The following is a 115343-nucleotide window of genomic DNA, read 5'->3' as shown; positions in this document are numbered from 1 at the left end:
CAGATCATGAACTTTCAAAAGGCTTTCCTTGCTGAACGATTGGATCAGAACATTTTTGGTATGCCCCCTTGAATCCACCATTTTATAATCCTTCAAAACCTTCAGCAGTTCTTCTTCCATTCCTGGATATACTTCAGGGGACTTTGTTTCTATATAGTAATTGGCCTCCCTGCCGAATTTCTTAAAGACTTCTTCCAAGGTGGGAACGACTAACCCTTCATATTTCTTTTTTGCCAATTGTGGATTTTTGTCATTGAACCACGTACCGGCATCCAGTTTTTTGATTTCGGTCAGCGTTAAATCTTTCACAAGGCCAGTGCCATCCGTCGTGCGATCGACACTTTCATCATGCATCGCTATCAATCTTCCATCCTTTGTCATCTGGAGATCGATTTCTATGTAATCACCCTTCATCCTTTCTCCTAATTGATAGGCGGGAATCGTATGTTCAGGTGCGTAACCGGATGCCCCGCGATGTGCAATATTCACGATTTTGTCCTCATAAATAGGTGAATTCGAATGATTTTCATGTGCTGCCGATGCACTCATAGAAACAGCCTGCAATATAAAGGCCGCACCTATCATGCTTACCCCTGCTTTCTTTATGCTCTTTTTCACTTTCCCTCTCTCCCCTCCATCTTTACCATCAGTTTAAAAGGGAAATGTGAAGCTGCAGCAGTTATCGTGTAAAGAAACCCTATAATAGGTAAAATGAATATAATGACCTACTGGGCATGAGGAGGGCGCAAATCAACATTTTATGGAAACTTTCAACATTAAGCGATTTACAAAAAACACGTATCAGCTTACTATTGAACAAACAGAACATTAATCTTAAGGGGAATTATGTTAAAAAAACCATCAATATTACCAAAACAAACAACGATTGATCATGAGGGCATTTATGGGCATGATATCCTTTTTACTATTGGTAGGCATATCCGTATCACCCATCAGTTGGAAGGAAAATCCTTACGAAATGACTTTTCAGGTCATCCTCATATCTGGAATGATCATATCTTTGCTATTTTTCATTAAAACAGAAGGCAACTTTTATAAAAGATTATTCATTTCCTTAATCACTGTTTATTTATATAGTAAATTCTGGGTATTTCCTGATACCGCAATCATGCTGGCATTATTTGCATTAGCGCCCTTGATTCCAATCTTTCTCTTCGATAAAATCGGTTTTTATATTGTCGCGACGTTAAATATCATATTAGGTCCTGCTTTCATCCTTATCATTTCGCATACAGATCTTCAAAACACTTATGAATATGTCTCCTTGGATAGCTTTGGAAACATATTGAATTTCATTGCCATCCAAATCATATTGGTATTTGTATTCATTGGAACCCATAATCGGATGGAATCGACAAATGCCTTCCAGAAGGAAATTCAGCAAGCCAAGCAATTGAGTTCGGTTGGTCAGCTTGCTGCGACCATTGCGCATGAGATCCGGAATCCCATTACAGTCGTGAAAGGGTTTGCCCAACTATTAGATCAAGAGAAAGAACTGAATGAAACGGAAAAATTTTATGTACAAACCATGCTTACTGAACTTGAATATACACAGGTAATCATCAATGACTATTTATCCTTGGCAAAGCCGCATACGGGTGATAAACAGGTCATTGGCTTAAATGATGAAATCCAGAAGGTTTCCGATTTATTGACCAGCTTTGCCAATAATCGCAATATAGGCTTCCGCCTTGATTTCCGCTGTAACCTACAATTGAATATGAATCCAATCGAGCTTAAACAAATACTCGTCAATATCATGAAAAACGGAATTGAATCAATGAACGATGCTGGTTTCATCAATGTCGAAACCGAGCAGGAGCGCCATATGGCCAAAATACGAATAACGGATACTGGCATCGGCCTTTCCAAAGATCAGCTCGAAGCTCTAGGAACTCCGTTTTATTCGCTGAAAGATAGGGGAACAGGCATCGGGTTGACCGTTTGTTATTCCATCGTTCAAAAATACAAAGGGAAAATCGTCGTCCACAGCGAATTGAACAAAGGGACATCCTTCACGATTCATTTGCCTTTTTATAAAGAAACCAAATAAACATAAAATAAGGATGACCCCCATTGCCGGTGGTCATCCTTTTCCTTTATGCTTTGAAGCTGTCTTGCCATTTGAGCAAATGATTTTCCAAAAAGCGAACAAATGAGTCTGAGATTTTACCAGCCAAGGCAAAAATGATGATGCCGACGAATACGATGTCCGTTTGCATGAATGAACGGGCATCCTGGATCATGAAGCCCACTCCCCTATCCGCTCCCAGCAATTCAGCGACCACCAAGCACATCCATGCGGAACTTAATGCTAAGCGAATCCCAAGCAATATATTGGGCAAGGCTGCCGGGATCATGAGCTTCGTTATTTGTTCCAAAGGGCTATACTCCAGGATTCGTGCCACATCATATAGCTTTTTATCCACATTCCGCAAACCCAAAAATGTTTGTAAATATAATGGGAAAAAAGCCCCTAATGCAATAAGCAGCACTTTGGATAGTTCACCAAATCCGAACCACATGATGAATAAAGGTGTTATCGCAAGTAAAGGAACCGTTCGTAACATTTGGATGCTTGGGTTTAAATATTCCTCGGATTTTTTTTGCATGCCTACGATGACACCGATCAACATCCCTAAAAAACCGCCTAATGCAAAGCCAAGAAGCGCCCGGGTTAAACTGATTTGCAAATGGCCGGCCATTTCCCCTGATCGGACGAGATCCATGAAAGCCGTGACGATCAAGGATGGTGATGAGAATAATTGGGCCGGCAGGATTCCGGCTGAACCCAATGCCTGCCAGGCAATCAATACTATTAAGGGCAGGAAAAAACCACGCAATGCAGATTTGGCGATTTTTGATTGTTTTTTCCTTTCCCTCATGATAAGCTGCTTGTTTTGAGCAATGGTTTGTGAAGACATTTTCATCATCCTTTCCTTCATTTTTCAAAAATCAATCAAATGCTCCAATCTTCCCTATCCTGAGGCTGATGGTCCAGCAGGTTTAGGATATGGGACCTCAATTCCTGAAAAGACTTGCTTGTCCTCGTTCTTGGATATGGTAAATCAATGGGAACGATTGCCTTGATCCTTCCGGGCTTGGCATCCATGACGACCACTTTATTCGATAAAAAAAGTGATTCATCAATATCGTGGGTGACGAGCACCATCGTTGTCTTGTTCCTTTCCCATATTTCAAGTAATGCTTCCTGAAGATGTGTTCGGGTGAATGCATCCAATGCACCGAAGGGCTCATCCAGCAACAAAACTTCAGGATTACGCAACAGTGCCCTGGCAATGGCCACACGCTGCGACATCCCGCCGGACAATTGACGCGGATATACCCTTTCAAATCCTTTAAGCTTAACAAGCGATATCAAATCGTCCACCCCTTTGCGAATATCCGGATTTTTCAATGAAAGATTACCTGATATATTCTTCTCCACGTTAAGCCACGGAAATAAGCGATGCTCCTGAAAAATGAAACCGCGGGCCTTGGACGGGCCACTAACCGGATGATCGCCCACAATTATCTTGCCATCAAAGTCCAAATCAAGGCCTGCAATCAATTTTAATAATGTGCTTTTCCCGCAGCCGCTAGGTCCGATGATGGTAACGAATTCACCATCATTGACAGTCAGATACAAATCTTTCAGAACGAGAATGCTTTCCTGATCATTCTTAAAGGTCTTGCTTACATGATTGATTTCTAACGTGGATACCAAATTACTCACCCCTTCTCGAATAAAAAAACTAGAGTTCCAGCAATGGGCATATCATGGCCCTTTGCTAAAATCTCTAGTTAACTAGTCGATTGCTTCAATATTTCATTTTATATTAACTTATCAATTATCGAGAATCAACAGTTAATGCCGATTTATTTTATCGGATTAATTACAAAAACAATTGACAGATTATTCTAACAGCTGATAAGATGCACTCATACACAAAACCATATTCTTAAAAGGTCATCTGAATCCACTGGACTACTGGAGATTCAATGAAGAGTATCTCCATTCACTCTTCGTTGAATCTCTTTTTCGTCCTAATTCTGACTATTCTGATGAGGTAGGTGTAATGAACCTTAAGGGAGGGAATTCATGAGGAAATATCGTAACCATTTAACCGGATTGCTGCTTACGATCATCCTCAGTACTGCTGCATTGACAGGCTGTAATTCAGATGCCGGCAAAGCTTCCGGGGAGAGCGAGCCAGTTAAAGTCAGTATTGCCTTGAATGGCAAGATGGGGCCGCTGGTCATTGCAAAGGAAAAGGGATTGTTCGATGATGAATTTTCGAAACTGGGCGCAAAAATCTCGTGGAGTGAATTCCAGAGTGGGCCGCCACTTTTGGAATCGCTGGCCTCCAACCGGGTTGATTTGTCTTTTTTAGGAGATGGTGCACTAATAGCCGGTATTGATAAGAAGCTTCCATTCGAAGTGATTGCCCAAACCGGACAAGGCGGATCTTCTGTCCGAATCATCACTCAGACCGGCGGTAACATTAAGCAGGTTGAAGATTTAAAGGGGAAAACGGTCGGGGTTGCCTCCGGAACAACAGGTCATGTGTATTTAATCAAGGCCTTGAAGGCCCATGGATTAACGACGGATGATATCAAACTCATCAATTTACAGCCTGATGATGCCCAGTCTGCCTTCGAAACGAAACAGCTGGACGCATGGGCGACTTGGAACCCTTATTATCTTAATAATATTGAAAAAGGGAATGCTGTCGCATTGAATGTAAAAGGCAAAATACTGGCTCCTGGTGCAATCATCGCCCGTACTGGATTTGCCAAAGAGCATCCTGAAATTGTCGAGGCGTATTTAAGGATTTATAAAAAGGCGGCGGATTGGCAAATTGAACATCCAGATGAAGCATCTGAAATTTATGCCAAAGAAACTAAAATGCCTGCTGCCACAGTCAAGAAAATAATAACGGCCGAAGAGCCAAATATCTTCTTTACCAAAGATGCCATCAAGGCCCAGCAAGAATCGATCGATACGTTGGCCAGCGTGGGCTACATCAAGAAATCGTTTGATTTCCAGAAAGAGATCCACAATGAATACATTGAGGAAGCGTTTAACAAATAAAAAACAAATACGGGAGGAAATCGATTATGACGGAAACTAAAACACAACAAATAAAAGTGGTGCCTGTAGCAGGTCGGATTGGTGCGGAAATTCATGGAGTGCAATTAAGTGGTGACTTGGATTTAAATATATTCAGCGAAATCAAGCAAGCGCTGAACGATCATAAAGTCGTTTTCTTCAAAAGACAAAATCATTTGGATGATGCCTCCCAAGAGGCATTTGCCAAGCTCCTCGGTGAGCCCTATGCCCATCCTACGATACCGGTCAAAAACGATACGAACTATATATTCGAACTTGATTCCGCACAGGGTGCCAAAGCGAACCAGTGGCATACCGATGTCACTTTCGTCCCAGAAGTTCCCAAATACTCGATTTTAAGAGGTGTAACCATCCCGAAAGTTGGCGGAGATACAGTCTGGGCCAATACTAATAAGGCGTATGAAGACCTGCCGGATGGATTGAGACATTTAGCGGACGAACTATGGGCCATCCATACAAATGAATATGATTATGCCCAATTCAAGCAAGTCGAAAATACAACGGACGAGGTCAAAAAGAAATACCGGGAAATATTCGAATCCACCATTTATAAAACGCGGCATCCAGTCGTCCACGTGCACGCCGAAACTGGGAAAAGACATTTATTGCTAGGTGGCTTTGCCGGAAGAGTGGAAGGTTATACAACAAGTGAGTCTGAACGATTATTGAGTATCTTTGATTCATACGTAACCCGTCTGGAAAATACCGTGCGCTGGCAATGGAGTGAAGGTGACGTGGCCATTTGGGACAACCTAGCCACACAGCATTATGCCATCGCCGATTATGAAGACCAGCACCGTGTCGTCCGCCGTGTGACAGTAGGAAAAGAAATCCCGGTAAATAAGGAGAACGAATCCAGCAGACTGCTTAATAAGAAATAACGCCCCTAACTTCTGAGTACCTTACTTACTATAGAAAGCTTAACGTGCTTTTTCCTGCTTTCACACCGTTGGCACTCCCTTATCCAGAATTGTCCGGGTGAAAAAATCGTTCCGAAAGAAAGGCTCTTTAAGATTTTTGGTTTTACTGTTGATTGGCGCGAAGGTGCGAGCCACAGGTAAAGACCTCACAGAGGATAACCCCGAAGAGGCTCACACACCCTCTGAAAAGCTGAGCATCGGAGGGGAAATCGACCACACCTCCTTACTTGGTGATTAGCAACAAAGTATGCGAAAGCAAACTAAGGAAAAAGGGTTTCGGTATGAGCGCCCCGAAACCCTTTTTCCCAAATTAACGATCCTGAACGATTATTTCATCGATTATTCCGTAATCCCTCGCCTCATCAGCGCTTAAGAAGTAATCACGATCAGTATCCTTCGCCACCTTAGCGATAGGCTGACCCGTCCTTTCCGAAATGATTTGATTGATATGGTCCTTTAGCTTCAAGATCCTCCGGGCCGAAATTTCAATTTCCGTGGCTTGCCCCCTTGCCCCTCCAAGCGGCTGATGAAGCATGATTTCGCTATTCGGCAATGCACACCGCTTTCCCTTCGTACCTGCCAGCAAAAGCATGGCGCCGAATGAGGCAGCCATTCCCGTACATACAGTCCGGATATCAGGCTTTATATACTGCATCGTATCATATATGGCAAAACCGGCACTAGTCGATCCCCCCGGACTATTGATGAAAATGGTGATTTCTTTATCAGGTGCGTCAGCCGCCAAGAATAACAATTGAGCGACGACACTATTTGCTAAATGATCGGTGATTTCTTCGCCAATCATGATGATGCGATCTTTTAACAGCCGGGAATAAATATCGTACGAGCGTTCACCCTTGCCGGATTGCTCAATTACATAAGGAATGGTAGTCATATCTCTTCTTCCTCCTAACAAAATGATTAGCTATGCAGCCATTGAGAGGGTGTTTGAAGGAGTGAAGCATGGTTTGAAATGCTGCGATCGATTCATTGATCTAGGAATCATTGATTCACTGTTCAGCGATTTGAAAGATGGGATGCTTCTAATGAGGATATCAGGATTTTGCTGCTGCAATGCCTGTGTCATCAGTGATATCAGCCTTTGCTCCTCCTCATACTCCCAATCTTCCACGACGGACAGCTTACGCTCCTCAGCATCATGGTCAAAACGTTTTTTGACACGGTTCAAGATCGCCTTTACCGCCGCTTCCGTCGTGTTCAAATAATCCGCGATTTCCTTGGAGCGATAAAGAAATCCTTCCTTTAATAAAAATACGACGGCTTGCTTCGTGGTAAGGGATTTTATAATATACTCCACCGTTTCAAACGGATTTTCCCCAATTGCCCCTTGCAAATCGTTATCCTGCAAATCGCCTAAAGCTTCCTTTTTTCTTTTTCGTATCGTATCGATCCAGGAATGGCGGGCTATCGTCTTCAATAAAGCAGGTGTTAGCCCCTTCTTCTTCCCATAGACCCGCATGGCCTTCATAATCGTATCCTGTGCCAAGTCATCACCATCCCAATTATTTTGCGTCAAGAATCGGCAAAACCGAAGCAATTCAGGATATACCTCATCTAAGGCCATGTTGTTATCCTTTATTTCATGAATTTCTTCCCTCAACTTCTTTATCATTTTTCTCACTCCTTCAACACCCTCTATCCTCTAAACGTTTCAGAAAGAGAAAAAGATACGGGGGCACTAAAATTTTTCATCGGCTTAATTTCCATTAATATTCTATTCCATTCTTACCAGGAGATTTCCTTTCATACTAAAACCTTTCCCCCAAATGTTCAAATGTAACGGTAAGCCTAATGGTAAATCCTCTTTTCTGCACCGATTCCTGGTTTCCTCCCTGCATGCATTGCCTCCGGCGCTTGCACCTGCTTGGTCTCCCGTAGAGGCGCCTTTACCGCAGGAGGATCGCCGGCCAAATCCACTCTGCGTGAAAAGGAGATGCAAATTCGTTTTTTGCCCACCTCGTTTTCGAACTTTTTTTTATCGCATATGTATGCTTCTTTAATATTGGTTGCTTCCACGTTTTTGAATTAGGAGTTTAGGCGCTCGTTACACCCGGAGCATTCTTGACCGTCCTATCCTATCTACCCATTCCTTATCGCCGCTTCAATCCCGATGATAAATCAAAAAGGCTTCGGAATGAAAGCATTCCGAAACCTTTTAATCGACATTCTGATGGTTCAGAGCGAGTTACTCCAAACACTGTTTTATTGAATCCATTTTGTTGCAGTATTTGTTGTTTTTTTGTTCATTGATAAGGTGCCAAAATTTCTCTTCCACCGCACAGAATATCCATATCCTCCTGTTAATTCTCTTTTCCTTTTACCATTTTCACTTTAGCTGGCCAAAAAGCAAATCTTCCGCAAACGGTAGTAATGGCCGGTACCAGAAATGGTCGGACTATGAAGGTATCCAGAAGAATGCCTAAAGCCGTGATAATTCCGAACTGCACAAGAACTTGAATCGGTAATGTCGCTAGCACGGCAAAGGTGGCCGCCAATATAATACCGGCTGAAGTAATGACCCCGCTCGTTTCACTTACGCCCTCTTTAATGGCCTGCTTCAATGGCATATAGTTCTTTTTCTTCCAAATGCTCGAGATCATGAAGATGTTATAGTCCTCTCCAAGAGCAACCAAGAATACGAAAGCATATAAAGGAATGGCTCCCTGTATAGCATCAGCGCCCATTACATTATGGATGATAAGCCACCCTAGTCCTAATGCTGCACTGTAAGATAAGATAACCGTGCCAACTAGGTAAAGCATAGCTACAATGGAACGTAAGTAAGCCAATAACAGGATGGAGATAAAGACAATGATCAATGGAACAATGAGATCGTTGTCCTTATTACTAGTTACCATGGTGTCATATTGAGTCGCTGTTTGCCCGCCAATCCAGACCTTGGATTTCACGGAAGGAACATTAGCTTCCGCCAATGCATTCTCTGCTGCATCCCTCAATTCTGGAATAGCATCCATCGCTTTTGTACTGTAGGGATTAACATTGAATTTAACATCATATACTTTTAGATCATCATTGTCCGCACCGCTTTGGGGGTTAGACACTGTACTGACCAGGTCATGTTTCTTTAACTCTTTTTCAAGGTCTACCGATTTTCCCTCTGTATCGATTACCACTTGAGCCGGAGCTAATTCACCTGGCGAGTATGCGTCAGAAATGACCTTGAACCCTTCCCTTGATGGCATGTCTTCTGGAAAAGAAGATAATACATCATAGGTGTATTTGATTTGACTTGAATATACCGACATTGCTCCAAAGAAGATCACACACGCTATGATGATCGTCCAAGGTTTGGTTGTCACGATATTACCGACCCAAGTTCCAAAGCGGCTCTTTCCTTTTTTGGCAGGAACCGGTTTTCCTTTCTTTTCAGCCCTCTCTTTTTCCATTTCAGGAGTACGTGGAATGAAAGGATAAAACGAACCTCTTCCCATAACGGATAGTAGTGCTGGAATGAGGGTCAAGCTTGCTATGCCCATAATAAAGATGGACAAGCTAAATGGAATGGCAAAACGGTGGTAAGCCCCATATTCTGCTACAATTAAGACGAGAAGAGAAATGACCACAGTAATTCCACTCATAGCTATGGCACCGGAGGCATCTTTAAACGCATGTATAAGTGCTTTTCGTTTATCATTTACCTTCAGAAGCTCATCACGATAATGAGAAATTAAAAATAAACAATAATCTGTTCCCGCGCCAAACAATAAGACGGTCATAATGGATATGGATTGGGCATCAACGGTAATCCAACCTTTATCCGCTAAAAAACCTAGAATAGGACTAAGCAGCATATATGCAAATCCTACACCGATTAAAGGAATAATCGCCAAGATTGGGGAACGATAAATAATAAGAAGCAGTACTAAGACAAGCACAACAGTAGCTATCAGTAACGAAACATCCGCTCCTTCAAATAGACCTGTTGCATCCACTTGAATCCCTGCTGGACCTGTGACACGTGTACTCAGTTTATTATTTTCATCTATACTTACATTGAAAGGGTTATACGAAACCTGCTTTTTCACTTGTTCTTTAATGTCATCTATATTTCCCTTTAAGACTTCGGTATCAACACTTTCTTGGAAAAAAATAGGTTGCACTAGCGTTGTTCCGTCTTTTGAAACCATTTGTTGCAGTGCTGATACAGGCATTTTATGCAGGGGAGGTGTTGACGATTGATCTTCTAACGGATCCTTCTCTAAATGTTCAGCCATTTGTTGGACTGCATTCAGATCCTCTTCCGTTAATCCCGATTCATTGTGCCACGTAAGCAATGCAGGTATACCAGAGGAATTTGGAAATTGTTTCTTAACTAACTTATCTGCTTCCACAGAAGGTGAATTTTCACTCAGATTTGGGGCATTATTAACTTCTGAGTCATTTACTGCGGGCCAAGCAATGGTTAATGCTGCCGTTAGAACAACCCATATGCCAATGACAACCCAGCGACTAACCCTACCAGTCATATATGAGCTGAAGGTTGTTAGTATAGATTTTTTCATCTGAACTCCCTCGTTTCCAATTTGGTTTGTTTCTATTAGAATATACATATAGCATACGATTAATTATATATACCAGAAGGTTAATTAATCAACTAATTTCATTTGGAAATTAATTCAACCAGAAGGAGGTTTCATATGCATAATCATAATATCCAGAAGAAAAAACCGGGACGACCCAAATTGACGAATGACTCAAATATAACAAGAGATCAAATTCTACAAACTGCATCCTACCTATTCATGACCTATGGATATGAAGGCGTTTCAATGGAACAAGTTGCCGATGCCAGCAATGTTACAAAAGCAAGCGTCTATTACTATTTTAAAAATAAGGCAACTTTATTCACCATCGCAGTATCAAGCATGTTCCGCCGCATAAAAATACAGACAGACAAACTGCTGAACAGTTCCAATGGATTGAAGCACAGATTATACGAAGTAACGTTCGAGCATTTAATTAGACCACATATAGACTTTGAAACATTACTGCAGGAGGCTTCCCTTTCCCTTACAGAAGAACATATCCAAGAGATCCGCACAGCAGAAAACGAGGTTCATCAAGCACTGGAGAACATATTCAAGCAAGCAATGGAAAATGGGGAAATAGTAGTCAAAAATCCATTATTGCTCGCCCATGCCTTTTCTACAGTTACCATGATTCGAAACAAAAAAGAATTAATAATTGAATTGGGAGGACCAGAAAAAACGGCGCAAGCTCTAGTAGATCTATTTTGGGTAGGAATTGGGCCAAAATGAATCTATGAACGATGCATAGACTCCCAATGCAATGATGTCAAATCTAAAAAAATAGAGAACCGGTCCGCCAAAGGCAGCTTGATTTGGCGGGCTCCTTTTTTGCGTTTTTTTCTCGTATCTTCCTCCATCCTCGTAAAATTTCCCATCAGGAGAATGATCTCCATTAAGCAAGGCTGAGGATAGCCATTTCTGTTAGTTAGGGGCCACCCATGCCGTTTCCGTAATGAGCCTTTGCCTAGAGGAATGTTCACGCTTAATTTCTTCTGTAGTAACTACTGGCGTTCGAATTCCACCTAATAGGTTTGTACCGCCTGGAGCTTAATCGAAAAAGCGGATGCACTTTCACCAATGCTGAAGGATGATCAGGGTTTTGCTAATGAAGTCCAACGAATCAATCATGAATTCCCCGCATCTTATCACCCGTTATAAGCGTTAAATCGTTGCTCCTGTGGTGTTGCCTATGACCCAAGTAACGGATGAACTAGTTCCATTGGAATTAGTAAGTAAGACCACATAATGTGGTCTCTTTTGTTCGTACAAAATTAGCATTAATCCTTAACCAAGTAGTCAGGGCTTATGTCCACACTTCCATTCTTTTTCATTATCACAACATAGAAGGAACGTTCTCTTAGTATTGGTAGTGTAACAAAAAAGGCCTTACACAATTAAGTGTAAGACCTTTTTCCAACAGCACTCCTGGCTGTTTCATGGTACCGGTGGCCGGGGTCGAACCGGCACTCCAGAGGAACACGATTTTGAGTCCCATTATATTTCACAAAAGCTATATAATCAGTAATATCAACGTTTGTTGAACAAACTCATTTTTATTAGTAACACGATTACTGATAATTATGCCTGTACTTCTTATAATCGTCAAGAATCAATGCATTTTCTTATTTAATTTTGCTTGCCCTAATTGTTTATATTTTTGAATGAGCACAGCTTCGTGCTTCCTTGCATCCTCTACTTTTTCGTATTCACCCACTATACGATATTCAAGTTTTCCAGTTTCCATTAGATGCACATGTTCCGAGTTTCTTCTATTTTTATATCTTCTGCATCTATACCAAACACCACTTCCAACATAAACGACTTTTCCATTGTACCAATGTTCATATACAATAAATTTATTTACCTTTCTTAATTCATTTGGATTGAGTTCATTTTTCTTTATTAATTGGATGATTTTTTGAAAAGTTGTCCCATAAATTATTGCAATGTCTTGGTTCGTCATTTTATCGGATAGATGCAGTATAAGCTTCTCTCTTGTTGGTAACATAATTAATCAACCTCCGATATTTTTATATCGAAGGTTTGAAAAGTGTAAACTGATATAAAATTGATATTTTATACTTTAGAGAATGGAAAAAGTATTCCATGGCCAAAATTGTTTTTTTAAAACCAATAACATATAGTAGGATTCAACTCATCTATGAATGAATTATCTCAATTATTTTTTCTATTAAGTTACTCTGACTTTTTTTATCTACAGGTAAATCTAAAGCCCAACTCCTACCTGCATATAGGTCATTAACTGTACCTAAAGCTTCTTCAATAATTATATAATTAAACTCTTCCCTTGTAGGATAATATACAACCAGTAGAGGAATATCCTTTCCTATTGCATCTCTGAGTATAGCTAAACGATTGTATTTTCTTCTATCAACTGTTGTTTCTTTATAATACTTTTCAAATTTATGGTCCTCAATTTTATCCCACAAGGTATGTTTTTTAAACTCTATAATGGCTTTAGGCACTTTTTTATTATCCAATAAAATTAAATCAACATCGCCTGGCCAGGCTGAGTCAGTACTAGATAAATAACACTCTAGTGTAGAATAAGAGTAATTTAGCCCCTTTGAAACTCTTACTGGGCCACCAGATAATGTTTGAATTTCTTTTTTTAAAGTATCTAAACTTTCTCTACTTACTGCCCTCACTGCCCCTGAAACATCGATATCAACTGTTAAAATTGGCAGTTCTTCCTCTGTTTGTTTTGCCCAATCTGTAGATTCTCTAAAGAGTTTATATTTAAGAGAACCTTTTGCCAATTGGGCTAGATCTTTTACGAACTCCTCTGAATCGCATGAATAAATTAATTCTTGGATAAATTCTGGTTTTGTTGATTTTATCTCGTCTTCGTTAACAAGTCTTTTTACCCAAAATTCATTAGATAATGTTTCATTATTCCAATTAACAAAAAAGTCAAAGTTAACCCCTGATAACTCATATTCGTTTAATAATGCATTGGAAAACCAGTCTTCAGCTTCACCTGCAACTTTGTGTTTTTTTGAAGATTCGCTTCGATCATCACACCTCGCGTGATGTGGTTTTAATAACATTTATATTCCTCCCTATGTTTGAAACGCGCCAAAAATCCGGATTATTCAGAACTTTCTAGAGACATTTCTATTGAATTATTAAGCTAGTACAGGATACTCATTTCTTATGTACTAGCTTCTTTTTATTATGAAGCTAAAACTACTTTTTAACAATATTTAACTCAATATCCATATAAAAAAAGAAGTAACCTTTTCTAAAGGTTACTTCTTAAAAAATTAACTTTATTTATCTTCTCTAATACACTGCTTTTGTTTAAAAACCTTATTCCTCATACCGAAACAAAGGTAGATGAAAAAGGTCATTATCTATTTGCCTTTCTCCAAGCAATTTTTCTACAAAATCATCTTTAAATTCTTTCTTAAACTGAGGATTTGTAGAATAAAATTTAATTCCGTGAAGTTTCACACGTTCATTTTCTCCCAAGACAACAACATTTGGATTAGTTGAAATGTCCATTAGGAAATCTTCTTTCCACTGATCATACAAACGTAGATTGTCACCTTTAGGCTCTAAAAATACCTGATACGTGAAGTCTGCACCTTTTAAATATAGCAGGAAGTCTGGCATGAACCCTCTTGTTCCATTAAATTCAATTATCTTTACTTTTCGCTCATTCCGTATTAAATAGACTTGAGAGTACGTCTCTTTTAACCGATCAACCCAATCAATTATAAAATCAATCATATCGCTTTCAAGCCCATTTACAATTGCATTATCATATAGATACCAATCATGGTCCCGCATGTTTCGTGACTTAATAACCTGATTAACTTGAACCTTAGAACTAACTTTATTCAATTCGATAACATAATCATCAATGAGTTGAGATAATGCAACCCCTTCAAATACTTGAGTTCCGCGCTCTTTCATGTAATTTAATTGAATTTTCTTTTCAGAGTCGGATAAAAATCTTTCTATAATGTTCAATCGTTCTTTCGCCGAGAAACTATTAGTAGAGAGGCCCACAGGTAGTGAGACGTTAATTACTAAGCTTCCTAAGAATTCCTGTCCTTCGATAAAATCACGCATACTTTTGATACTAGGGACGAACTTTTTAAGATTGCTAAAACGGTAAAACTTATTACGTTGAATAGCTTTTTGCAATAAGTTTCTATCTATCTGTAATCGTTCCTCATGTTTCTGGGTTCCAGAACGAGTTTCTTGGTTAGACCCAAACTTTTTCTCTACTGCTGCATCATATTCGATTAGATAGTTGTGAGAAATACCGTAATCACTTAATGATTGATAATCGTTAGTTGTGGTTGGCAACACCTGATTAATATAAATCTTTCCATTCTTAAAAAAATCCATTTTTCGTATCTTAGGTTTAACTTTGGCTTCTAATCTTTCATATTTATCTTCGTTATATTGGATGTCTGCCGCTTCTAGTGATTTTTCAAGATTTTTAACATAGGTGCTCTCATTTATAGTGTGGTAATGCAAGGTTTCAATAACCTTTAAATCGTTACTACTTAAATCAAATCTGCGGTTATAGGAAACCTCTCCATCGTAATTAAAAGGGTAGATCCGGGCTCCACGACCAATCAATTGAGCTTCACTATCTGTAGTTGTTTTGGTACCTGTAGCTCCTTCACTGATACGCACTATGTCGAATAGATTTAACACGTCCCAACCTTCATTTAATTTTGCTACAGCAAAGATTGCTCGAATAGGATTATTTAAATCTTCTAAAGTGTTAAGAAGCAATGCATTTTTATCTGAGACTATCGACTGATCGTTTGCATTTAAAGTAGTTTCTTTAGTGAAGTCCCATTGTAAATCTCGAATTATTTTTCCCAATTCTTGTACCTCATAATATTGGTACATTTTACGCCAAATACTATTTTCATTTTGGTAAACTGCAAGACCATTCGTTATGACGCTTTCTATCTGTTCTACAGTTAAGTTCTCAACTAACGTCAAAAAGGTGTTATTGGCATTCATAGATATAGCAATTTTATTTGACTTAAACAATATAATAGGCTTTAACTCCACACCATTATCTCGAGCAATATATTTCCTATATTGACTTAATAAAAGCGCATTAAACATTTTATTAAAGTCATCTTGATTTGAACGTAAAAGCACTACATTTTTAGAGTAACCATCCGCCATAAACCGTTTTAAGTCATACTGAAAAACGATTTTGTTGCTATATTTATAATAAAGAGCATCATTTTCTAAGTCGATTGTTGCTGTAAATTCAATTAGTCTGTTTAAAGAATTAAGTCCAAGTAACTTATTAACAGTTTTCTCCCAAGTTCTTTCTTCGGTTTCTTTCGTTGAAAGTTTTCGTTTATCACTTTTAGTTAATGTGTTAATATGATGCGCTTCATCTGCTAAGAGAACAATACCCATATCTTCTAAAGAATCGAACGTTATTCTATTTTCTCCAGGATTGGTTAAGTCTGCATGAAGTTTTTGGATAGTTGTAAGTTTTAGATATATTGTATTTTCCGCGGGTAAAAAAGGAAATACATCTACCATTTGAATTTGAATGAGTTCACCATCAATCACTATTCCTGATTTATTAAATAAATATTTTGACGAGGTCATATTTGTTAAATTATCGTGTGTTTTTTTAATAATAGCATCACTGTTTACAAAGAAAATAAAATTCCGATTCCCATTTTCTTTAAATAAATACAAAATTGTTGATGCCAAAACTAAAGTCTTACCTGATCCTGTAGCCATATGAAATAGCAAATGGTTAAAAGATACATCCGCAACATTAGAACGTTGTGTGTATATAAAATGCCTTAGCGCTTGTTCCTGATAAGGACGCATTTTATGATTTAAATTTTCATTAATGTAACTTGGAACTTCAGGTGGGGATTCAAAGATATCATTAAACCGTTTTTCAATCCTAGAATGTAATATTTCGTTACTCATTACGCTTCTTCTCCATTATTATTATAGTAAGATTCGTTAAACTTTTTATCGGAGTCTAATATGTTAAATTCAGCGTCATCTATTTCTGAAAAGTTTACATACAACTGATTAGCATCAAGAGATTGAATAATAATATTTTTTTTATCTTCAAAAGGCAGATCCTTAAAGCCACTATCCCTATTCGTTAAACGCTCGATCGAAACCTTATAATCATAATAAGCGTGAATGTTAATTTTCTGAAGAATATCATATAAATCATTTTCTGTTTTCGTTTGTTGAACAATTTCAACATATTGTTGGTTTAATTCTTGTAACTCAGCATAAATAAGGCTGCCGCCACCTGTCCAATTCTCTTCTTTGGAAATGCCACCTTGCTCACCTTCAAGAACCTTTTTCAAACGAACTAGTGGTACTTCCTTAATGTAATCCATCTGTTCGATACCAATGAATTGTCTACCCATTTTCATTGCGACTGCTTGTGTAGTACCCGATCCCATGAAAAAATCTAAGACAATTTCATTTTTATTTGATCCAAGATGAATAATTCTTTTTAATAAGCGTTCCGGTTTGGGTGTTGCGAACACTTCTTCTGCGTTAAAAGCTTTGGTTTCTTCCCTTGCCTCATGATTGTGACCAACTTCATTAAATCTCCAAATAGTCTTAGATGGAGTTCCTTGATTTTTTAAATCAGTTAAAAATGTTTTTCTTGAAGGCACAGCAGTTCCATCTTTTCCAAACCAAATTTCATTATTTTCGTCCATTCTCATTAAAGTTTCTTTAGAGTATCTTGAAAATGTACCAGCGGGTGGGGTAAATACTACGCCATTTTTAAATTCATAAGAAAAGTTCGCACTGTTTGGTGAACCACTCTTTGCATGAAGAGGTGTTGCTTTCCATACACCTTTTGGATGATTATCAGGATTTTTATAAGCGCGATTCATTTCGTCTGTCCTGGGTAGTTGATTTGGACGCCAAACTTCTTTATTTTTAGCAAAAACTAATATATGGTCATGGTTATCGGATAACCATTTTGCATCATTTGCTATTGTATATTTTTTTTCCCAAACCACATTATTAATAAAATTGTCTCGTCCAAAAACTTCGTCACAAAGAACTTTTAAATAGTGGGATTCATCATCATCTATTGTTATCCAGATAGAACCGTCTGGAGCAAGCAAATCCTTAGCAATTTCAAGTCTATTTTTCATAAAAGTTAACCATGTAGAATGATTAAATTTATCATTGTACTTGAAACTGTCTCCACCTGTGTTATACGGTGGGTCTATAAAGATTAATTTAACCTTTCCAGCAAATCTCTCTTTTAGGGTATACAAAGCTATTAAATTATTTCCCTTTATAATTAAGTTATCATTTTGATTAAATTTTGTTGTAGCCTCTACACCTTTCTCAGTATGTCTTTTTACGTTAGAAAAAACCTTTGGAGCTAACAACACATCTATTTCTTCTTTTGCTAAAACCTTATGATAGTAAATTTCTTTTTTAGCTCTTTCTTCCTTTGTCATTCCCCCCTCAAGAATACAATCCTTATGAGGAAAGTCTAAAACGACATCACTATTATATTTAAGATACTTTTCATCACTAGTTAAGCCAATTTCATTACTAAATTTTGTATAGCTATCTTCCCAATAATTTTTAAACCGAAGCATCTCTATAAATTCATTTATCTTGAAAACAAATCCATTCTCAATATTTAAAGAATATGCATCTTTTATCCTCTGATTTGATAACAAACACTCAACCAGTTCTTTCTTATACTTTCTTAAGTCTTCAATTACTTTATTTTTCATCAAATTTTCATTGTCCCAATACTCCGGGAACGTTAAAAGAACTTTTTTCACTTGTGACAGTATTTCAGTTTCCATTCTTGTTTCCCCCATTTATAATAGTTAAGGCTCGCATATATCACTAATTTCATATTATGACAATTCTACCTCTATACACGTCATAACTGATATCTTTCTTTGGATAACTATATCATTGTTATATAAACATAGTATTTATCCAGCAGATTGTTTCTTCTCACATGAATCTTCAAAGGTAAGCCACATATACTTAATAAGTTTGTTTGACCATCCTTGTATATTATAATTTTACTGTATTACTAATGATTCGAACAGAGTATACTGTAATACCTTCTTAATTCGTAGGGGGTATCAGAGATTTCATGGATTCCCCCTAAATACACCCCAAATTTATATGAGAAAAAGAGATAATAAATAATGGTTTAAACGTCATACATATTTTGGGTTTCTTGTCGATATTTCGATTTTCTTAATAGACGAATGTCCTAAAATCCGCTTAAATATTTTCATTGATAGGAGACTAGAAGGAAACCCCTAACTAAAGGATATACCCTTTAGTTAGTACCCGCCTACCCTTCACAAAAAAACTATTGTGTATCGTATAATAACAAGGAGAGGTTTACACACATCCAAGATCCCAAAACGCCCTGTAGCCGTGAAAGCAATAAAAGGTACTGTAAATTTGAAATAGGATTGATTAATGTTATAGCCTTGATACAAAGCAAATAGAAAAAACGTGTTTTGAAAAAAGATATCAAAACACGCTCCTAATATATTCATTGAAATCATTCTTTATAAAAGGTTTGATTAACACAGTGATCCTTATCAATTAAAGCGCCCGATTATTGAAGAAGTAAAATGTTTATAAATTTTCACCTAAAACATTCTAAAGGGATGTCGGATTACCATCTCTTTATTAGATTATACTGGTTCAATCACTTCATCGACTCCTAACTTTTCTAGTTCTGTCAGAAGTTCAGATGTAGTTTCCCATTCAATACATCCATCTGGAGTAGATGCCGAATGGTCAACAAGTGCTTTAAGCAACTGTTTAATCCTTTCAAAAGCAACTGAGTCCTCTGACAATGTCAAAAGTGCATTGTAAGGTTTTTCTCCTTTTGCTTCCTCATTAAAGTACGCTTCTTCAAAATTTGGCACAGATGCTAAAAGTCTCACTTTATCAGGAGCTTTATGCATTCTTATAGCTTCAATTATTTTCTCATTTGATGTCCATGCTTTGTTTTTCTTTGGTTCACCGTCTTTTTTTATTTTATTTGTCAAAGGTCTGTCGCTGTCATGAAGAACCGAATAACATGAATCAAAATGATTTAAAATTTTCACCAAAGATGCAATAGTATCTTTTCCTCGAGCCCTAATAACGTGAACACCCTTAAACAAATCAGGTTCTGACTCCAAAATAAATCTGAATGCAGTATACTCAGTGTCCCCCTCCACTATAATTGAATGACCTCCAAAGAAAAATTCTGCAACATAGGGATCAAACATATTAAGCAATTTCAGTCTTTTTTTATCATCTGAGTCAAGTAATGCCCTTTTTGGTCTAAACAAAGTTGTTCCTTTTATTTCACCACTGTTACTACGCTCAACTCTCACAATGGTGGTATTATCTCTTGCTAAATCAATGAATGCAGGAGAGTGTGTGGTAACCATAACCTGCCAGTTTCTATTTTTAGGTAGGTCATAAAGACTTTTGCATGCCTCACGAATTGCACTAGGATGTAAACATAACTCTGGTTCATCTAATAGTAATACATGAGGTCTTTCGCTCTTCTTTCTCTTACTTTTTAGTTCAGTCTCATTTACAAAACGAAGTGCCGCCCACAAAAGTGTTCTTCTAGCTCCACTACCTTGCCTTGCTATTGAACTTTGATAGCCTCCCGTCGGTCCCATTAAGAGTTGAGATTTTGCTTTAAATAAGTTAATACTCTTTTCAAGATCTTCTTGAGGTCTAGCATCAAATTTAACTTCATATCCAGGAAATACATCATTAATTAAAGAGGATAAATGGGTCTCTGCATCTTCTATTTCCTCTTTTGAATCGAATAAGATTTGTTCTTGCATTTCCTGAATTTTGCTTAGTAATCTTTCATAGTCAGTCTCTTCTTCACCTTCAGCACCTTCTGACTTTTTTGTGGAGATGTTTTTTACTCGCTCTGTGATAACTGAAGATAGTATTTCTGTAATCTCATTTGCTTGTTTTTCAGGGTCTTCAAATGCTTCTACTAAATGGGGTTGGGGTCTATAAGAATTTGCTACATTGGGTGCTCCCCAAGGAACATTTTCTGACCATTCTTCTAATTCAACATCGTATCCTCTTCTTTTAGGTGCCCCCACATCTTCCCAAATCCACTGTTCACGGACATACTTTTCTTTTGTCTCTTCATCAACTCTTATCCAACGCTCTCCTGGACTATTATCATGGACAACAGTATGTAACTCCATTTCAGGATAATATCCTTTAATAACTTCTCCATTAGGGAAATCATCGATTGTCAATTTTCCTGCGTTAGAACCGTGAGACATGATAACTTCATATGCTTTTAGAATAGTACTTTTTCCAGCATTATTTGAACCAACTAAAACAACTATATCATCCAACTCAATCTCAACAGGATCGTTTCCAATACACCTAAAGTTTTTTATTATTAGTTTACTTAATCTAGGTCTAGGTACATTTGGATTCTTTGATTCCAATGTTACTTCAGGTTCAGTCACTTTTTTAGCCATATTTAATTCCCCCAATATCAGAATATTAACAATTTAAAAGTCCTTCGATCTATAACAAAAGAAGCATTAACTTTCCATTATATTCTATCACATCAAAATAATTACAACTCATAATTTTCTAATAATTCATCAAGCTTTTTAAAACATTGCTTGATAAGTTGCAACTATCGATAATAATAGATTTGAATTTGAGGAATAAACTATCAGAAAATACTTACATATCCCTTTTCAACACACTGACCCTAAAATGAATTTAAGCTCTGATCCTTGTTACAGAAAAGCTCCTGATTGTTGAAGGACATGTAGGTGAAATTGATACTAAAAAAATCCTAGTAAAAGGTTATAATTCTATTACTATTAAGTTAGATTATTAAAAAATATAATAACTAATATATGTTGAAAGGAAGTTAATATATGGATTATAGTAATATATTTAACTATTTTCGAGGTCAGACTAAGAAAGACAGCTCTTTCAAAGTGGGAGCAAAACAAGTTGAAAACAATGTTAAGAAAGCCTTTATTAATGTTTTAGAACACTCTAACAACTTACTTACATTTAATTTCATTAAAGAATTCATCTATACCGATCACCATAGTGAAAAATTTGATTACCGCTATGAAGTCGGAAAAAAACTAAACAATACAACGCCTAAAGCATTTGTAATAGGGATTGCAGAGACGAGAGATCTTATTAATACAACAACTAATATAAAAAGTACAAGACCTGATGGTGCAATTTTAACCGATACAGTTTCAATTTTAATAGAAACAAAAATAGGAACTGACCAGTTGAATATCTCTCAATTAGAAGGTCATAAAAAGACATTTGCTAATGGACAAATTATCGAAGAAATCCCAATTCTTATTTTATGGAGGGAAATTAAAGATTTTCTAAAAAATCAATACGAATACTTTGAGAAATTAAATGATAAATTAACATGTTTCCTTTTAGAGCAGTTCGGGCAATTCTGTAATAACAACTCCGTTGGCTATCCAAGAAAATCGAAAGAATACTTTTACAGCTTTTTTAAGACTCCTAAAGCAAGAAAACTAGCGAAGGAAATTAATGATTACATTTTTAACGAAAGTGAATTCAAAAAAAGTATTGAGGATTACCATGATAAATTTAAAGGCGGGATTAGAACGGATTGTATTGGTTACATAAGTAAATACGGGCAATATAAATTCGCTTCTATTACAAAAAGTAGAAATGTTTGCTTCGCACTCCACCTTGGAAGTAATCATTCACAAAGAGCAATTTATATGCAAAAAGACATAGATGATATGCTACAACAAAGATATATTGATTCTGATGGTTCAAAATTGACTTCAGGAGAAGTATATATTCGTCTAGAATGGGTGGATAATCTTAATCAAATTAAGCCATATATTAATGAAGCCTATTATTTAAGGCTAAAAAAAACACACTTCTTTTACAATGACTGACGGATTAATTATATTTTATGACAGTTATAAATATTGAGTTAAAAATTCCACATATAAAAAACTTACTAGTTATTCCACAATCCGACCAGATTGTGGAATATTTCATATATTGTTATCTACTTCATTTTGACTAGTTTGAAGGTAATTTTCCTATATTTACTTTTGCATATATAGTACTTCTTGGAACACCTGTCAACATTACAATATCATTTACACTCATTCCATTTGTTTCTCGTTGTACAAAAAGATCAAGTGCACGCTCTACGTTCTTACTTGGTTGACTCGGTCGCCCCATATGTTTGCCTTGCATTTTAGCCCGTGTTCTTCCATCTGCTGTTCTTTCGTTAATTAAGTCCCTCTCAAACTCACCAATTGCTCCTAACATTGTGAACATTAACTTCCCTGATGGAGTTGAGAAATCAATTTGCTCCTTTAAGAAAACAAGACCAATGCCTCTGTCCTCTAATTGACTAGCAACGTTATGTAGGTCTTTGACTGAGCGAGCAAGTCTATCTATTTTAGTTACTATAAGCTTATCCCCTTTTCGCAAATACTCTAATGCTTCATGAAGAGCTTTCCGATTTGATTTTGCTCCAGACTGTTTTTCCTTAAAGATTTTATTACAGCCATATCCCTGAAGTAATTCAACTTGATTTTCAAGAGATTGTCCAACTGTTGAAACTCTTGCGTACCCAATTAAAGCCATTTAAAGCACCTCTGTCTAAAAGTCTATTATGTTTTATACATTTAATTATATACTAACTTTTAGACACCTTACACAAACATTTAGATTAACATTAATAGTTAAATTCCCGTTGTACAAAAGTTAATACTTTTAGACAGTTATTTAAATAAAAGAAAAAGACAGCTAATGGCTGCCTTGGCTTTCTCCAAAATAAAATTTATTGCATTTTGATAATAAATTTATACGACTACTTCTAATATTTTAATATCGTATTCATCTTTATGTTGTGCAAGTATCCATAACACTTCATTTAAAGTTTTATATCTTGTACCCTGTAAAACATCCTGCTTTGTTATTTCTCCCTCGTAAACCCCTACTATTCTTTTCGCCTCATTTTTGTGTTTAACTAAAACTAGCCCCGAAAAATTTTTCGCTAGTTCTTCAACTTTCCACCCCCAGCCACTTGGAAGTTCTTGTCGAAAGTCAGATGTACTTCTAGGAGATAGATCGTTTAAATTTACTTTTTTTAATACAAATTCCCCTTCTGAAGAAATGGTTAAGTAATCAACTGTTTGAGTTTTTATCACTTCATAAATTCCATCTTCACTTTTTTTTCTGACATAGCAATAAACTTTAAAATCTTCATCCTTTTCTTCAATACTTTCTATCTTTTCATTTGGTTCATCTATTTTCTCAATTAACCAGTACCGTTTACCATATGTTTCTGATTTTCTTATCCCATCTTTTTTATTAACTAATTTATAACCTAAATTCTTTTCTTCTAGCCATGCTTGTATAACATTCATACCAACTCGATTTTTACTATTCCCGTTGCCTCTGACCCCATAGTTATTGACCATCTCAGAAATAAAATCTTCCTGAAACCAGTTTTTACAATTATCTATATTATAGGAGGTTGTAGAATCTGGCATCAGTTTTTCTCGTTTAAACATGCGATTTCCTTCCACTTCTTCTAAAAAGTTTAGAAGATGCTTTTCGTTCTTTTCATTTTCCACATCAACATAAGAGACATCTGGAAAATAATTCATTAAATAATTGATATAGCCTTCTTTAAGAATTTTCATAATTTCTTTATTTGACCATAGCAAATATTGCTTTCGTGGCTCAGTTATATTGGTATTTTGTAATTCTTTATTGTTTTTATTAAGCTCTGTTTGAAGCATTGGTTGAGAAGGAATAAATATATAAGCCGTGACCTTACCATTTCTTATTCGCGCAAGTTGTTGAAGAACTTGGTCAATGGTGGTTGGATTGAAAGAACAAACAGAGTTAAAACCTGGATCTGTTATATTAATACCTTCATTCCATACCGATGTTGAAATAATGAGTTTTGCTGGTATCCTTTCTTGGTTATTTTCAACCGCCCTTATTAAGTTTCTATCAGCATATTCGTAGAATTTATTATCTTTTCCACAAACAAAAGATGCATTATTTTCAACAGCTAATTTTCTTACGTATTCTGTTTTTCCCCTAATAAAAATTAAGAATTTGTTTGAGTCAGCAACATTTTCTAAAATTTCATTTAAAAGTATTTCCTTTGAACGGTAAAAACGGATTTCTATTATGTTTGTATTATGACGATCAGGAAGTCTTAATATTTCAACATCCCAAAGTTTATTATAATATTCTAATGGTTCCGGCGTTCCAGTCATTAATATTTTAGGAACGTTTATCAACTCAAGATATTTTACTGTGTAATGTGTTGATTTATTCCAGCTATCAGTCACTATATAATGTGGTTCATCGGCTACTATTAAATCATAATTAAGAAGATCCTCAAGATTATTTTCTTTAATATGTTGTTCTATACTTTGGTAGTTCATAATGGTTATTAGATTTCCTCTGAAATTTTTAAATAAAAAATCCAGTTCTTCATCTATATCATTAAGAGTCTGGTTTTTTAAACCGTTTCGATTACTCAAATACAGTATTCTCTGATTATATTTTTGTGACCAAGGGGATATAACGTTTTTCAAAGTATATGTTTTACCGGCTCCAGGTTCAGCATATAAACCATAAAATTTATTCCCTTTCATTTTATTTAGTTGCTCTTCTGTTAATAGGAGCTCTCTTTTCATTTTGGTCAATCCTCCACTTTTAAGTTTTTTTCTTAAAAGTTTTATATCTACCAAATTTAAAATGTAAACTAACTGAAACCACTTTCTACAACCACCTATATATAAAGAGTTGTAATTATTGGTTTCAAAAAATATTATAAAATGTGCATTTTATTTAATTACTTTTTAATAATTCATGATATTCTATATGTTGGAAATTACTTAGACGGGAGTGTTGAAATTGTTTAACCAAAGAAAGGTTGAAGATTTATCTTATTCAGAAACGATTGATAAAGTCGTTGATCTTAATGAGCATATTCGCAGTTTTTGGTCTAAGGCACAAGGTTGGGCACCAATTGATGCAGCAAATTTACTCAGTAAGTCAAGATTAGATTGGTTAGTATCTTTAAGTTACTCACTATACAAGTGGGAAGATGATCCCGATGAAGAAGCGAAATATGGTGATTTAATTTTAGCATGGGCCAATCTTGGATCATTAGTTGAAGGAAGTATGAAATTTTTTCTGTCTGTTTACTATAATGACTACAAAGATGACATTAATGCAATAAAGAATTGGGGACAACAAGTTGACCCTGATGGGGCCATGTTTGACGGCCTAAGAAAATTCTTTGAGAAAAGTGTATGGAATGATAGCGAACGACAAGATAAGAATAATTGGCTTAAAGAAATTCAGGGCAAGAGAAACACAATTCATGCTTATAGGGATAGGGAAATTGACGACTTTAATTCTTTCAGAAATCAGGTTAAAAAATATCTTTCATTCCTAATAGACTTATTAGAACAAGTTCCTTATCCTGACGATATTTCTGGACCAGATCTAATAATTAGATAATGATGAATAAAGACCAGGCAATCGAATGCTTGGTCTCTCTTTATCCTTGTATGCCAATCTAATATTATTTAAGAGTTTATGAATAAAAGTTATTCATTTTATACATAGAAAAATCGAGCATAAGATCTAGAACTTACCCCAGTTAAAATTTAAGTATGTACCATCTTTTAATAGTTTAAGCTGTGTACCAACAGAAACGTATTCCCCATCTTGCTTTGTTTCTGCTAATAAAATTTGAGCTCGAGCACCTAGAAAATCTTTATATATCCTTTTAAATTTCTGCTTGTTGCAAGGAATAAGAACTTTCCAGTCTAACCAAAGTTCGTCTATGCTTTCTGATGATAATGCAATAGTTGCTATTTCTGATAACTTTATTTGAATAACCTCCGTAAATTTGTTTGTTTTCATCCTACAGAGGTTATATCCAAGAAATAAAAAGTGTAAAGCATATCCTGAATATGTTTTTAATAAAAAAAGATTGAGCTTATACCCAATCAATAATCATCAGTATTATCCCTTCGTTTCAACAAAAACACTTCACGCTCTAACTTCCCAATTTTGTCTGCAAGGAATGCTATTTCCATTTCACGCTCTGTTGAAGATTGACTATTTAACCGATTGAAATACATATCAAATTTTCCAACCTTTTTACTAAGAAATTCGATATCTTTTTCAAGGTTTTTAGTAAGTTTCTCGTTATAACGAACAGCACCGCCTCCGTCATAATATTTATCATACATATTGTCGAGTAGCTTTATACGTTCTCCGTTGTCCATATTGTTTATTATCTCTATTACTTCATTAGCAGTCACTTTATTAGCCATTTAATAGTTCCTCCCCTATTTTCTTCATTATTGAACGTGATAATTAACCATAACCTTACTATCGATACAGGCATTACAGCTATAGTTAAAAATCAATAATAGAAACCATAAACACGATAATGCTTTTATTCATTTATTTGGCCTGTATGGAACTTCGAAAGAATTCTAATATTATTCTATATCAAACTCTATTAAAATCCAACGTTGGACATTTTTGGGCTAATGAGCGCTATTCTTTTTTATTTCTTTTATGACTTTTTAAAGCTATGTTTCAATTTCCCCTCAAGCTCTTCTAGTTGATATCCAATTACTTTCTTCACTTCTTTAATTGAAGACTCTAATTCTTGATCGCTAATTACTAAAGTCTGACTAATTCTCTTTTCTTGTTCCATTACCCTCTTTGTTAAAGTTCCATATTTATCATCAATTATTTTAAATTTCTCTTGTTGATCATTGATGATCTTTTGCTGTTGCCGAATGAGATTCTTTAAATTTGTAATTTCAGCCATCACATTCGAGACTAGTTGATATACATTAGAAACATCATTCTCATTTTCTTTTATCAGCTGTTCTACCGCATTATGTACCTTCATACCAGGCTCATTCTTTAATTCAATCAACTTATTAAATAAATCAATATCCTTTTCTGAAAACATGAGGCGACCTTGATTGCTTCGCTTAAACTTGTAGTTCTGCTCTTCAAACATTAAATAATACTTCTTTACTGCTGAAGGAGTGACACCTAGCACTTTTGCTACCTCATCAACTTTGTGATAAGCTTCCATCCCTATCATTCCTTTAAATTAATTAACTTTCTAGCCAATTATAGCTCTCTTCTGGAACTTTGATCTTCATGCTTCGAAACTTATTTAATTCTTCATCATGTTTATAGTCCGAGTTATTGCAAATCCTCTCTAGTGATTTATATGCGTATCCCTTTATCTTTTCTTCAGGTACATTAGTCCATCTGCCACTCGAAATAGTATCATCAACAAATTTATTGATTAAAATATTCCATGATTTCTTAGACCATCTTCCAATTGAGAGTTCAGTATAGAATTCATTTGATTCCTCAATCAGTAATTCTCTAAATTTATCAGATGTTAAAGATTCCTTGTAATTACAATTGAAATTTCCCTTATTATTATTTGTCTCAATCTTAATACTCTTATTATTATTTGTTGCTCGTATTTGACATTCATGTGTGCTCTCATTGAGCACTTCTGATTGTTCAAATTGAACACTCCTTGATTCGTCCATATTATAAAGGTCATTATTAGTATGCGATAACCTACCAAGGTAAATTCTATTTGGTTTATTTAGCCCCATTCGTTTTTCTTCAACTAAGTTAAATTTCTTTAATTCAGATTTACATCTTCTAAAAGTTGAATGTGAGAATCCAAGCATTTCTGCCCCATAATCGATGGACATGATTACAAAGTATCTACCTTCATCATCTTTCCAATCCTTTATCATGCTTAATTTTAATTTGTCCAATAGTGTAATATAAAGTAGCTTTGCTTGGGACATCATATCTTTGTACTCTATACCATATATCAATACTTTAGGTGTTTGAACATAAATCAAGTTATCGATTTGCTGTTCAGTGTAATACTTAATCATCTTTTTCCCCTTTTGACACAACAAAAGAAGACATGCTACTATTAGTTAGCAGGGGTCTTAACTCCTGTTTGTATTTTATTTAGAGATGGTAGAGCCGCCAAACTCCATTACCATCTCTTTTATTTATTTTATTATGTGACCGAACATTCGTACATTTTTTATAATTTTAATCCCTTCAATGCTCCGTATTGTTCATGCTTTCGTTCAATATCAGGTCCCCATAAGTTTACATACCTTTTTGTAATAGACATGTCTTGGTGCCCCAACAATGTCATTAGACTAAAAGCATCTATTCCAGCAAGAATCATCCTCTTGGCCATTGTATGACGAAAAGTATGAGGGCTCACTCTTTTATCGATTTTTGCTTCCTTTCCATACTTCGTGAATCTTGTTTGTATACTATGAGATTTCAATTCTTTGTTATCTTGGTTGATAAATAATTTTTGAGTTTCTAAATTACCCCTTATTAAAATATATCTTTTTACTTGCTCCTGGGTTGCTTCAGACAAATAAACAGTTCTTTCAAATAAATTTTTAGTCTTCCTTATGATTATTTTATTTTCCCTTACATCCTCTACCTCAATCCCAGCCAATTCAGACAATCGTACTCCAGTATCTAAAAATACAAGTAAAATTACTTCATCCCTAAATCCTACAAACGTTTTTTGTTTTCGTATTGTCTTTAGTAGCAACTCCAATTCTTTACTATCTAAAGTTTCTATTGTTTTCAATCTGTCTCTTAACAACTTGATGTTTTTCATCGGATTTTTATCAATTAGCTTATTTTTATAAAGATAATTGTAAAATGATCGGAGAGCACGTAACCGAGTATTTATAGTAGTTACTTTTATTAACTTTTTGCTTTCGATAATCAGATTTTCTATATCTTGTTGTTCACATTCTACCAGTTTCTTATTAATAAACTTATTCGCAGCATGAAATTCATTTTTATAATAATCAATTGTTGCTGGTCTTAGATTTCTTAAATAACAATCTTTAAAGAATTTTTCAAATGCTTCTTCATCTGTTACTTTCTTTTTAATGATTTTTAATTCATCCTTTGTCAGGTCAGAACGTCTTGCCATACTCTCCTCCTGTCTAATTCAAGGCACACGATTCGCAGCACACGATTCTTAGTTATTTTTGTCGTGTAAAAGACAAAGAAAAAAGACCTCAACATAATCGTTGAGATCTTGATTCTACTAGCTTTCATGATACCGGTGGCCGGGGTCGAACCGGCACTCCAGAGGAACACGATTTTGAGTCGTGCGCGTCTGCCTATTCCGCCACACCGGCATGATTGTTGGAGGCGGCAACCGGAATCGAACCGGTGGTAAAGGTTTTGCAGACCTCTGCCTTACCGCTTGGCTATGCCGCCAACGTTTTGGAGCGAAAGACGGGATTCGAACCCGCGACCCCAACCTTGGCAAGGTTGTATTCTACCACTGAACTACTTTCGCATATGGCTGGGCTAGAAGGGATCGAACCTTCGCATGACGGAATCAAAATCCGTTGCCTTACCGCTTGGCTATAGCCCATTAACGTTGTTTTCATTATAGTACATTTTAAAGAAAAATGGGGCGACTGATGGGAATCGAACCCACGAATGCCTGAACCACAATCAGGTGCGTTAACCACTTCGCCACAACCGCCATGATAAGATTGAAATTGGCAGGGGTAGTAGGACTCGAACCCACACTGGAGGTTTTGGAGACCTCTGTTCTACCTTTAAACTATACCCCTATAAAGATGGTGGAGGGGGGCAGATTCGAACTGCCGAACCCTAAGGAGCGGATTTACAGTCCGCCGCGTTTAGCCACTTCGCTACCCCTCCGCATATGGATGAAACATGGTGCCGGCAAGAGGACTTGAACCCCCAACCTACTGATTACAAGTCAGTTGCTCTACCAGTTGAGCTACACCGGCACTACTATGGTGGCTCAGGACGGAATCGAACCGCCGACACAAGGATTTTCAGTCCTTTGCTCTACCGACTGAGCTACTGAGCCAAACTTTAAAAATGGCGGTCCCGACGGGAATCGAACCCGCGATCTCCTGCGTGACAGGCAGGCATGTTAACCGCTACACCACGGGACCATAGATTGCGGGGACAGGATTTGAACCTGCGACCTTCGGGTTATGAGCCCGACGAGCTACCGGACTGCTCCACCCCGCGACGGTGATAATGTATCTATTCAAGAATCAAGTTTTCGTGTGAATTGTTTCTGTGGAATGATGACCATCCACTACCTGAAACAACCTGACCTTATGTAAAAATGGTGGAGGATGACGGGATCGAACCGCCGACCCTCTGCTTGTAAGGCAGATGCTCTCCCAGCTGAGCTAATCCTCCAATATGTTGCCGAAATGGTGACCCGTACGGGATTCGAACCCGTGTTACCGCCGTGAAAGGGCGGTGTCTTAACCGCTTGACCAACGGGCCAGGTATAAATGGCGGAGAGCAAGGGATTTGAACCCTTGAGACAGGGTTACCCGTCTACACGATTTCCAATCGTGCTCCTTCGGCCACTCGGACAGCTCTCCATTTATGGCTCCGCAGGTAGGACTCGAACCTACGACCGTTCGGTTAACAGCCGAATGCTCTACCACTGAGCTACTGCGGAACAATATAAGCTTGGCGACGTCCTACTCTCACAGGGGGAGACCCCCAACTACCATCGGCGCTGAAGAGCTTAACTGCCGTGTTCGGAATGGGAACGGGTGTGACCTCTTCGCTATCGTCACCAAACATTGTTTGCATTTTTTTCAAGACATATATTATTATAACGTCTTTTTGAGAAAATGCAAGAAGAAATTTTCATTCCTTCAAAACTAGATAATAAGAAGGTATTTCATTTTTTAAAGCGTTGGTTAAGTCCTCGATCTATTAGTATCAGTCAGCTCCACATGTCGCCACGCTTCCACCTCTGACCTATCAACCTGATCATCTTTCAGGGATCTTACTAGCTTGCGCCATGGGAAATCTCATCTTGAGGGGGGCTTCATGCTTAGATGCTTTCAGCACTTATCCCGTCCGCACGTAGCTACCCAGCTATGCCTTTGGCAAGACAACTGGTACACCAGCGGTGCGTCCATCCCGGTCCTCTCGTACTAAGGACAGCTCCTCTCAAATTTCCTGCGCCCGCGACGGATAGGGACCGAACTGTCTCACGACGTTCTGAACCCAGCTCGCGTACCGCTTTAATGGGCGAACAGCCCAACCCTTGGGACCGACTACAGCCCCAGGATGCGATGAGCCGACATCGAGGTGCCAAACCTCCCCGTCGATGTGGACTCTTGGGGGAGATAAGCCTGTTATCCCCGGGGTAGCTTTTATCCGTTGAGCGATGGCCCTTCCATGCGGAACCACCGGATCACTAAGCCCGACTTTCGTCCCTGCTCGACTTGTAGGTCTCGCAGTCAAGCTCCCTTGTGCCTTTACACTCTACGAATGATTTCCAACCATTCTGAGGGAACCTTTGGGCGCCTCCGTTACTCTTTAGGAGGCGACCGCCCCAGTCAAACTGCCCACCTGACACTGTCTCCCACCCCGATAAGGGGCGCGGGTTAGAATTTCAATACAGCCAGGGTAGTATCCCACCAACGCCTCCACCGAAGCTAGCGCTCCGGCTTCTCAGGCTCCTACCTATCCTGTACAAGCTGTACCAAAATTCAATATCAGGCTGCAGTAAAGCTCCACGGGGTCTTTCCGTCCTGTCGCGGGTAACCTGCATCTTCACAGGTACTATAATTTCACCGAGTCTCTCGTTGAGACAGTGCCCAGATCGTTACACCTTTCGTGCGGGTCGGAACTTACCCGACAAGGAATTTCGCTACCTTAGGACCGTTATAGTTACGGCCGCCGTTTACTGGGGCTTCGGTTCAAAGCTTCGCTTGCGCTAACCTCTCCCCTTAACCTTCCAGCACCGGGCAGGTGTCAGCCCCTATACTTCGCCTTGCGGCTTCGCAGAGACCTGTGTTTTTGCTAAACAGTCGCCTGGGCCTATTCACTGCGGCTTTTCCGGGCTATTCACCCTAAAAAGCACCCCTTCTCCCGAAGTTACGGGGTCATTTTGCCGAGTTCCTTAACGAGAGTTCTCTCGCACACCTTAGGATTCTCTCCTCGCCTACCTGTGTCGGTTTGCGGTACGGGCACCTTACATCTCACTAGAGGCTTTTCTTGGCAGCGTGGAATCAGGAACTTCGGTACTATATTTCCCTCGCCATCACAGCTCCGCCTTAATGGAAACGGGATTTGCCTCGTTTCCGGCCTAACTGCTTGGACGCGCATATCCAACAGCGCGCTTACCCTATCCTTCTGCGTCCCCCCATCGTTCAAACGATGTATAGGTGGTACAGGAATATCAACCTGTTGTCCATCGCCTACGCCTTTCGGCCTCGGCTTAGGTCCCGACTAACCCTGAGCGGACGAGCCTTCCTCAGGAAACCTTAGGCATTCGGTGGAAGGGATTCTCACCCTTCTTTCGCTACTCATACCGGCATTCTCACTTCTAAGCGCTCCACCAGTCCTTCCGGTCTGACTTCAACGCCCTTAGAACGCTCTCCTACCATCGACACCCTACGGTGTCAATCCACAGCTTCGGTGATACGTTTAGCCCCGGTACATTTTCGGCGCGGAGTCACTCGACCAGTGAGCTATTACGCACTCTTTAAATGGTGGCTGCTTCTAAGCCAACATCCTGGTTGTCTAAGCAACTCCACATCCTTTTCCACTTAACGTATACTTTGGGACCTTAGCTGGTGGTCTGGGCTGTTTCCCTTTCGACTACGGATCTTATCACTCGCAGTCTGACTCCCAAGAATAAGTATTTGGCATTCGGAGTTTGACTGAATTCGGTAACCCGTTGGGGGCCCCTAGTCCAATCAGTGCTCTACCTCCAATACTCTCATCTTGAGGCTAGCCCTAAAGCTATTTCGGAGAGAACCAGCTATCTCCAGGTTCGATTGGAATTTCTCCGCTACCCACACCTCATCCCCGCACTTTTCAACGTGCGTGGGTTCGGGCCTCCATTCAGTGTTACCTGAACTTCACCCTGGACATGGGTAGATCACCTGGTTTCGGGTCTACGACCTCATACTCATTCGCCCTATTCAGACTCGCTTTCGCTGCGGCTCCGTCTCATCAACTTAACCTCGCATGAAATCGTAACTCGCCGGTTCATTCTACAAAAGGCACGCCATTACCCATTAACGGGCTTTGACTACTTGTAGGCACACGGTTTCAGGATCTATTTCACTCCCCTTCCGGGGTGCTTTTCACCTTTCCCTCACGGTACTGGTTCACTATCGGTCACTAGGGAGTATTTAGCCTTGGGAGATGGTCCTCCCTGCTTCCGACGGGATTTCTCGTGTCCCGCCGTACTCAGGATCCACTCAGGAGGGAACGAAGTTTCAACTACAGGGTTTTTACCTTCTTTGACGGACCTTTCCAGATCGCTTCATTTACCCCGTTCCTTTGTAACTCCATGTTGAGTGTCCTACAACCCCAAGAGGCAAGCCTCTTGGTTTGGGCTAATTCCGTTTCGCTCGCCGCTACTCAGGAAATCGCGTTTGCTTTCTCTTCCTCCGGGTACTTAGATGTTTCAGTTCCCCGGGTCTGCCTTCAGTACCCTATGTATTCAGGTAAAGATACTGTTCCATTACGAACAGTGGGTTTCCCCATTCGGAAATCTCCGGATCAAAGCTTACTTACAGCTCCCCGAAGCATATCGGTGTTAGTCCCGTCCTTCATCGGCTCCTAGTGCCAAGGCATCCACCGTGCGCCCTTTCTAACTTAACCGTTAAAAAAGTCTTACAGATGCTTTGAAAAAATTAATTGCCTTCTATCTATTATCTAGTTTTCAAGGAACAAAGTGGAGAGAATCCATCACATCGTGATGCCTCTTCCTTCATTGAATGAATTACTCATTCAAAACTGAACAAAACAAAAGCGCACTCGTATTATCCTTAGAAAGGAGGTGATCCAGCCGCACCTTCCGATACGGCTACCTTGTTACGACTTCACCCCAATCATCTGTCCCACCTTAGGCGGCTGGCTCCATGAAGGTTACCTCACCGACTTCGGGTGTTACAAACTCTCGTGGTGTGACGGGCGGTGTGTACAAGGCCCGGGAACGTATTCACCGCGGCATGCTGATCCGCGATTACTAGCGATTCCGGCTTCATGCAGGCGAGTTGCAGCCTGCAATCCGAACTGAGAATGGCTTTATGGGATTCGCTTACCTTCGCAGGTTTGCAGCCCTTTGTACCATCCATTGTAGCACGTGTGTAGCCCAGGTCATAAGGGGCATGATGATTTGACGTCATCCCCACCTTCCTCCGGTTTGTCACCGGCAGTCACCTTAGAGTGCCCAACTGAATGCTGGCAACTAAGATCAAGGGTTGCGCTCGTTGCGGGACTTAACCCAACATCTCACGACACGAGCTGACGACAACCATGCACCACCTGTCACTCTGTCCCCCGAAGGGGAACGCCCTATCTCTAGGGTTGTCAGAGGATGTCAAGACCTGGTAAGGTTCTTCGCGTTGCTTCGAATTAAACCACATGCTCCACCGCTTGTGCGGGCCCCCGTCAATTCCTTTGAGTTTCAGCCTTGCGGCCGTACTCCCCAGGCGGAGTGCTTAATGCGTTAGCTGCAGCACTAAAGGGCGGAAACCCTCTAACACTTAGCACTCATCGTTTACGGCGTGGACTACCAGGGTATCTAATCCTGTTTGCTCCCCACGCTTTCGCGCCTCAGTGTCAGTTACAGACCAGAAAGTCGCCTTCGCCACTGGTGTTCCTCCAAATCTCTACGCATTTCACCGCTACACTTGGAATTCCACTTTCCTCTTCTGCACTCAAGTTCCCCAGTTTCCAATGACCCTCCACGGTTGAGCCGTGGGCTTTCACATCAGACTTAAGGAACCACCTGCGCGCGCTTTACGCCCAATAATTCCGGACAACGCTTGCCACCTACGTATTACCGCGGCTGCTGGCACGTAGTTAGCCGTGGCTTTCTGGTTAGGTACCGTCAAGGTACCAGCAGTTACTCTGGTACTTGTTCTTCCCTAACAACAGAACTTTACGACCCGAAGGCCTTCTTCGTTCACGCGGCGTTGCTCCGTCAGACTTTCGTCCATTGCGGAAGATTCCCTACTGCTGCCTCCCGTAGGAGTCTGGGCCGTGTCTCAGTCCCAGTGTGGCCGATCACCCTCTCAGGTCGGCTACGCATCGTCGCCTTGGTGAGCCATTACCTCACCAACTAGCTAATGCGCCGCGGGCCCATCTATAAGTGACAGCGTAAACCGTCTTTCCATCTTCCTTCATGCGAAGGAAGAACGTATCCGGTATTAGCTCCGGTTTCCCGAAGTTATCCCAGTCTTATAGGCAGGTTGCCCACGTGTTACTCACCCGTCCGCCGCTAATCTCAGGGAGCAAGCTCCCGTCGATTCGCTCGACTTGCATGTATTAGGCACGCCGCCAGCGTTCGTCCTGAGCCAGGATCAAACTCTCCGAAGAAATGTTTGACTTGCTCATTTGCTTTTTTGATAGTGTGTGCTCACTTAAAATTTAACGTTGGCGCTTTGTTTTGTTCAGTTTTCAAAGAGCAATTTCGCTGTCGTTTACTCCGTAAGCGACTTTTACATCTTATCATGTCTTCAACCGAGTTGTCAACATGTTTTTTTATTTTCTTTGTTTTGATGAAGCTGCGAAAGCTGATGTCCCGCAGCGACATGTATTAATATATCACCTATATTATTATTGGTCAATAATAAAAATCAATTTTTTAAAAGTTTTTTTAAACGGAATAATATCGATGATAAACCTCGTGCCCTTTCGTCTCTACTTTGATCACATCGATCACCTTTTTCTCTATCAAATATTCTATTAAAACGCCTAAATCGACTGAGTAATATTTAAGTTCCGGATGGTCCATGAGCTCCGCGATCGTCCACGCTTCCTCTTTCGTCCCCATTATTTCAACCAAATGCTGTGAACCTGCATTCGTCCTCGAATAAATAAGGAATTCACTCGCAAGGAAAAGGAGTTCCAATCTTTTTTCAAGCGTTTCTTCACTGCTGATCAATTCTTTATAGAGCTTGTATATTTCAGGTTCCATATGCTTCACTTGATTCCAGACAGTTACCTCCGGATAAAAACCTTGTTCGATTATCTCCAAGCGCGCCAAGTGATGCAGAGAGTGGACAATATGATTATATGCATCAAGGTAATGCCCTTTTTCGAAGAAACTTTTCCCGTCCATATACCTGCGTATCAGCTTCCCGAACTCCATCCCCATTTTTAACTTCCTTCCATAGAAGGGGAATTCCCTGATTTCGGTTTTCAAACGGTCCAAATATTCATTCCGGTCATAAAGGATTCTCCCATTATAGATCCAATCAACCACTTTGCGATTGGTCCCTAACAAAAGCCATTCCTGCAACTGATCTTCCTTTACGATATGCAAAGCAGCCTTTTTATCCTTGTAAGTGTAATGCTTTAAAAACACGGCCTCTTCAGCTTCATCTGCAATGACAAAAAGGATGTAGTCAAATGTATCGGTAATCGGGCTATTATCTTCTTTCTTTTCTATCAACAAGATCCCAAGTGTAGATTTTAAGCTTGCTCGCTCTTGATAAATCGGGCGAAGGATATCTTCCATCATTAAATTCCTCCAAAACCTTTTTTTTTAAACGTTCGACAAAACTCTTCAAAATCCTGCTTACATCACTGACCAGAACGCCAATCAGTTAAAAGTAATATGTATCCTTTATTTCTTTTTTGTTCCATCCTTAGTTTATGTTATAGTTAAAGTTATATTTTAGGAGGGAAATTCCATGGCTAAATATTCTAGCAAAATCAATAAAATCCGTACATTTGCTTTAAGTTTGATTTTCATCGGCTTTATCGTGATGTATCTTGGACTTTTCTTCAAAACTCATCCTATTGTCATGACGCTTTTCATGGGGCTTGGCCTTTTATTCATAATCGCAAGCACCGGGGTTTATTTTTGGATAGGGATGCTCTCCACCAAAACGATACAGGTGGTCTGCCCTAACTGCGGCAAGCCGACAAAAATATTGGGGCGGGTAGACATTTGCATGCATTGCGAAGAACCGTTGACCCTCGACAAGAAGCTTGAAGGCGAAGAATTCAACGAGAAATATAATCGCAAAAGCCTGCAAGACTGAATGGCATCCTTCCTTCATAACAAGAAAAAAAGTTCCAACCAAGTGGAGGAACTTTTTTTTAATGGCTTTCTTTTTTCGCACAATCCGAACAGTCACCGTAGATTTCCATCCGATGGTGGCTGACATTGAAACCAGTCACCTGTGCTGCGAAATGTTCGACCTCATCCAATGCGGGATAATCGAAATCCACTATCTTTCCGCAAGTTTGGCAGATTACATGATAATGATTCGTGGTTACGAAGTCAAACCTTGCTGACGAATCACCGTAAGTAAGTTCTTTAACCAAGCCGACCTCTCGGAAAACGCGGAGGTTGTTGTAAACCGTCGCCACGCTCATATTAGGAAATTTGCTTTCCAGTGCTTTATATATATCATCAGCTGTAGGGTGTGACATGGAGTTTATCAAATACTCAAGAATCGCATGGCGCTGAGGAGTTATTCTTACACCGGTATCTTTTAATGAATCCAACGCTTCTTTCAACTGAACTTCAGACACCGTCATCCACCTCGTTTTCTAATTAAGTATGAATTCTTAGATTGTAATATTTATAAATAGTGTACCTTCTATCCGTTGATTTTGTCAATATTTCTATGACTTCCCGTTCTTTTTTAGTTTATTCGTCACCTCTTTGAATCTTTCCCATTTTCAAATGGTTTTAGTATCCCTTTGATAAATCGATTACGTTAATGAAGTCTTTTCCAGCTTTCGAATATTCAAGCATGTTTTGTTCGAATATCGCAAAGGTCCTTGGTAAATATTCTCCGCTTTTACTCGAAAGGTGAGGTGTTACCGTTACATTCTCCATGCTCCAAAACGGATGTCCGTTCCTTAAAGGCTCCGGATCGAATACATCCAGGATGGCATGTGCCAGTTCCCCGCTTTCGAGAGCCTTTTGCAATACATCAGCCTTAACCAAGTCGCCGCGGCCAATGTTGACGAAAACGGCCGAGTCTTTCATCGCAATAAAGTGCTCCATTTGCAAAAGATGCTTCGTCTCAGCCGTACTCGGTAACACGGACACGATATAATCCGCTCTTGATATGACCTCCAACAAACAGTCAAGGGTATACATGCGGTCGATGCATTCCACTGGTTTCCCACTCCGGTTCATGCCCAGCGTCGTCATCCTGAAGGCCTTGCCCAGACGGGCCACTTCCCCTCCAATCGCACCAGTACCGATGACGAGCATCGTTTTGCCATTCAGCTCCCCCACCTCGATTTTCCTGTCCCAGCGCTCTTCCCTTTCATTTTTCATGAGCAGCTTTAATTTCTTTTCATATTGTAAAAGCATCCCTATTGTATACTCAGCCATTGGTATTTTATGAATGCCTCTTGCGTTGGTCACCATAATCCCGCGTTTCTCAATCGCTTTAAAAGGCAGCAATTCCATTCCTGCGCTCATGACCATGATCCATTTCAGGTTTTTCGCCTTACCGATGATTTCTTCCGTTAAATCCTCGCCATATGTAATAAAGACTTCCGCTTCACTAAGCGGCCCATCCGCCCATCCTGCATGATAGACGAAGGTCGAATCCGGAAAACCTTCCTTCATCCTCGTTTGGATGCCTTCATCCGGAATGATCGTTGAAAGTATTAACATGTGTTTATCTCTCCCTTTTTATTGACATAAAAAAACACGGGCTCTGTATGTCCCGCGCAACTTTCTCTGAGGAGGTATTCCCTTAATAAAGCATATTCAGGTGTCCCCTTTTTGAGTTGGACAAAAGCCTTACCCTTGTTAAAAAAGGCGCTATTTCATTCAATTAGAATTTAAATCGAGGAGCTCCGGCAAAACGAAAAGACCATCCCTCCTGATCAGGACGTCATCAAAATAAATGTCCCCGCCGCCATATTCAGATCGCTGGATCAAAACCATATCCCAATGAATCGATGAACGGTTTCCATTATCAGCCTCATTATAGGCCGCACCCAATGCCAGGTGCAGACTGCCGCTTATTTTCTCATCGAACAAAATATCGCCCATGGGCTTCACTATGTAAGGATTGATGCCAATGCCGAACTCGCCGATGAAACGAGACCCTTCATCCATATTCAGTATCTCGTTCATTTCAATCATGTGTTTGGAAACGGCTTTAATGACTTCTCCCTTTTCCAATGTTAATTCTACATCACCGAAAGGAGTTCCTTCATAGGTGGCGGGGGCATTGAAGGCTATCGTCCCATTGACGCTTTCCCTCAGCGGAGCCGTAAACACCTCGCCGTCAGGCAGGTTCTTTTTACCAGCACAGATGATTGCCGGCATCCCTTTGATTGAAAAGGACAAATCAGTCCCTGGTGAAATGATCCTGACCTTGTCGGTTCGTTCCATCAATTGCTTTAACGGTTTAAGTGCCGCCTCCATTTTCACGTAATCGATAGTACATACGTTTAAAAGGAAATCTTCATACTCATCAAAGCTCATCCCGGCTTTTTGCGCTGATATGCTGGTCGGATAATTAAGCAAGACCCAACGTCGATTGTTGACATAAAAAAGCGTAGCAGCATGCATCATCTCCCCTTGAAGACGATGCATCTCAACGGGGACATCTGTCATTTCCATTTTATCTTCATCACCGGTCATGATGATGAGCGCATCAATATCAGTATATTTTTTCATAGCCCATTGCGCTGAGGTGGCAAGCTGTTCCTTTACATTCCCTCGTAACAGGTGACGATTTATTTCATCGTCCTCCAGTTCTATATATGGAAAGGCCCCAACTCGGTAAGCTTCAACGATCAGCTCTTTAATCAGTGGCTTCGTGCTGATATGGCCCTTTATCAGGACTCTCTCTTTTGGCTTCAATCGTATTGAATGATGAATCAACTTGGCGGCGAGCTCCCTATGTCGCTCAGCCTTATTTTTGGAGTTCACGAAGAGTTTCAAGAGCGTCTTCAACATGGCCTTTGACTTTTACTTTGCGCCATTCTTTGACGATCATGCCTTCCTTGTCAATCAGGAAGGTAGAACGCTCAATGCCCATATATTCCTTGCCAAAGTTCTTTTTCAATTGCCACACATCGAATGCTTCGGCAGCTTGATGACTTTCATCAGCCAGCAAAAGGAAAGGCAATCCATGTTTTTCAATGAACTTTTCATGACGCGCGGCTGGATCCGGGCTGATGCCAATGATGACAGCATCCAATTCCTCAAAGTGTTCATTGTGATCCCGAAAATCACAGGCCTCCGTCGTGCAACCCGGGGTCATATCTTTAGGGTAAAAATATAAAACAACATATTTGCCCTTGAACTGCGAAAGGGAAACCATTTCACCGTTGTTAGCAGGTAAATGAAAATCAGGTGCTTTTTCTCCAATTTTAACAGTCATTTAGAACCCTCCATTTTCTTCATTATGGTAAGGGTACCCAATAATCGAAAGAAACACAACTTTCATTTATCCTTCCTATCCTTCTGGTCCAGGTCGATTACCGTCCGAATCACGAATGCCGCCGGAAGCGTGTATCCGATGAATGCCTGTATTGTCGCTATCATCCGTCCCATGCCTATAGGGGCTATATCGCCATATCCTACAGAAAACATCGTCATCGCACTGAAATAAAAAGAAGTTTTCAGTTGTTCATAAAAAGTGCCATCCAATCGGTTGCCCATATCAAGAATCACTGAGTGATTCTGAAGCTCGTATAATAAATAAATCAGTGCAAAACCGACCAATATCGTCGCATATAAATTGCCGAGCCAAAGCATGTCTTCAAGAGAAAACTTTTTCCCTCCCGACTCAACAAGAAATAACGTCCGAATGCTCATCACCATGCAAAAAATGATTCCAGCAATCAAGATGTAGAAAGTCATCCCCCACGCCCCATTTCAAAACGCCCACTTCCTTATACATACTCCCTGTCCAATCAATATATTCTATTTTGGAAAGACTTCAGCCTTGCCATAAACCACTTGTCATGGGCATGTTTACGAAACTTTTGCTTGTTGACCCTTTTGGTCGGATATGTTAAGATTGTCTAAATTTTTATAATAGTTTCTATTTTATAAATTTTTAATTTATCGAATTTCATATGTGGAAACAGGTTCCTAATGTTCATTAGGATTAAAAGGGAAGTCCGGTGTAATCCCGGCACGGTCCCGCCACTGTAATGGGAATGTTAGCGCCACCCGATATGCCACTGATCCTAAGGATTGGGAAGGCTTGCCGCTAATAATATGCCCTAAGTCAGGAGACCTGCCTGTTTCAACAACACTGTTTTAACCTACGGGAGATAGGGAGGTGTTAGGAACCTTTCATGTAAGTGGCAATTCGCTTGACACTTTATTTTAAGCATTTCTAACTTTCTCTTTTTGACTGTTAGGGGTGCTTTTTTTGTTGGATATCAATCAAATTCAAAGAATGTAGGAGGATGGAAATTTTGAAAAGTAGTAATCTGGGATACCCCCGCATCGGGGAAGATCGTGAATGGAAACGCACATTAGAAGCTTACTGGTCAGGAAAAATCGAAGAAACGGAATTCACATCGCAACTGGAAGCGATCCGGTTGGGCAACCTGCGAAAGCAAAAAGAGCTAGGCGTTGATATCATTCCTGTCAATGACTTTACTTTGTATGACCAAATGCTCGATACTTCCGTGATGTTCGGTCTTGTTCCCGAACGTTATTCCTCTTATGAAGGAGGAAGTGTCCCCCTTTCCGTTTATTATTCAATGGCCCGCGGTAACAAGGACGAAGTCGCATCCGAGATGACGAAATGGTTCAATACGAATTATCACTATATCGTCCCGGAATTAAAACGCTCCCAGCTGACTTTAACAGAAAATAAGCCGCTTGCTGCATATCGGGAAGCCAAGGAGAAGCTGGGGATTGAAACGAAGCCGGTGCTTATCGGACCGTATACCTTCATCTCCCTTTCCAAAGGCTTCAATAAAGAAGATATCCCTGGCATCATCCTGAGCCTGCTCCCCCTCTATACACAAATATTGCAGGAGTTGGAGCAAGAAGGTGTGCAGTGGATTCAGTTAGATGAGCCTTCCCTTGTTTCATCGATATCCAAAGATGATATGGAAACTGTTACATACCTCTATGAAAAACTGAATGAAGCGGCACCTCACCTGAACATCATGCTCCAAACATACTTTGATGCCGTTGAACACTATGAAGCGGTCACTCAATTGAAAGTTCAGGGAATCGGGCTCGATTTTGTTCATGATAAAGGAAGAAATGTCAGCAATCTTGAAACATTCGGCTTCCCGGCAGACAAAGTGCTTGGTGCAGGCGTGATTGACGGAAAAAACATTTGGCTTTCCGATTTATCGAGCAAGCTTCAATTAATCGAGACGATCAAGAACAAAGTGGCAGAAGATAAAATCTGGCTCCAACCCTCTTGTTCCCTGCTTCATGTTCCAGTGACCGTTCGCAATGAAAACGCGCTTGCTAAAGAAGTGAAGGAGGCACTTGCCTTCGCCGATGAGAAGCTAGAAGAAATCACTACCCTTGTCAAAGGCAGCAATCTAGGTTTGGAGGCAATCGTAAAGAAAGTGGATGCGAATAAATTGGCGATCCAAACGTTAGCCAGTTCCCAGGCCCGGAATCATAAAGCAGTACAAGCCGATGTAGAAAAGGTTAAATCCAAGACCTCGGGACGTCAGCTGGCATTTAAAGAGCGTTACCAAAAACAACGTGAATTTTTCAAGTTGCCTTTTCTTCCTTCTACAACGATCGGCAGCTTCCCCCAAACATTTGAAGTGAAACAAGCACGCAGTAAATTTAAAAGAGGAGAATGGACTGCTGCCCAATATGAAACATTCATAAATGATGAGATTGCCAGGTGGATCGATATTCAAGAAGAAATCGGCCTAGATGTTCTCGTTCACGGAGAATTTGAACGGACGGATATGGTTGAATATTTCGGCCATAAGCTGGGGGGATTCGTCTTTCTGGAAAAAGGGTGGGTTCAATCCTACGGTTCTCGCTGCGTCAAGCCCCCCGTCATTTACGGCGACGTTCATTTCATCAAGCCGATGACAGTCAGGGAAAGCGTCCATGCTCAATCACTGACAAAGAAAACGGTAAAGGGAATGCTCACAGGTCCTGTAACGATTTTGAACTGGTCATTTGTCCGTGATGATATTTCAAGGGAGAATGTTTGCTATCAGCTTGCCCTTGCCTTGGATAAAGAGGTACTTGCCTTGGAAGCGGCAGGAATCAAGATGATCCAAGTGGATGAGCCTGCACTTAGAGAAGGACTTCCATTGAAGAAAAGCGACCGGGAAGAGTATTTGAACTGGGCGGTGAATTCGTTCCTGATTTCCACATCGAGCGTGGAAGATACAACGCAAATCCATACGCATATGTGCTATTGTGACTTCAACAGTTTCATGGATGTCATCTCTTCCCTCGATGCCGATGTCATTTCCATCGAAACATCCCGCAGCCACGGGGAGCTTGCCTCCGCATTCGAGGAAAAGACATACGAAAAAGGAATTGGCCTAGGGGTATATGATATTCATAGTCCTCGAGTCCCGGCTGTGAAGGAAATGGTCGACATGATTGAACGAGGCATCAAGGTATTGGATAAAGACCAGTTTTGGATCAATCCTGACTGCGGCCTGAAAACGAGGGGCGTCCCTGAAACGGTTTCTTCCCTTAAAAATATGGTCGAGGCAGCCAAAATCGTACGGGAAAAGCTATTGGCCCAAACAACCGGCAAATGATCGAAAACGACGTAGAGATAGCAGCAGGCCAACCCACACAGCAGTCAAGGACCTTTTTAACTGACCTTGTTTTCCCGCCTGACACAAATCATCACAATACCATTTTTGGCGGGAAAGTAATGGCCTATGTCGATAAAATCGCCTGCATTTCGGCTATGCGCCATTGTCGAAAGCCAGTCGTGACAGCATCAAGCGACTCTTTTGATTTTTTGGCCCCCATCAAGACAGGAGATGCGATTAACCTAGAGGCTTATGTCACATGTGCCCACCGCACTTCCATGGAGGTATTCGTGAAGGTGGAGCGAGAAAACTTATTAACAGGTGAAAAGCAGCTTACGGCACGCGCCTTTTTAACGATGCTTGCCATTGATGAAGATGGTAAGCCGACCGAAGTTCCAATGGTAATACCGGAAACGGAAATGGAAAAACAGCAGTATGCCGAAGCCCAGGCAAGATATATAGAAAGAAAGAATAAGCGTAAATAAACAAAAAGAAATCCCTTCAACCTGATGGCTGAAGGGATTTCTTTTTTAGTTTCCTGCCCCGCGGTACCGCTTCACTCCCTGATTCCAAATGACGACGGATATCATGAAAAAGACAACCCCGATTACAGGTGTGGCGAAGGCATACGCATACCACTCCTCTTTCCTAAGGAAATAGGATGCCGGATAAACACCGACAAACGCGAATGGCAGCACCCATGTAAGGACAAAGCGAATGATCTTATTATAAATATCGACAGGATAGCGTCCATAATTCCCGATATTATACATCATGGGCATGATGGAGGTTTTTGCATCCGACCAAAACCCGATGCTTGCGATCACAACGAAAATGGCCGCATAAGCAAGCGCCCCTCCTATTGCAAAGATGATGAAAAGAATCGGATCATACCAGGCAAGCTCCAGATTCAGTGATGCCCCAGAGTAAAATATTATGATCAAACCAGTCACAACACCAAATAATGATTCAAGCTCGATTCTTTCCAAAATGACTTGAAACAGGCTATGTATCGGCCTTGTTAATATCCGGTCCATCTCACCCTTGACGATATAGCGATCATTGAAATCCCAAATATTGAAAAACGCTGAAAAAAGGGCGAATGGAATAAGGAAGAACCCATAGATGAATATGATTTCTTCGCGGCTCCAGCCGCTTAAAAACTGAGTATGGCCAAAAACAACCAAGATGAAAACCAAATTCACGACCTGATTCAGCAGGTCAGATAAGATTTCCATGAAGAAATCCGCCCGATACTGCAATCTTGTTTTCATATATTGACTTACATATTGAAAAAACATCGATACATAAAACATCCGATCAACCCCCTTGAATAATCAGCTGTTTTTTTGCGACTATCCATAAAAGCTGAATCGGTATTATGAGAATGATGCACCAAATGAACTGCTGTAAAAGCGCCATGCCAATTTCCCCTGAACTGTACCCGTTCGTGAAGATCATGCTTGGTACATAGCTGATCCCTTGAAACGGCAAGTATTTCATCACTTCCTGCGCCCATATCGGATAGAAACTGATGGGCAGCAATAGACCGGAAAACAAATCGATGATGACCCGTTTAGCCCGGATCAACCCCGCGTTATTATAAAGGAAAAAGGTGGTGATCCCCGTCAATAAATTAATTTGGGTATTGATGATGAAGCTGAACAGCAAGGAAATCCCGAATATCGCCCATGTTGCCGGTTCGTTCGGCAGTTCGATCGGAAAAATCAAGGCTACCAGCAGCATGCCCGGGATCGAGAAGAAGAAGAAACGGAATATCCCTTCCCCAAGCCCCTGCATCGTCTTCATCCCTAAATAATTATAGGGTCTGATCATCTCGATGGCGACCTTCCCATCCTTGATTTCAGTGGCAATTTCGCGGTCAATGTTATTGAAATAAAAGGCCCTCGCCATCCAAGCAACCGCCACATAAGTTGTCATCTGCATACTTGAAAGACCTTCGATGGAGCTTTTTTCTCCATATATTGCATTCCATAAGAAATAATAAGCCCCGATATTAATGCTATAAATTAAAATGCCGGTATAATAATCCGTTCGATACGCAAGCATCATCAAAAAACGCATGCGAATCATCCCTAGATATTTTCCCATGGCACTCTCCCCCTCCTTGATAGACACGTTGTTTCTTAATGATAAGAGAGTCAGACAGTGCCTTCTTCATAAATATTACGCACAATCTCTTCAATGGACGTCTCGTGAATTTTGATATCCTTTATTTTAAAATGAGATACGACAGCCGAGACAAGCTGGGAAATATGGTCGCCTTCTTCTTTCAGCAAGGCGATGTAGGTTTGGTTTTTCTCATCATAAACCCAGTTTGCGTTAAATGGGAGCGGCAAGGATTGCAATTCCTGAAGGGAAACTCCCTCGATGAATTGAAAATGAATCTGTTTTTCCTCAGCCCAGTTATCCTTCAGACTCTGCAATTCCCCATCATAAATGATCCTGCCTTCATCAAGCATGATCACGCGCTCGCAAAGCGCCTCAATATCGCCTAAGTCATGGGTGGTCAAAAGGATGGTCGTATTATATTTTTCATTGATTTCTTTCAGGAATTCGCGAATCTTCAGTTTCACGAGTACATCTAGCCCAATGGTCGGTTCATCCAGGAACAGCAATGGTGGATTGTGGATCAATGCTGCCGCAAGCTCGCAGCGCATTCGCTGACCTAGCGAGAGCTTCCGCACCGGTTTGTCGAGCAAAGGACCGATATCAAGCGTCTTGATGACATGCTCCATATGATCGTTATATTGTTCATCCGTTACCTTATAAACCTTTTTTAACAGCCTGAAGGATTCTTGAACGGCAATATCCCACCAAAGCTGTGAGCGCTGTCCAAATACGACTCCGATCGTCTGGGTGAACTTTTCCCTTTCCCTATGGGGGTTCATCCCATTGACCGAGATTTCGCCTGACGTCGGCTCCAAAATACCCGTGAGCATTTTGATCGTGGTCGATTTCCCAGCGCCATTTTCACCGATATAAGCTACCATTTCACCCTTTTTTACAGTAAAATTGATATCATTGACAGCAGGGACGATCTTATAATTTCTTGTAAGTAAATCCCGGAAGGCGCCTTTTAAACCCGAACGGCTTGATGCCGACTTAAATTCCTTCCGCAATTGTTTCACTTGTATTGCATCACTCATCCTGTTACATCCTCCGTCATCTCTTGTCCTAATGCATTAGTTTATCCAACCTCAGCTTTTTAGACAATAAAAATGCCTGATGTTCCGCCCCCCTTCTTTCAGGATAATCCTGACGTTGTAAGAGATACATATATAAAGGAGACAAATATGCCATGAATATAAAAGAATTATTATTATCACAAATCGAAAAGGTCGTCATTGGCCTTCGTTATGACTTCCTTTATGAGGATGAATTTGGTCCATTATTATGCCAGGTCATTCAAAGGGATTCCGATGGATCGGTAGAAAGCACCCCCTTAAGTTTCCAAATTCATATTAATGAAGAAAAAGGCACCGGCAGCCTCATCTACTACCAAGCCGAAGGTGAAATGAACCGCCAATCCTTCGACATCGAAAATCCGGACTCCATCGTCGGCATCCTGACCTTCCTGACTGGAATTTTGGGACCGGATCCGATTTCCAGCAAAAAATAACGGACCATGGATTCAGCTGTTTCTAGGATTCATGCAGATTTTTTAAGGGCTGGCCACATTCCTTGGCCTCCACCCCCGGATTTCCGGACGAAAAAGTGCTATGATTAAGAGGAATACGTTTGTACTTTTAGGAGGTTTTAAGATTGGATTTTAGTAATTCGGAGCTTTTACATAAAGAGGCATTGGAACATATCGTCGGCGGGGTCAACAGCCCTTCGCGTTCATACAAAGCGGTAGGCGGTGGGTCACCGGTTGCCATGGATCATGCCAAAGGTGCTTATTTCTGGGATGTCGACGGCAATAAATATATCGATTATTTGGCGGCATATGGTCCGATCATCACAGGGCATGCACATCCACATATTACGGAGGCAATCGTTAAAGCAGCAGAAACAGGTATATTATATGGAACTCCAACAAAGCATGAGGTCAAGTTCGCCAAAATGCTGAAAGAGGCCATACCGTCCCTTGATAAAGTCCGCTTCACCAATTCAGGCACCGAGGCAGTCATGTCGACCATTCGCGTGGCCCGTGCTTATACAGGACGCGATAAGATCATCAAGTTTGCCGGCTGTTATCATGGTCACTCCGACCTTGTTCTTGTAGCCGCTGGCTCGGGTCCGTCCACACTTGGAACGCCGGATTCTGCCGGAGTTCCAAAAAGCATCGCCCAGGAAGTCATCACGGTGCCCTTCAATGATATCGAACCATTTAAGGAAGCATTGAATAAATGGGGCAACGAAATCGCAGGCGTACTGGTTGAACCGATCGTCGGCAACTTTGGCATTGTCGAGCCAAGCCCCGGTTTCCTCGAAGACGTCATTTCCTTATCCCACAAGGCAGGATCATTGGTTATTTTCGACGAAGTCATCACCGCTTTCCGGTTCATGTATGGAGGCGCTCAGGACTTTTTGGGAATCCAACCCGACTTGACTGCCCTTGGCAAGATCATCGGCGGCGGACTTCCGATCGGTGCCTATGGCGGCAAGAAAGAAATCATGGAAACGGTCGCTCCCCTCGGTCCTGCCTACCAAGCAGGTACAATGGCAGGAAATCCGGCTTCCATGCTTTCCGGAATAGCTTGCTTGGAGGTCCTTAAAGAGGAAGGCCTGTACGATGAGCTTGATCGATTAGGAAAAATCCTTGAAGAAGGTATCCAAATGGCAGCCGGTCAATATAATGTTCCTATCACGATCAATCGCCTTAAAGGGGCCTTGACGATCTATTTCACGACGGAAAAAATTGAAAACTATGAGCAGGCGGAAAATACGGATGGCGAAATGTTCGCCAAGTTCTTCAAACTGATGCTCAACCAAGGCATCAATTTGGCTCCTTCCAAATACGAAGCGTGGTTCCTGACCATTGCACATACGGAGGACGATATCGCTTATACCCTTAAAGCGGTTGAACATGCATTCAAGAACTTGATTCAAGAAACGATAACAGCATAATTATGCATATTTTATACACCCCAGGATGTTCTTCATCCTTGGGGTTTTCTTATCATCAGGCAAAATAATCATTCAAATTAGCCTTCCACTCCCATATTCACGAAAAACCCCTCCAATTTAACATCCAACCAATTGTATAAAAAATTGATTTCTGAATATTTAAATGATATGATATGATATGGATACATTTACTTACATTTATACCCTTTCTTTCAATCTATCAAGAACTCGGACTATCGTTCGGGTTATTAATATTTCCCCAATTGAATCAAATGCTACAGGAGGTGAAGGGCAGAAAATAAGGGGAACCTTATTCAAGCCGCATATATGACCCAACAATGGACACCCGCTACATTCAATGAGTTTCACAAGCAAGAACATGATGCCTGCGGAATCGTTGCCTGCATCGAAAAAAAGAAAATCCCTACAAACGAAAACATCTTTGCCTGCATCGATGCTCTCGTTAAAATGAACCATCGCTGCGGCTTCATCAATGGAGAGGGAGATGGCGCAGGAATCCATATCGATATTCCGCGGGCTCTTTGGAAAAAGAAGCTTGAAGAGGCTAATGTCGATCAAGGCTTAGTCGATCAAGACGACTTCATAGTCGGCCACTTATTTCTAAGCAAAAAGGCTGATGCAAACGATTTAAAAATCGAAGTCAAAGAAAAGCTCCTTCAACATGGGCTTTCCTTGATTTTCGAAACGGATAAGGCCTACCGCTCTGAAGCCTTGGGGCCAATCGCCATTCAAGAAGATCCTGTGTTTTGGCAGTTTGCCTGTTCTGCCGCCAACGTCCACAGCAAGGAGCTTTCAAATGTTCTTTTTGAGCTGTCCTCGGACATCGAAAAAAGTGATTTCATTCATGTTGCCTCCTTAAGCCAGCATCATGCGGTCTACAAAGTGATGGGAGCCGGGGATACGCTCCCTGCCTACTATCTTGATCTTGCCGATCCACTAGCAGCCTCCGCGATGACACTTGGGCATAATCGGTTTTCGACCAATACTTTATCAAGCTTCTTTCGGGTCCAGCCTTTCAGTGTGCTTGGCCATAATGGTGAAATCAATACGATCGCCAAATTACGTGATGAAGCGAAAATGATCGGCGTGCCCATCGCCAAAGACGGAAGCGACTCGCAGGATTTAAACAAGACGATTGAAACCTTCATATGCCGGCATGGCTACTCTTTGTTTGAAGCCGTCGACCTTATGTTCCCGCCAATCATTAATGAAATTAAGGAATATCCCGAACACTTGCAAGACTTATATACGTATTTACGGGAAGCATGGGGCCATTTCGCCCAAGGTCCGGCAGGGATCATTTCCCGCTTCGGCGACGAGGCTGTATTCTCCGTCGATTCTTTAGGGCTGCGTCCGTTATGGAATATCGAAACGGAATCTTCCTATATGTTCACTTCAGAACCTGGAATCATTCCTTCCAGTGAATTTACCGGAGATCCAAAACCGTTGGGTCCTGGAGAAAAGGTTGGGTTGAAATGGAACGGCGACTCCATTCAATTGTACACCTACAAGGATTTTCAAGAGAAAGTGTTCAGACTATTCAATGATCGTTTCATCCTTTCCGATGACCGCGTTCGCTTGCAGCCGCACACCTTTGAAAAAATTATCTCCATGGCAAACACGCAAGCCATTCATAATGGACAGTATAAAGCTTTTGGCTGGGAGAGGGAGCATGTTCAATTGGTGGAACAGATGGCCGAGAAAGGTGCCGAGCCCATTCGTTCCCTTGGTCATGATGCGCCACTTGCAGCACTCAATCCGCAACGTACCAATATTGCAGACTTCATTAAGGAAAGCGTAGCGGTCGTAACCAACCCCGCCATCGACAGGGACCGGGAAACAGAGCACTTCTCGACGAGGACCATCATCGGAAAACGCCCTTCCCTATTCGAAGCGAAAAAGGCCGGCAAAGTCTACGAGCTGCTGACTCCCTTATTGATTGAAGGACTGACTGGCTATGAATGCTCATCCAACCTTTCACAGCCAAGCTATGATCAATTCATTAACTATAACCAGGACCAAAAACTCGTGCACTTCCTTTCAAGCACCTTCAAGGAGAACGAAAGCATTACAAATGCCCTGACCAGGATTACGGATGATGCGGTCCATGCAGTGGATGGCGGCAAAACGCTGCTCGTTTTGGATGATGCTCTCGCCCATCAAAATGGTCACCTGCTGCTTGACCCCCATCTTGTCACTTCAGCTGTCGATCAAGCTTTGGTGCAAAAGGGCAAGCGCCGGGATTGCTCCATCCTTTTACGTTCCGCCTCATTAAGGTCATTGCATGATATCATCGTTTCTTATGGTCTTGGGGCAAATTTGATCAGTCCATATTACATGTTCCTTTCCTTATCTTCAGATGACCTAAAGAAGGTTATCAATTTATATAACTCCTTGACGAAGGGGCTTGAGAAAGTCATTTCCACCATCGGCATCCATGAGCTCCGCGGGTATGGAAGGCTTTTCTCCAGCATCGGCTTACATGAGGAAATCGCGGCCTATTTAAATGTGGCTAACTTCTTTGGTTCAGATGATTTGGATTATAATTTCGATAAGATCAAAGCTGACGCCATCCAGCGTGCGGAAGATTATAACAATGATAAGGAACGCATGGGAAAGACCTTTCATTTATTCCCGAGGATCTGGAAGTCGATTGGTGAAGTGGCCTCAAGCGGGGACTATGATGCTTATCGTGAAAAGATCACCGAGCAGGAAGAATCCAATCCTACGGCAATCCGCCATTTAACATCTTTAAAAACGTCAGATGCTCCGATTCCATCTGAAAAAGTCAATCTTTCGATCGGTGAACAGGAACTTCCTTTCGTCATAGCTTCCATGTCCTTTGGATCGCAAAATGAGATTGCTTTCCGTGCGTATGCAGAGGCTGCCGAACGGCTAGGCATGATCAGCATGAATGGCGAAGGCGGGGAAATCAAGGATATGCTTGGCAAGTACCCGAAATCGCGCGGACAGCAAATCGCTTCAGGCCGTTTCGGTGTCAATGCGGAACTCTTGAACTCTTCAAATCTTCTGGAAATAAAAATTGGGCAAGGGGCTAAGCCTGGTGAGGGGGGGCATCTTCCAGGTTCAAAGGTTACAGCGAAAATTGCGGAAGCGCGGAATGCAACGATCGGTTCGGATTTGATCTCCCCTTCCAATAACCATGATATTTATTCCATTGAAGATCTGGCCCAAATGATCCATGAATTGAAAACGGCAAACGATAAGGCGAAAGTGGCCGTCAAGGTACCTGTCGTGCCAAACATTGGCACGATCGCAGTCGGGGTCGCCAAGGCAGGCGCCGATATCATTACGCTATCCGGTTTTGATGGCGGAACAGGAGCTGCCAGGATTCATGCACTCGCACACGTCGGCCTTCCAGTCGAGATTGGTGTGAAGGCGGCCCATAATGCCCTGCTGGAGTCTGGCATTCGCCAAAGCGTAGAAATTTGGGCTGATGGCGGGTTAAAGAGCTCAATGGATATCATGAAAGTGATGCTGCTTGGGGCGAACCGTGTAGGCTTCGGTACCCTTTCAATGATTGCTGTCGGCTGTACCACATGCCGCGGATGTCACCTTGATACCTGTCATGTAGGCATTGCCACACAAATCGAATCGGAAGCACAAGCGAAGGAGCACGGACTGCGGCGTTTCGTTCCCCGAAAATTCGATTTGGCCGTTCAAGGCTTGATGAATATGTACAGTGCCTTTGCCAAGGAACTTAAACTATTGACAGGGTCGCTTGGCGTGAAAAATCTTCAGGATATCGTGGGCCGTTCCGATTTGCTCCAGCAAGTTACGGGGCAGCATTCACTTGATTTAACGTATCTATTAAAGAACCTGGATATTACGCCATTCTCCCATCAGGAAAAAGAGGCGTATTTGGATGAGAGCTCGATGCAGGTTGCAGTTGGCGCCGAATATCTTGATTCACATGTAGATGACCTGCAGCAATCACGAAGTTATAGCTCGATCACATCCAAGCAGCGTGTACTCGGCAGCCGGGTCTCCTGTCACCGCGTTAGGGGCAGGCTTGATGGATCGTACAAAAAACTTCCCCCCGTTCACCTCTCTTACCAGGATGGTTCCATACCGGGCAATGGACTTGGGGCTTACAATACGGAGGGGATTACGATCAGCGTGAACGGCGGCGCACAGGATGGAATCGGCAAAACTTCAATCGGCGGCAATATCGGCATCTTTAAATCTCCCGGCAAAGATGGGAAGTTCTACAATGGATCGGTCGGCAAGGGGTTCGGGTACGGTGCACAGCACGGTCTTCTCATTGCCCAGGGAGATGCCGATGCAAGGGCGGGAATTCGGCTTTCGGGAGCGGATATGATCATCGGGGGATTGTTGAAACAGCCGCTGCCCGAAAAGGAAACCGGTAATATTGCGGTAACTTCCAATATAAAAGGATTCGCTTTCGAATACATGACAAATGGGAGAGGTTTGGTTCTAGGAGATCCTGGCCCATGGATTTGTGCAGGCATGACCGGAGGTGTCGTCTATTTACGTCAACAGCCAGAAAGCGGTTTGACGAAAGACGTGATTAAGAAACGGGTTGCCAAAGGCGCAAAGATTTCGATAGAGCCCCTATCCGCAAAAGGCCAACAGGATGTGGAAGAACTTCTGGGAAAATACACGACACTTTTGAAAGCTCATGGCCAAACGGAAGAAGCAACCTCTTTAGAGGCCCTGCTCCAAAATCCTGGAGAGCATTTCCTTCAGGTCGTTCCAGTTAAGGAACAAGCAGATCCCGCCGTTTCCACGGAATGATTCATAAAAAAAATAACGGTCACTCAAAAACTGATGCTCTTTAATTCGAGCATCAGTCAGTTTGTAGACAAAAGGGGTTCGGAATTAAAAAATTCCGAACCCCTTTTGAAATTCCTTTGAAATTTTGACCAAAGGTTACGAGATTTGGGCTCTTCGAGCCACTATGTTAAGCCGTTTTAGGACCTTGCCATGTCCAAGTGGCCATCTTCTTTAAATTCATGGCAGCGAAAGTAAGCATCGCCTGCATCGACAATTTTTTAAGTCCCCTTAAAGTAGTCCAACGCATACCATGCTTTTCTTTTGCATCTGCGAATACACGCTCAATCGTTTCTTTGCGTTTCGCATATATAGGTTTTACCTCTTGATGATGACGCAGATGATCTGCTTCTTCCACATATGCTTGCCAGATATGCCGTGTCACTACTTTTTGATGGTCTTTGCTTTCCGTACACCGTGATAAAAATGAGCATGTTGCACAAATTTGTTTGGGCGATTTGTACTCGCGATAGCCCTCTTTATTTGTTGTTGAGTACTTTAAAGTTTCTCCCGAAGGGCAAAGGTAACAATCAAAGTGTTCATCGTAAACATAGTCATGTTTGCGAAAGAATCCTTCTTTTGTACGAGGACGTGTATAGGGTAAAGCAGGTGTGATTTCTTTGTTAAATAGGTAGCTTGTAATCGCTGGTGTTTTATAAGCTGCATCTGCGGCAACTGCTTCTGGTTTTCCAACTTTCTCAATCACTTGCTCAACAAGTGGCTCCAAAATATGACTGTCATGTGTATTACCAGGTGTTACAATCGTTCCCAATACAAAACCGTTGCCGTCTGCGGCCGCATGGAATGAATAGGCAAACTGTTTTGTTCGTTCATCTTTCACATAGTAGCCACTCTCAGGATCCGTAGTACTTTCTTTAATTGCTTTGGTTTCTTCCTTATCAAATTTATCTGGTGGAAAAGGCTTCTTTCCGTGGTTTTCACGATCTTGATTGATTTCTTCTTGAAGACGTCCTTGATACGCTCGTGTTTCTTTACGAACGATTTTCTTTTCAAATTTCCGTTTATTCGCACTGGCTTTCACATGTGTGGAATCCACGAAAACGTGTTCTACACTTATTACCTTTTTATTAGCAGCTGTCATTAAAATGCGACAGAAAATCTGTTCAAACAGGTCTGTATCTTTAAAGCGTCGCTCATAATTTTTTCCGAACGTAGAGAAATGAGGCACTTTATCATGGAAACCATAGCCTAAGAACCAACGATAAGCCATATTGGTTTCAACTTCTTCAATCGTTTTACGCATGGAACGAATACCGAAGGTATATTGAATGAAAGTCAGTTTAACTAAAATAACTGGATCAATACTTGGGCGTCCTACCTCTGAGTACATATCTTTCACCAAGTCATAAATGAAAGTGAAGTCAATGGCAGCCTCCATTTTACGAACCAAATGGTTCGGTGGCACCAGTTGATCTAAAGTAATCATTTCAAGTTGATCTCGCTGAATAGAATCATGTTTAGAAAGCATCCTCATCACCTCAAGTTTTAATCCTTCAATTTTAAAACAAAAATGACTCCAGTCAAAAGTGTTCTATCTAAAAGGTAAGACAAAGTTGATTGGAACGGAAGGTACGAGACTCCTGCGGGAAAAGCGCGTCTAGGGGAGACCCCGCAGGCAAAGCCGAGGAGGCTCCCCGACCGCCCGCGGAAAGCGAGTGCCTGGAGTGGAAATCAACGTCTAAATTGTACAGGCCATAAAAATAGACAAACTCGATTTTCATCGAGTTTGTCTACAGTCTGACTGATGCTCTTTAATTCGAGCATCAGTCTTTTCCAGTCGAATGCCGCTTGGATTGTCCGAAAGCGACAGAAAAATAACAGTTGAAAACAATCATTAAATTGCCTATATTTTCTTTATATATTAAACTGGAATTTGCCTCTTGTAGCTGTAAAGAGTATCTAAAGATTTCTTTTTGTTTACATCGCATCATTTTAGTGTAAAGTACTAACAAATAAGTTAGAATACAACTTTAAGCAAAAGCCTATATATAAATAGTGCCCTTATAAATGACAAAGAAAGGATTAACCTATATATGAAGTTTGGTGCCCGCATTCTCAAAACAGGAATAGCAATCGTTTTAGCGCTTTATCTTTCGGAATTGCTTAACCTGCCTGCTCCTGTCCTTTCTGGGATTGCTGCAATTTTTGCCATACAGCCGACCATTTACCGTTCATACCAAACGGTGCTGGAGCAAGTACAAGGAAATATCATTGGTGCGTTGGTTGCTGTCTCCTTCGTTTTGCTGTTCGGAAATGATATTTTTATAATCGGCCTTGCCGTAATGGTTGTCATTACCATCAATTTAAAATTGAAAATGGATAAAACGATTGTCCTTTCCATCGTGACGGTAATCGCCATCATGGAAAGCCAGGACGGGGAATTCCTGAATTTTGCCTTTATACGTCTCTCCTCCGTTTTGCTTGGTATCGTTTCATCCTTTATCGTGAATCTCGTATTCCTTCCACCCAAGTATGAAGCAAAGCTGTATACACGGATTACCGATGTGTCGGAAGATATCTTGAAATGGATCAGGATCAGCACAAGGCATGCTACAGAACACACCTTATTGAAGAAAGACATCAGCCGGCTGAAAGCGGAATTGTTAGATTTGGAACATATCTATTCCATGTACAAAGAGGAACGGGAATATTTCAAGAAGAACAGTTTAGCTAAAGCCCGGAAGCTTGTCATTTACCGGCAGATGATCATTACAACGAAAAAAGCGTTTGAAACCTTGAAGCGAATCCATAAATTCGAGAATGAAATCTATCAAATGCCTGAAGATTTCCAGCGGAGTATCTTCCACCAGCTTGATTCCTTGATCCGCAAGCATGAGCAGTTGATTTTATTGCATATCGAAAAAATCAAATCGATCGGGGAGATTGAGGATTGGGACCAGGATTGCTTAAGTCGGAAAGAGCTGCTAGCCCACTTTTTTGAACAGCAAAATCATGTCGATGAAATGCATGATAATCTCGGCCACCTTTCTGCCCGTCTTGTACCATTGATTTCTTCCGTCATCGAATATGATGAGCAGTTGGAGCATCTTGAAAAGCTGATCGTCAGCTTTCAGTCCTTCCATAAGGAAGAAAACGAAATTTCTGTCCAGTATGAAGAAGATTAAAAAAAGACGGTTCTCGGGGAACCGTCTTTTTCGTCTCTATTTTGAGGATGCCTGTACTTTCAATCATCCAAAAGGTTTTGATCTGCCGCCTTTTCAATCGTTTCCAATTTAACCATAAGATCTTGCAGTTCTTCTTCCGTGAATGAATTGAAGTTCTTCCCTATCGAACGGTTATGCTCCGCAAGGACTTTTCCCAGAATCTCGATTCCCGCCTCTTTCAATTCAAGGTTTATGACCCTGCGGTCCTTTTCAGAGGGCTGCCGCTTCACATAATCCATTTCGACCAGCTTGTCTACAAATACAGTGATCGCACTTGGCTTTACGGTCAAAAAGTCAGCCAAATCTGTCGATTTAATCGATCCCTCTTTTTTTAATATCAGTAATATGAAAAACTGAGGCGACGTTAATCCATAAGGCTGAAGGTTTTTCGCTACGATGGCACGAAGCTTCTTCCTGATCCGAAAAATCTGCATTTCTATACTATTCGTTACTTCCCATTTAAATTCCAGACTTCTCACTCCTTATATAGGACAATCCTACCTCTTAAATTTAATTAAATGCCAATACATTGTCAACCTTCCTTCCCATATATCCTTAAAACTTTAAAAATTTAAAATTTTTTCCAATAATTTGTATTTATTTGCCACTTTTTTTCGGAATAAATTACATGACAAAAATTTATTAACCTGATAAACTATTTACTTATTAATGTTAATACTTATAAAAATTAATATTTATTAAAATTAATAATAAACATGTGATATAGGGGGCATGAATTAGATAAATACGTCATGTGAATGAATGAAGGTCAAGCAATATAAGTTATACGTATCAATCATCTATATTTTTGGAGGCGAAACAAGTGAATAGAGGACGTTTAGTTTTAGTCAATGTCATTGGTTTGGTTATTATATTAGCGGTTGTGGCCGGTGGGGCTTTTTACTATTATGAAAGCACGAATTTCATAAAAACGGATGAAGCGAAAGTTTCAGGAGATTTGTATACGATCGTTGCACCTGCTGCCGGTAAGCTAGCGGATTGGGATTTAGAAGAAGGTGACAGTGTCAGCAAAAATGACAAAGTGGCGAATGTAGCCACTGCAGCAGGAAAAGAAACGGTAAAAACAGCAGCACAAGGTACTGTCGTTAAAACTCAGGTACATGATGATCAACTAGTTCAAGCGGGTCAAACATTGGCTCAAACCATCGATATGAATGATTTGTCCATCACAGCTAATATCGAAGAGAATAAATTGAAAAAAATTGAAAAAGGTGACAGCGTCGATATCATCATTGATGGAGATTCCGATACCGTCTTCGAAGGTACATTGGAACAAATTGGTTATGCTACAACTTCCGTCTTTTCCGTGATGGGCAATCAAAACAGCAGCGGAAACTATACGAAAGTCACGCAAAAAGTACCAGTTAAAATTTCCATTAAAGCTCCATCCGATAAAGTTCTGCCTGGTATGAATGCAGAAGTGAAAATTTCAACCAATTAATGAGCTACACAGTTATACAGAAAGGAGGCTTCCCTTAAATGGCTTCTCAAACAATCTCAATAAACGAAAACAAGGGCATGAAGCAGTTCGCCCCGATGTTAATTATCTTAATGCTGGGTTTGTTCATGGTCATTTTGAACCAAACCCTGCTTAGTGTCGCCATGCCGAGGATGATGGCCGAATTTAATGTAGCTGCGACTACGATACAATGGTTATCAACTGGTTTCATGCTGGTAAATGGGGCCTTGATTCCACTGTCCGCTTTCCTGATAGAACGATTTGGCACGAGGATCCTGTTCTTGGCCGCGATGTTTCTATTCACGATCGGAACACTCATTTGCGGTATAGCACCCAATTTCCCAATCATCCTCACAGGCAGGCTGATTCAGGCTGCTGGCGGAGGAATCCTGCAGCCATTGGTCATGACGATCATTCTTTTTATCTTCCCTCCAGAAATGCGCGGAAAAGGTATGGGAATCTTCGGCTTGGCTATCATGTTCGCTCCTGCCATCGGACCGACTTTATCCGGTTGGGTCATTCAGGAATATAGCTGGCGGGTCATGTTCTACGCAATGGTTCCATTAGGCATAATCATCATCATACTTGCCTTATTAAGTATGCGGAATGTAGCGGAGCCCAAAAAGATCAAATTGGACCTATTGGGAGCCTCGCTATCCTTGATAGGTGTCGCCTCCCTCTTATACGGTGTCAGTGAAGCAGGTTCCAAAGGCTGGACGGATTCGATCGTTCTCGGAACGATCATCATCGGGATCATCCTGCTGACCCTATTTGTGGTGCAACAGCTAAAATCGGATACACCAATGCTCGACTTCCGTGTATTTAAATATGACATGTTCGTATTATCGAATATCATTTCGGCCATCGTTACAGTTGCCATGTTTACAGGCATTTTCTTATTGCCGATTTATTTACAGACGCTTAGAGGATTCACACCTGTTCAATCCGGACTGTTGATGTTGCCTGGTGCCCTTGTCATGATGGTGATGTCACCCATTTCAGGAGCGCTATTCGACAAAGTCGGTCCACGTCCATTAGCATTGATCGGGTTAGGAATTACTGCTGTCACGACCTTCGAATTCGCTAATTTGACTACAGATACGACGTATTCGACTTTGGTCATCATCTATGCCATCCGTGCCCTTGGAATGTCCATGCTGATGATGCCGATCATGACAGCAGGGATGAACCAGCTGCCGAAGTACTTGAATACTCATGGAACGGCGATGAGCAATACGCTGAAACAAGTGACCGGAGCAATCGGTACCAGCTTCGTCACAACCATCTATACAAATCGCGCTACTTTCCATGGAACTTCCTTGGGAATGGATATGAGTACGAGTGATCCCGGATTTGTCCAGAATTTCCAGGCTATTGTCCAATCCATCATGAGCACGATGAATCAAACGAGTGAGCAGGCACGGGAAACAGCAATGTCATTGATTTCCGCCCAAATTCAAGGAAAAGCAAATGTAATGGGTATCAATGATGCATTCTTTTGGGCAACGGGCTTCGCAGTTGTCGGAATCGTACTCTCACTGTTTTTACGTGACGTCCGTAAGGATAAAGTAGTAATCCAACAAGCTCAAGAAGAAAAATTGGATGTACCTTTACTGCCTTCACCAGTGAAAAAATCGGTTTAATCATACGGGGGGATAAGAATGAAAATCTATGTTGTATACGACAGTGAAGGCAACCATACAAAAGCGCTTGCCGAATCAATAGCCCAGGGAGCCGCTGCGGTTCCTGGTGCCGAGGTTCTCATTGACCATGTAAACGAGGCGGATGTTTATAAGCTCCAGGAAATGGATGCCATCATTTGGGGCTGCCCGGGCCATTTCGGAACAATCAGTTCGAGTTTGAAGGCATGGATTGATAAACTTGGATATTTATGGGCAGAAGGGGCGCTCATCAATAAAGTCGGTGCTGTATTCTGTACGACAGCCACCGTACACGGAGGGCTAGAGGCAACCATGCTCAATCTGATCACCCCAATGCTTCACCAAGGAATGATCATCGTCGGCTTGCCCGGCACCGTTCCTGAAAACGCCTTGTATGGATCCTACTATGGTGTCGGGATAAGCTGCCCGCCCGGTGTGGACGATAACATCTCCAAAAACGACTTGCAGCTTGGGGAAGCATTGGGAAAACGGGTAGCCCAAGTCACCCGTTCATTCACAAACGAGCTCTAGGAGGCTTGATTCAATGGGCTTAATTCTAATTATCATCATCGTTGCGATTTTAGCGATCACGGGCTTGATCACCTTCAATATCAAAGCTTTATCACCTGAAGAGAAACCGGTTATCAAGGATGATGCTCCATTATCCAAATCGGATTTATCTTCGGATGATGAGCTTGATACCGAAATCATCTTCCCTACTGACAACGATGAATTAAAAATGAAAGACCAGGATTATCGTTTGGCGCTTTCCAAGCTACAGAAGCAAACCCCAAACGATGAACCATCAGAAGAAGAAAAGAAACCGAACCTTGGCAAGATGAAGGACTCGGAATACCGCGGTAAGTTGAAGAATTTCCAGCAGAAGGACGACTGAAACCCGCAAACCCCTCAGGCATATTTGCCTAAGGGGTTTTTTTCAATGGTGATGATATATCGATTGCGATCCCCTTTTACCTCATGAACGGGAGAAGCTTTTACTTATTTTTCTGGTTGACAATTATTCACAAAGACCTTAAGCTTAGTTCATGCAACACAAACATTTCTTTAAACTCAGCTTTTGTTGAGAGACGGAATTTTAAAAGGATTTCCTTTTTTCGTTCGTCACTTGCCTTTTTGGCAGGTGGCGATTTTTATTTTTATAGGGGTGAAAAACATGCAACTTTTGAAGTATTCCATAATGGTGTTAATCGGTTCGATTTCATATGGTACACTATCGACCATGATGAAATTTGGTTTCATGGATGGCCATTCTTCCGGTGAACTGGTCGGCAGTCAATATCTCATAGGCTGGCTCATCATTTCCGTTTTATTCCTTTTCTCATTCAAATATAAAGTACCTTGGAAAAGTATCGGATTGCTGATGATTACTGGCATGATGTCCACTTTCGTCGGAAAGGCATACGCCGTTTCCGTATCAGAGCTTCCCGCTTCGATTGCCGTTGTCTTTCTCTTTCAATTCACTTGGATAGGTGTCCTCATTGAAAGCTTACTAAATAAAAGACGTCCGGATAAAAATAAACTCATTGCCATTTTCGTTCTGTTCATCGGCACCTTATTTGCAGGAGCTATATTCGGACAGCCGCTCTCAGCACTGAGCTTGAAAGGTGTATTATTCGGCCTGCTATCCGCATTGCTTTTTGCGCTTTATATGTTTTGCAACTCCAAATTCGCAGTTGGGGAATCCTCGATGAAACGGTTGTTTTTCATTGCAACGGGAGCGATGCTGACTGCTGTAATCACCACCAATCCTGTAACACTCGTTACGAACCTTGTCCAAACGAATCTATGGTACTATGGTCTATTGCTCGGCATATTAGGTGTGCTTGTTCCGTTCTTCTTCTTCGCTGTAAGTTTGCCGAAGGTGGGGGTCGGACTTGGAACGATTCTTTGTGCTGCGGAATTGCCATCGGCGATGGTCGTTTCCGTCATCTTCTTGAATGAGCATGTTACGTCACTGCAATGGTTCGGGATGTGCCTGATCATTTTCGGCATCGCCCTCCCTGAAGGAATGAAGCATCTTCCACAATTCCTTCCCGGCAGGAAAAAGGCGCTGCATGAAAATAGAATTCCTTGACCGGAATTGGATAAGCTTTTTACAACATAAGAAAGACCATTCCTAATCTGGTATGATCTCATACTGAAGGCAAGCTCGATATCGATTGAGCTTGCCTTCGGTTTTTTAGGTTATTACTAATAATGGACCGAAAAGCCCGAATTTTTGAACACACTGAAGCAAAATAAAAAGGTTTCGGAATGCGGTTCCGAAACCTTTTTGTTTACAGGCTGTGTCCCATTTAATCCTAATCCCCTTTTAGGAACCCAGTTGTTGCACTTGAAATAGGCTGAAATAATGTCCCTGCTTTTTCATGAGTTCTTCATGTGTGCCCATTTCGGTAATTTCCCCATTTTCGATATGAACGATTCGATCGGCATGGGTGATGGTTGATAAGCGGTGAGCCACGATGATGGTTGTCCGGTTATTAGCGAGGATGTCCAGCGCTTCCTGGATATAATGTTCACTTTCCAAGTCCAAGGCTGATGTTGCTTCGTCCAATACTAGGATAGGCGGGTTTTTCAAAAAGACTCTCGCGATGGCAACCCGCTGCTTTTGCCCTCCGGATAATTTCACGCCACGCTCGCCTACTTTCGTTTCGTATCCCTCTTTCAGGCCGATGATAAAGTCGTGGGCATTGGCCGCTTTAGCCGCTTCAATGACTTCCTCATCACTTGCATCGGGCCGGCCCATCAGAATATTGGCCTTAACCGATTCACTAAATAAGATATTATCCTGCAGCACCATGCCGATTTTATCTCTTAAGCTCCGCACTTGAAAGTTCCGGATATCGGTTCCATCCAATAACACCCTTCCCTCCGTCACGTCATAGAAGCGGGAAATCAAGCTGACGATCGATGATTTCCCTCCGCCGCTCATGCCGACCAGTGCAATGGTTTCTCCAGGCAAAACATCCAAATTAATATGTTTTAACACAGGTGCCTCCCTCTCATCATACGCAAACGATACATCATCGAATGTAATATGGCCATCTACATGCTTCAGCTCTTGCGCATCTGGCTCATCATCGATATCATACTTCTCATCGACGAACTCAAACACCCTGTCCATGGAAGCCAATGTCTGGGTCATGGTCGTCGAAGAATTGACTAATCGTCTGAGCGGATTGTAGAGCCGGTCTATGAAGCCGACGAACGCAACCATCGTCCCCAATGATAATTGATCTTGAATGACCTGGTATCCGGCAAATCCTATCACGAGCAACGGCGCAATATCCGTAATCGTATTGACGACAGCGAAGGATTTGGCATTCCAGCTCGTATGCTTCAAGGCCTTATCCAGGAAATTCTTATTCTGCTGAGCAAATAATTCCTGTTCGCGATCTTCAATCGCAAAGCTTTTGATGACAGACATCCCAGAAACACGTTCATGAAGGTGACTCTGTACATCGGCTAATGCCTGGGAACGGACCCTTGTATAGGTTCTGAGCTTGCCAAAGAAATGCTTGATCGAGAAGGCATAGAAAGGAAGCATGATGATCGATACAATCGTTAACTTCACGTCCATCTTGAACATGATGGCTATCACGATGACGATCGTGGCAATATCAAGCCAAAGGTTCATCAAGCCCGTGATGACAAAGTTCTTCGTTTGTTCCACATCCGTGATCATCCTCGAGATGACCTCTCCCACTCTTGTGTTCGAATAATATTTAAAGCTTAGTTTCTGTATATGTGTAAATAAATCATTTCGGATATCATATAGTATTTTCGTTCCTGTCCATTGGGCGAAATACTGCCGATAATACTCGATTGGCGGTCTTATCGCAACGAAAATGAACAACATGATGCCCATGGCCCATAAAAGCCGTTCTGATTTCATGGCCTTCGACAGGTCACTATTTCCGATGATGTCATCCACGATATACTTACTGAGCAGTGGCAGCAGCAGCGGGATCGCGAATTTTAACAGACCGATTAAAACCGTCCCGATTATCTCCCATTTATATGGCTTGACAAAATGCAAATATCTCTTGATGCTCTCCACGGAATCCCTCCATTTCTTACGGTCGATTTGCCAAGGGCTCACTCGTGCTAAAAAAGACCAGTCATGTTCTGTTATATTTTCCTTTTCGAAGCTGAACTATCAAACCGATTTCATTCAAAGTCTTCCAAATGGATGAAAATGAAAGATAGCCTTGCAGCGAAGCGGACCCTACACACCAGAAAAAGCCTGCTCAATAAGCAGCAGGCCTTTACTATCATCGATAGGTCAAGAAGCGTTCATACCAACTATCAATGAACTCTGCGGAGAATGGTCCTTTTCGCTGGCGTATCATATAAATTAAATAGTCTACGTTCTGTTTCAATATTGAATCGATGGCATCCGGGTAATTCATTTCTTTCCGATGCCTTTCATATTCATCCTCATCCAGCAAATTAAACGTCATATCTGGGAATACTTTAATGTCCAGGTCATAGTCAATGTATTTCAATGCTCCCGAATCGTATGTGAACGGCGAACTGATGTTGCAATAATAATAAACCCCGTCCTCCCTCAACATACCGATAACATTAAACCAATACTTTGAATGAAAATAGCAAATCGCCGGCTCACGTGTAATCCAGGTCCTACCATCTGATTCCGTCACCATAGTACGGTCATTCGCCGCTATCATCAGATTTTGGGTCCCTTTTAAAACGGTTGTTTCTTCCCAGATACGATGGATATGTCCATTATGTTTATAGCTATGGATTTGGATTTTTCCTCCTTCGGCAGGAACAATCCCCATTTATCTCTCCCTACTTTCTATAGACACCCATTCATCGTACTGTGCCCTATTCCGTTTGAAGTTGTTGTGTGTATTTAAAAATATATACTTTTTTCCATTTACCCTATATTCCTTTATTATAGCGATTTATTCGTAAATTTAAAACAAAAGTGGCTAATCTCTCCGTGGAAATGTGTAAAAAAGTCAAAAAAATCTGACCATCCACCCATTAACACTTAGAAATTAGCCTCTGATTTATCGTATAGCTGCCTGTTGCTGCTGAAAATAACGAATGACTTCTTCCGTTTGGCTCTCGAATCGATCATGAATACTTTTCAACTCCTGCTTCTTGAGTTGAATCTCTTCCTGGATGGTAATGGCTTCACTTTCTTCTTGCAAGGCCAGGAGCTGCTTCTCTATATCTTGGCATGTCTCGATTTCCGATTGTAAAAGTAAAAGCTTATCCATCGTCTTCAACTGGTCATTTATAAGCCGGTTAAATTCCTCCATGAATGCACCTTCCTCATCTGTTTTTTTCCATAGTATGTATATTCGATTTTAAACCGGACATCTCCTTTGACATAAAATGTAAACACAAAGAAACATTTGTCGAATCAAATGGAGCAAAAAAGAAAAGCACCCTTCAAAAGAAGGATGCCTTTCATTGTTGTAACAGCAATTAGCCTTGGCTTTTATTGCTTTGAGATTTTGCGTTTTGTTTTTTCACTTCTTGAACGTTAGTTTCAGAAGCAAACTCAGTGCCGTATTGGCCTTGGCCTTGTTGAGAAGCTTGGTTTTGTTTTTTCACTTCTTGAACGTTTGTTTCAGAAGCGAATTCAGTACCGTATTGACCTTGACCTTGTTGAGCTTGCCCGTTTTTGTTCTTTACATGTTGGATGTCAGTACCTGATTGCGTTTTGTTTTTAGCCATTGATATCACCTCCACGATAATAAGATAACCATCATGACCGTGTGTTATCCGGCTAAATTTTTCCAGTTTTCTTACACGAGCAAAGAAATGCCTCCATCAACGATGACGGTTTGTCCACGGATCATGCTCGCTCCATCGGAAATTAAAAACAGGATCGTGCTCACCATATCCTCCACCTCTACCATCCTTCCTGCAGGGGTCTGTTCTGCAGCCTCGGCCAGCATTTCATCCCGGTTCGGGAAGGACTTCAGGGCATCCGTATCAATTACACCGCCTGAAACGGCATTGACGCAAATGTTCTTCGCCGCAAGTTCGACCGCTAAATATCTTGTCAATGCTTCAAGCGCCGCTTTGGAAACACCCACAGCCGTATAATTTTTTAGGTAGCGAATCGAGCCAAGTGAACTGATGCTGACGATTTTCCCGCCTCCGTTCCTTTCCATCAATTTCGCCGCTTCCTGGGCACAGAAAAGGAGTGCCTTCGTGTTGATATCCATCGTCCAATTCCAATGTGATTCTTCAAGCTCCATCAAGGGACGCTGCACTCCGGATGCCGCATTATTGATGAAGATATCCAAGCGTCCATAATACGCTTCGATTTCCTCGAACATGCTTTTCACCTTTGCGACGTCGCCTACATTCGCCTTCACGACAAGAGCTTTCCGCCCCAACGCTTCAATTTCAGCGGCCACTTCTAATGCTTTCGACTTGCTTCGGGCATAATTAATAACGAGGTCGTAACCTTCCTCTGCAAGTTTTATTGCCGTGCTTCTACCTAAGCCTTTACTGCTGCCCGTAACGAGCGCTACTTTTTGTTCCATTTTTTATTCTTCCCTTCTGAGTAAACACCGAGTTATAAAATCTTTTTTAATAGGAGTGTGACTGTTATGTATGTTGGACGTGATATGACAGAGTTGTCGATGATGAAAAAATCGGATTGGGAAAATAGCGAGCTTGCCTATTTTCATCACTCCCTACAACAAATGGTACCTTATTTAAACCAAGAAGGACAGAGCATCCATGGCGAAATCGTCAAAGAAATTGAAAATAGGGGCGGCCTTACCAGGCAGGAAGCCGATTATACACATGGAACGAAACCGGTTTACGATTGATTTAAAGAAAAAAGAGGATATCTTTGCCGATATCCTCTCAGTTTGTAGACAAAAGGGGTTCGGAATTAAAAGATTCCGATCCCCTTTTGAAATTCCTTTGAAATTTTGACCAAAGGTTACGAGATTTGGGCTCTTCGAGCCGCTATGTTAAGCCGTTTTAGGACCTTGCCATGTCCAAGTGGCCATCTTCTTTAAATTCATGGCAGCGAAAGTAAGCATCGCCTGCATCGACAATTTTTTAAGTCCCCTTAAAGTAGTCCAACGCATACCATGCTTTTCTTTTGCATCTGCGAATACACGCTCAATCGTTTCTTTGCGTTTCGCATATATAGGTTTTACCTCTTGATGATGACGCAGATGATCTGCTTCTTCCACATATGCTTGCCAGATATGCCGTGTCACTACTTTTTGATGGTCTTTGCTTTCCGTACACCGTGATAAAAATGAGCATGTTGCACAAATTTGTTTGGGCGATTTGTACTCGCGATAGCCCTCTTTATTTGTTGTTGAGTACTTTAAAGTTTCTCCCGAAGGGCAAAGGTAACAATCAAAGTGTTCATCGTAAACATAGTCATGTTTGCGAAAGAATCCTTCTTTTGTACGAGGACGTGTATAGGGTAAAGCAGGTGTGATTTCTTTGTTAAATAGGTAGCTTGTAATCGCTGGTGTTTTATAAGCGGCATCTGCGGCAGCATGGAATGAATAGGCAAACTGTTTTGTTCGTTCATCTTTCACATAGTAGCCACTCTCAGGATCCGTAGTACTTTCTTTAACGCCCAAGTATTGATCCAGTTATTTTAGTTAAACTGACTTTCATTCAATATACCTTCGGTATTCGTTCCATGCGTAAAACGATTGAAGAAGTTGAAACCAATATGGCTTATCGTTGGTTCTTAGGCTATGGTTTCCATGATAAAGTGCCTCATTTCTCTACGTTCGGAAAAAATTATGAGCGACGCTTTAAAGATACAGACCTGTTTGAACAGATTTTCTGTCGCATTTTAATGACAGCTGCTAATAAAAAGGTAATAAGTGTAGAACACGTTTTCCCCTACCTCTGAGTACATATCTTTCACCAAGTCATAAATGAAAGTGAAGTCAATGGCAGCCTCCATTTTACGAACCAAATGGTTCGGTGGCACCAGTTGATCTAAAGTAATCATTTCAAGTTGATCTCGCTGAATAGAATCATGTTTAGAAAGCATCCTCATCACCTCAAGTTTTAATCCTTCAATTTTAAAACAAAAATGACTCCAGTCAAAAGTGTTCTATCTAAATGGTAAGACAAAGTTGATTGGAACGGAAGGTACGAGACTCCTGCGGGAAAAGCGCGTCTAGGGGAGACCCCGCAGGCAAAGCCGAGGAGGCTCCCCGACCGCCCGCGGAAAGCGAGTGCCTGGAGTGGAAATCAACGTCTAAATTGTACAGGCCATAAAAATAGACAAACTCGATTTTCATCGAGTTTGTCTACAGTCTGAGAGGATATCTTTGCCGATATCCTCTTTTTTTTACACAGGCTTTTTATAGAACATAATCACGATTGCACAAATCAAACCAGTACCTAAAAATGTTAACGCATAAACGGATGGTGACACGACCGTACCGAATGATACTTCATTTTGCAGCGCTCCATCATGATTCCAAGCATTAACGAGGTCTGGTTTATATTGGCTTGTTTTTAAGAATCCAATCAGCATCACACTGCAAATATATAAAGCATGAATGAAGAATGATGCGACGAATGCTTTAATAACAATCTTCATGATTCCACCTCCCTAACACCCTAATATTACCATACAGTAAAGAATGTTTGGTAGGATGGGAAAAACACCTTTATCCAATATGTTCTCTTTCTTTATAAGCCTTCATCATCTTTTGATGGGAGACTGGAAATGCCAACTCAGCCATCTCGGCTTCACTAACCCACTTGAGCTGGTTTTTCCGTAAGGTTCCTTCATCTATCATTTCCTTTACCTCTCCGATATACGTATCCACTTTCCAAACGAGATGTGAAAAAACATGTTCGATCCGTACAAGTGATTCCGTAATTTCCGGTTTGACTCCATACATTTCTTGAAAGCGATCCTCGTAAAACTCCCGCTTGGGCTGAAGGGGGGCATGGTTTTCGAAATTGGGATACTCCCATAGATTGGCAAGCAGACCAGAAGGTTCTCGCTTGTGTATGAGGAATTGACCTTTTTCATTTGTTAAAACAGCGGCCACAATGGGAACATCCCGCGTTTTTTTCTTTTGGATTTTCACCGGCAGTTCGGACTGGACACCGGCTTCGAATGCGAGACAATGACTTTGAACTGGACAGAGCAGACATGCCGGTTTCCCAGGCGTGCAGATTAATGCCCCTAGTTCCATCAAGGCTTGATTGAAGGCAGAAGTATGGTCATGATCGATCAGCTTTCTTACGGCCGCTTCAAATGTTTTTCTCGTCTTCGGCTTTGCAATGTCTTCATAGATCATTAATATACGGGATAATACGCGCATGACGTTCCCGTCGACTGCCGGTTCCGGTTTGCCATAGGCAATGCTCAGGATTGCACCAGCCGTATACGGGCCCACGCCCTTCAGTTTGGAGATCTCCCCTGGTTCATCCGGAACGATTCCGTTATAGGAAGCCCGTACTTCCCGAACGGCACTTTGCAGATTCCTTACACGCGAATAATATCCAAGCCCTTCCCACGCCTTCAAGATTTTCTCTTCATCGGCATCGGCAAAATCCTCAAGTGTGGGGAACCATTCCATGAATCGGTTGAAATAAGGAATGACCGTATCCACCCTCGTTTGCTGAAGCATGATTTCGGACACCCAAACACGGTATGGATCCTTATTTTTTCTCCATGGCAATTCCCGCTGTTCCTGCTGGAACCAGGAAACTAAATCTTGTTGAAAACCTTCTATATTTATTTTTTCTATTGTCGGGATCATTATTTCTTTCACATCAGTTCCTCCAAAAATGTTACACTCTAATCAAAATTGGGAATACCTATAGTAGGCATTCTTTTTTTACTATCATGTTCATATCCATTTAATTGTAAAGGCTCATAAAAATAAGTCAAAATTATATTCATTTGATGGTTATTATATAAATACGGTATGATGAAAGAAGACCATTTTTTTCAAATTGTGGCAGGGAGGTAGAATTTTTGGATACAGGTACTCACTTTGTCATGGGAATTGCTCTTGGAGGTCTTGCCACATTAGATCCTGTCATTGCGCAGGACCCAGTCACTGCAAGTGCAGTCATAGCTGGTACGATATTGGGCTCGCAGGCTCCGGATATCGACACCGTTTTAAAATTAAGGAATAACGCCGTATATATACGTAATCACCGTGGAATCACGCATTCCATTCCCGCTGTTTTACTTTGGCCTTTGATCATCAGCGGTGCGCTTTTCGCCATCATACCTGAAGCAAATTACCTTCATCTTTGGCTTTGGACCTTTTTAGCCGTATTTCTTCATGTATTCGTGGATATATTCAATGCATATGGGACACAGGCTCTAAGGCCGATTTCGTCAAAATGGGTAGCTTTAGGGGTCATCAATACATTTGATCCATTCATTTTTGGCATCCATGTTGCAGGACTGATATTGTGGGGCTTCGGATTTCCCCCGGGCTATTTATTCCTCGTGATCTACGGGATACTCGTCATTTATTATATCTCTCGATTCAGGGAACAGGCTTTTATTAAAAGGGCCGTTAAGCAGCAGATCCCTGGAGCGAGAAAAATCCTGTTATCACCGACGATGCGTTTTCACCGCTGGAAAATTGCCGTGATCACCGAAAAGAATTATTATGTGGCACGGGCAGATAATGGGTATGTGACCATCCTGGATACGTTCGATCGGGTGCCATTGCCTGAAAGTGAAATTCTTGAGGCCGCCAAAAAGGACATCAACCTTGCAGCCTTTCTGTCCTTTTCTCCAGTTTACCGTTTTGAAATCGAACAGATAAAAGAATATTATGAAGTTCGTTTCATTGACTTAAGGTACCGAAGCAATGGATATTATCCGTTTGTGGCAGTCGTCCATCTAGACAGCGATTTGAATATCTTGAATTCGTATACCGGCTGGATCTTTAGTGAAGCGAAGCTGCAGAAGAAATTGAATATCATTTTATAGCTGCGTACCATGCACAGTGAAAAAAGGCTGATCCCAGGAGTCGAACCCCTGGAATCAGCTTTTTTAATGCAGCCGATTCTGCTGATTTAATAAATGTTGATATTTAGGATTTTTTGCAATGAATTCGTGGAATTGCTCACCGTAATTATCAATCCAGGTTCTTACGACGCGTGACGTCATTTCTTCACCGGCGTATTCATGTCCAGCTTTTGCATAGGTCGCTTCGAAATCCTCCCATAATAATTCCACCCAAGTCAAAGCTTGTTCATACGTGATGTGGTCATTTTTCTCAAGCAGTATCTTGGTTAATCTTTCATGGTAATCATTCATTAGAAACACCTCATTGCCAATATTTTTACAGAATCAACTATATGGTCCATTACCCATACTAGTGATAAGCGGAAACGCTTCTTTCTTTAAACTGATGCTTGGAGGAGAACAACTTGCGAAATAAACAAAAAGGATTCCCCAACCAAAACAATAATAAATTTCAAGGCGAGCCTCGTGCACAAGCAAGATATGCTTCAAAACGTGCAGATGGAAGCATCAATACACACCCTCAGGAACGAATGAAAGCTTCCAACCAGCGATCGAATTGACAGTGTTTCAAAAGGAATCGGGATCATTCCCGGTTCCTTTATTTCAGCATCGAAATCGGCAGCGCCTCTTCCTTCCCACTGCCGCCCAGGCGGTAACCCCAGGCGAACACCCCATTCATATAGTCAATTTTGAAATAGACACCTGGATCGCCATCAATCTGATATATTTCACCTTTTTTAAAATCATCGGGATTCAGCAAATAGGCCTTCGCCATCGTCACTTTACGTTCCAATACAGAATACTCATTCACCATTCCCAATTGCTCAGCCTTTCTTGCTTTTTCAGTCAATGCTGCAATTTCCTGCTGCAGCTCATAGGCCGACAACTTGCTGTATCTTACGTCACTCATATATAGTGCTCCTTAATGAAATATTAATTTACCTCTATATTAAACAAAATTTCTTGTTTTGGCTAATGCTGTACTTAATCCAGGTCAGGACCGGAAAGGTATCGTTCAATCAATTCTATCGGAAAACCTTTTCGGTATAATGCCTGCTTCATTTTCTGATTATGTTCGAAGCTTTCAAGGTTTTTATAACGACGCTCCAATTTTTGCGCATGATGGCATAAGGAATCCCATTGTTCATCTTCATCCTTTTCCACTGTCACATCTTCAAGCGCTTCAAGGATGACTTCCCTCGGAAAACCTTTTCTTAATAAGGTTTGTTCAACCTTTTGCCTTAATGCCCGTTCCGAAATGTTTTTTTCCTTTTTAATTGATTTTCCGGCAAGTTTTCTTGCATGCTCTATTTGAAGATCAAAGGGGTATTCCTTCATGGCCTCGAGAACCAATTTTTCTGTTATTCCTTTTTCCTTTAGCTCAAGCTTTAAGGTAGTCGGGCCTTTATTGCCGCCATTCACATGTGTCCGTACATAAGCCTTTGCAAATTCAAGGTCATCCAAATAGTTAAAGCTATACAGCTTATAAATCGCTTCTTTGATAATCGGTTCTTCCGTATCCTTCTTTTTCAGATAAAGGCGAATTTCCGATTCCGATCTCATCCGGTATGATAAATAATGCAGGGCATCTGTAAATGCTTTTTGGATATCATCATGGAATTGTATTTCAGCCAGCAATAGGTCATCCAGTTCCGTACCCTTTTTCAATTGATATTTAAGTAAAACTTCTTCGTCCACGCTGAAGGCATATTTTTCATCAACGAATATGTTATATCGGTCTTTACGTTTTTTTTGGGTTGTTATTTTTGTTATATTCGGCATAAATTTCACCCCCACACCTACTTTACCCCTTTATTTGCCCCATTTCTATAAAAGCATGTCCAAAAATGAAAAAAGTACATCGGCATGGTAAAGTGAAGGAAAGACAGGGAAAGGAAGTGGTTTTCATGAAAATAGCCATTGCTGGTGGAAGCGGTTTTGTCGGCACAGCCCTTATTGACGAATTACTTAAAGAAAATCATGATTTATATATATTGACCCGTCATCCGGAAAAATACAAAAAACAGCCCAGGCTTCAATATATAGGCTGGCTGACCGAGAACGCAAAGCCCGAGGAACAGTTGGCGGGCCTTGATGGATTCATAAACCTAGCAGGTGAATCTTTAAATGACGGGCGTTGGACTCCTGAACGGAAAAGGAGAATTGTCGAAAGCAGGATTGATGCCTGCAAGGAGATGAACAGGATTCTTTCCACTCTGCCCAATAAGGTGTCTGTCATCATCAACGCCAGTGCAATAGGATATTATGGGATTTCAGACAAGGATGCCTTTATCGAATCATCTGAATCGATCGGTGATGATTTCTTGGCAAGGACTGTAAAGCTATGGGAAAAGGAAGCCGCTAAATCCCGGGCATACAGCAACAGGCTCGTCCTTACCAGATTTGGTGTGATTCTGGGCGAAAACGGAGGGGCATTGCCCATGATGGTCCTGCCTTATAAGCTTTTCGGCGGAGGAAGGCTTGGCAAGGGGAATCAGTGGCTTTCCTGGATTCATATTCAAGACGTGGTGCGGGCAATCTCCTTTTGCATCAGTGATCAGGGAACAGAGGGGCCAGTTAATTTCACGGCACCTACTCCCGTCCAAATGGATGCATTCGGTAAAACGATAGGTACAGTCATGCACCGGCCCCATTGGTTCCCTGTCCCCCCATTCATCCTGAAAACCGCACTGGGCGAAATGAGCATGATGGTGCTTGAAGGACAAAAAGTCCTTCCCGCAAAACTTAAAGAAGAAGGATTCACTTTTACCTTTCCATCCCTTAAAGAGGCTTTACAAGCTATCTTAAAAAAAGATTCTCACGTATGAAAGCTGCTTTTTAGGAAAAAATAGGGATATTAAGGTGAAATGGAGCTGATCTACATGTCCAAAAAACACGAAAAAGAAAAAAGTAACTTAACGAGCACCCAAGCCATTCTATATGCACGGGAATTTAAAAATGCAGATCGTGCCGGCGGCTTTAATGAGAAAAGATCACGCCGATAAGCTTGGTGCATTTTCCCGTACATTTTGATCGATTGTTCAACACAAAATAAGCAGGAGATGAAATTCATCTCCTGCTTATTTTTTAAATTTAGGGGGCGTAAACATGGGACGCAATAACATACATCATAATCGAGACAAAAATAAGCAAAAATTGCCGCAAGTTCCTAAAAACCTGAAAAGTGACGGACTTGACGTTGAATACTCTTCCGAACTGGCTGACCAGGAAGACATCAAAGCGCAAGCACGAGCAAAGGAAGCGGATCGTCGAGCTCATAATCGCCGCTGATCGTTTTAAAACATGGGGGCTATTTTAGCCCCTAACTTGTTCTTATCCACACCTTTTATCCACATCATTGTTAATATTGTGGATATATTCTGAAAATACTGATAAACAATAGGCATTATGACTTGCTTTACCAACAAGAAAATAATGTTATTTATGGATAACTCTGTGGATTATGTGGATAAAGGCGATATTCCTCTGTGCAGTCAGGATTTTAATTGTGGATAACTTTTCACTCCCCTTGCCCATATCGCCAAAGTTATTATTCACCGTTATCCAACTGGATTTGTTCCACACATTTAGAAATGGAGATTTCCCAACCCTTTGTCGTTAGCGATATTCTCCAGCTGTTTACGGAGCAGGAATTTTTGTATCTTGCCACTTGCATTTCGCGGCAGCTCTTCACAGAATATATATCTTCTCGGTCGTTTATAATTAGCTAGTGCATCACTTTCCTTACACCAGTTTTCTAAATCGAGTTCCGTTAACCCGGAACCTTTCGCTACGATGAACGCCGTTACCGTTTCCCCCCATTTTTCATTCGGTTGACCGAGTACCGCACAGTCAAACACTTGAGGATGCCCATGAAGTGTATCTTCCACTTCCCGCGGGTACACATTTTCACCCCCGGAAATGATCATGTCATCCACTCGGTCCTTCACCCACAAATATCCATCTTCATCCAGGTAACCAATATCACCGGAATGGTACCAGCCCTTATAAAGCGCTTTTTCCGTCTCCGCATCCTTTCGAAAATAGCCTTGCATGATACATGGACCCTTCACAAGAATTTCGCCCGTTTGCCCTGGCTCCAATACTTCCTCTGGCTCCGATGGCCCGTCATCATTGGGGCGGACAATGATGATTTCATGTTCCGGACATGGCTTGCCGGCAGAGCCCGCTTTCCTTATTTGATCATCTTCCATCAGGAAAGTGATGGCTGGCCCCATTTCAGTCATTCCATATGCTTGGATGAACTGGATTCCCAGCTTTTCCTGACAAGCATATACAAGCGATGGCGCCATTGGAGCAGCTCCATATAGCCCTAGCTTCAGGCTCTGGAATTTATACTCGGCCAGGTTTTCCTGAATGATCATGTTCCACATCGTAGGCGCAGCGAATAACTTGGTGATCCCCTCTGACTCAACTAGCTCCATCACCTTTTTCGGATTGAACTGGTGGAGGATGACATTCATCGCTCCAACCTGTACGCGAGGTAAAAAGCAACAATGCAGTTCGGCACAATGAAACATCGGTGCAGTGATCAAACCTATATCGGATCGTTCATAATGAAGGGCCTCGCTTAAAATCGCAGCATGTTTGACCATATCTTTATGTAGGTGAATGACCCCTTTCGGACGCCCCGTCGTCCCACTCGTATACATGATGGCATAAACATCATCCTCATGAACCTCCACTTCGGCCGGCTGAGATGAAACGCAGGCCAATTTTTGGCGGTAGCCTTTCGCATACCCCGGCACATCATCATCAATGTACCAGAAACCCGTTTCCGGGAATCGCTTTTCAATAGCCGCAACCACTGATTCCAATTCACGTTCGAATAAAACGACTTTTGGTGCTGCATCATTTAAAATGAAGGCCACTTCTTCCGGCATGAGGCGGAAGTTGATTGGATTGAAGATGGCGCCGATTTTTGCGCAGGCAAAGAAGGCAGTGGCAAGCTCTTCATTGTTGTAGAGGTACGTGGAGACTCTGTCGCCTTTTCGAACGCCTTCCGCCTGCAAGGCAGCCGCCAACCGATTCACCTGGTCATTCCACTGAATATACGTGTAGCGGATATTTCTTCTCACGTCGTAGATAGCCTCTTTAATGGGGAATTTCTGAACGGTCTGATCAAAGATATTTTTAATCGTTACTGACATATCATTTCCTCCTCAATTAAGCCACCCCTCAACAGAACGAGCTCTTACGTCAGTCTGGCGATAGTCGGCTGTTTCACTTTTTCAGCTTGCCTTTCGTGTAAATGCCCCATGTTCATGACCGCAGGCTTCATTTCAATCCAATCTTTCAATGATCGTGGCGTTGGCCATCCCATGTCCCTCACACATTGTTTGCAGCCCATAGCGCCCGCCTGTCCTTTCCAGCTCATGAATCATCGATACCATGATCCGCGCACCACTGCCACCAAGAGGATGTCCTAAGGCAATTGCCCCGCCATTGGGATTCAGCTTCTTCTGATCCGCCCCGGTTTCTTTAAGCCACGCAATCGGTACAGGAGCAAAAGCCTCATTCACTTCAAAAATATCGATATCATCAATGGAAAGTCCCGCTTTTTCCAATGCTTTTTGTGTGGCGGGGATCGGTCCGGTCAGCATCAGCGTGGGATCTGAGCCGACGACGACCCTCGTATGCACCTTAAATCGTGGTTTCAAGCCAAGTTCTTCGGCTTTACTGCGCTCCATCAATAATAAAGCGGCGGCACCATCACTGATTTGACTTGAGTTGCCTGCGTGAATTAACCCATTTTCTTGAAAAACGGGCTTCAGGCCTGAGAGTACTTCCAGAGTAGTTCCGCTTCTAGGACCTTGATCCTCCGTAACTTCAAGATGATTCCCTTCTTTATCGGTACCGATAACGGAAATCATTTCACGTTCGAAATGTCCTTCTTTTTGAGCACGTATCGCTTTGGCATGGCTCGTAACGGAAAATTGATCGCAATCCTCCCGTGTGATCCCCCACTTCTTTGCTATCCTTTCAGCAGATATCCCTTGGTTGATCACCTCATAGCTGTCCGAATACTTTTGACTCGTTGTTGCCCCTTGGTAATTCGAACCCATTGGGACTCGGGACATGTTTTCGACCCCGCCCGCCACTACTACATCCATATCCCCCGACAAGATGGCCTGGGAAGCAAAATGAACGGCCTGTTGACTTGAGCCGCATTGACGATCGATTGTCGTTCCCGGCACCTCAATCGGATACCCGGCAATCAATGCAGCAACCCGAGCTATATCGCCAGCCTGCTCCCCAGACTGTGAAACGCATCCTAAAATGACATCATCGACAAGGGCAGGATCAATATCCACTTTTTCCATGAGCTTCTTCAATACTTCCCCTGCCAGATCATCCGGGCGAATGTCTTTCAAGACACCGTTCCGTCTGCCTACTGGAGTCCGAATCCCTTCTACGATAACCACTTCGCGCATATGCACTCTCCCCCTCCATATCCTGTTTTCCTTTAAAGGCCAAGATTTTTAGCGATGATTTTCTTCATGATTTCATTTGTTCCCGCATAGATGCTAGCCACTGGAATGTCCCTGTACCTTCTGGCAATCTTGTACTCCTCCATATATCCATAGCCGCCGTGAAGCTGCATGCATTCAATGGATATTTTTCTGGCGGTCTCGGTCAAGCGCCATTTTGCCATCGACACCTCTGTGACGACCTGTTCCCCCGCCATATGGTTGGAGATCAATTGATCAAGGAAAGCACGGCCCATTTTAATTTCAGTTGCCATTTCGGCAATCTTAAATTGAGTATTTTGAAATTGGCTTACGGATTTTCCGAATGCTTCCCTGCTTTTTACATATTCAATCGTATCGTCAAGCATATCCTCTGATGCCGTTTGGGCACAAATGGCTACGACAAGGCGTTCCTGCTGCAATTTTTCCATTAAATATGTAAAACCCTTGCCTTCTTCACCAAGCAGATTTTCTTTCGGCACCCGGCAATCCTCAAAAATAAGTTCAGCTGTATCCTGACTGTGCAAACCAAGCTTCTTCAGTTTTCTCCCTCTTGAAAAACCTGGTGTATCCCTTTCCACCACGACCAAGCTTACGCCTTTGTGCTTCGGAACCGCATTGGGATCCGTTTTGCATGCCACGATGACGAGATCCGAATGAATGCCATTTGTGATGAATGTCTTTTGCCCGTTCAAAATGTAATGATTTCCATCCAAAATCGCCGTCGTTTTGATATTGGCCAAGTCAGAGCCTGTTCCAGGTTCCGTCATGGCAATGGCCGTAATGATTTCCCCTGTTGTACATTTTGGAAGCCAGCGCTGCTTCTGCCATTCATTCCCATAGGCAGTGATATACGGAACAGTAATGTCACTGTGAAGCCCGAAACCAATGAAACCAGAACCAACCCTTTCGAGTTCTTCATTAATTATGACCGCAAATCCCCAATCCCCCCCGGAACCCCCAAACTCTTCTCCAAGGTCGGGACATAAAAAGCCATGCTCACCCATTTTCATCCAAAATGACCGAGGAATGATTCGTTCTTCCTCCCAGCGCTCATAGTTTGGGATCGCTTCTTTTTCTAAAAACTTTCGGAATGATTTTCGAAAAATCTCATGCTCTTCATTCAAATATGGATGTTTCATCTTGTCTATCTCCTTTGTTTGCTTTATGATTTCTCCCTTTCCTTTGGAGGAAGGTTTTTTTCAAGATTAATAGGGTCCCGACACTTACCTAGGCGACATCCGGATGGCCCCATCCAGCCTAATCGTTTCTCCATTCAGCATCGGATTCGTTATGATGCTTTCCGTAAGTTTTGCATACTCATCGGGATATCCCAGCCGCGAAGGAAACGGCACGGTTTTTCCAAGGGACACCCTCGCTTCTTCAGGCAATGAGTCGAACATTGGTGTATGGAACAAGCCCGGTGCTATCGATACGACACGGATCCCCTTTGTGGCAAGCTCCCTGGCAATCGGCAAAGTCATTCCAACCACTCCTCCTTTAGAGGCACTATAGGCGGCTTGTCCTATCTGCCCTTCAAAGGCAGCTACCGAGGCAGTATTGATAATCACCCCGCGTTCGCCGTCTTGGTTCGGTTCATTTCCGACCATTTTTTGGGCAGCCAGACGGATCACATTGAATGTACCGACCAAATTGATAGCCACCACTTTTGAGAACGCTTCCAATTCATGAGCGCCTTCTCTGCCGATGACCTTCCGCGCTATCGCAACGCCTGCACAATTGATGACCGTATTAATGCTCCCGAATCTTTCCATGCCTTTTTCCAACGCTCTGCTTACACTCTCTTCACTCGTTACATCCGTCTTGACAAACAGGACTGAATTTCCCAATTCCTGCTCCATTTTTTCCCCATTTACTTCCGAGAGATCGAGGATGACCGCTTTTCCACCTTTTTTAATGATATTTCTTACAGCTGCCGCTCCGAGACCTGAAGCTCCTCCTGTCACTGCTGCAATGGTTTTTTGAATATCCAAATGCCTCACCTCATTCGTTTCGTCTAGAATATATATTCATCTTTTTCCATCATCAAAACCTAATTTCCATATTAAATTTGTGACCTGATCAGGTTTTCGTTCATTTTCAAGTCATGAAGGTTTTTATTGAATCCTTGGATCATCTGTTCAAAATCCTCTTTCAATTCATTCAACTCTTTAATGCGCTCATTTATTTCGTGTAATTTCTGTCCTGCCGTGTCAATCGTTTTTTCCAATTGCTTGATGCCTGTCCTGTCCTCATCAAACAAAAGGACAATATCCTTTATTTCCGCTAACGAGAACCCATATTTTTTTCCACGCATGATGATTTTGAGTTGGGCATACTCTTTCTTTCCATACGCCCTTTTTCTTGATTCTGTACGTTTTGGCTTTAGCATGCCTAGTTCCTCATAATACCGGAGCGTCCTTGTCGTCAATTCGAATTCTTGCGCTAACTCAGAAATGGTGTACATGTTAAAACCACACTTTACAAAGGGATTATTTACCTTTATCTTACCATTGACGTTAACGTAAACTTCAATAAATATTCACAAAATTTATACTATATGAAACGATATGGAAGATTCAACCTGATATACTAGGGGTATATTCATTATATAGAAGGGAAGGATTATCATGATTTGTTCAAAAATATTAGTAGCTTATGATGAGTCTGAATTGGCACTTAAATCTTTAGAAAAGGCGATAGAGTTAGCGAAGCTTGATCCGGCCATTGAAGTGCAGGTGCTTCACGCTGTTACACTACCGATCAAATCAAATATTTACGGCAATGCCTTTCAGGAAATAGAAGAATCGATGCGCAAATATGGCAATGAAGTGATAGGAAAAGCGGAAGCCCTATTATCGGAAATTCCGAATGCTTCCCAAACATTTGTCGTCGAGGGGTCTGCCATCACGGCCTTATTGGAACATGCAAAATCCCATAACTGTGACCTTATCATCATGGGCAGCCGCGGATTAAGCGGATTCAAGGAATTCCTCGGCAGCGTGAGCCATTACATCGTTCAGCATTCGTCTGTGCCTGTCCTATTAGTTAAATAAAAAGGGATGGGGTGACATATAGTAAGAAGCTGGGTTCCTTAGGAGTCCAGCTTTTTTTGATCCGCTTGTTTTACAAACACTTCCGCTTCCAGGTAAAATGAAGGTACTTTTAATGAGGATAACAGGTGAAGCAATGGATATTAAACATTTACAATATTTTATTGAGGTAACTAATTTTAATAATTTCACTCGGGCAGCCGATCATTTATTCATTACGCAGCCGGCCATCAGCAAAATGATTAAAAACCTTGAAATCGAGCTGGGCGTCGAGCTTTTTGATCGTTCGCGCAAGCAATTGATTCTGACCGATGCAGGCAGGGTTGTCTTGGAGCAGGCAAAGTTGATTGATAAAGCCTTTCGAAATCTGGAAACGGAAGTGGACAATTTGCTAGGCTTGAAAAAGGGACATATTCGCATCGGATTGCCCCCCATCATCGACGCTTCTTTCTTTCCCCAGATTCTTAGCCGGTTTCATGAGCAATATCCCAATATAACCTTTCAGTTAGTGGAGGATGGTTCAAAGAAAATTGAAGAGTCCGTCCAAAAGGACCAAATAGATATAGGCGTGATCGTCCTGCCGACCAACACCTCACTTTTCCACCATTTTTCTTTTTTGGAAGAAGACATTAACTTGATTGTGTACCCTTCCCATCCATTTGCCAATCGGCAAGAAATCGATTTGGCCGAGCTGGAAAACGAGTCCTTCATCTTATTCAACAAAGATTACGTCCTCCGGGATCTTATCATTTCTTCCTGTAGTGAGGCCGGCTTTTCTCCACATATCGTCACGGAAAGCTCACGCTGGGATTTCATCGAAGAAATGGTTTACTGCAAGCTTGGCGTTGCTCTTTTACCTGAAAGCTTGTGCCGGCATGATGAACGCGTGAGGTCGATAAAGGTTAAACAACCATCCATTAGCTGGAAGCTTGGCTTCATTTGGAGCAAGGACCATTACCTGTCATACGCCGCAAAAGAATGGCTGAAATATACGAAGGAAGCGCTCAACAATAAGGAGTGAAATGAAGGTGACCCAAACGGTGTAAGCACTACCATAGATGCAAGTTATGGAAACGATAACATCTAACCATTTTACATGCGTATCGCCCAGGGGTAGACTTGATAAGAGTCAAAGGCCGTTCATGCTATGGAAACGATTTTTTTAAGAAAGGAGTAAGAAATATATGATCACTTTATCTAGTGTCGATGAGTTACGGGCAACCGAAGCCGCGCTTAGGAAAATTAAATATTCATACCCCGAATTATTTAATAAATTATTCCATGTCGTTGCCTTAACACGAACACTGCAATTTAAATATCATTTTATGGGCACATTACTCATGGATGAAAATTATAACGAATACACCCCTGAATTCGTTACGCCCTCCGTTACCGATTTATATAAAGAGGAAGTTCAAAAGTTAAAGAATGATCCTGATTTCCACATCTTACTTCAGATTTTCACCAACAGTAAAAACATTGGCTACGCCAAAATCAGTATGCTGGTGCTGGGTAAAAGTCCTGAATCGCTTTTAGGCGCTTCAACAATAAAATGAAGCGCCCGTAGGTTCTTCCGAAAAAGACCATCCTTAATGGAGGTTTTTTTTCTTTGCTTAATCTTAGAGCACCTTGCTTAGAAAGGCTCTAGTTCGCTCCTGCTGCGGATGATTAAAAATCTCGCTGGGGATGTTTTCTTCAATGATATATCCTTCATCCATGAAGATCACCCGATCACCAACTTCTTTTGCGAATCCCATTTCATGGGTCACGACCACCATCGTCATCCCTTCCTTTGCCAGCTGCTTCATTACCTCAAGCACTTCACCGACCATTTCGGGATCAAGAGCCGAGGTCGGCTCGTCGAATAACATGATTTTTGGCTCCATTGCCAGCGCCCTGGCAATGGCCACACGCTGCTTTTGTCCCCCCGATAATGAATCCGGATACGCATTTGCCTTTTCGGCAAGACCCACTTTCTTAAGCAGGTCCATCCCTCTTTGCGCTGCCTGTTCTTTCGAAACCTTGCGTACCTTTAAAGGTGCGAGCATGATGTTCTCAATGACCGTCTTATGTGGAAATAAGTTGAAATGCTGAAAGACCATGCCAACTTCAGTTCGGACTTTATTGATATTGACCTTCTTGTCCGTCGTATCCAGACCTTCGATCAAAATATGTCCTGCCGTAATCGTTTCCAATTGATTGATACACCGGAGAAAAGTTGATTTACCCGATCCGGAAGGCCCGATTACCACAACCACTTCCTGTGGGGAAACGATTGCATTGACATTTTTCAATACTTCATTCTCCCCGAAGGATTTCTTAAGATTCTCGATTTTGATCATCCTGTTTTCAACCTTCTTTCGAGTCTATTTAATACGAAGCTTAAAATGAGGGTCAGGAATAAATAAATGAAGGCACACGCCAGATACGGCTCCCACACTTTAAAGTACTGGCTTCCCATCGCTTTTCCCCAATACATTAACTCTGGGGCTGCAATGACACATAATAAGGAGGAATCCTTTAATAACACGATGAACTCATTGCCGAGCGGCGGGATCATCCTTTTGAAGGCTTGGGGCAATATAACATGGACCATCGTTTGGGTATGGGTCATTCCCAAGGAACGGGATCCCTCCAATTGCCCTTTATCGATGGATTGAATGCCCGCACGGAATATTTCCGCGATATATGCCGCTGCATTTAAAGATAAAGCAATGACACCGGCGGCTACAGCATTCGTTTCCCCAGTAAATAAGGGCACGATGCCGAAATGAATCAAAAAGATTTGCACTAAAAGCGGGGTCCCACGAAAAACCGTGACATAACAGTAAAATGGGAATGCAAGCGCTTTGTTTTGCATGATTTTTCCTAGTCCGATCAATAAACCTAAAAAAGTTCCGATCAGGATGGATGAAACCGACAGCCCAATAGTAAGTAATGTACCTTTCAATAAGAAAGGAGCATATTCAAAAATAATATCCCAGCGAAAACTCATTCCATTCCCCTCCTAAAGGCCAAAAAAACTGCGTAACTTCACACGTAAAGTTACGCAATCTTTTACTATCTACTTTTTTATTGTTGTGCTTTCAATGTTTCCATATCTGGATCGGTACCAAACCATTCTTTATATATCTCTGCATATTTTCCGTTTTCATAAACGGCATTTACCGCTTTATCGAACTCCGGTTTCAATTCACTGCCTTTTGGAAACATAAGGCCGTAGAATTCCTCTTTGAAGGCTTTGCTATCTTCGACGACTTTCAGTTTCTGATCGGGGTTATTTTTCACATATTCCTCAACGACCGTATTATCAGCTACGACCGCTGCCGCTCCCCCTTGTAACAGTTCCTGGATTGCCAGGTTATTATTTTCGAATTTCTTGATATTCTTATTATTTTCCCCAATGAGCTTCTCCACTGCCGCCTGACCAGTTGTACCGGTCTGTACGGCAATGACCTTACCTTTCAGCTCACTGCCGGACTTTATATTACTTTTCTCTGGAACGAGAATCTTGTTTGTTGATAAGAAATATGGAACGGAAAAATCATACGTTTGTTTTCTTTTGTCATTTACTGTAATGGCAGAAACTGCGACATCCGCCCTTTTCTCTTCGATTTCAACGAAAATCGGATCCCAGCCTATACTTTCCACTTTAGGTTCATAACCAGCTTCTTTAGCCACGGCAGTGATGAAATCAACATCGAATCCTACAACCTTATCGCCTTCAAGGAATTCAAATGGAGCATAATTGGCGTCCGTCACGATCCTGAGTGTTTTCCCTTCTGACCCTTCTTCCTTACCCGTTGTCGAAACCTCTTTATCCTTGCCGCATCCCGCCAAGATGAGTAACAAAGATAACATGGTAAACATTAAAAAAGAAACCTTCTTCAACATAAATCCCCTTCTCTCTCGTAAACTCTCTCTTTAAAGAAAACTGATAAATCAAACTTTAGAGAACATTCAGTATTTTCATTTAAAAGTATTATACGTTTATTTGTTTTTTTATGCAATAAAAAGTCGGTAAATAACTTTCCTGAAATAAATTTTTAATCAATTAACTCGTTAAACCAAGCAAGCGAATATCCACCAAAAGGTCAACCTTTCGATTTTGCCTCGTATAAAGCATGATTAGATATTATATTAAAAACAAATAGAGCCCGCATTTTAAAATTTCAGACAAAAAAAAGCAGCGGCCGGTATGGCTGGCGCTGCTTACAAGATTTTATGGTGCTTGCTCTTTCACCTCTTCTATATCCAGCATATCCAACAGGAAGATGAAAATCGGTATCCCGATGATCAAGCCCCATATCCCAAGGAAATGCTCGGAAAACAACAAGATGATGAACGTGAAAAATGTTGGGAGATTCGTCTTTGCCGACATGAATTTCGGGTTCAAAATATAGCTTTCAATCGCATGGATCACAACGATCATGATCAGCACCGCAATCACTTTTGGCATGCCTCCGATGCTATAGGCAATCATGCTAAGAGGGACGAGGGAAATGATGACCCCTGCTACCGGAATCAAACCGAGAAAGAATATCATGATTCCTAGACCGAGCAACTGCGGAAAGCCAAGGATCCATAAGAATGTTACTGATAGCACTGCATTCGTAATGGCTATCAAGAACTGTACCTCAATTACTTTTCCGAATGAATTAACGAATTTAACGCCGAAGTGCCCCAAGTTTATGAAGAACGATTTAAATTTGGCCCGCTTGAATTTAGAAGTGAAGCGGATGATTTTATCTTTTTCCAATAAGAAAAAGAGGCTAAGCAACATGGAAATGAAAATCTGAAATGCGAGTTTACCGAAATCGGATATATAAAGATAGAGTGTATTCATCTGTTTTTGAAGATCGAGCGGCGACTCAAGCTCGTTCATTATATCTATGGCGTATTGAATGACCCTACTATCTGGTGGATGTTGAAAGAAGAAGACGATCTGCGTGACTAATTCCGTGAATTGGAGCGTGATGACCGGTAAATATTTGTAAAGAACGATGGCTAAACAGGATACGACAACGACATATAAAAAACTTATAACAACTTTAGAGTTGATATACATCACTTTATTAAGCCGAATCATGATAAATTGCTCCAGCCTCCCCATAAGAAAGGTGAAAACAAATGTAAATAAGACAATATTAACCATACTTCCGATGCTTACTAAAAAGAGGACCAACACTAATAATGTAATTAACCTAGAAAAACCTTCACTTTGTAAATACTCTTTTACCACTTACCTATCTCCTAACTACCATTCTGCCGTGATAATTCCTTCTACCTCTTATTTTACACGGAATGGAGGGATTCTACTACAATTACATACCATTGACAACAAAATTTTTTGAATGATCAGTTAGTCCTATGCCAGCTACATGGATGAACTAAAAAAACACCTGCCGTTTCGGCAAGTGCTAATCTTCATCCTTCACATCAATATCTTCTGGAATTGGTTCATTATAATAGTCAGCCAATTGCTTCTTATATTTCTCCATTTGTTCAAGATGTGTATTGAATTGCTCTTTGAAAATCAAATGCTGTTCACCGTCATGAACGGTGCGAATTTTGTTTTGAGCGACCAAGCTTTCGATATAAGATTCCGGCATCGATAAATATTCCGCAGTCTCTTTTACTGTCAAGTACATGCCTTCACCCCTTTTCCTTCTAACTATACTAGATTGCGGGCATTATTTGAAGTGCTGCCATTTTCCCCGTCCTTTCAAGGTTTTTGCCTGGGCTGTTTTTTATCCCTTTAATCAGGAAGAGGGTGTTCCCAATTTGCATTGGGAGCACCCTCAGCCGGCCCGGCCTATTTCTCGTTTATCCACGATTCCAGCAGTGCATTGGCATCTGCATTCAGGTTCTCCTTCACATCATCATCAATATGCTTATCATTTTCCTTTTTGTTCAGTTGCTTCAGGAAATTTTTCATATTCTTGACTGCTTGCTCGTCATGTCCCCTATCGTGTTCTTTTTTGGCTTGATCTAGATGCTTGCTTAATTGGCCTGCCAATCGATTATCGATTGAACCATCATCTGCATACCCATCAACAAGTTTTTCAATGGATTCGATGCTCGTTTTCACCACTATCTTCAAAGCGTTCGAGTTAACGGTATACCCATTCAAGCTAACCTTGACATAGAGGATCGCCTTTCCGGGATCATGGGCAGTGATGACTCCCTTCCTTATCGATATGATTTTCTTGTTGCTGCTCACGTACTTGATAGTGGCTTCGCTCAAATCAGCCGCTTTCCCATCGCTATATCTCCCGCTGATCTTTAAGTCTGCCATCTTGTCCCGGTACAGTTTTCCCTTATTTGCCTCCAGGGTGATTGAGTCTAACCCGACAACCTTCACCTTATACGTATCCGTTATTTGTGGGTTACCCGCCAATGTGGCTTTTACGACCACAGTCCCCTTTTCCTTGGCCGTTATAAGCCCTGTTTTGGATACACTAGCGACTTCTTTCCCTTTTTCGACCGACCATGTTACTGACTTATCCGTCGCATTATCCGGCAGAATTTTTGCTGATAATTGAAGTGTTCCTCCTTTTACGGCTATTTTTTTTGCTCCGTCCTTCCCGATGATTTCCAATGAAGTTGCAGCCGAAGGTTTTTGTACAGTTACGACGCTCGAAACTTCCTGATCATCAATGATTGCTTTAATGGTAGCTTTCCCTACTGCTTTCCCAGTTACCATCCCTATCGAATTCACCACTGCAACATCTGTATCACTGGAGTTCCATTTGATTGTACTTGTATGATTCGCTGGCTTTACCGCAGCATGGAATTGATAGGTTTCTCCTACATTCACGGTTTTCTCCGGTTCCACAGTCACACTTGTCACAGGCACCGTCGGGACGACCGGATTTGGCACATCCGCCTTATACATCGATAAATTATCCATATTCACATTGCCGATGCTGCCATTATCGATCCGGTAACTGATTACGTTTTTACCCGCCTTTAAACTTAGACGTTCCGAACCTGTAAACCATTCCTCCCAGCTGATTGCCGTTTTATCTGGTGTAATGGTTTTTACTTGGATACCATTTACATATACGTTGACTTTTGCTCTTGCAGGCAATTGCGTCCTCGGTCTATCTGTCGATTCCCCATCCACCTGTATGCCATAGGCATATCTCACGCCAACGATATAATCACCGGCTTCTTCTGCGTTTACAACAAAGCTTGCTTCAGCACCCGCTTTTTTCGGCAAGTTGATATAACCTGTTCCTTGATAATTAGCCTGGCTATTTTCTTTTTTAATATCACCATAGTGAATCCCATCCTCCGCTTGATACATAGCTCCTTGCCCTAAATCACCGGAGGGAAGCTTTTGCCACTCGAATGGCGAAACAGGTTGGCCAAAATTCGGTGTTCCATCTTCATTCCAATTGAATTTCTTAATATTCACTTGGCGCCATCCGTTAACTCCAGTATCTTTATATACGCGTGAATGATAGATCATCCAATCTTCCAAACCATCTGCGGACTTCACGAAGGCTGCCCGGGCAGGACCCGATACATCACTGGTGGATACGAAAACATCATTCGTCCGTGTCCAGGAATCCGGGTTTAAGATATCCCCATCTGTATTCTTGAAATAAGATAAACGATAATCATTTCCGGCAAAGTTGCCTTCCGACATGGTAATAAATACTTTTCCATCCTTTTGCAATACACGAGGACCTTCGCCGCCGCCACCCGGTAAAAAGGAGCGATCTGCCGTAATCGTATACGGATTATCCATTGGCACGATGGCCGGCCCGATTGGTTCACCGGAACCCAAGGTGCCCCATACGGCATATAGCTGGCCATTATAGTCGAACACCGTTAAGTCATTTGCTTGTTTATACTTTCCATTCTCACCTAGATATAAAGCACCCTTATCGACATACTCTCCTTGTGGATCATCCGTGACCGATTCCAAAACCGTCCCCATATGCTGGTAATCATATTCTTTCAGGTCGGCACAATAATATATATACCATTTGCCATCAAAAAAGAAGATTTCAGGGGCAAAAATGCGTGTTTGTGTTCCCTGGGAATCGAAGACCATCACCTTTTCCCCTTGATCAGTCAGGGTACGTGATTTCGATACATACACTTTATTGTTAGAGTCCAAGTTACTCGATGATACAAAGTAATAAAATCCATCCTTATACGTTACGAACGGGTCCTGTCCTTGATATAATGGGTTGTTGAATTTGTCTGAAACGGAAGAGCTTGTGACGCCCATATCTTTCATGAAATCAGAACGGGCAACCGATACGGCCTTGGTTTCCTCCATCAGTAATCCTGCCTTATCCCGATCGCTGACCCCTTGATCATCTATGGTGTCAAGCAGCTCCTTTGCCTTTTTTTTAGTGTCCAGCAGACTGGTTAACCTGCTTTCGTTCACTTCGTCGGAAAAATTACCCAACAAGTAATCCACCTTTTGAATTTCTGCAGTCAGCTCACCTTTTTTCGTTGCAATGACTTTCCCTATTGGCATGAACAGTGCAGATTCTGGAATGACTTCCTTCACCTGACTTGCACTTTCCCACTTCATACGAAGCCAGGAACCGCCCCAGCCTTGTAAATACTCCACCTTGATATCATAATGTTTCCCTGCTTCCAAGGATATTGGCGTACTGACTTGTTCTTTATCCCATTCCTGCTTCCAAAAGTCGATAATCAATTTTCCGTTGACCCACAGCCTGAAACCATCATCACCTTCCATAGAGAAGGTATAGTCCTCGGTATATTGCGGTACGATGGTACCTGTAAACCGGGCAGTATTGAAATCTGGTGTTCCTGAAAACTCATTAAAAATGTCGATGAACGAATCACCATTTAAGTTTGCGACTGGCCTTTCCCCTCGTTTATCATCGAACTTGAATACACTGATATCATTTCGATCATCAGGATTTTTTTCGACTTTAAAAAATTCACCCAGCAATCCGTGACCATCAATGGTTGGATCTGCAGCACGAACATCCATAGCTATGTTATTGGTGCCTGCAAAAAGGATGACTGCCAAGAGTATTCCTAATACCCTTTTCATAATGCTCCCCCCTATTCTCCCCTTCATTTTCATCCGCCAAAATGGATGTTGGCAGCCTTGATTTCTATGAATCCGAGGCTCTCCATGTCCTTCATTTCCGTTTTTGACAAAAGTAATCCCGCAAAACAAGCACTTACCCGTCCTATTTAATCCCCCCCCCGTCTTTTTACCCGATATATCCCGTTAAGATATCTGACTTTCTCCATCATACAAATAATAAAAAAAATTGTATTTATAATAAAACATTCATTTTTGTAATTTTCAGTTTTACCTCCTTTTCTTATCGAACGTCATGAACAAACAGGAAATATACGGATATTGCCATTCATCATCGCGATAATAATTTACAGTACTATCTTACAAACCCTTCCAATACGATGTAAGATAATGTTAAAGCAATCTATCCATGGATTTTAGAGGAGTGGACAAAATGACCTTTTTTTATGTCATCCTTGCGGCAATTTTTGCTGTGCTTCTGGTCAATTTCGTAAAACGGCAAGGTCGACCAGCAAAATTGGCACGCTATCAAAAAGAGTTCCGGCAGTTCCATAAGCGAACTTTGGATGTAGACGCATCCGAAATAGTGGCCGATGCATTACAGGAAAGGCTTAACAAGGCACTGGATGTTGCCTATATGGAGCTGGTCAATACCGAATACAGACTGAAGCATCCCCGGGATCCGCAGGAAAAGGTCAACCAAGCATGGCGTGAACTGAAGCGCTTTTTGATTATGGCCGCCGTATTTGGTAAGGTTGAAATGTTTAATTCGGACATCGATAAGCTTTGGCATATCATGCTGGACCATAAACAAGAGTATGATCAGTTTTGCCAAGCTTTCATCGGCATGGGCATTTTGCATCACCCCCACTTTCAGCCCGTTTTCAAGCCAGAGGAACGGACTCTTTTTGATTTTTTCTATGTACAGCTGTTTACGGTGGATTCCATTTCGATTTCAACATGGGGCAAGTTCTTCAAACACGATAAAGGGCAGTCGTTTCTTCGCGATTTTGAAACGATGGAGCTCGAGCAACTAAAAGCGAAATATATGCGAAAACCGACAAGTAAACAAGCGGAAATGACCTTTGAACATTTCACCTCCCAATTCAAAGTGAATCGCCCCCTGACAGAAAGGAATGGGCGGAAAATCTACAATCAGACGGACTACGCCGCTCCTGCCTATTTCACGTATGCCAGTACGGATGATTTCGATCACGATTTTAAAGACATTTTCGGGAATTCGGAAACTTCCTCCGCTCACTCCGGTCACAGCCGGGACCATGGTGGCAGCCATGACAGCCATTCCGATTCATCTTCCAGCTGCTCCTCATGCAGCTCCTGCTCGTCTTAAGCTCAAAAAGGTCCATTTTTAATTAATGTGTTGCAAGCGAATTTAGATCAATGGGAAGTGGAAATTTATGATTGGCAAGAGGAAATAAACAAAATGGAAGAAGATGAGAAGCGCGTTTGGCATCTTGCTTAGAATGATAGACCAAGTGAAACACCCCACGAATGCACACGCCGAGAAGGCTCACGGACGTCCTCTGGAAAGTTTATTGCCTGCAGTGGAAAGAAACGGACAAAGTACAAAACATCCAAAATATTGTCCAAAACAAAAAGGCTTGGAATACCAAAGCCTTTTTGTTTTGCCACTTTTCTTCATTAATTCCAGCGGTTGAACCAATTCTTGATTCTTTGTTTATTTTTTTCAAGCACTTCCTTCGATGTCCGGTTGTCTTTTTGCTTTTTCCATTCGAAGAAGGAGGCTATTCCGATAAGGAGGACTCCGCCAATGATCAAATACAACCACCATGGCATCTCGCTCCACATCGAAGTAGTATTGCTATAAATATTGAATAAAATGGTGCCCGTTCCGGCAATGAAATACGATTTGTATTTCATCATGAAGCCAATCAGCATCGCTGCCAATGATACCGTTCCGATAATGAGCGCATCATATAAGGTGTTGCTCGCCATCGCATCCAGAATCAAGTCTAAAAATAAGAGTAAGACAATCGCACTCTCGATATATTGTGTGGTTTTGCCTTTAACGAAAATTTTCCTCAGCAGGATGGTACTGATGATGAAGAGCGGCAAAATATCTGCCTCTTCTTCAAGGACGGCAGGTATCGTGAATTGGTTGATGATGACCCAATACGGATAAAGGCTGGACAATATCGCTGCAGCCAAAAGAACGTTCCTTTCCATGATTCCAGTCGTCATGCTTCTTATCAGGATGAAATAAATCGGAATTAGAATGGCTGCCATGATTTCCAAAATGAACCGTTCCCGTTCCCCCGTCAAAACATCCACATTCATGGCAAGGAGGAATAACAGGCCATAGATCCGATAAAAATCCAATTGAAATCCTGCTCCGTCTTTATTCAGCAAGCTCTTGAAATACTTCCGGCTAAGTATCACCATGAAAGCCGTACAAGCAAAAAGGACGGTTATCCCAACAAAGGGCTGTAACGAACCCGCATATTGGATGATGGACCAATATGGATACAAACCAAGAATGCCCGTCAGCCAAAAATGGATGAACCTTTCTCTTTTATCCCTTGTGAACCGTCCCATCAGGATGACATAGCCTGGCAGAAGGAGGGAAACAAAGATCCCCAATTCCTCAAACCCTTGTACTCTCCTGAAAACTTCAAGATTCATGGCACATAGATATAACAAGCCATAGATCCGATAATAATCAATCCAGCCACTCTCTCCATCTTGTTCGACCAAGCCTTTGAAATGGCGGATGCTGGCAAGCACCATCACAGCCGTACATACCAGCAGGAAGATGAGCGCCATAACAAGGGACAATGTGTGTACATACATATTATAGAAGATAAAGGCCAGGCTTAGAGGAATCACAACATAATTGTGCCAATTCCCTTTCATGAGCAGATACCAGCCAAGCAAGAATTGTACAGTCAGCAGACCAACCCAGCCCGCTTCCCAGGCAGGCGGAAAATCGCGGAGTGCGGTTTCCAAAACGGATAGGCCCATTGTCAAAAGAACGAACGGAATAAGGTAATACCCGATGATTTTTTTCCAGCCTTCATTGGATGCAGCCCACAGAATCGTTATGACCGCAACGGTTATCATCATGGATATTGATGCGATGAACACTAATTGCTCCACATTCTTCAAAAATAAATGAACCTGTAGGAAAAGGACGGAAAAACCTAGATACGTATACACGTATTTTTCCAACTTCCCTTGTGCGAGCAAAGCACTCAAAAGATACACCAATAGCTGAGTAACAAAGAGGATCGGCATGCTTTCCGTTTGGGTGATGAGAAAATAGCCAACGGGAATCGCAACTAAGTTGACCAGATGGCTCACGTATACGAAGTACAGTCTCCCATTTTTCGAATATTTCCCTAACACCTCCCCTATCAGCAAAAAGATAAACGGGCCGAACAATACGAATGCAACCTTCATCGCCACAGAATTAAAATCAAACACATCGTAAAGTGATGCATATAAGCCAGCACTTGTAAGCACGACAGGCACCCAGAATATATGTTGCCGATGTATTCGGACCGACCAACTATTTATTGCAACAGCCAGGGCAATCACTCCGCTTACCTCCAATGGCTGCAGCGCATCGAAAGGAATCCACAGAAAGGCAAGGAAGGAAAGAAACTGGCCGCTATAGTAAAAAACAGGGAAGAATTCACGGAATCTCTTTTTGAACGCGTAAGCGCAAGCGATGCAAATAAGTGAGACCGTCATTAAATAGAGGCTCACCGGGATATTTGTCCGGACCCAAGCGCCACTTTCCAGCAAATATGGATAGGAAGAAACGAAAGCCAGAATGAGTGTGCTTGGAAATCCGTAAATGGCATTTTCCTTCATATGCTTGGTATCGTCTTTTATATATGTGATGAAAAAAAGTCCAGCTATCGCGGCCAAGAATAGGCTGACGGCAAGCCAATCCATTTCGCTGAATTTAATCGTAAGTGCCACTAGCATGATCATGGAAGTGATATGCACGATGCTCCCTTTGAACAGACTGTATCTTGGATGATGATTATATAAATAAAGTCCGAGATATAGCATGACCTGAAGGGCAAAAACCAGATTTAAAACGGTAGAAAAAGAGATAGGTAAGGCATAGAAAAGATATACACAAGCAAAATTGAATACCACGACAGTAGGATAGGTGAAGCGTGACTCCCTCGATCGAAGGGATACATAGGCAAGCTGTGCTGCAACGATCATGAGCGCGATGAACAGTTGCGCATAATTTTCCTGGTAGGCCATCGCGTTTAGATACAAGAAAACTATTGCACTTTCAATCAGGCTGGTGAACATGAAGGTTCTTGAAAGCTTTGTCAGCTCCCCTTTATCCAGATATTTCGCCAAAACGGTAAAAATGAGTGGTACAAGTGCCAGTGCAATCAACTTGTATTCACTTAAAAATGAGTTAAAAATAAAGTGGATATATCCGTATGTGAATAAAGCGCTAAAAGCCATTTCATGATATTTCTTTTGAAATTGGATGGCAAGTAAGAAAAACGTTGCGGAAAAGACAATCAACGCTAACGAATATGTAAGGCTGCTTGCGAATAACGTCAAAATCACGAATGCTTCCACAATGACCTTAAACTGAATGAATTGAAATATATAGGGTTTGAATAACGTTAAATATTCTTCATCATTTAATCTTCCGACATTCAATAATAGAATGAAATTAAAAATGCCAATCGCCAAAAACATCCAGTCAAGGGTGGGCGTTACAAAAGCTACACCGAAGTAGCAGGTAATCCCAAAGGTAAATAGGGAAATGAAAATGAATATTTTCGATTTAAAATAATCCGCAATCTTAACATATACCGCCAAACAGAGTAACCCGCCAAGAAACCCGAGCAATCCAGCTCCCCCGCCATGAAGGGAAAGGTACTCTCCAAAGATTCGATAATATGAAGCTGATAAAATGGTAATCGGAATGAATAGACTCGCCAGCGTCAGGAATGCAAAAGCCGTCTGTTCAATTTTCAGCTTTGAAGCAATGAAGGCCATTCCCGCAAAAATGACGGCTACCATTCCGATGAAGAAAACTTTCAGGAGCGCATTTAAATCTCCCCATGACGAAGTTGCCAATATCATTCCGCCTAAAAGAAGCAATATCACCCCTGTGAGCAGGACGATCGAAATATTCCGCTCCCTGATTTGTTCACTAGTTTTTTTCGGTTTTATCGGTTTAACAAACTCGCTTTCCAGCTTTATGTCTGGAGTATTCTCCCGTTTCAGGCCATCTTCGGAAGCGGAACTCATTTGCACCGCCTCGTGCTTCTCTTCGTGCAATAATGATTCGGACGATGCAACGGCTTCATTTAATTCCGATGAAGCCTTTTCTTCCGGCAGGCTTTCCTGAACTTCCTCGATCGGATCAGCATCCAATATCTTTTCTGTTCCTTCCAGCGATTGTTCACGCTCCTGCTTGAACTGTTTTTGTTTATAAAGTGCCAGCTGGTAATATCTGTCGTAAGCCCTGCCAATCCGGATATATTCTGATTTAGGAATGAGCCGCCTTTCCCACAAAGCATCCAGCTCTTCCTGGAAAATGCGCTTCCTTTTTTCCAATGTCATCTCTTCGCTAGAAGAATCATTCATTCCAAGATTCCCCCTCCTTCACTAAGACCTTTAATCATCCTATGTATATGCTCCTTACGATAATAACAAACTTTTTCCATTTTTTAAATATTCAGGATGATGCCGGTTAAAACGAACAGATAAAAAAAAAGGATGACTCCACTAGAAGTCATCCTTTTTTGAAAGGTGGCGACTTGGCCGCTCCTTTCCACTAAAAGCACTCGCTTATCAAGGGGCGAACCAAGAGCCCCCAGTTCTTACAGGGAGCTCAGCTTATTCTCACTTTTGATAATCAATAAATAAACGATCATGGAAATGAAAATCGAAAATGCTGCTGTAATATAGATACTCCTATATCCAAAAAGATAGCCTATTTGCCCGAACAAGATGGCGCCCATGCCCACTCCAAGGTCAAAAAAGGAAAAGTACGTGGCATTTGCCATCGCCTTCCGGTTAGGTGGCGTTTTTTCAATCGACCATGCCTGAAGCGCCGGCTGAACCGAACCGAACCCAAATCCATAAAGCACTGCCGCTAGGTAAAGGACCGCTTCACCAGGCATCCATGCCAACAGCAGCATCCCAGCCATGATGAGCACTGTCGAAGGTATGAAGATGGCTCGATGTCCCCTTCTGTCATATAAACGGCCCGAGAATAATCTTGTTACCATCAGGGCCGTTGCATACACCAAAAAGTACCACTGGATTCCATCTACGCCTTTTTCCGCTGTATAAAGCGGGAGGAAGGTGGCAATTCCACCAAAAGTGACGGATATGAAAAAAATGAGCAACGATGGATGGATGGCACTTTTTTCATAAACATCGAACCTTTTGGCCACCGCTGCCGTTGATGGATCTCTTTCCACTTTTTGATATCGAATAAGTGACGCTGTAACGATGGCAAGTAAACCGAGTACTGAACAGATCAGGAACAACTCTTGAAATGGTAAAACCGCGGCGAGGAAAAGCCCCAAGGATGGACCGAAGGCCAATGCTAAGTTTCCCGATAAACCGTAATAACCCATCGCTTCACCGCGTCGTTTCGCAGGGATTATATCAGAAGCGATCGTCCCTGAGGCCGTTGAAGAAAATCCCCACCCTACACCCTGTATAATCCGCATCATGAATAATAAACCTATGCTCCCCATGAAGCCGAAGGAACCCACCGACAAAGCAAAAATGGCTAAACCAACAAGAAAAACGATGCGCCTTCCCTTCGTTTCCAATAACCTTCCTGCGATTGGCCGAACTAGCAGGGCGGAAAAAGTAAAAATGCCAAGCACAGCCCCTACAAGGCGATCATCCCCGCCAAGCTGCTCAACAAACAGCGGCAGCGTAGGCATCGTCATTTGAAACCCCATGAAAATGCAAAGGTTTGCTAAACAGATCATGATAAAGTCCCGTGTCCAGATCTTGTCAGCACCCCGTACCCGTTCATCGACTAAAGTTTCCTTCATCCCTTCACCTTCTAAGTATAATTGTCTTTGCCAGTTTACTAAAAATGGTTGCAAGAAGCCAACGATTTATTTCGTGTACCTAAATATATATAAAGAAAACCCCAATATGACAATAAGCATCGATTTGCCCCGTCAAGTGGAGGAAATTAACGGATGATTATGCAATGGCCTTAAAACTATTTTATAATGTAAGCAAAAAACCTTTAGGGGAGAGTGCCTATGAAGCTCCTATTGAACATGATCCTGGGTTTAGGCGTAAGTGCAGGTTTATTCCTTCTCTTACTATTCGGCTTAGATGAGGATTCAGGACCGTTCATCATAATAGCCCTATTGATTGTGGGTATCACAGGAATGCAAGTCACGATCTATCATATTATGAAAAAATTAAAGTAGGGGAAGATCGGATTGTATCAGCCATTGCCCCCTTACCCTCCTCTAGTACATTCTCCCTTCCATGGTAGATTGACAAGCGGAAAAACGGCGAGCATCTCTGTCATGATCTGAATTTCCCTGTTTCTCTCTTAGTTGATTTACAGATGAGAAAGGATTGTTCCCCAGCTGGAATCGAATTCTCCGCAGGTGCCGCCCTTGCTGTTGCCTATTTTCCGGTCGCCGATGCAGTTCCCGTCATCCCCGGCACCTTGTTTCAGCAAATAGTGGCTTCCGTATTTGGTTCATCCTTAAACCTGTATTACCATAATTCAAAATCTGGAAATATAAACAGGCCCCATAGGGAAAAAGCCGACTTCTTTTGGCCGGCTTTTTCATTGATTGCTATTTCGTTATTTCGATTTTCCCATTATTCGTTTCCAATTTCACCAGGTTTTCACCCTTGCCAATGACAGTACTGCCCTCATACTTGCCAAGAATATCGATTTTACCATTGTCGACCGAGACATCGAAAGTCGTATTTGTCGGTTCATTTTCCGTTTGAATCATGATTTTACCGTTATCGCTTTCGAGATCGATCTTCCTATCCAAGTCTTTTGTAATCAGCATGATTTTGCCATTATTCGAGGATCCAACCAGTTCACCTTCAACATGATCGAGCTCCACCGCTCCATTCGAAGAATTCACTTCAACTTTTTTCGCAAGTATCTCATTTAATTCGATTCGGCCATTTTCCGATTTCACTTTCACATATTCACTTTTCATATCCGATATTTTCACTTTACCATTGTCGGATTTGATTGCTAAGGATTTATACGCTCTCTCGGGCACATAAACCTTTAGATGTAGAGATTGAATATGGAAACCAAAGCTAAAGGTAAGCTGATTTTTCAATTTCACGGTTAGCTTCTTACCATCCACATCTGCAGTGAAATCCAGTTTGGAGTTCTCCACCCCTTTTGAAACCAGCTCTACCTTGGTTTCCTGACCCTTCGTCCGGATGATCTCGACGGTGGCATTGTCAGCAGAGATGTTTATGTTCGTCACGACATCCGAAATCGTCTTTACCTCTGTCGTCGCACTCTGATTCGTCACTTGGGAAAACGTAAACGCACTCCCTATTGCTCCAATCAAAAACAAAACAAGAGCTATGACCGATAACTTTTTAACATTGATCATTTTTTCAAACCACCTTTCACAAGGGATGCGTTAAATTTCAAATAACGAATGAACCCCTTCGTCAGGGCTCTCGTAGCGACAAACATCCCCATGGCCATGAAAATCCCAAGCCCGCATAATGCCAATGAGAAGAACAAATCAAATAATTGAAAGCTGCTCACTATAAGGTTAAGCAATGCGGCGGCCGGAGCAAGAATGAATGCTATCGCCGATGCCCAGCCTGCAAGGACGACTCCAACCAGTGCTATGAAAGGACCCAATACGATGACGAGATTGAAAAAGCCCAAGCCAATGACGGCCCAAACCGCCCTCATGACATTACCGGCAGAAGTGGTTTGTTCGACTTGGCCAAGATGATAGGTGGCCAGCAGTTCCTTGGCAATCTGTTTAGGATTCCCGAGCGATGCGGAAATTTCCTGATCTGTCTTTCCTTGCTCCATCCCTATTGTGAAATATTCTTCGTAGTCCTGCAGGATATCCTGCCGCTCCTCTAATGAAAGCCTTGTTAAAGAGTCATTCAACTGTTTTAAAAACTGTTCTTTATTCATTGGCTCACACCTTCCTTGATTAATTGATTGACTCCATTGGAAAATTCATTCCATTCCGTCAGCAACTCTTGAAGGTAATCCCGGCCTTTGTCCGTAAGCTTATAATACTTACGCGGAGGGCCTTCCGTCGATTCTTGCAAATAAGTCGTGAAATATTCTTCCTTCGTCAACCGTCTTAAAAGCGGATATACGGACCCTTCCGATATCTCGATCTGATCTGAAATCTTCTGTACGAGCTCATAGCCGTAACGGTCCTGCTTATCTAATAAAACGAGAACACACAGCTCGAGGACACCCTTCTTAAATTGTACATTCATGGACCCATCACTCCTCATTTAGGAATCTTAAGGTATAGTTCAATAAACAGTACTGATCATCAAACAATACATCTTATGCAAATAATTTACCACACGGTATTGTTTATTGCAAGGTACTAAAAAAAATTAGTTATATTCCTTTCATTGAGGGTAGAAGGAAAATAACAACATCTATTCGAGGGTGGGAGAGAATACATTGTATAATAGTAAAATGTGGAAGGGGGAATTATTTTGGGTCATAAAGAAATAACGAAAAAGCAATTCGATTTTTTAAAAAATGAGTTCAATTACCTTGAAGAGGGAGGAATCATCTCCGAGCAAGAAAAAGAGAAGATGTTAGATTCCTATGCCGTGAAAGGGAATATGAGCTTCGTCACCATTCTCTTGTCCATCGGGGCATTGCTGTTAGGTTTGGGCGTTTTGACCTTCGTAGCCAGTAACTGGATCTATCTAGATAAAGTCGTGAAATTCCTGCTTATCATTGCGTGCTTGATTGGAGTGAACGTTGCTGGTGTAAAGTGGCAGCTGCGCTATCCCAAAACAGCAAGAAGCCTGCATTATGTCGGTATCTTAATATTCGGGGCTGGGATCTTCCTAATTGAACAAATGTTCAACATTGTCATCAATTTCAATAGTTCCTTCCTATTGTGGGCCATCGGAACGGTATTCATTTGCTACTACTTAAAGGATGTTTTCATCCTCCTTTTTACTTCGTTCCTGCTGTTCATTTATATCAATGGAAGTATATTCCTTGATGAAACATCTTATCCGTTAGCCATCATTGTGTTTTTACCGGCTTTATACATCCTATTGAAAAAATTCAATTACCCTAAGTATCCTGCCTTTTTCATTAATGCATTAGCCATCAATACCATCGCCCTATTTCTAATGGAATTCGTGCCGAAGCTTGATTTGGAAAACTCGAATACGATCGTCCTTTCCATCCTGTTTGTGCTCGGAATCCTGCTGGCTTTCATCCCGGTTACACCTGGATTACGAAACGTCATTCACATCCAAGGGCACATCTTACATGGCATTACGGCACTATTCCTTACCTTTGAGTTTTCGATTTGGTTCCCTTTAGCTTATTTTGTTTTCCTGCTATATCTGATTCTAAAAGGCAGTTTGACCAGCATCGTGATTATATGTGCATTGATCTTCAGATATTATCTCGATTCCTTTGACTTTTTGCCAAAATCGCTTACATTCATCATCGGCGGCATCATGCTTATCGGGTTTGGCTTTTTCTTTGAAAATCAACGAAAAAAAGGAGGCCATCTCCATGAATAATTCAGCATTCCAACCATTCATCGTTTTTTCCATACCGGTCTTGATTCTATTGATTTTGGCATTTCCTCCGTTCTTGACAACAATGACGGGAGAAGAAATCAAAATCAAAACGGCCCCCGTCGATCCGACAGACTTGTTTAGGGGCAGCTATGTAGCCCTCGAATATGACATTGAAACGGTCCAGCCTTCCCAACTTGCCGATTCGATCAAATCCGAGTTCAAAGCAAGGAATATGGGAGATTATAAAAAGGTCTATGTACGCTTGAAACAAGACGGCAGCGGACTATATGAAGTCGATTCCGTAACGAAAAAGAAACCAAGCAAAGGAATGTACCTAAAAGGGGAATTGCAAATTCCTTATGAATTGAAAAAGGCAACAAGCATCCAGATTAAATACGGCCTGGACAATTATTTCGCATCAGAGGAAAAAGCAAAGCAAATGGAGTCGCGTGCATTGACTAGTCCTTCGATGGCGGTAATAAAAGTTCGCAATGGCAATGTTGTCTTAACCGATATTATCATTGAATGAATAGAAAAAGGAGCATCGAAAATTCGAGGCTCCTTTTCCTTATGGTGCTTCAAACGTTACATAGTCACTTAATGACCCGTTTTGCGCCGATATATTTTTCCTTCCAATACTTATCTATCATTTTCACTTCCTTGACTCCTTTGGATGTGGCCCCGATAAATGTGCCATTTCCATAATAGATTCCCACAAAACTAACCTGCCCTTTCTTACCTGTGGCATAAAACACCAAATCTCCTGTTTTTAAATCTTTTTGTTGTATGACTTTGCCCGTTTTATATTGATCGACGCTAGTTCTCGGAATCTTCAATTCTGTCGCGGCATTTTTATATACATACTGGGTCAGACCACTCGCATCGAACCCTTTTGGTGTCGTCCCTCCATATTTATAAGAGCTTCCCACATGCTTCTTTGCCAACGCGGCAACTTCATCACCATAATTGATGGACGCTGAAGCATTGGCAGGACTTAATACGAATGCCCCCAATAAAGCCACAAGTAAAACGATGGCCCCGAGCCATTTTGAAACTGGTAAACGATAACTCATTCTTTTTCCTCCCCAAACTGAAAATGAACCACGATTTTAAATGTATGTTGCCTTTTTCGTTTTCATGTCAAAAACATCCACAATTCGTTTCCAGCATCTTAAAACACAAAAACCAGATAACTACCGTGTGTAACCTGAACGGTGTTATCTGGTTCCTTCTATATCTTCAATGGAGTACCATTATTTAGGTTCATCATAACTTCGAGCATTCTCGCTATCACTTAGCCCTTTAGTGGTATGATCGATCACACCGCCGACCCCAAAGAATGTAATGGCTATAAAGTTGATGATGCCCAAAGCCCCGCTCAATGCATCATCACTAATGGTAAAGCCGATTGGGTGAATGAAATTGTTTATGAACGCCGCAACCATCTGTACCAATAACAAAAGCCCAGGAAGGAGAACCGTGAATATAAACGTTGGATTCTTAAGGCGCACTTTCCAGTTGATCATTGCCATGCCCCCCTATCTATCATATTAAGCCCGTTTCATTAAGCATCCGGACTTGCTATATAGTATGCGGCTTGTCCTTTTTCCGTTCGGGAAATGCATCATATAATCTATCGCTCTAATCTCTTTCAAATTCCCTCTCTCTTAATCCCCCAAGTAGGGTTGGAAAACGCTAGAACCTTCATGAAAACAAGGAAGGAAACGCCATTTCCCACAGTTTTGCTGAATGGGACTCCGACCGTTCCAATGCACTGCACTCTATATTAATAATCGGATGCGGCCTCTTTTGTCTACAGATTCCCCCATTTCAATAAGTAAGTAACAGCTTCAAGCCCTTGATACTCTATATAAGGCATTTTATACTTTCCTAATGTAAATAAGCTTGGACATTTATGAGGCGCTCAATAACAAAATGTAAATTAAAGGAACTTCCATGGAAGTCATCCGTATGTAATAGAGGAGGTGAAACATATGAAGAAGTATCTTTTCTTTACAATTAGTTTCCTATTGTTATTCACGATATTACAAGTGATATCCGGACTGATTCTAACTGCTGCATATACTCCTGATTTTTCAGGGGCAACTCCTATCGCCGGTTCTCCCGGTATGGTTTCACAGCCGCAATTGCCTGTCATGATAATGTCTGCGCTCTCAGCTGTAATGGCCTATTTCATTTCGAATCGAGTGATGAAAAGTAAGTGACTATTAGCAACAAAAAAAGAACGTTCAATCGTTGATTGACGTTCTTTCTTTATCAATGTACTAGTGAGCGATCGCCAGCACACCGGTCGATGATACTCATAAGCTTATCCAATATGTTCCCTACAATCGATTTTTCTCCAGGAACAGTCCTATCCGTTCTGCCGCTTCTTTCAATCGCTCGGGTGGCTGGACCAAAGCCATTCGCACATAACCCTCGCCCTGTTTCCCAAAAGCATCTCCTGGGACAACGGTAACTCCTGCCTTTTCAATCAAGGCATAGGCAAAATCGCGAGACTTCCACCCTGCTGGAATCCGGGCCCAAATGAACATGGTGGCGGATGTTTTCGGCACATGCCACCCAGCTTTTGCAAGACCTGCTATCAAGGCATCCCGACGTCTTTCATATTCCCGAGCCTGATCGGATAGCAATGAAAAGTTGGAAGTAAGCGCCTTTGCGGCAGCTTTTTGGATAGGATAAAAAACTCCATAATCAATATGTGATTTCAATGTTCCCAATATGTTCAACGCATCGCTATTGCCGACTACGTATCCAATGCGGCAGCCGGCCATATTAAATGTTTTCGAAAGTGAATTGAATTCAATTCCCACTTCTCTGGCACCTGGGATCGACATGAAGCTAATTTGGGGATGATCATCAAAAATCAATTCGGAATAGGCAAAATCATGAACCACCAGTATATCGTTCTTTTTCGCAAACGCGATCACTTCTGCGAAAAAGCTTTCATCAGCCAGGGCTGTGACTGGATTTCCGGGATAACTAATGATCATCATCTTTGCTTTTTTCACTATTTCCTCAGAGATTTCGTTAAGCTGCGGCAGGAATTCATTCTCTGCTGTAAGCGGCATCGGATGTATGATTCCACCGGCAAGCTTTACACTAGCTTCGTAAATGGGATATCCCGGATCCGGCACAAGCACATAATCTCCCGGATTTATCATCGCCATTGCCAAGTGTGCCAGGCCATCCTGGGATCCCATCAGTTGAAGGACTTCCTTCTCTTCATCCAGTTCCACTCCGTAACGGGCTTGATAAAAATATCGCACAGCCTCCTGGAATTCGGGCGTTCCCGTTAACGTATATCCGTAGGAATTAATATCCTGGGCATACTTGACAAGCGTATCCATGACAAAATCAGGCGGTGGTAGATCAGGACTTCCTACACTCAAATCGATAACATCCACTCCTCGTTTCATCGCTTCCTGCTTGCGCCCGGAAAGCTCTGTGAATATTCCTGTTTTGAATTTTCGGACTTTTTCAGATGGAAGCATGCTGACCATGCGCTTCCCCTCCATTCATGATCTTTTTCCTATCATTATAGCAATCTTTTTACAGGATTTTATAATTTTATATAGCTTTAGACAGAATCTGTTCGAGCGCCTCATCCAGATGATTGAATGTAAAGGCATAACCTTCCTTTATCAATCTTTCAGGCTTGACCCAGCGGCTTTTCAAGATCAATTCCGTTTCGGTCCCCATGAAGAAGGCGCCCATAGTAAGCAATGGTTCGGGGCAAGGCATGCCCATCTTTTTATTCATCGCCTGTCTCAGCTGTGCCATCAGCTCACGATTAGTGACTGGGTTAGGCGCGGAACAATTGAACACTCCCTCAAGCCCCTCATTCTGTTTTAGAAAAAGGACAATGTTGAACAAATCTTCTATATGTATCCAACTGAATTTTTGGTTCCCTGATCCTTGGCGGCCACCCAGACCGAATTTGACTAGATTCCTATAAGGAGTCATTACGCCGCCATTACCCAAAACAATGGCTATCCGCAAAGCAATTTGTCTCGTTTCCGGTAATTGGAAACGAAAGAATGAACGCTCCCATGCCTTCGCTACATCGACGGAGAATCCTGAACCGATTTCTCCATTCCCTTCTGTCATGGGTTTATCCTCTGCATGCCTGTATATCGTCGCCGTACTGGAGTTTATCCATAATGAAGGAGGATTTCCGCATTGCTCAACTGCCAGTCCGAGCACTTCTGTCGTGTCCGTGCGGGATTCCAAAATTTCTTTTCTATTCTTCTCATTGTAGCGGCAATTGACCGTTTTACCGGCGAGATTGATCAGCATTTCCGAATTATCGATGGCTTCCCTTATTCCTTTTCTATCATCCCAGCCAATATGGGGTGTTTGCCGGGAAATGATGACGACTTCATATCCAAGGTTCCTGAAATGTTGTTCAAAGTATTGTCCGACAAAACCAGTCCCGCCTGCTAAAACCACTTTCTTCAGCATATAACCAACCCGCTTTCTTCATATGAGATAATCGTTCATCCGGTGATTGTGAATTAATTCACAAATATTATATCATCTCATTACATTAAATGGTAGAAGATTTTCGATATCACAATCTGGAACAAACGCCTTAAATCAGTGTCATGGGCTGTTGGATATTCATGTTAAAATGAGGCTTGAATTAACAAGAAAGGAAGTTTTACAGGAATGGAGGGAGATAATGAAAAGACTTTGTACTCATTGCCATGCTGATATGATAGAGGATTGCCAAGTGAATGTTCAAGGCGGCATGAATGGACTCAAGATCATTAAAAAGTTGGGACTTTTCAGGAGTGTATCTGCAAAGCCTAAAGCATCTGTATGCCCCATTTGCGGTTATGTAGCTTTATATATAGAAGATTTCAGCGAATTTAACAAGTAGTGTTGGCAAGCAGCTAAAGCATTCGGGCAAAGCTGTTGGAATGCTGACTTTTCTACGGTGCGCAGTACCTTAACTGGGCGATTAATGGCCGAAAAAATGTTTCATGACTAGGAATTGGTGGAAAAGTATCATATAGGAGGGATAAGAAATGTTATCTAAAAAACCAGCAACCAGAATGCTTAGTGCCGCTATTCTGACCGGTTCCCTTTTAGGTGCAGGTGCATCCTTTTCGACTGAACCGGTTCAAGCCGCATCCACGGTGGAGGACTCCTCCAGCTTAGCGAAGACACACGCTATCACCACTTTACATGAAATCTACAATAAGGCCTTTTCAGGCGAAATGCCTTATACTGCCACAGGCTTAAAAATTAAGGAAAATACCCAAAAAGACGTATACAATACATTCGGATCTCCCCCAGAACCTGGCAATGACGATGGGACTTTTGACTTTTATCATCCAGAAATGGGACACCCTGGATTCTCCTTCACTTATGGCGAAGATAAGACCATTTCCCAAATCAGATATTTGGGGACAAATGTAGAACGCGATCATAACTTAGGAAGCATCACCCCTAAAGTATTGGGTGAACAACTTGGCAGTGCCGATCAAATCCGTCATATTTCAAGCACGGATGAAATCAACTACATCTACAAGACAGGTGATTATGAACTACAATTCATAGTTGGTGAAGATCAAACTGTCAATCATGTCAATTTACTGGAAGCTAAATGATTTTTGATGAGTGCAAAGGAATAATCGTTGCAAGCTGCCGGAGCTCGGCAGCCTTTTTTCTTGGAAAATGAAAATTTATCCACGAAACAGAAGCTTTTATCTGTGAATTTGGCGATTTTTCTGCGAATTCGACGCATTTTTTTACGAATTTGGCGATTTTTCTGCGAAACCGACGCATTTTTCCGCGAGTTTGGCGATTTATCGATTTTTGGACAAAACAAGGATCAGGCAAGCAGGTCCGCCACAGTGTAAAAATATCGTGCAATAGTTTTAAGTTGATACGATTCTTTGGCGCACTGCGTTAGGTAAACCAGGTATTTTTTCCCTTCATAATGGAAACTAAACGGATTTTCACGCATTGAAACGAATTCGGTTCAATGCGTGAAAATCCGTATAATTCATCAAGATTCATTCACACTAATGATATAAGTTATTTTCATTGACTTTTTTCCTTTTCTTGTATAGTATCACAGAGTATCAATCCCTATCAGATTACTAGGAGGTCTACCGAAATGAAAAAAATGGTTGCACTTTTATCGCTATTGTTAGCTTTCACGGTTGTACTTAGCGCTTGTGGTTCAAATACAAAAAACGAGGCAAACAATACCGACAATAAATCTTCTTCACAAGAAAATCTATACGATAAAGTTAAAAAAGATGGCGTATTAACAGTCGGAACTGAAGGTACATATCCTCCTTTCACATTCCACGATGATTCGGACAAATTAACGGGCTTCGACGTTGAAATTGCTGAAGAAGTGGCAAAACGCCTTGGAGTGAAAGCTGAATTCAAGGAAACGCAATGGGACGGCCTGTTTGCAGGGTTGGATGCGAAACGTTTTGATATGATTGCAAACCAAGTGGGCATTAATGAAGGCCGCCAAAAGAAATATGATTTCTCGGATGCCTATATTCAATCAGGTGCCGTACTGCTTGTTCACAAGGATAATAAAGATATTAAATCGTTCCATGACTTAAAAGGTAAAACTTCGGCACAATCCTTAACGAGCAACTACAATGATCTGGCTGAATCCCATGGAGCTAAAGTTACCGGCATCGAAGGGTTCTCCCAAAGTGTTCAGCTTATTGGTTCCAAACGGGTGGATGCCACGATCAATGACAAATTGTCGTTCCTTGATTATAAAAAGCAGCACCCGGATGCGCCAATTAAAGTGGCCGATGAGGAAGAAAACGGAGCTGCAAGTGGTTTAATGTTCAGAAAAGACAGCGGCAAATTAGTGGATGAAGTAAACAAAGCATTAAAAGCGATGAAAGACGACGGCACGTACGCTAAGATTTCAGATAAATGGTTCGGTGAAGATGTTTCTCCTAAGTAATATTTTCAACGACCCTGAGCGTATGAACCAGCTTGTTTCCATCGCGCAAACCTCCCTCTATCCGATGATAGAGGGAGCTATTAAAAATACAATTCCACTAACTTTGATTACATTCGTTCTTGGTCTTATTCTCGCAGTTCTTACTGCGTTGGCTCGATTATCTTCAATTAAAATATTTCAAATAATTGCACGAGTATATGTGTCAATCATCCGTGGGACACCATTACTTGTGCAATTATTCATTATCTTTTATGGGCTGCCGAACCTAGGCGTCACCATCAGCCCTTTTATATCGGCTATCATCGGATTCTCACTAAGCGTTGGAGCATACGCTTCGGAAATTATCCGTGCATCGATTTTATCGATACCAAAAGGGCAATGGGAGGCAGGCTATTCAATTGGAATGACATATACCCAAGCTTTGAAACGTATCATCTTGCCGCAAGCGGCTCGTGTATCCATTCCCCCGCTTTCAAATACGTTCATCAGCCTTTTAAAGGATACATCGCTCGCATCACTGATCCTTGTTACGGAATTATTCCGCAAAGCACAAGAGATCGCTGCAAAAAACTATGAATTTCTATTACTCTACATCGAAGCCGCTGCCCTATATTGGATTTTGTGTACGATTTTATCTTTCATACAAGGAAGTATCGAGGACAAGCTTAATCGCTATGTAGCAAAATGAGAACCACAGCAGTCAAAGGAGATTTTAACATGATCAACATTAAGAATCTTCATAAATCGTTTGGTGACCTTGATGTATTAAGGGGCATCGATTTGGAAGTGGAGCAAGGGAAAGTCATCGTACTGATCGGACCTTCTGGTTCAGGTAAAACAACCTTTCTTCGGTGTTTGAATCTCCTTGAGGTGCCTACGGACGGGACGATTGAGATCGATCAAACGGTGATGGACTTCAATAAGCCGGTCAAGAAAAAATCGATTACCTCTTTCCGCAGTTTGACAGGGATGGTATTCCAAAGCTATAATCTCTTCCCCCACAAAACGGCCCTGGAAAATGTAATGGAAGGTCCGATCATTGTGAAGAATATAGCGAAACATCAAGCGAAAGAAACGGCGACGGCTCTGCTGACAAAGGTTGGATTAGGTGAAAAAATCGATTTTTACCCTTTTCAATTGTCCGGCGGACAGCAGCAGCGTGTCGGCATCGCAAGGGCCCTGGCCATGGAGCCGAAGGTCATGCTGTTCGACGAACCCACCTCGGCCCTGGATCCTGAATTAGTCGGAGACGTGCTGAAGGTAATGAAAGACTTGGCAAAAGAAGAAGGCATGACAATGATCGTCGTCACTCATGAAATGCGTTTCGCTCGTGAGGTCGCCGACGAGGTCATCTTCATGGATGAAGGAAAAATAATGGAACGGGGAACACCCGACCAAATTTTCACCAATCCGAAAGAAGCGCGCACACGTAAATTTCTCAATCTGATTCAAGGATGACCTGGTGCATTCTTTTCGCAAAAAATCCCCCATTCTAGAGATGGGGGATTTTTGTGCTTCAACAATTATAAGGAGCTTCGATTCGATTAGCGCGGGCTTGATAATTCTGAAAAAGAATCAATGCAAAAACGGAAAGGATCGCGCCCGATAAAAATGGCAAGCCATTTGAAATGGAAAATAACCAACCGCCTATAGGAGGACCGGCAATCCTTCCGAAGGAATCGAAGGAAGAAAGCAGTCCGGTGATACTGCCATGTCCCGTATTAGACCTTTTCGTCAGCAGTGCCGAAATCGCCGGTCTGATGAACCCATTTCCCATACCGAAAAACGTAAGGAAGATCGCCGATGTCCAGAAGCCGGAAGAAAACAGAATGAGGGCGAATCCTACTGCGGAGATGATGAGCCCCAACTGGATGACCACACCTTCCCCGTATTTCTTGCTCAGCCTGCCCACCAGGCCACCTTGGACAATCGCACTGCCAAATCCCATGATCATGAAGATGTATCCTAATTGCACAAGGCTGATATCAGCCTTTTTTGCCGCAAAATAAGCAAAAGTCGTTTCAAGTCCTGCCATCGAAAGCGTGACAATCATTTGTAGGATGAACAGGTAACTAAGAGGGCCTTTAAAGCCACTCCATCTGGACTGTTTACTTTTAAATCGAGGGGCTCTCTTTTCGACTGGAAGTGATTCCTTCAATAGGAACATCACGAGCAGCAAGGTAATCATAGAGGAAATCCCCGCTATGTAAAAGGGTACATTCAAGCTTGTTTTGGAGAATATTCCGCCAATCGCCGGTCCAAAGATGAAGCCTAGCCCAGTGGCTGCCCCGATGATTCCCATCCCCTTTCCCCTCTCTTCCGGCTTCGTGATATCAGCTACATATGCAATGGCCGTCGGCATGTTTGCCGAGGATAAAACGCCGCCAACAATCCGGGCTACGAATAATCCCCATAAAGAATCTGCTAGAGCCATGATGAAAAACGAAACGGCCAATCCAGCAATGCCGATGGCCATGACTGGCTTACGTCCCACCCTGTCGGAGATGCGCCCCCATATCGGTGCAAAAAACAGTTGCATGAACGAATACACTGCCATTAACAGCCCCAACTCCGTAGGACTGCCGCCAACCTTTTCTGCCAAAAAAGGTATGACAGGAATGATGATTCCAAATCCGACCATCACCAAAAACATCACCAAAAAAAGGACGGGTAACACTTTTTTCGTTTCCATTATTCTTTTCTCCTTTATTTTTTCCTCCAACCATACTACTTAGCATGAACCGCCCAGCCATTCTTTAAACAGCCCATCATACAAACTTTACCAAGCATTAGGAACCTTCATGCCAAATGCTGCTTCCTAAACAGCAGGCATACAATGCCTCGGAGTAAAAAACACTGCAGATACCTTTGATACAGTCTGCTTGTGCACTATACTGGAGGGTAAGAGCGATGTTAAGGAGGCAAAACGATGTCTAATGAACAATGGATTTTAATTATTGACGATGAACAAGATTTGGCACATCTCATGGAGACCGTTTTACATAAAGAAGGCATGGCTAATATTGTGACGGCAGGGACGCTTGCAGACGGATGGGCTCGATTCCAAGAGCTTGATCCCGCTCTCGTCTTACTCGATATCATGCTGCCTGATGGCGAAGGCTATGATTTATGCAGGCGTATTCGTGAAGTTTCCAATGTACCCATTTTATTTTTGTCGGCAAAGGATGAGGAAATCGACAAGCTTTTAGGGTTGGCGATTGGCGGCGATGATTACATTACCAAGCCATTCAGTCCGAAGGAGGTTGCCTACCGGGTGAAGGCGCAGCTGAGACGAGCTGGTTTTTCAGAGGAAAAACACGTCCCGAAAAATTTGCTGATTGGTCCGTTTGAGCTTAGTGCAAATGAAACCGAATTGAAGAAGGATGGCAAGCCCATTCAGCTCACCGCAAAAGAAATCGGATTGATGAGCTGTTTCATGCATCATCCGAATCAGATTTTAAGCAAGGAAACTTTGTTTGAACATGTATGGGGCGATGAATTTTTTGGCTCGGATAATACCGTGATGGTCCATATTCGCCGCTTACGCGAAAAAATCGAGGCAGATCCTTCAAAGCCAGCTTTTATCCTAACCGTAAAGGGACTTGGGTATAAATTGCAAACCAAGGGCAAACAAAGATGAAGTGGAAATTGACAGGCCGCTTTTTAGGATCCGTTGTGACGATCGTAGTGATCGTGGGGATTGTGAATACCATTTTGCTTATATGTTTACTTTTTGTTCATATAGACACGGAAGAGGAATCTGCGGAGAACTTTAGCAGGCAATTTTCACAATATGTAGACCTCAAAGATAATAAACCAAAGGTAAATGAAGAAGGACGAGAAAGTCTGAGGAATAATAACGCATGGATACAATTTTTGAATGATAAGGGGCAGCAAGTTGCAGCCTATTACACCCCTCAGCAATTGAAAACCGTATATACTCCTGCTGAAATCGTCCAAATGTATAAGTACAAGGAAGTTGATTCTGAGACGACTGTTTTTGTCGGTGAAGCCCACAATTTCAGCTATTTTATCGGAGTTAAAGATCGAGGAATAGGCCGGTATGTATTGTCCTATAATTATGATAGCCTTTTAAAGTACATCAACATCATCCTTTTACTATTTCTATCCGTCGATATCATGATTGCATTAGTCATTGGTTTCTTATTTGGAAAAAAGTTAACGAGTCCGCTCCACATTTTAATAGAAGGAATACAGCAGCTTCGGGATAGGCGCTTTAAAAAGATGAGCATACCAAAGGGCGTTTATGAAGATGTATTTCGCAATATGAATGAACTATCGGTAAAGTTAGATCAGTATGAAAAAGAACGCAATCAACTCGACAACATGCGTGAAGAATGGATTAGCAACATTTCACATGACATGAAGACACCACTATCTTCCATCCTTGGGTATACGGAATTGATGAGGGAAAGCGCCGTGGATTTAACGCCGCAAGAATTGGATGAGTATATAGCCATTATTAATAGACAGTCCATATATATGAAGGATTTGTTAGATGATCTCAATTTAACGATGCGTTTGCGAAATCAACGACTACCTATACAATTTGAAGAAATTGATATCGTTGGATTCATACGCGAAATGACGATCGAATTGTTAAATGATTCATCATTTGGGGATCGACAGATTGAATTCGAGGCAAATGTCGATAAAGCAATCCATCAAGTGGATAAAAAATTACTGAAACGGGCAATTTTCAATCTAATCTACAATGCGCTCGTACATAATGATGAAAATGTCGTCGTGAAAATCCAAATTGATGCCATTCATCAACAATCAGATACTCATACCCAAATTACCATTGCCGATAATGGCAGCGGCATTCCCGCCAAAGATTTGGCACAAATTTTTGAACGCTACTATCGAGGTACGAGTACCGCCAACACACACGGAACAGGCTTGGGGATGGCCATTGCAAGGGATATTATACACGCTCATAAAGGTAAGCTGGACTTGACTAGCATTGAAAATAAGGGAACGACCATTACGATACTTTTATAAATATTTTTATTACAGAGAAGGGCTGTCCACAACTTACGGACAGCCCTTCTTTCCTATTTAAGCTTTTCTTGGGCCTTCTTTGGGATTTCCTCGAATGTCACTTCATCATAGGAAGATACTTGATCTTCATCCTTCACGTATACCTTCAAATAGGCATCTTTCCGCAGATTTTTTTGTGCCGTGAATTCAAGCGTCTCCGTTTCACCATCAGCATTTGTGGCCTCCAGTTTATATGAATAAGAAGTCATCACCGAACCATCGTCAAGTTTGTGTTCATGCTGTGTTCCATCCTCCGTAATTTGCAAATAATAATTATCGGCATTCATGCGGTTAAAGTCTAGTTTAGTAAGAGCGAAGACTCCTGCCGCTCCCAGTATAAACAAAATTCCAACTATCATAAGAAATTTCTTCATCTCGATCATCCTTCCGTTTTATTATTTTGTGTGATAATACGATTGTAAGAAGCTACCGTTAAGATATAATACAGACCATAGATCACCGTATAGGCAACCATCCAGATCAGCACAGGTTTCGCCAGGTCCATCATCAATAAACTAGAAAATGCTTTTAAAGCGACAACACTGTGGCATAATCCTGCTGCCAAAGGTACGAAGAAAATGACGACCACTTGTGAAGCAATCGATTTTCGCATTTCTTTAGCGCTGACGCCCATCTTGTGAAGCATATTATATTGTGATTTATCTTCCTCTGCTTCAGTTAAAACTTTAAAGTAAATGATGCTTCCTGTCGCAGCTAAAAAGACGAGACCAAGGAAGCTCCCGATAAAGAGCAGGGATCCTACGCTTTCGAGGGCCAGTTGAAAGTCTTGCGGCGCACTGGAAAATTGCCCTTCTTCAGGTATCTCCTTTGCCATTTCCCCGGATAAATCAACGGATGCCTTGTCCATACCAATGACACGATATGTTAGCGACTCCCCATCCTTTTGCAATGCTTCAAATGTATGATTGGATACGACAACCGTGATGCCTGCTGTACCCGCATTTAAAACCGTTTGTGTCTTAACGCCTTGAAATGTGATTGCCGTATTGTTTTTTGTCGTGATCGTCTTTCCCTTATAGTCTGGAGAGAGCCTTTCGTCATATCCTATATCGAGAATGACAGCATGATCCTCCTTCAAACGCAGCACATCCTTGTTTTGTATGGCCGCTAATTTGTTATATGTTTCTTCGTCGATAACCGTGTAAATTCTCTTGCCTGAACCATCCAAGTCATTTAGCTCTTTCGCATGAAAGGTGACGGACAGTGCTTCGATCACTTCATCATACTTTGTATCCGGTAAAATGGCGCTGACTTCTTCGTCGCTTTTCGCATCCGTTTGCCGATACATGAACGTACTGGGATCAGCAGTCAAAACCTGATCGTTTGTGTTGTAATAAAGACCATAAACTGCACCGCCTGCCGTTACCGTCGTAGCACTTAACACCGCAATGACGGTCAATGTACGTGCATTGCCCCGAATGCGATAGAGCAGTTGGGAAATCGTCATCAAATGCAGACCTTTCCATAGCCATTTTTCATTTTTCTTGATCAGCTCCAACACAAAGCCTGTCACACTATGAAACAACAAAAACGTACCGACAATAACTGTTGTCAAGATGATGAGTGCCGTCATTAAAAAGCCGACTTTCTCCCACACTTTAGAAGTAAATAGATCTTGCATCGCCAACCAATAACCGATGACAATCAGCAGGATTCCAAGAATGGCTACACCCTTCGATGGCTTCGGGACCGCTTCCCCTTTTTTAGAAGCATGGAATAAATCAATCAATTTAAATTGGTAAATTAAACGATAGCCCTGAAATGATGTCACCAAGAAAATAATTAGAAATACGATCGAGGTGTTCAAAACGGCAGTTCCGGAAAAAGTAAATGGTGCAATGACATCATAGCCCATCAAATAAATCAAAATCGTCATGAGTCCCTTTGAACACAAAAAACCTAGGATAATCCCCACGACTAATGAAACCAAGCCTAGCAATAAGTTTTCAAAGAAGAGCATAAAACCAATTTGACGATTTCGTACGCCGAGCAATGCATATAATGCGACTTCCTTTTTACGTTTTTTCATAAAAAATGAATTTGAATAGGCAATGAAAATGGCAACGAAGAAAA

General features: G+C 41.7%; 101 protein-coding genes, 15 tRNA genes, 3 rRNA genes, 3 pseudogenes and 1 riboswitch (2 of these 123 running past the window's edge). Of the genes and pseudogenes, 40 read left to right on the top strand and 82 right to left on the bottom strand.

What is annotated here, in order from left to right; genetic code table 11:
• Positions 1–618, bottom strand: the 5' portion of a protein-coding gene (locus tag MHI53_RS04070; RefSeq protein WP_061143867.1) for a glycerophosphodiester phosphodiesterase. 309 nt of this gene lie to the left of the window's left edge; only the first 618 of its 927 coding nucleotides appear in the window; its start codon is at positions 616–618; the stop codon falls past the left edge of the window.
• Between the two features lie 286 nt (positions 619–904).
• Between MHI53_RS04070 and MHI53_RS04065 the strand changes: the two genes are divergently transcribed.
• On the top strand, positions 905–2074 hold the full coding sequence (locus MHI53_RS04065; RefSeq protein WP_340372817.1) for a HAMP domain-containing sensor histidine kinase: 1170 nt from the start codon (positions 905–907) through the stop codon (positions 2072–2074).
• A gap of 46 nt (positions 2075–2120) precedes the next feature.
• Here the strand turns inward: MHI53_RS04065 and MHI53_RS04060 are convergent, their stop codons facing one another.
• Positions 2121–2951, bottom strand: coding sequence for an ABC transporter permease (locus MHI53_RS04060; protein WP_340372816.1), 831 nt, complete (start codon positions 2949–2951; stop codon positions 2121–2123).
• 29 nt (positions 2952–2980) lie between these two features.
• Positions 2981–3748, bottom strand: coding sequence for an ABC transporter ATP-binding protein (locus MHI53_RS04055; protein ID WP_100533105.1), 768 nt, complete (start codon positions 3746–3748; stop codon positions 2981–2983).
• 375 nt (positions 3749–4123) lie between these two features.
• Between MHI53_RS04055 and MHI53_RS04050 the strand changes: the two genes are divergently transcribed.
• Both MHI53_RS04050 and MHI53_RS04045 read left to right on the top strand, forming a co-directional pair.
• Positions 4124–5116, top strand: coding sequence for an aliphatic sulfonate ABC transporter substrate-binding protein (locus MHI53_RS04050; protein ID WP_061143871.1), 993 nt, complete (start codon positions 4124–4126; stop codon positions 5114–5116).
• A 26-nt stretch (positions 5117–5142) separates the two neighbouring features.
• The gene (locus MHI53_RS04045) at positions 5143–6036 is read left to right on the top strand and encodes a TauD/TfdA family dioxygenase (protein ID WP_340372815.1); all 894 of its coding nucleotides are present in this window, start codon (positions 5143–5145) and stop codon (positions 6034–6036) included.
• Positions 6037–6385: 349 nt separating this feature from the next.
• Here the strand turns inward: MHI53_RS04045 and clpP are convergent, their stop codons facing one another.
• The 3 genes from clpP to MHI53_RS04030 all read right to left on the bottom strand — a co-directional run bounded on the left by clpP (position 6386) and on the right by MHI53_RS04030 (position 10619).
• Positions 6386–6970, bottom strand: a complete 585-nt coding sequence (clpP, locus tag MHI53_RS04040) for an ATP-dependent Clp endopeptidase proteolytic subunit ClpP (protein WP_061143873.1) — start codon at positions 6968–6970, stop codon at positions 6386–6388.
• Positions 6971–7000: 30 nt separating this feature from the next.
• Positions 7001–7708, bottom strand: a complete 708-nt coding sequence (locus MHI53_RS04035) for a sigma factor (protein WP_340372814.1) — start codon at positions 7706–7708, stop codon at positions 7001–7003.
• Between the two features lie 688 nt (positions 7709–8396).
• Entirely contained in the window at positions 8397–10619 is a 2223-nt protein-coding gene (locus MHI53_RS04030; RefSeq protein ID WP_340372813.1) for an MMPL family transporter, read from the bottom strand.
• A gap of 135 nt (positions 10620–10754) precedes the next feature.
• On the opposite strand from MHI53_RS04030, the gene MHI53_RS04025 reads away from it, so the two are divergent.
• Positions 10755–11375 (top strand): TetR/AcrR family transcriptional regulator, encoded by a 621-nt coding sequence (locus MHI53_RS04025; RefSeq protein ID WP_340372812.1) that lies wholly within the window; start codon positions 10755–10757, stop codon positions 11373–11375.
• An 880-nt stretch (positions 11376–12255) separates the two neighbouring features.
• Here the strand turns inward: MHI53_RS04025 and MHI53_RS04020 are convergent.
• The 5 genes from MHI53_RS04020 to MHI53_RS04000 all read right to left on the bottom strand — a co-directional run bounded on the left by MHI53_RS04020 (position 12256) and on the right by MHI53_RS04000 (position 21181).
• Entirely contained in the window at positions 12256–12654 is a 399-nt protein-coding gene (locus tag MHI53_RS04020) for a hypothetical protein (RefSeq protein WP_340372811.1), read from the bottom strand.
• 151 nt (positions 12655–12805) lie between these two features.
• Positions 12806–13717 (bottom strand): hypothetical protein, encoded by a 912-nt coding sequence (locus tag MHI53_RS04015; protein ID WP_340372810.1) that lies wholly within the window; start codon positions 13715–13717, stop codon positions 12806–12808.
• A 262-nt stretch (positions 13718–13979) separates the two neighbouring features.
• Positions 13980–16610 carry a DEAD/DEAH box helicase family protein gene (locus MHI53_RS04010; RefSeq protein WP_340372809.1) on the bottom strand — a complete coding sequence of 877 codons (2631 nt, stop codon included), beginning with the start codon at positions 16608–16610 and terminating at the stop codon, positions 13980–13982.
• Positions 16610–18493: a site-specific DNA-methyltransferase gene (locus tag MHI53_RS04005; RefSeq protein WP_340372808.1), complete on the bottom strand. Its 1884-nt coding sequence runs from the start codon at positions 18491–18493 to the stop codon at positions 16610–16612. Before MHI53_RS04005 ends, MHI53_RS04010 begins: the two co-directional genes overlap by 1 nt.
• Positions 18494–19354: 861 nt before the next feature.
• Positions 19355–21181: an AAA family ATPase gene (locus MHI53_RS04000; protein ID WP_340372807.1), complete on the bottom strand. Its 1827-nt coding sequence runs from the start codon at positions 21179–21181 to the stop codon at positions 19355–19357.
• Between the two features lie 414 nt (positions 21182–21595).
• Here MHI53_RS04000 and MHI53_RS03995 point away from each other — a divergent pair, with 414 nt between their 5' ends.
• Positions 21596–22627, top strand: coding sequence for a hypothetical protein (locus MHI53_RS03995; protein WP_340372806.1), 1032 nt, complete (start codon positions 21596–21598; stop codon positions 22625–22627).
• 130 nt (positions 22628–22757) lie between these two features.
• On the opposite strand, the gene MHI53_RS03990 is transcribed toward MHI53_RS03995, so the two are convergent.
• Entirely contained in the window at positions 22758–23333 is a 576-nt protein-coding gene (locus tag MHI53_RS03990) for a recombinase family protein (protein WP_340372805.1), read from the bottom strand.
• 218 nt (positions 23334–23551) lie between these two features.
• Positions 23552–25411, bottom strand: a complete 1860-nt coding sequence (locus tag MHI53_RS03985; RefSeq protein WP_340372804.1) for a DEAD/DEAH box helicase family protein — start codon at positions 25409–25411, stop codon at positions 23552–23554.
• Positions 25412–25631: 220 nt separating this feature from the next.
• On the opposite strand from MHI53_RS03985, the gene MHI53_RS03980 reads away from it, so the two are divergent.
• Positions 25632–26243 (top strand): hypothetical protein, encoded by a 612-nt coding sequence (locus MHI53_RS03980; protein WP_340372803.1) that lies wholly within the window; start codon positions 25632–25634, stop codon positions 26241–26243.
• Positions 26244–26369: 126 nt separating this feature from the next.
• Here the strand turns inward: MHI53_RS03980 and MHI53_RS03975 are convergent, their stop codons facing one another.
• The 24 genes from MHI53_RS03975 to MHI53_RS03860 all read right to left on the bottom strand — a co-directional run bounded on the left by MHI53_RS03975 (position 26370) and on the right by MHI53_RS03860 (position 37356).
• Entirely contained in the window at positions 26370–26651 is a 282-nt protein-coding gene (locus MHI53_RS03975; protein WP_340372802.1) for a hypothetical protein, read from the bottom strand.
• A gap of 86 nt (positions 26652–26737) precedes the next feature.
• Complete coding sequence (locus tag MHI53_RS03970; RefSeq protein ID WP_340372801.1) at positions 26738–27067, bottom strand: hypothetical protein; 330 nt, start codon at positions 27065–27067, stop codon at positions 26738–26740.
• 248 nt (positions 27068–27315) lie between these two features.
• The gene (locus MHI53_RS03965; protein ID WP_340372800.1) at positions 27316–27852 is read right to left on the bottom strand and encodes a hypothetical protein; all 537 of its coding nucleotides are present in this window, start codon (positions 27850–27852) and stop codon (positions 27316–27318) included.
• A 22-nt stretch (positions 27853–27874) separates the two neighbouring features.
• Positions 27875–28690 carry a replication initiator protein A gene (locus MHI53_RS03960; RefSeq protein ID WP_340372799.1) on the bottom strand — a complete coding sequence of 272 codons (816 nt, stop codon included), beginning with the start codon at positions 28688–28690 and terminating at the stop codon, positions 27875–27877.
• 158 nt (positions 28691–28848) lie between these two features.
• Entirely contained in the window at positions 28849–29775 is a 927-nt protein-coding gene (locus MHI53_RS03955) for a tyrosine-type recombinase/integrase (protein WP_340372798.1), read from the bottom strand.
• Between the two features lie 130 nt (positions 29776–29905).
• Positions 29906–29986, bottom strand: a tRNA-Leu gene (locus MHI53_RS03950).
• An 8-nt stretch (positions 29987–29994) separates the two neighbouring features.
• Positions 29995–30068: transfer RNA gene (locus MHI53_RS03945), tRNA-Cys, on the bottom strand.
• 7 nt (positions 30069–30075) lie between these two features.
• Positions 30076–30150, bottom strand: a tRNA-Gly gene (locus MHI53_RS03940).
• A gap of 3 nt (positions 30151–30153) precedes the next feature.
• Positions 30154–30228: transfer RNA gene (locus MHI53_RS03935), tRNA-Gln, on the bottom strand.
• Between the two features lie 38 nt (positions 30229–30266).
• Positions 30267–30342, bottom strand: a tRNA-His gene (locus MHI53_RS03930).
• 17 nt (positions 30343–30359) lie between these two features.
• Positions 30360–30433, bottom strand: a tRNA-Trp gene (locus tag MHI53_RS03925).
• Positions 30434–30440: 7 nt separating this feature from the next.
• A tRNA-Tyr gene (locus MHI53_RS03920) sits at positions 30441–30524 on the bottom strand.
• Between the two features lie 16 nt (positions 30525–30540).
• Positions 30541–30616: transfer RNA gene (locus tag MHI53_RS03915), tRNA-Thr, on the bottom strand.
• A 7-nt stretch (positions 30617–30623) separates the two neighbouring features.
• Positions 30624–30699 (bottom strand) — tRNA-Phe (locus MHI53_RS03910).
• A gap of 12 nt (positions 30700–30711) precedes the next feature.
• Positions 30712–30787 (bottom strand) — tRNA-Asp (locus MHI53_RS03905).
• 5 nt (positions 30788–30792) lie between these two features.
• Positions 30793–30866: transfer RNA gene (locus MHI53_RS03900), tRNA-Met, on the bottom strand.
• A gap of 101 nt (positions 30867–30967) precedes the next feature.
• A tRNA-Val gene (locus MHI53_RS03895) sits at positions 30968–31043 on the bottom strand.
• A gap of 15 nt (positions 31044–31058) precedes the next feature.
• Positions 31059–31133 (bottom strand) — tRNA-Glu (locus MHI53_RS03890).
• A 9-nt stretch (positions 31134–31142) separates the two neighbouring features.
• Positions 31143–31234 (bottom strand) — tRNA-Ser (locus tag MHI53_RS03885).
• Between the two features lie 5 nt (positions 31235–31239).
• Positions 31240–31314, bottom strand: a tRNA-Asn gene (locus MHI53_RS03880).
• A 9-nt stretch (positions 31315–31323) separates the two neighbouring features.
• A 5S ribosomal RNA gene (rrf, locus tag MHI53_RS03875) occupies positions 31324–31439 on the bottom strand.
• 118 nt (positions 31440–31557) lie between these two features.
• A 23S ribosomal RNA gene (locus MHI53_RS03870) occupies positions 31558–34490 on the bottom strand.
• Between the two features lie 171 nt (positions 34491–34661).
• Positions 34662–36212 (bottom strand): 16S ribosomal RNA (locus MHI53_RS03865).
• The 16S, 23S and 5S rRNA genes sit together here with 15 tRNA genes alongside, the layout of an rRNA operon.
• A 280-nt stretch (positions 36213–36492) precedes the next feature.
• Positions 36493–37356 (bottom strand): nucleotidyltransferase-like protein, encoded by an 864-nt coding sequence (locus tag MHI53_RS03860; protein ID WP_061143850.1) that lies wholly within the window; start codon positions 37354–37356, stop codon positions 36493–36495.
• 175 nt (positions 37357–37531) lie between these two features.
• On the opposite strand from MHI53_RS03860, the gene MHI53_RS03855 reads away from it, so the two are divergent.
• Positions 37532–37885, top strand: a complete 354-nt coding sequence (locus MHI53_RS03855; protein ID WP_061143847.1) for a YgzB family protein — start codon at positions 37532–37534, stop codon at positions 37883–37885.
• Positions 37886–37943: 58 nt separating this feature from the next.
• Here the strand turns inward: MHI53_RS03855 and perR are convergent, their stop codons facing one another.
• The 5 genes from perR to MHI53_RS03830 form a co-directional block, all read right to left on the bottom strand.
• Positions 37944–38381, bottom strand: coding sequence for a peroxide-responsive transcriptional repressor PerR (gene perR, locus MHI53_RS03850; RefSeq protein WP_198512523.1), 438 nt, complete (start codon positions 38379–38381; stop codon positions 37944–37946).
• Between the two features lie 160 nt (positions 38382–38541).
• Complete coding sequence (locus tag MHI53_RS03845) at positions 38542–39486, bottom strand: D-2-hydroxyacid dehydrogenase (protein ID WP_340372797.1); 945 nt, start codon at positions 39484–39486, stop codon at positions 38542–38544.
• Positions 39487–39645: 159 nt separating this feature from the next.
• Positions 39646–40785, bottom strand: a complete 1140-nt coding sequence (locus tag MHI53_RS03840; protein ID WP_340372796.1) for an aminopeptidase — start codon at positions 40783–40785, stop codon at positions 39646–39648.
• On the bottom strand, positions 40742–41212 hold the full coding sequence (bcp, locus tag MHI53_RS03835; protein ID WP_061143849.1) for a thioredoxin-dependent thiol peroxidase: 471 nt from the start codon (positions 41210–41212) through the stop codon (positions 40742–40744). The genes MHI53_RS03840 and bcp overlap by 44 nt, the downstream gene beginning before the upstream one ends.
• Before the next feature lie 62 nt (positions 41213–41274).
• The gene (locus MHI53_RS03830) at positions 41275–41694 is read right to left on the bottom strand and encodes a potassium channel family protein (protein WP_057915680.1); all 420 of its coding nucleotides are present in this window, start codon (positions 41692–41694) and stop codon (positions 41275–41277) included.
• A gap of 211 nt (positions 41695–41905) precedes the next feature.
• A riboswitch (cobalamin riboswitch) is annotated at positions 41906–42099 on the top strand.
• A gap of 152 nt (positions 42100–42251) precedes the next feature.
• Between MHI53_RS03830 and metE the strand changes: the two genes are divergently transcribed.
• Entirely contained in the window at positions 42252–44558 is a 2307-nt protein-coding gene (gene metE / locus MHI53_RS03825; RefSeq protein ID WP_340372795.1) for a 5-methyltetrahydropteroyltriglutamate--homocysteine S-methyltransferase, read from the top strand.
• Positions 44555–45043 carry an acyl-CoA thioesterase gene (locus tag MHI53_RS03820; RefSeq protein ID WP_061143843.1) on the top strand — a complete coding sequence of 163 codons (489 nt, stop codon included), beginning with the start codon at positions 44555–44557 and terminating at the stop codon, positions 45041–45043. The genes metE and MHI53_RS03820 overlap by 4 nt, the downstream gene beginning before the upstream one ends.
• A gap of 45 nt (positions 45044–45088) precedes the next feature.
• On the opposite strand, the gene MHI53_RS03815 is transcribed toward MHI53_RS03820, so the two are convergent.
• Genes MHI53_RS03815 through MHI53_RS03805 form a run of 3 tightly spaced genes read right to left on the bottom strand, consistent with a single transcriptional unit; the run spans position 45089 to position 47728 of the window.
• Positions 45089–45874: an ABC-2 family transporter protein gene (locus MHI53_RS03815; RefSeq protein WP_061143842.1), complete on the bottom strand. Its 786-nt coding sequence runs from the start codon at positions 45872–45874 to the stop codon at positions 45089–45091.
• Between the two features lie 4 nt (positions 45875–45878).
• Entirely contained in the window at positions 45879–46670 is a 792-nt protein-coding gene (locus MHI53_RS03810; RefSeq protein WP_340372794.1) for an ABC-2 family transporter protein, read from the bottom strand.
• 50 nt (positions 46671–46720) lie between these two features.
• Positions 46721–47728 (bottom strand): ATP-binding cassette domain-containing protein, encoded by a 1008-nt coding sequence (locus MHI53_RS03805; protein ID WP_061143840.1) that lies wholly within the window; start codon positions 47726–47728, stop codon positions 46721–46723.
• A 152-nt stretch (positions 47729–47880) separates the two neighbouring features.
• Between MHI53_RS03805 and MHI53_RS03800 the strand changes: the two genes are divergently transcribed.
• The 3 genes from MHI53_RS03800 to MHI53_RS03790 all read left to right on the top strand — a co-directional run bounded on the left by MHI53_RS03800 (position 47881) and on the right by MHI53_RS03790 (position 54452).
• Positions 47881–48201 (top strand): hypothetical protein, encoded by a 321-nt coding sequence (locus MHI53_RS03800; RefSeq protein ID WP_061143839.1) that lies wholly within the window; start codon positions 47881–47883, stop codon positions 48199–48201.
• 143 nt (positions 48202–48344) lie between these two features.
• Positions 48345–49652 carry a glutamate-1-semialdehyde 2,1-aminomutase gene (locus tag MHI53_RS03795; protein WP_061143838.1) on the top strand — a complete coding sequence of 436 codons (1308 nt, stop codon included), beginning with the start codon at positions 48345–48347 and terminating at the stop codon, positions 49650–49652.
• 327 nt (positions 49653–49979) lie between these two features.
• Positions 49980–54452, top strand: a complete 4473-nt coding sequence (locus tag MHI53_RS03790) for a glutamate synthase-related protein (RefSeq protein ID WP_340372793.1) — start codon at positions 49980–49982, stop codon at positions 54450–54452.
• A 166-nt stretch (positions 54453–54618) separates the two neighbouring features.
• Here MHI53_RS03790 and MHI53_RS03785 read toward each other — a convergent pair whose 3' ends face one another.
• Complete coding sequence (locus MHI53_RS03785; RefSeq protein ID WP_340372792.1) at positions 54619–55977, bottom strand: IS1182 family transposase; 1359 nt, start codon at positions 55975–55977, stop codon at positions 54619–54621.
• A 565-nt stretch (positions 55978–56542) separates the two neighbouring features.
• On the opposite strand from MHI53_RS03785, the gene MHI53_RS03780 reads away from it, so the two are divergent.
• Entirely contained in the window at positions 56543–57634 is a 1092-nt protein-coding gene (locus tag MHI53_RS03780) for an aromatic acid exporter family protein (protein WP_061141914.1), read from the top strand.
• Positions 57635–57693: 59 nt separating this feature from the next.
• Here the strand turns inward: MHI53_RS03780 and MHI53_RS03775 are convergent, their stop codons facing one another.
• Positions 57694–58152: a MarR family transcriptional regulator gene (locus MHI53_RS03775; RefSeq protein WP_061142480.1), complete on the bottom strand. Its 459-nt coding sequence runs from the start codon at positions 58150–58152 to the stop codon at positions 57694–57696.
• Between the two features lie 344 nt (positions 58153–58496).
• On the opposite strand from MHI53_RS03775, the gene MHI53_RS03770 reads away from it, so the two are divergent.
• The 5 genes from MHI53_RS03770 to MHI53_RS03750 all read left to right on the top strand — a co-directional run bounded on the left by MHI53_RS03770 (position 58497) and on the right by MHI53_RS03750 (position 62909).
• Complete coding sequence (locus MHI53_RS03770; RefSeq protein WP_061142481.1) at positions 58497–59135, top strand: HlyD family efflux transporter periplasmic adaptor subunit; 639 nt, start codon at positions 58497–58499, stop codon at positions 59133–59135.
• A gap of 38 nt (positions 59136–59173) precedes the next feature.
• Positions 59174–60796: a DHA2 family efflux MFS transporter permease subunit gene (locus MHI53_RS03765; RefSeq protein WP_061142482.1), complete on the top strand. Its 1623-nt coding sequence runs from the start codon at positions 59174–59176 to the stop codon at positions 60794–60796.
• An 18-nt stretch (positions 60797–60814) separates the two neighbouring features.
• Complete coding sequence (locus MHI53_RS03760) at positions 60815–61345, top strand: NAD(P)H-dependent oxidoreductase (RefSeq protein WP_340372791.1); 531 nt, start codon at positions 60815–60817, stop codon at positions 61343–61345.
• Between the two features lie 13 nt (positions 61346–61358).
• Complete coding sequence (locus tag MHI53_RS03755; protein ID WP_340372790.1) at positions 61359–61709, top strand: hypothetical protein; 351 nt, start codon at positions 61359–61361, stop codon at positions 61707–61709.
• A gap of 279 nt (positions 61710–61988) precedes the next feature.
• Positions 61989–62909 carry a DMT family transporter gene (locus tag MHI53_RS03750; RefSeq protein WP_340372789.1) on the top strand — a complete coding sequence of 307 codons (921 nt, stop codon included), beginning with the start codon at positions 61989–61991 and terminating at the stop codon, positions 62907–62909.
• Positions 62910–63146: 237 nt separating this feature from the next.
• Here MHI53_RS03750 and MHI53_RS03745 read toward each other — a convergent pair whose 3' ends face one another.
• The 5 genes from MHI53_RS03745 to fabL form a co-directional block, all read right to left on the bottom strand.
• Positions 63147–64895, bottom strand: coding sequence for an ABC transporter ATP-binding protein (locus MHI53_RS03745; RefSeq protein WP_340372788.1), 1749 nt, complete (start codon positions 64893–64895; stop codon positions 63147–63149).
• A gap of 214 nt (positions 64896–65109) precedes the next feature.
• Positions 65110–65640 (bottom strand): DUF402 domain-containing protein, encoded by a 531-nt coding sequence (locus tag MHI53_RS03740; protein ID WP_061142487.1) that lies wholly within the window; start codon positions 65638–65640, stop codon positions 65110–65112.
• A gap of 234 nt (positions 65641–65874) precedes the next feature.
• Complete coding sequence (locus tag MHI53_RS03735) at positions 65875–66129, bottom strand: YgaB family protein (RefSeq protein ID WP_061142488.1); 255 nt, start codon at positions 66127–66129, stop codon at positions 65875–65877.
• A 169-nt stretch (positions 66130–66298) separates the two neighbouring features.
• Positions 66299–66550, bottom strand: coding sequence for a gamma-type small acid-soluble spore protein (locus MHI53_RS03730; RefSeq protein ID WP_061142489.1), 252 nt, complete (start codon positions 66548–66550; stop codon positions 66299–66301).
• A gap of 71 nt (positions 66551–66621) precedes the next feature.
• Positions 66622–67371 carry an enoyl-[acyl-carrier-protein] reductase FabL gene (gene fabL, locus MHI53_RS03725; protein ID WP_061142490.1) on the bottom strand — a complete coding sequence of 250 codons (750 nt, stop codon included), beginning with the start codon at positions 67369–67371 and terminating at the stop codon, positions 66622–66624.
• A gap of 66 nt (positions 67372–67437) precedes the next feature.
• Here fabL and MHI53_RS03720 point away from each other — a divergent pair, with 66 nt between their 5' ends.
• On the top strand, positions 67438–67662 hold the full coding sequence (locus tag MHI53_RS03720) for a hypothetical protein (protein ID WP_061142491.1): 225 nt from the start codon (positions 67438–67440) through the stop codon (positions 67660–67662).
• A gap of 147 nt (positions 67663–67809) precedes the next feature.
• Here MHI53_RS03720 and MHI53_RS03715 read toward each other — a convergent pair.
• A pseudogene (locus MHI53_RS03715) lies at positions 67810–68436 on the bottom strand (transposase); the annotation flags it as partial.
• Here MHI53_RS03715 and MHI53_RS03710 point away from each other — a divergent pair.
• A pseudogene (locus tag MHI53_RS03710) lies at positions 68436–68666 on the top strand (transposase); the annotation flags it as partial. The pseudogenes MHI53_RS03715 and MHI53_RS03710 overlap by 1 nt on opposite strands.
• 54 nt (positions 68667–68720) lie before the next feature.
• Here MHI53_RS03710 and MHI53_RS03705 read toward each other — a convergent pair.
• From MHI53_RS03705 to mutY, 3 genes and pseudogenes are all read right to left on the bottom strand, one after another.
• Positions 68721–68867: pseudogene (locus MHI53_RS03705) on the bottom strand (IS5/IS1182 family transposase); the annotation flags it as partial.
• Between the two features lie 303 nt (positions 68868–69170).
• Positions 69171–69425, bottom strand: a complete 255-nt coding sequence (locus tag MHI53_RS03700; protein ID WP_061142492.1) for a hypothetical protein — start codon at positions 69423–69425, stop codon at positions 69171–69173.
• Between the two features lie 70 nt (positions 69426–69495).
• On the bottom strand, positions 69496–70614 hold the full coding sequence (mutY, locus tag MHI53_RS03695; protein ID WP_061142493.1) for an A/G-specific adenine glycosylase: 1119 nt from the start codon (positions 70612–70614) through the stop codon (positions 69496–69498).
• Positions 70615–70820: 206 nt separating this feature from the next.
• Here mutY and MHI53_RS03690 point away from each other — a divergent pair, with 206 nt between their 5' ends.
• Complete coding sequence (locus tag MHI53_RS03690; protein ID WP_061142494.1) at positions 70821–71798, top strand: metal-dependent hydrolase; 978 nt, start codon at positions 70821–70823, stop codon at positions 71796–71798.
• 63 nt (positions 71799–71861) lie between these two features.
• Here the strand turns inward: MHI53_RS03690 and MHI53_RS03685 are convergent, their stop codons facing one another.
• Complete coding sequence (locus MHI53_RS03685) at positions 71862–72128, bottom strand: YfhJ family protein (RefSeq protein WP_061142495.1); 267 nt, start codon at positions 72126–72128, stop codon at positions 71862–71864.
• Between the two features lie 113 nt (positions 72129–72241).
• Here MHI53_RS03685 and MHI53_RS03680 point away from each other — a divergent pair, with 113 nt between their 5' ends.
• Entirely contained in the window at positions 72242–72397 is a 156-nt protein-coding gene (locus tag MHI53_RS03680) for a small, acid-soluble spore protein K (protein WP_061142496.1), read from the top strand.
• 38 nt (positions 72398–72435) lie between these two features.
• Here the strand turns inward: MHI53_RS03680 and MHI53_RS03675 are convergent, their stop codons facing one another.
• The gene (locus MHI53_RS03675) at positions 72436–72747 is read right to left on the bottom strand and encodes a YfhH family protein (protein ID WP_034305394.1); all 312 of its coding nucleotides are present in this window, start codon (positions 72745–72747) and stop codon (positions 72436–72438) included.
• 74 nt (positions 72748–72821) lie between these two features.
• Entirely contained in the window at positions 72822–73619 is a 798-nt protein-coding gene (recX, locus tag MHI53_RS03670) for a recombination regulator RecX (RefSeq protein ID WP_340372787.1), read from the bottom strand.
• A 125-nt stretch (positions 73620–73744) separates the two neighbouring features.
• Here recX and MHI53_RS03665 point away from each other — a divergent pair, with 125 nt between their 5' ends.
• The 3 genes from MHI53_RS03665 (at position 73745) to MHI53_RS03655 (ending at position 75128) form a co-directional block, all read left to right on the top strand.
• The gene (locus tag MHI53_RS03665; protein WP_061142498.1) at positions 73745–74665 is read left to right on the top strand and encodes a TIGR01777 family oxidoreductase; all 921 of its coding nucleotides are present in this window, start codon (positions 73745–73747) and stop codon (positions 74663–74665) included.
• Positions 74666–74719: 54 nt separating this feature from the next.
• Positions 74720–74842 (top strand): YfhE family protein, encoded by a 123-nt coding sequence (locus tag MHI53_RS03660; protein ID WP_100533519.1) that lies wholly within the window; start codon positions 74720–74722, stop codon positions 74840–74842.
• Positions 74843–74945: 103 nt separating this feature from the next.
• Positions 74946–75128 (top strand): YfhD family protein, encoded by a 183-nt coding sequence (locus tag MHI53_RS03655; protein WP_340372786.1) that lies wholly within the window; start codon positions 74946–74948, stop codon positions 75126–75128.
• A 296-nt stretch (positions 75129–75424) separates the two neighbouring features.
• Here the strand turns inward: MHI53_RS03655 and MHI53_RS03650 are convergent, their stop codons facing one another.
• The 5 genes from MHI53_RS03650 to MHI53_RS03630 form a co-directional block, all read right to left on the bottom strand.
• Positions 75425–77008 (bottom strand): fatty acid--CoA ligase, encoded by a 1584-nt coding sequence (locus MHI53_RS03650; protein ID WP_340372785.1) that lies wholly within the window; start codon positions 77006–77008, stop codon positions 75425–75427.
• 132 nt (positions 77009–77140) lie between these two features.
• The gene (locus tag MHI53_RS03645; protein WP_340372784.1) at positions 77141–78292 is read right to left on the bottom strand and encodes a thiolase family protein; all 1152 of its coding nucleotides are present in this window, start codon (positions 78290–78292) and stop codon (positions 77141–77143) included.
• Between the two features lie 32 nt (positions 78293–78324).
• Complete coding sequence (locus tag MHI53_RS03640; RefSeq protein WP_340372783.1) at positions 78325–79470, bottom strand: acyl-CoA dehydrogenase family protein; 1146 nt, start codon at positions 79468–79470, stop codon at positions 78325–78327.
• Positions 79471–79554: 84 nt separating this feature from the next.
• Positions 79555–80322, bottom strand: a complete 768-nt coding sequence (locus MHI53_RS03635; protein ID WP_340372782.1) for a 3-hydroxyacyl-CoA dehydrogenase — start codon at positions 80320–80322, stop codon at positions 79555–79557.
• A gap of 71 nt (positions 80323–80393) precedes the next feature.
• Entirely contained in the window at positions 80394–80795 is a 402-nt protein-coding gene (locus MHI53_RS03630) for a MerR family transcriptional regulator (protein ID WP_340372781.1), read from the bottom strand.
• A 163-nt stretch (positions 80796–80958) separates the two neighbouring features.
• On the opposite strand from MHI53_RS03630, the gene MHI53_RS03625 reads away from it, so the two are divergent.
• The 3 genes from MHI53_RS03625 to MHI53_RS03615 all read left to right on the top strand — a co-directional run bounded on the left by MHI53_RS03625 (position 80959) and on the right by MHI53_RS03615 (position 82937).
• A complete protein-coding gene (locus MHI53_RS03625) occupies positions 80959–81384 on the top strand; it encodes a universal stress protein (protein WP_061142505.1) in 426 nt (141 codons plus the stop codon).
• Between the two features lie 133 nt (positions 81385–81517).
• A complete protein-coding gene (locus tag MHI53_RS03620) occupies positions 81518–82402 on the top strand; it encodes a LysR family transcriptional regulator (RefSeq protein WP_340373639.1) in 885 nt (294 codons plus the stop codon).
• Between the two features lie 163 nt (positions 82403–82565).
• On the top strand, positions 82566–82937 hold the full coding sequence (locus MHI53_RS03615) for a hypothetical protein (protein ID WP_061142506.1): 372 nt from the start codon (positions 82566–82568) through the stop codon (positions 82935–82937).
• Between the two features lie 63 nt (positions 82938–83000).
• Here the strand turns inward: MHI53_RS03615 and MHI53_RS03610 are convergent, their stop codons facing one another.
• The 6 genes from MHI53_RS03610 to MHI53_RS03585 form a co-directional block, all read right to left on the bottom strand.
• Entirely contained in the window at positions 83001–83723 is a 723-nt protein-coding gene (locus MHI53_RS03610; protein ID WP_340372780.1) for an amino acid ABC transporter ATP-binding protein, read from the bottom strand.
• Complete coding sequence (locus MHI53_RS03605; protein ID WP_061142508.1) at positions 83720–84376, bottom strand: amino acid ABC transporter permease; 657 nt, start codon at positions 84374–84376, stop codon at positions 83720–83722. Before MHI53_RS03605 ends, MHI53_RS03610 begins: the two co-directional genes overlap by 4 nt.
• Positions 84377–84453: 77 nt before the next feature.
• Positions 84454–85275 carry a basic amino acid ABC transporter substrate-binding protein gene (locus MHI53_RS03600; RefSeq protein WP_340372779.1) on the bottom strand — a complete coding sequence of 274 codons (822 nt, stop codon included), beginning with the start codon at positions 85273–85275 and terminating at the stop codon, positions 84454–84456.
• Between the two features lie 328 nt (positions 85276–85603).
• Positions 85604–86623: an AI-2E family transporter gene (locus tag MHI53_RS03595; protein WP_061142509.1), complete on the bottom strand. Its 1020-nt coding sequence runs from the start codon at positions 86621–86623 to the stop codon at positions 85604–85606.
• A gap of 178 nt (positions 86624–86801) precedes the next feature.
• Positions 86802–87032, bottom strand: a complete 231-nt coding sequence (locus MHI53_RS03590; RefSeq protein ID WP_057914527.1) for an excisionase family DNA-binding protein — start codon at positions 87030–87032, stop codon at positions 86802–86804.
• Positions 87033–87196: 164 nt separating this feature from the next.
• Positions 87197–90436, bottom strand: a complete 3240-nt coding sequence (locus tag MHI53_RS03585) for a family 43 glycosylhydrolase (protein WP_340372778.1) — start codon at positions 90434–90436, stop codon at positions 87197–87199.
• A gap of 430 nt (positions 90437–90866) precedes the next feature.
• Here MHI53_RS03585 and MHI53_RS03580 point away from each other — a divergent pair, with 430 nt between their 5' ends.
• Positions 90867–91784 carry a hypothetical protein gene (locus MHI53_RS03580; protein WP_340372777.1) on the top strand — a complete coding sequence of 306 codons (918 nt, stop codon included), beginning with the start codon at positions 90867–90869 and terminating at the stop codon, positions 91782–91784.
• Positions 91785–92095: 311 nt separating this feature from the next.
• Here the strand turns inward: MHI53_RS03580 and MHI53_RS03575 are convergent, their stop codons facing one another.
• Both MHI53_RS03575 and MHI53_RS03570 read right to left on the bottom strand, forming a co-directional pair.
• Complete coding sequence (locus tag MHI53_RS03575; protein ID WP_340372776.1) at positions 92096–96052, bottom strand: hypothetical protein; 3957 nt, start codon at positions 96050–96052, stop codon at positions 92096–92098.
• Positions 96053–96288: 236 nt separating this feature from the next.
• Positions 96289–97485 (bottom strand): MFS transporter, encoded by a 1197-nt coding sequence (locus MHI53_RS03570; protein ID WP_340372775.1) that lies wholly within the window; start codon positions 97483–97485, stop codon positions 96289–96291.
• A 219-nt stretch (positions 97486–97704) separates the two neighbouring features.
• Between MHI53_RS03570 and MHI53_RS03565 the strand changes: the two genes are divergently transcribed.
• Positions 97705–97878 (top strand): hypothetical protein, encoded by a 174-nt coding sequence (locus tag MHI53_RS03565; protein ID WP_340372774.1) that lies wholly within the window; start codon positions 97705–97707, stop codon positions 97876–97878.
• 381 nt (positions 97879–98259) lie between these two features.
• On the opposite strand, the gene MHI53_RS03560 is transcribed toward MHI53_RS03565, so the two are convergent.
• Genes MHI53_RS03560 through MHI53_RS03550 form a run of 3 tightly spaced genes read right to left on the bottom strand, consistent with a single transcriptional unit; the run spans position 98260 to position 99919 of the window.
• Complete coding sequence (locus tag MHI53_RS03560) at positions 98260–99054, bottom strand: DUF4097 family beta strand repeat-containing protein (RefSeq protein ID WP_340372773.1); 795 nt, start codon at positions 99052–99054, stop codon at positions 98260–98262.
• The gene (locus MHI53_RS03555; protein WP_340372772.1) at positions 99051–99602 is read right to left on the bottom strand and encodes a DUF1700 domain-containing protein; all 552 of its coding nucleotides are present in this window, start codon (positions 99600–99602) and stop codon (positions 99051–99053) included. Before MHI53_RS03555 ends, MHI53_RS03560 begins: the two co-directional genes overlap by 4 nt.
• Positions 99599–99919, bottom strand: coding sequence for a PadR family transcriptional regulator (locus tag MHI53_RS03550; RefSeq protein ID WP_061143535.1), 321 nt, complete (start codon positions 99917–99919; stop codon positions 99599–99601). The genes MHI53_RS03555 and MHI53_RS03550 overlap by 4 nt, the downstream gene beginning before the upstream one ends.
• 231 nt (positions 99920–100150) lie before the next feature.
• On the opposite strand from MHI53_RS03550, the gene MHI53_RS03545 reads away from it, so the two are divergent.
• Positions 100151–101209, top strand: coding sequence for a DUF2157 domain-containing protein (locus MHI53_RS03545; protein WP_061143536.1), 1059 nt, complete (start codon positions 100151–100153; stop codon positions 101207–101209).
• Entirely contained in the window at positions 101202–101738 is a 537-nt protein-coding gene (locus MHI53_RS03540; RefSeq protein ID WP_340372771.1) for a GDYXXLXY domain-containing protein, read from the top strand. The genes MHI53_RS03545 and MHI53_RS03540 overlap by 8 nt, the downstream gene beginning before the upstream one ends.
• A 64-nt stretch (positions 101739–101802) precedes the next feature.
• Here the strand turns inward: MHI53_RS03540 and MHI53_RS03535 are convergent, their stop codons facing one another.
• Together MHI53_RS03535 and MHI53_RS03530 are read right to left on the bottom strand one after the other, a co-directional pair.
• The gene (locus MHI53_RS03535) at positions 101803–102282 is read right to left on the bottom strand and encodes a C40 family peptidase (RefSeq protein ID WP_340372770.1); all 480 of its coding nucleotides are present in this window, start codon (positions 102280–102282) and stop codon (positions 101803–101805) included.
• A 180-nt stretch (positions 102283–102462) separates the two neighbouring features.
• Positions 102463–102735: a phage holin gene (locus tag MHI53_RS03530; protein ID WP_061143539.1), complete on the bottom strand. Its 273-nt coding sequence runs from the start codon at positions 102733–102735 to the stop codon at positions 102463–102465.
• A 468-nt stretch (positions 102736–103203) separates the two neighbouring features.
• On the opposite strand from MHI53_RS03530, the gene MHI53_RS03525 reads away from it, so the two are divergent.
• Positions 103204–103434, top strand: coding sequence for a hypothetical protein (locus tag MHI53_RS03525; RefSeq protein WP_061143540.1), 231 nt, complete (start codon positions 103204–103206; stop codon positions 103432–103434).
• 120 nt (positions 103435–103554) lie between these two features.
• Here the strand turns inward: MHI53_RS03525 and MHI53_RS03520 are convergent, their stop codons facing one another.
• Positions 103555–104733 (bottom strand): LL-diaminopimelate aminotransferase, encoded by a 1179-nt coding sequence (locus tag MHI53_RS03520; RefSeq protein ID WP_260320271.1) that lies wholly within the window; start codon positions 104731–104733, stop codon positions 103555–103557.
• A gap of 67 nt (positions 104734–104800) precedes the next feature.
• Positions 104801–105694 (bottom strand): TIGR01777 family oxidoreductase, encoded by an 894-nt coding sequence (locus MHI53_RS03515; RefSeq protein WP_340372769.1) that lies wholly within the window; start codon positions 105692–105694, stop codon positions 104801–104803.
• A gap of 220 nt (positions 105695–105914) precedes the next feature.
• Here MHI53_RS03515 and MHI53_RS03510 point away from each other — a divergent pair, with 220 nt between their 5' ends.
• The 5 genes from MHI53_RS03510 to MHI53_RS03490 all read left to right on the top strand — a co-directional run bounded on the left by MHI53_RS03510 (position 105915) and on the right by MHI53_RS03490 (position 109643).
• Positions 105915–106115: a hypothetical protein gene (locus tag MHI53_RS03510; protein WP_061143542.1), complete on the top strand. Its 201-nt coding sequence runs from the start codon at positions 105915–105917 to the stop codon at positions 106113–106115.
• A gap of 148 nt (positions 106116–106263) precedes the next feature.
• The gene (locus tag MHI53_RS03505) at positions 106264–106848 is read left to right on the top strand and encodes a YjgB family protein (protein WP_340372768.1); all 585 of its coding nucleotides are present in this window, start codon (positions 106264–106266) and stop codon (positions 106846–106848) included.
• A gap of 512 nt (positions 106849–107360) precedes the next feature.
• Entirely contained in the window at positions 107361–108185 is an 825-nt protein-coding gene (locus MHI53_RS03500; RefSeq protein ID WP_061143545.1) for an amino acid ABC transporter substrate-binding protein, read from the top strand.
• On the top strand, positions 108169–108873 hold the full coding sequence (locus MHI53_RS03495) for an amino acid ABC transporter permease (protein WP_061143546.1): 705 nt from the start codon (positions 108169–108171) through the stop codon (positions 108871–108873). The genes MHI53_RS03500 and MHI53_RS03495 overlap by 17 nt, the downstream gene beginning before the upstream one ends.
• Before the next feature lie 29 nt (positions 108874–108902).
• Positions 108903–109643 carry an amino acid ABC transporter ATP-binding protein gene (locus MHI53_RS03490; protein WP_061143547.1) on the top strand — a complete coding sequence of 247 codons (741 nt, stop codon included), beginning with the start codon at positions 108903–108905 and terminating at the stop codon, positions 109641–109643.
• A gap of 58 nt (positions 109644–109701) precedes the next feature.
• On the opposite strand, the gene MHI53_RS03485 is transcribed toward MHI53_RS03490, so the two are convergent.
• Positions 109702–110877, bottom strand: coding sequence for an MFS transporter (locus MHI53_RS03485; RefSeq protein WP_340372767.1), 1176 nt, complete (start codon positions 110875–110877; stop codon positions 109702–109704).
• A 237-nt stretch (positions 110878–111114) separates the two neighbouring features.
• Here MHI53_RS03485 and MHI53_RS03480 point away from each other — a divergent pair, with 237 nt between their 5' ends.
• Positions 111115–111825: a response regulator transcription factor gene (locus tag MHI53_RS03480; protein WP_340372766.1), complete on the top strand. Its 711-nt coding sequence runs from the start codon at positions 111115–111117 to the stop codon at positions 111823–111825.
• Positions 111822–113210: a HAMP domain-containing sensor histidine kinase gene (locus MHI53_RS03475; protein WP_340372765.1), complete on the top strand. Its 1389-nt coding sequence runs from the start codon at positions 111822–111824 to the stop codon at positions 113208–113210. Before MHI53_RS03480 ends, MHI53_RS03475 begins: the two co-directional genes overlap by 4 nt.
• 53 nt (positions 113211–113263) lie before the next feature.
• Here MHI53_RS03475 and MHI53_RS03470 read toward each other — a convergent pair whose 3' ends face one another.
• Together MHI53_RS03470 and MHI53_RS03465 are read right to left on the bottom strand one after the other, a co-directional pair.
• On the bottom strand, positions 113264–113623 hold the full coding sequence (locus MHI53_RS03470) for a YxeA family protein (protein WP_061143551.1): 360 nt from the start codon (positions 113621–113623) through the stop codon (positions 113264–113266).
• Between the two features lie 5 nt (positions 113624–113628).
• A protein-coding gene (locus MHI53_RS03465) for an ABC transporter permease (RefSeq protein WP_340372764.1) crosses the window boundary here: on the bottom strand, positions 113629–115343 show its 3' portion. It continues 196 nt past the right edge of the window; the window shows 1715 of its 1911 coding nt (coding positions 197–1911); the start codon falls outside the window, past its right edge; the stop codon is at positions 113629–113631.

Origin of the sequence: Peribacillus sp. FSL E2-0218 (genome assembly GCF_037992945.1) — a bacterium.
Taxonomy (GTDB): domain Bacteria; phylum Bacillota; class Bacilli; order Bacillales; family DSM-1321; genus Peribacillus; species Peribacillus simplex_B.
Note: the sequence above shows the minus strand (reverse complement) of the source record. Positions and strands in the feature narration are given on the sequence as shown.

What these genes read in the sequence shown, in the direction of transcription:
- MHI53_RS03785 (WP_340372792.1), bottom strand. Translation starts at nt 55,977, where the DNA reads ATGCTTTCTAAACATGATTCTATTCAGCGAGATCAACTTGAAATGATT.
- MHI53_RS04020 (WP_340372811.1), bottom strand. Translation starts at nt 12,654, where the DNA reads ATGTTACCAACAAGAGAGAAGCTTATACTGCATCTATCCGATAAAATG.
- MHI53_RS03580 (WP_340372777.1), top strand. Translation starts at nt 90,867, where the DNA reads ATGACCTTTTTTTATGTCATCCTTGCGGCAATTTTTGCTGTGCTTCTG.
- MHI53_RS03490 (WP_061143547.1), top strand. Translation starts at nt 108,903, where the DNA reads ATGATCAACATTAAGAATCTTCATAAATCGTTTGGTGACCTTGATGTA.
- MHI53_RS04060 (WP_340372816.1), bottom strand. Translation starts at nt 2,951, where the DNA reads ATGAAAATGTCTTCACAAACCATTGCTCAAAACAAGCAGCTTATCATG.
- MHI53_RS03965 (WP_340372800.1), bottom strand. Translation starts at nt 27,852, where the DNA reads ATGGAAGCTTATCACAAAGTTGATGAGGTAGCAAAAGTGCTAGGTGTC.
- MHI53_RS03970 (WP_340372801.1), bottom strand. Translation starts at nt 27,067, where the DNA reads ATGGCTAATAAAGTGACTGCTAATGAAGTAATAGAGATAATAAACAAT.
- MHI53_RS03630 (WP_340372781.1), bottom strand. Translation starts at nt 80,795, where the DNA reads ATGTACACCATTTCTGAGTTAGCGCAAGAATTCGAATTGACGACAAGG.
- MHI53_RS03600 (WP_340372779.1), bottom strand. Translation starts at nt 85,275, where the DNA reads ATGTTGAAGAAGGTTTCTTTTTTAATGTTTACCATGTTATCTTTGTTA.
- MHI53_RS03995 (WP_340372806.1), top strand. Translation starts at nt 21,596, where the DNA reads ATGGATTATAGTAATATATTTAACTATTTTCGAGGTCAGACTAAGAAA.
- MHI53_RS03555 (WP_340372772.1), bottom strand. Translation starts at nt 99,602, where the DNA reads ATGAATAAAGAACAGTTTTTAAAACAGTTGAATGACTCTTTAACAAGG.
- MHI53_RS03565 (WP_340372774.1), top strand. Translation starts at nt 97,705, where the DNA reads ATGAAGCTCCTATTGAACATGATCCTGGGTTTAGGCGTAAGTGCAGGT.
- MHI53_RS03585 (WP_340372778.1), bottom strand. Translation starts at nt 90,436, where the DNA reads ATGAAAAGGGTATTAGGAATACTCTTGGCAGTCATCCTTTTTGCAGGC.
- MHI53_RS03845 (WP_340372797.1), bottom strand. Translation starts at nt 39,486, where the DNA reads ATGTTAATACTTTCAACGATCATTCCGGATGAAGGCATCCAAACGAGG.
- MHI53_RS04065 (WP_340372817.1), top strand. Translation starts at nt 905, where the DNA reads ATGGGCATGATATCCTTTTTACTATTGGTAGGCATATCCGTATCACCC.
- MHI53_RS04045 (WP_340372815.1), top strand. Translation starts at nt 5,143, where the DNA reads ATGACGGAAACTAAAACACAACAAATAAAAGTGGTGCCTGTAGCAGGT.
- MHI53_RS03740 (WP_061142487.1), bottom strand. Translation starts at nt 65,640, where the DNA reads ATGGGGATTGTTCCTGCCGAAGGAGGAAAAATCCAAATCCATAGCTAT.
- MHI53_RS04050 (WP_061143871.1), top strand. Translation starts at nt 4,124, where the DNA reads ATGAGGAAATATCGTAACCATTTAACCGGATTGCTGCTTACGATCATC.
- MHI53_RS03550 (WP_061143535.1), bottom strand. Translation starts at nt 99,919, where the DNA reads ATGAATGTACAATTTAAGAAGGGTGTCCTCGAGCTGTGTGTTCTCGTT.
- MHI53_RS03510 (WP_061143542.1), top strand. Translation starts at nt 105,915, where the DNA reads ATGAAAAGACTTTGTACTCATTGCCATGCTGATATGATAGAGGATTGC.
- MHI53_RS03720 (WP_061142491.1), top strand. Translation starts at nt 67,438, where the DNA reads ATGTATGTTGGACGTGATATGACAGAGTTGTCGATGATGAAAAAATCG.
- MHI53_RS03810 (WP_340372794.1), bottom strand. Translation starts at nt 46,670, where the DNA reads ATGGGAAAATATCTAGGGATGATTCGCATGCGTTTTTTGATGATGCTT.
- MHI53_RS03675 (WP_034305394.1), bottom strand. Translation starts at nt 72,747, where the DNA reads ATGAGTGACGTAAGATACAGCAAGTTGTCGGCCTATGAGCTGCAGCAG.
- MHI53_RS03780 (WP_061141914.1), top strand. Translation starts at nt 56,543, where the DNA reads ATGAAGTTTGGTGCCCGCATTCTCAAAACAGGAATAGCAATCGTTTTA.
- MHI53_RS04005 (WP_340372808.1), bottom strand. Translation starts at nt 18,493, where the DNA reads ATGGAAACTGAAATACTGTCACAAGTGAAAAAAGTTCTTTTAACGTTC.
- MHI53_RS03790 (WP_340372793.1), top strand. Translation starts at nt 49,980, where the DNA reads ATGACCCAACAATGGACACCCGCTACATTCAATGAGTTTCACAAGCAA.
- MHI53_RS03645 (WP_340372784.1), bottom strand. Translation starts at nt 78,292, where the DNA reads ATGCGCGAAGTGGTTATCGTAGAAGGGATTCGGACTCCAGTAGGCAGA.
- MHI53_RS03805 (WP_061143840.1), bottom strand. Translation starts at nt 47,728, where the DNA reads ATGAGTGATGCAATACAAGTGAAACAATTGCGGAAGGAATTTAAGTCG.
- MHI53_RS03480 (WP_340372766.1), top strand. Translation starts at nt 111,115, where the DNA reads ATGTCTAATGAACAATGGATTTTAATTATTGACGATGAACAAGATTTG.
- MHI53_RS03960 (WP_340372799.1), bottom strand. Translation starts at nt 28,690, where the DNA reads ATGATTAAGTATTACACTGAACAGCAAATCGATAACTTGATTTATGTT.
- MHI53_RS03485 (WP_340372767.1), bottom strand. Translation starts at nt 110,877, where the DNA reads ATGGAAACGAAAAAAGTGTTACCCGTCCTTTTTTTGGTGATGTTTTTG.
- clpP (WP_061143873.1), bottom strand. Translation starts at nt 6,970, where the DNA reads ATGACTACCATTCCTTATGTAATTGAGCAATCCGGCAAGGGTGAACGC.
- MHI53_RS03650 (WP_340372785.1), bottom strand. Translation starts at nt 77,008, where the DNA reads ATGTCAGTAACGATTAAAAATATCTTTGATCAGACCGTTCAGAAATTC.
- MHI53_RS03735 (WP_061142488.1), bottom strand. Translation starts at nt 66,129, where the DNA reads ATGGAGGAATTTAACCGGCTTATAAATGACCAGTTGAAGACGATGGAT.
- MHI53_RS04015 (WP_340372810.1), bottom strand. Translation starts at nt 13,717, where the DNA reads ATGTTATTAAAACCACATCACGCGAGGTGTGATGATCGAAGCGAATCT.
- MHI53_RS03625 (WP_061142505.1), top strand. Translation starts at nt 80,959, where the DNA reads ATGATTTGTTCAAAAATATTAGTAGCTTATGATGAGTCTGAATTGGCA.
- MHI53_RS03640 (WP_340372783.1), bottom strand. Translation starts at nt 79,470, where the DNA reads ATGAAACATCCATATTTGAATGAAGAGCATGAGATTTTTCGAAAATCA.
- MHI53_RS03530 (WP_061143539.1), bottom strand. Translation starts at nt 102,735, where the DNA reads ATGATCAACTGGAAAGTGCGCCTTAAGAATCCAACGTTTATATTCACG.
- MHI53_RS04000 (WP_340372807.1), bottom strand. Translation starts at nt 21,181, where the DNA reads ATGGCTAAAAAAGTGACTGAACCTGAAGTAACATTGGAATCAAAGAAT.
- MHI53_RS03840 (WP_340372796.1), bottom strand. Translation starts at nt 40,785, where the DNA reads ATGTTGAAGACGCTCTTGAAACTCTTCGTGAACTCCAAAAATAAGGCT.
- MHI53_RS03470 (WP_061143551.1), bottom strand. Translation starts at nt 113,623, where the DNA reads ATGAAGAAATTTCTTATGATAGTTGGAATTTTGTTTATACTGGGAGCG.
- MHI53_RS03620 (WP_340373639.1), top strand. Translation starts at nt 81,518, where the DNA reads ATGGATATTAAACATTTACAATATTTTATTGAGGTAACTAATTTTAAT.
- MHI53_RS03495 (WP_061143546.1), top strand. Translation starts at nt 108,169, where the DNA reads ATGTTTCTCCTAAGTAATATTTTCAACGACCCTGAGCGTATGAACCAG.
- MHI53_RS03525 (WP_061143540.1), top strand. Translation starts at nt 103,204, where the DNA reads ATGAAGAAGTATCTTTTCTTTACAATTAGTTTCCTATTGTTATTCACG.
- MHI53_RS03605 (WP_061142508.1), bottom strand. Translation starts at nt 84,376, where the DNA reads ATGAGTTTTCGCTGGGATATTATTTTTGAATATGCTCCTTTCTTATTG.
- MHI53_RS03575 (WP_340372776.1), bottom strand. Translation starts at nt 96,052, where the DNA reads ATGAATGATTCTTCTAGCGAAGAGATGACATTGGAAAAAAGGAAGCGC.
- recX (WP_340372787.1), bottom strand. Translation starts at nt 73,619, where the DNA reads ATGCCGAATATAACAAAAATAACAACCCAAAAAAAACGTAAAGACCGA.
- MHI53_RS03990 (WP_340372805.1), bottom strand. Translation starts at nt 23,333, where the DNA reads ATGGCTTTAATTGGGTACGCAAGAGTTTCAACAGTTGGACAATCTCTT.
- bcp (WP_061143849.1), bottom strand. Translation starts at nt 41,212, where the DNA reads ATGACTGTTAAAATTGGAGAAAAAGCACCTGATTTTCATTTACCTGCT.
- MHI53_RS03750 (WP_340372789.1), top strand. Translation starts at nt 61,989, where the DNA reads ATGCAACTTTTGAAGTATTCCATAATGGTGTTAATCGGTTCGATTTCA.
- MHI53_RS03520 (WP_260320271.1), bottom strand. Translation starts at nt 104,733, where the DNA reads ATGGTCAGCATGCTTCCATCTGAAAAAGTCCGAAAATTCAAAACAGGA.
- MHI53_RS03560 (WP_340372773.1), bottom strand. Translation starts at nt 99,054, where the DNA reads ATGATCAATGTTAAAAAGTTATCGGTCATAGCTCTTGTTTTGTTTTTG.
- MHI53_RS03570 (WP_340372775.1), bottom strand. Translation starts at nt 97,485, where the DNA reads ATGAAGGAAACTTTAGTCGATGAACGGGTACGGGGTGCTGACAAGATC.
- MHI53_RS03815 (WP_061143842.1), bottom strand. Translation starts at nt 45,874, where the DNA reads ATGTTTTATGTATCGATGTTTTTTCAATATGTAAGTCAATATATGAAA.
- MHI53_RS03860 (WP_061143850.1), bottom strand. Translation starts at nt 37,356, where the DNA reads ATGGAAGATATCCTTCGCCCGATTTATCAAGAGCGAGCAAGCTTAAAA.
- fabL (WP_061142490.1), bottom strand. Translation starts at nt 67,371, where the DNA reads ATGGAACAAAAAGTAGCGCTCGTTACGGGCAGCAGTAAAGGCTTAGGT.
- MHI53_RS03660 (WP_100533519.1), top strand. Translation starts at nt 74,720, where the DNA reads ATGTCCAAAAAACACGAAAAAGAAAAAAGTAACTTAACGAGCACCCAA.
- MHI53_RS03535 (WP_340372770.1), bottom strand. Translation starts at nt 102,282, where the DNA reads ATGAGTTATCGTTTACCAGTTTCAAAATGGCTCGGGGCCATCGTTTTA.
- MHI53_RS03515 (WP_340372769.1), bottom strand. Translation starts at nt 105,694, where the DNA reads ATGCTGAAGAAAGTGGTTTTAGCAGGCGGGACTGGTTTTGTCGGACAA.
- metE (WP_340372795.1), top strand. Translation starts at nt 42,252, where the DNA reads ATGGAAATTTTGAAAAGTAGTAATCTGGGATACCCCCGCATCGGGGAA.
- MHI53_RS03765 (WP_061142482.1), top strand. Translation starts at nt 59,174, where the DNA reads ATGGCTTCTCAAACAATCTCAATAAACGAAAACAAGGGCATGAAGCAG.
- MHI53_RS03685 (WP_061142495.1), bottom strand. Translation starts at nt 72,128, where the DNA reads ATGAATGATTACCATGAAAGATTAACCAAGATACTGCTTGAGAAAAAT.
- MHI53_RS03665 (WP_061142498.1), top strand. Translation starts at nt 73,745, where the DNA reads ATGAAAATAGCCATTGCTGGTGGAAGCGGTTTTGTCGGCACAGCCCTT.
- MHI53_RS03615 (WP_061142506.1), top strand. Translation starts at nt 82,566, where the DNA reads ATGATCACTTTATCTAGTGTCGATGAGTTACGGGCAACCGAAGCCGCG.
- MHI53_RS03500 (WP_061143545.1), top strand. Translation starts at nt 107,361, where the DNA reads ATGAAAAAAATGGTTGCACTTTTATCGCTATTGTTAGCTTTCACGGTT.
- MHI53_RS03655 (WP_340372786.1), top strand. Translation starts at nt 74,946, where the DNA reads ATGGGACGCAATAACATACATCATAATCGAGACAAAAATAAGCAAAAA.
- MHI53_RS03505 (WP_340372768.1), top strand. Translation starts at nt 106,264, where the DNA reads ATGTTATCTAAAAAACCAGCAACCAGAATGCTTAGTGCCGCTATTCTG.
- MHI53_RS03855 (WP_061143847.1), top strand. Translation starts at nt 37,532, where the DNA reads ATGGCTAAATATTCTAGCAAAATCAATAAAATCCGTACATTTGCTTTA.
- MHI53_RS03985 (WP_340372804.1), bottom strand. Translation starts at nt 25,411, where the DNA reads ATGAAAAGAGAGCTCCTATTAACAGAAGAGCAACTAAATAAAATGAAA.
- MHI53_RS03590 (WP_057914527.1), bottom strand. Translation starts at nt 87,032, where the DNA reads ATGTACTTGACAGTAAAAGAGACTGCGGAATATTTATCGATGCCGGAA.
- MHI53_RS03610 (WP_340372780.1), bottom strand. Translation starts at nt 83,723, where the DNA reads ATGATCAAAATCGAGAATCTTAAGAAATCCTTCGGGGAGAATGAAGTA.
- MHI53_RS04010 (WP_340372809.1), bottom strand. Translation starts at nt 16,610, where the DNA reads ATGAGTAACGAAATATTACATTCTAGGATTGAAAAACGGTTTAATGAT.
- MHI53_RS03475 (WP_340372765.1), top strand. Translation starts at nt 111,822, where the DNA reads ATGAAGTGGAAATTGACAGGCCGCTTTTTAGGATCCGTTGTGACGATC.
- MHI53_RS04035 (WP_340372814.1), bottom strand. Translation starts at nt 7,708, where the DNA reads ATGATAAAGAAGTTGAGGGAAGAAATTCATGAAATAAAGGATAACAAC.
- MHI53_RS03955 (WP_340372798.1), bottom strand. Translation starts at nt 29,775, where the DNA reads ATGGCAAGACGTTCTGACCTGACAAAGGATGAATTAAAAATCATTAAA.
- MHI53_RS04025 (WP_340372812.1), top strand. Translation starts at nt 10,755, where the DNA reads ATGCATAATCATAATATCCAGAAGAAAAAACCGGGACGACCCAAATTG.
- MHI53_RS03540 (WP_340372771.1), top strand. Translation starts at nt 101,202, where the DNA reads ATGAATAATTCAGCATTCCAACCATTCATCGTTTTTTCCATACCGGTC.
- MHI53_RS03700 (WP_061142492.1), bottom strand. Translation starts at nt 69,425, where the DNA reads ATGAAGATTGTTATTAAAGCATTCGTCGCATCATTCTTCATTCATGCT.
- MHI53_RS03800 (WP_061143839.1), top strand. Translation starts at nt 47,881, where the DNA reads ATGAATATAAAAGAATTATTATTATCACAAATCGAAAAGGTCGTCATT.
- MHI53_RS04030 (WP_340372813.1), bottom strand. Translation starts at nt 10,619, where the DNA reads ATGAAAAAATCTATACTAACAACCTTCAGCTCATATATGACTGGTAGG.
- MHI53_RS03820 (WP_061143843.1), top strand. Translation starts at nt 44,555, where the DNA reads ATGATCGAAAACGACGTAGAGATAGCAGCAGGCCAACCCACACAGCAG.
- MHI53_RS03730 (WP_061142489.1), bottom strand. Translation starts at nt 66,550, where the DNA reads ATGGCTAAAAACAAAACGCAATCAGGTACTGACATCCAACATGTAAAG.
- MHI53_RS03760 (WP_340372791.1), top strand. Translation starts at nt 60,815, where the DNA reads ATGAAAATCTATGTTGTATACGACAGTGAAGGCAACCATACAAAAGCG.
- MHI53_RS03755 (WP_340372790.1), top strand. Translation starts at nt 61,359, where the DNA reads ATGGGCTTAATTCTAATTATCATCATCGTTGCGATTTTAGCGATCACG.
- MHI53_RS03830 (WP_057915680.1), bottom strand. Translation starts at nt 41,694, where the DNA reads ATGACTTTCTACATCTTGATTGCTGGAATCATTTTTTGCATGGTGATG.
- MHI53_RS03975 (WP_340372802.1), bottom strand. Translation starts at nt 26,651, where the DNA reads ATGAAAACAAACAAATTTACGGAGGTTATTCAAATAAAGTTATCAGAA.